This is a genomic window from Lacrimispora struthionigena, from assembly GCF_048627165.1.
In the GTDB taxonomy this organism is placed as follows: Bacteria; Bacillota; Clostridia; order Lachnospirales; family Lachnospiraceae; genus Lacrimispora.
Window position 1 is genome coordinate 1655001 of the sequence record NZ_JBMBWP010000002.1, and the last position, 115343, is coordinate 1770343.

At 40.5% G+C, this 115343-nt stretch carries 95 protein-coding genes and 1 pseudogene (2 of these 96 cut by a window edge); 16 read left to right on the forward strand and 80 right to left on the reverse strand.

All coding sequences use genetic code 11. The features are described 5' to 3' along the window. Window positions 1-240: the 3' portion of a response regulator gene (locus ACOAOT_RS16880; RefSeq protein WP_420218048.1), read on the forward strand. It extends 144 nt beyond the left edge of the window; 240 of the gene's 384 nt are visible here — the last part of the coding sequence; its start codon lies beyond the left edge, outside the window; its stop codon occupies window positions 238-240. 106 nt (window positions 241-346) lie between these two features. Here ACOAOT_RS16880 and ACOAOT_RS16885 read toward each other — a convergent pair whose 3' ends face one another. From ACOAOT_RS16885 to ACOAOT_RS16910, 6 genes are all read right to left on the reverse strand, one after another. Continuing rightward, window positions 347-1129, reverse strand: a complete 783-nt coding sequence (locus ACOAOT_RS16885) for a lytic transglycosylase domain-containing protein (RefSeq protein WP_420218049.1) — start codon at window positions 1127-1129, stop codon at window positions 347-349. A gap of 25 nt (window positions 1130-1154) precedes the next feature. Beyond that, window positions 1155-2225: an N-acetylmuramoyl-L-alanine amidase family protein gene (locus ACOAOT_RS16890; protein WP_420218050.1), complete on the reverse strand. Its 1071-nt coding sequence runs from the start codon at window positions 2223-2225 to the stop codon at window positions 1155-1157. Then, window positions 2213-3580, reverse strand: coding sequence for an N-acetylmuramoyl-L-alanine amidase family protein (locus ACOAOT_RS16895; protein WP_420218051.1), 1368 nt, complete (start codon window positions 3578-3580; stop codon window positions 2213-2215). The genes ACOAOT_RS16890 and ACOAOT_RS16895 overlap by 13 nt, the downstream gene beginning before the upstream one ends. 84 nt (window positions 3581-3664) lie before the next feature. Further along, on the reverse strand, window positions 3665-4312 hold the full coding sequence (locus ACOAOT_RS16900) for a PilZ domain-containing protein (RefSeq protein ID WP_420218052.1): 648 nt from the start codon (window positions 4310-4312) through the stop codon (window positions 3665-3667). A gap of 3 nt (window positions 4313-4315) precedes the next feature. After that, the gene (locus tag ACOAOT_RS16905) at window positions 4316-4663 is read right to left on the reverse strand and encodes an EscU/YscU/HrcU family type III secretion system export apparatus switch protein (protein WP_349669646.1); all 348 of its coding nucleotides are present in this window, start codon (window positions 4661-4663) and stop codon (window positions 4316-4318) included. Beyond that, window positions 4650-6071, reverse strand: coding sequence for a hypothetical protein (locus tag ACOAOT_RS16910; RefSeq protein ID WP_420218053.1), 1422 nt, complete (start codon window positions 6069-6071; stop codon window positions 4650-4652). Before ACOAOT_RS16910 ends, ACOAOT_RS16905 begins: the two co-directional genes overlap by 14 nt. Before the next feature lie 126 nt (window positions 6072-6197). On the opposite strand from ACOAOT_RS16910, the gene ACOAOT_RS16915 reads away from it, so the two are divergent. The 11 genes from ACOAOT_RS16915 (at window position 6198) to ACOAOT_RS16965 (ending at window position 16114) form a co-directional block, all read left to right on the forward strand. Then, window positions 6198-8315 carry a chemotaxis protein CheW gene (locus ACOAOT_RS16915; protein WP_420218054.1) on the forward strand — a complete coding sequence of 706 codons (2118 nt, stop codon included), beginning with the start codon at window positions 6198-6200 and terminating at the stop codon, window positions 8313-8315. A gap of 26 nt (window positions 8316-8341) precedes the next feature. After that, entirely contained in the window at window positions 8342-8833 is a 492-nt protein-coding gene (locus ACOAOT_RS16920; RefSeq protein ID WP_170822292.1) for a chemotaxis protein CheW, read from the forward strand. Between the two features lie 13 nt (window positions 8834-8846). Then, window positions 8847-9659: a CheR family methyltransferase gene (locus tag ACOAOT_RS16925; RefSeq protein ID WP_104438763.1), complete on the forward strand. Its 813-nt coding sequence runs from the start codon at window positions 8847-8849 to the stop codon at window positions 9657-9659. A gap of 139 nt (window positions 9660-9798) precedes the next feature. Then, window positions 9799-10848, forward strand: a complete 1050-nt coding sequence (locus ACOAOT_RS16930) for a protein-glutamate methylesterase/protein-glutamine glutaminase (RefSeq protein WP_420218055.1) — start codon at window positions 9799-9801, stop codon at window positions 10846-10848. A gap of 103 nt (window positions 10849-10951) precedes the next feature. Next, window positions 10952-11275: a flagellar biosynthesis anti-sigma factor FlgM gene (locus ACOAOT_RS16935; RefSeq protein ID WP_104438765.1), complete on the forward strand. Its 324-nt coding sequence runs from the start codon at window positions 10952-10954 to the stop codon at window positions 11273-11275. Beyond that, entirely contained in the window at window positions 11268-11693 is a 426-nt protein-coding gene (flgN, locus tag ACOAOT_RS16940; RefSeq protein WP_420218057.1) for a flagellar export chaperone FlgN, read from the forward strand. The genes ACOAOT_RS16935 and flgN overlap by 8 nt, the downstream gene beginning before the upstream one ends. Next, complete coding sequence (locus ACOAOT_RS16945; protein ID WP_420218058.1) at window positions 11690-13738, forward strand: flagellar hook-associated protein FlgK; 2049 nt, start codon at window positions 11690-11692, stop codon at window positions 13736-13738. The genes flgN and ACOAOT_RS16945 overlap by 4 nt, the downstream gene beginning before the upstream one ends. Before the next feature lie 12 nt (window positions 13739-13750). After that, a complete protein-coding gene (locus tag ACOAOT_RS16950; protein WP_420218059.1) occupies window positions 13751-14761 on the forward strand; it encodes a flagellin N-terminal helical domain-containing protein in 1011 nt (336 codons plus the stop codon). 21 nt (window positions 14762-14782) lie between these two features. Further along, a complete protein-coding gene (locus ACOAOT_RS16955; protein ID WP_420218060.1) occupies window positions 14783-15391 on the forward strand; it encodes a DUF6470 family protein in 609 nt (202 codons plus the stop codon). 20 nt (window positions 15392-15411) lie between these two features. Further along, a complete protein-coding gene (gene fliW / locus ACOAOT_RS16960) occupies window positions 15412-15858 on the forward strand; it encodes a flagellar assembly protein FliW (RefSeq protein WP_420218061.1) in 447 nt (148 codons plus the stop codon). A gap of 1 nt (window position 15859) precedes the next feature. Then, a complete protein-coding gene (locus ACOAOT_RS16965; protein WP_420218062.1) occupies window positions 15860-16114 on the forward strand; it encodes a carbon storage regulator in 255 nt (84 codons plus the stop codon). A gap of 2 nt (window positions 16115-16116) precedes the next feature. On the opposite strand, the gene ACOAOT_RS16970 is transcribed toward ACOAOT_RS16965, so the two are convergent. Next, a complete protein-coding gene (locus ACOAOT_RS16970) occupies window positions 16117-17334 on the reverse strand; it encodes a nucleotidyltransferase domain-containing protein (RefSeq protein ID WP_420218063.1) in 1218 nt (405 codons plus the stop codon). Window positions 17335-17489: 155 nt separating this feature from the next. Between ACOAOT_RS16970 and ACOAOT_RS16975 the strand changes: the two genes are divergently transcribed. Then, the gene (locus ACOAOT_RS16975; protein WP_420218064.1) at window positions 17490-18215 is read left to right on the forward strand and encodes a C39 family peptidase; all 726 of its coding nucleotides are present in this window, start codon (window positions 17490-17492) and stop codon (window positions 18213-18215) included. On the opposite strand, the gene ACOAOT_RS16980 is transcribed toward ACOAOT_RS16975, so the two are convergent. The 3 genes from ACOAOT_RS16980 to fliD form a co-directional block, all read right to left on the reverse strand. Beyond that, window positions 18212-18607, reverse strand: a complete 396-nt coding sequence (locus tag ACOAOT_RS16980) for a hypothetical protein (RefSeq protein ID WP_420218065.1) — start codon at window positions 18605-18607, stop codon at window positions 18212-18214. The two genes, ACOAOT_RS16975 and ACOAOT_RS16980, sit on opposite strands and share 4 nt — an antisense overlap. A 68-nt stretch (window positions 18608-18675) precedes the next feature. Continuing rightward, window positions 18676-19044 (reverse strand): flagellar export chaperone FliS, encoded by a 369-nt coding sequence (gene fliS / locus ACOAOT_RS16985; RefSeq protein ID WP_420218066.1) that lies wholly within the window; start codon window positions 19042-19044, stop codon window positions 18676-18678. A gap of 14 nt (window positions 19045-19058) precedes the next feature. Further along, window positions 19059-21614 carry a flagellar filament capping protein FliD gene (fliD, locus tag ACOAOT_RS16990; RefSeq protein ID WP_420218067.1) on the reverse strand — a complete coding sequence of 852 codons (2556 nt, stop codon included), beginning with the start codon at window positions 21612-21614 and terminating at the stop codon, window positions 19059-19061. Between the two features lie 145 nt (window positions 21615-21759). Here fliD and ACOAOT_RS16995 point away from each other — a divergent pair, with 145 nt between their 5' ends. Both ACOAOT_RS16995 and ACOAOT_RS17000 read left to right on the forward strand, forming a co-directional pair. Then, window positions 21760-22530 carry a ParA family protein gene (locus ACOAOT_RS16995; protein WP_420218068.1) on the forward strand — a complete coding sequence of 257 codons (771 nt, stop codon included), beginning with the start codon at window positions 21760-21762 and terminating at the stop codon, window positions 22528-22530. A gap of 26 nt (window positions 22531-22556) precedes the next feature. After that, the gene (locus ACOAOT_RS17000) at window positions 22557-23693 is read left to right on the forward strand and encodes a late competence development ComFB family protein (protein WP_420218069.1); all 1137 of its coding nucleotides are present in this window, start codon (window positions 22557-22559) and stop codon (window positions 23691-23693) included. Here ACOAOT_RS17000 and ACOAOT_RS17005 read toward each other — a convergent pair. From ACOAOT_RS17005 to ACOAOT_RS17170, 34 genes and pseudogenes are all read right to left on the reverse strand, one after another. Further along, window positions 23690-24973 carry an EAL and HDOD domain-containing protein gene (locus tag ACOAOT_RS17005; RefSeq protein WP_420218070.1) on the reverse strand — a complete coding sequence of 428 codons (1284 nt, stop codon included), beginning with the start codon at window positions 24971-24973 and terminating at the stop codon, window positions 23690-23692. The genes ACOAOT_RS17000 and ACOAOT_RS17005 overlap by 4 nt on opposite strands. Further along, a complete protein-coding gene (locus ACOAOT_RS17010; protein WP_346064762.1) occupies window positions 24966-25886 on the reverse strand; it encodes a chemotaxis protein in 921 nt (306 codons plus the stop codon). Before ACOAOT_RS17010 ends, ACOAOT_RS17005 begins: the two co-directional genes overlap by 8 nt. An 83-nt stretch (window positions 25887-25969) precedes the next feature. Further along, window positions 25970-26452, reverse strand: coding sequence for a chemotaxis protein CheD (locus ACOAOT_RS17015; protein WP_288825990.1), 483 nt, complete (start codon window positions 26450-26452; stop codon window positions 25970-25972). Next, window positions 26445-27071, reverse strand: a complete 627-nt coding sequence (locus ACOAOT_RS17020; RefSeq protein WP_104438782.1) for a chemotaxis protein CheC — start codon at window positions 27069-27071, stop codon at window positions 26445-26447. Before ACOAOT_RS17020 ends, ACOAOT_RS17015 begins: the two co-directional genes overlap by 8 nt. Before the next feature lie 33 nt (window positions 27072-27104). Beyond that, window positions 27105-27878, reverse strand: coding sequence for a flagellar hook-basal body protein (locus ACOAOT_RS17025; RefSeq protein ID WP_420218072.1), 774 nt, complete (start codon window positions 27876-27878; stop codon window positions 27105-27107). A gap of 14 nt (window positions 27879-27892) precedes the next feature. Continuing rightward, window positions 27893-28696, reverse strand: a complete 804-nt coding sequence (locus tag ACOAOT_RS17030; protein ID WP_420218073.1) for a flagellar hook-basal body protein — start codon at window positions 28694-28696, stop codon at window positions 27893-27895. Between the two features lie 17 nt (window positions 28697-28713). Then, on the reverse strand, window positions 28714-29529 hold the full coding sequence (locus ACOAOT_RS17035; RefSeq protein WP_420218074.1) for a sigma-70 family RNA polymerase sigma factor: 816 nt from the start codon (window positions 29527-29529) through the stop codon (window positions 28714-28716). Further along, a complete protein-coding gene (gene flhA, locus ACOAOT_RS17040) occupies window positions 29526-31598 on the reverse strand; it encodes a flagellar biosynthesis protein FlhA (RefSeq protein ID WP_420218075.1) in 2073 nt (690 codons plus the stop codon). Before flhA ends, ACOAOT_RS17035 begins: the two co-directional genes overlap by 4 nt. Before the next feature lie 41 nt (window positions 31599-31639). Next, window positions 31640-32701, reverse strand: coding sequence for a flagellar biosynthesis protein FlhB (gene flhB / locus ACOAOT_RS17045; RefSeq protein WP_420218076.1), 1062 nt, complete (start codon window positions 32699-32701; stop codon window positions 31640-31642). Window positions 32702-32724: 23 nt separating this feature from the next. Then, window positions 32725-33486, reverse strand: a complete 762-nt coding sequence (gene fliR / locus ACOAOT_RS17050; RefSeq protein ID WP_420218077.1) for a flagellar biosynthetic protein FliR — start codon at window positions 33484-33486, stop codon at window positions 32725-32727. A 26-nt stretch (window positions 33487-33512) separates the two neighbouring features. Further along, window positions 33513-33773 carry a flagellar biosynthetic protein FliQ gene (locus ACOAOT_RS17055; RefSeq protein ID WP_104438788.1) on the reverse strand — a complete coding sequence of 87 codons (261 nt, stop codon included), beginning with the start codon at window positions 33771-33773 and terminating at the stop codon, window positions 33513-33515. Between the two features lie 17 nt (window positions 33774-33790). Next, complete coding sequence (gene fliP, locus ACOAOT_RS17060; protein ID WP_104438789.1) at window positions 33791-34450, reverse strand: flagellar type III secretion system pore protein FliP; 660 nt, start codon at window positions 34448-34450, stop codon at window positions 33791-33793. Between the two features lie 10 nt (window positions 34451-34460). Further along, window positions 34461-34817 carry a flagellar biosynthetic protein FliO gene (locus ACOAOT_RS17065; protein WP_420218078.1) on the reverse strand — a complete coding sequence of 119 codons (357 nt, stop codon included), beginning with the start codon at window positions 34815-34817 and terminating at the stop codon, window positions 34461-34463. 17 nt (window positions 34818-34834) lie between these two features. Then, window positions 34835-36214, reverse strand: a complete 1380-nt coding sequence (fliN, locus tag ACOAOT_RS17070; RefSeq protein WP_420218079.1) for a flagellar motor switch protein FliN — start codon at window positions 36212-36214, stop codon at window positions 34835-34837. Between the two features lie 50 nt (window positions 36215-36264). Beyond that, entirely contained in the window at window positions 36265-36711 is a 447-nt protein-coding gene (flgC, locus tag ACOAOT_RS17075; protein ID WP_420218080.1) for a flagellar basal body rod protein FlgC, read from the reverse strand. A gap of 24 nt (window positions 36712-36735) precedes the next feature. Continuing rightward, window positions 36736-37095 (reverse strand): response regulator, encoded by a 360-nt coding sequence (locus ACOAOT_RS17080; protein ID WP_104438793.1) that lies wholly within the window; start codon window positions 37093-37095, stop codon window positions 36736-36738. A gap of 48 nt (window positions 37096-37143) precedes the next feature. Then, window positions 37144-38184: a flagellar motor switch protein FliM gene (fliM, locus tag ACOAOT_RS17085; protein WP_420218082.1), complete on the reverse strand. Its 1041-nt coding sequence runs from the start codon at window positions 38182-38184 to the stop codon at window positions 37144-37146. A gap of 22 nt (window positions 38185-38206) precedes the next feature. Then, window positions 38207-38995, reverse strand: a complete 789-nt coding sequence (locus tag ACOAOT_RS17090) for an OmpA/MotB family protein (protein WP_349674478.1) — start codon at window positions 38993-38995, stop codon at window positions 38207-38209. A 50-nt stretch (window positions 38996-39045) separates the two neighbouring features. Next, window positions 39046-39876 carry a motility protein A gene (locus tag ACOAOT_RS17095; protein ID WP_420218083.1) on the reverse strand — a complete coding sequence of 277 codons (831 nt, stop codon included), beginning with the start codon at window positions 39874-39876 and terminating at the stop codon, window positions 39046-39048. A gap of 33 nt (window positions 39877-39909) precedes the next feature. After that, window positions 39910-40113, reverse strand: coding sequence for a flagellar FlbD family protein (locus ACOAOT_RS17100; protein WP_420218084.1), 204 nt, complete (start codon window positions 40111-40113; stop codon window positions 39910-39912). Between the two features lie 64 nt (window positions 40114-40177). After that, window positions 40178-41761, reverse strand: a complete 1584-nt coding sequence (locus ACOAOT_RS17105; protein WP_420218085.1) for a flagellar hook-basal body complex protein — start codon at window positions 41759-41761, stop codon at window positions 40178-40180. An 80-nt stretch (window positions 41762-41841) separates the two neighbouring features. After that, the gene (locus tag ACOAOT_RS17110; RefSeq protein WP_420218086.1) at window positions 41842-42213 is read right to left on the reverse strand and encodes a TIGR02530 family flagellar biosynthesis protein; all 372 of its coding nucleotides are present in this window, start codon (window positions 42211-42213) and stop codon (window positions 41842-41844) included. A 66-nt stretch (window positions 42214-42279) separates the two neighbouring features. Continuing rightward, window positions 42280-42894 (reverse strand): flagellar hook assembly protein FlgD, encoded by a 615-nt coding sequence (locus ACOAOT_RS17115; protein WP_420218087.1) that lies wholly within the window; start codon window positions 42892-42894, stop codon window positions 42280-42282. A 25-nt stretch (window positions 42895-42919) separates the two neighbouring features. Beyond that, window positions 42920-44170, reverse strand: coding sequence for a flagellar hook-length control protein FliK (locus tag ACOAOT_RS17120; protein ID WP_420218088.1), 1251 nt, complete (start codon window positions 44168-44170; stop codon window positions 42920-42922). A 74-nt stretch (window positions 44171-44244) separates the two neighbouring features. Beyond that, a complete protein-coding gene (gene fliJ, locus ACOAOT_RS17125) occupies window positions 44245-44694 on the reverse strand; it encodes a flagellar export protein FliJ (RefSeq protein WP_420218089.1) in 450 nt (149 codons plus the stop codon). 22 nt (window positions 44695-44716) lie between these two features. Then, the gene (gene fliI / locus ACOAOT_RS17130) at window positions 44717-46018 is read right to left on the reverse strand and encodes a flagellar protein export ATPase FliI (protein ID WP_420218090.1); all 1302 of its coding nucleotides are present in this window, start codon (window positions 46016-46018) and stop codon (window positions 44717-44719) included. Window positions 46019-46032: 14 nt separating this feature from the next. Further along, complete coding sequence (locus ACOAOT_RS17135; protein ID WP_420218091.1) at window positions 46033-46797, reverse strand: FliH/SctL family protein; 765 nt, start codon at window positions 46795-46797, stop codon at window positions 46033-46035. After that, window positions 46790-47794: a flagellar motor switch protein FliG gene (gene fliG / locus ACOAOT_RS17140; RefSeq protein WP_420218092.1), complete on the reverse strand. Its 1005-nt coding sequence runs from the start codon at window positions 47792-47794 to the stop codon at window positions 46790-46792. Before fliG ends, ACOAOT_RS17135 begins: the two co-directional genes overlap by 8 nt. After that, window positions 47784-49376, reverse strand: coding sequence for a flagellar basal-body MS-ring/collar protein FliF (gene fliF, locus ACOAOT_RS17145; protein ID WP_420218093.1), 1593 nt, complete (start codon window positions 49374-49376; stop codon window positions 47784-47786). Before fliF ends, fliG begins: the two co-directional genes overlap by 11 nt. A gap of 26 nt (window positions 49377-49402) precedes the next feature. Continuing rightward, the gene (fliE, locus tag ACOAOT_RS17150) at window positions 49403-49714 is read right to left on the reverse strand and encodes a flagellar hook-basal body complex protein FliE (protein ID WP_277409059.1); all 312 of its coding nucleotides are present in this window, start codon (window positions 49712-49714) and stop codon (window positions 49403-49405) included. Between the two features lie 17 nt (window positions 49715-49731). Continuing rightward, window positions 49732-50112 carry a flagellar basal body rod protein FlgB gene (flgB, locus tag ACOAOT_RS17155; RefSeq protein WP_420218094.1) on the reverse strand — a complete coding sequence of 127 codons (381 nt, stop codon included), beginning with the start codon at window positions 50110-50112 and terminating at the stop codon, window positions 49732-49734. A 728-nt stretch (window positions 50113-50840) separates the two neighbouring features. Continuing rightward, window positions 50841-51413 (reverse strand): annotated as a pseudogene (locus tag ACOAOT_RS17160) (transposase); the annotation flags it as partial. A gap of 173 nt (window positions 51414-51586) precedes the next feature. Next, window positions 51587-52144, reverse strand: a complete 558-nt coding sequence (locus ACOAOT_RS17165) for a hypothetical protein (protein WP_420218095.1) — start codon at window positions 52142-52144, stop codon at window positions 51587-51589. Between the two features lie 1630 nt (window positions 52145-53774). Then, window positions 53775-55307 carry a flagellin N-terminal helical domain-containing protein gene (locus ACOAOT_RS17170; RefSeq protein ID WP_420218096.1) on the reverse strand — a complete coding sequence of 511 codons (1533 nt, stop codon included), beginning with the start codon at window positions 55305-55307 and terminating at the stop codon, window positions 53775-53777. A gap of 419 nt (window positions 55308-55726) precedes the next feature. Here ACOAOT_RS17170 and ACOAOT_RS17175 point away from each other — a divergent pair, with 419 nt between their 5' ends. Continuing rightward, complete coding sequence (locus ACOAOT_RS17175) at window positions 55727-57538, forward strand: glycosyltransferase family 2 protein (RefSeq protein WP_420218098.1); 1812 nt, start codon at window positions 55727-55729, stop codon at window positions 57536-57538. Window positions 57539-57622: 84 nt separating this feature from the next. Here the strand turns inward: ACOAOT_RS17175 and ACOAOT_RS17180 are convergent, their stop codons facing one another. The 36 genes from ACOAOT_RS17180 to ACOAOT_RS17355 form a co-directional block, all read right to left on the reverse strand. Beyond that, window positions 57623-57814 (reverse strand): YjfB family protein, encoded by a 192-nt coding sequence (locus ACOAOT_RS17180; protein WP_420218099.1) that lies wholly within the window; start codon window positions 57812-57814, stop codon window positions 57623-57625. Window positions 57815-57895: 81 nt separating this feature from the next. Next, window positions 57896-59437 (reverse strand): sensor histidine kinase, encoded by a 1542-nt coding sequence (locus ACOAOT_RS17185; RefSeq protein WP_420218100.1) that lies wholly within the window; start codon window positions 59435-59437, stop codon window positions 57896-57898. Window positions 59438-59454: 17 nt separating this feature from the next. Further along, complete coding sequence (locus ACOAOT_RS17190; RefSeq protein WP_104438812.1) at window positions 59455-60129, reverse strand: response regulator transcription factor; 675 nt, start codon at window positions 60127-60129, stop codon at window positions 59455-59457. Between the two features lie 179 nt (window positions 60130-60308). Further along, on the reverse strand, window positions 60309-61151 hold the full coding sequence (gene kduI, locus ACOAOT_RS17195) for a 5-dehydro-4-deoxy-D-glucuronate isomerase (protein ID WP_420218101.1): 843 nt from the start codon (window positions 61149-61151) through the stop codon (window positions 60309-60311). A gap of 79 nt (window positions 61152-61230) precedes the next feature. Next, window positions 61231-62973, reverse strand: coding sequence for a methyl-accepting chemotaxis protein (locus ACOAOT_RS17200; protein WP_420218102.1), 1743 nt, complete (start codon window positions 62971-62973; stop codon window positions 61231-61233). Window positions 62974-63172: 199 nt separating this feature from the next. Then, window positions 63173-64285, reverse strand: a complete 1113-nt coding sequence (locus tag ACOAOT_RS17205) for a glycosyltransferase (protein ID WP_420218103.1) — start codon at window positions 64283-64285, stop codon at window positions 63173-63175. Further along, a complete protein-coding gene (locus ACOAOT_RS17210) occupies window positions 64285-65394 on the reverse strand; it encodes a tetratricopeptide repeat-containing glycosyltransferase (protein ID WP_420218104.1) in 1110 nt (369 codons plus the stop codon). The genes ACOAOT_RS17205 and ACOAOT_RS17210 overlap by 1 nt, the downstream gene beginning before the upstream one ends. Before the next feature lie 93 nt (window positions 65395-65487). After that, window positions 65488-66015 (reverse strand): GNAT family N-acetyltransferase, encoded by a 528-nt coding sequence (locus tag ACOAOT_RS17215; protein ID WP_420218105.1) that lies wholly within the window; start codon window positions 66013-66015, stop codon window positions 65488-65490. A 158-nt stretch (window positions 66016-66173) separates the two neighbouring features. Continuing rightward, a complete protein-coding gene (locus ACOAOT_RS17220; protein ID WP_420218106.1) occupies window positions 66174-68003 on the reverse strand; it encodes a 5'-nucleotidase C-terminal domain-containing protein in 1830 nt (609 codons plus the stop codon). A gap of 163 nt (window positions 68004-68166) precedes the next feature. Further along, a complete protein-coding gene (gene aspS / locus ACOAOT_RS17225; protein ID WP_420218107.1) occupies window positions 68167-69963 on the reverse strand; it encodes an aspartate--tRNA ligase in 1797 nt (598 codons plus the stop codon). 9 nt (window positions 69964-69972) lie between these two features. After that, window positions 69973-71241: a histidine--tRNA ligase gene (gene hisS, locus ACOAOT_RS17230; protein WP_420218108.1), complete on the reverse strand. Its 1269-nt coding sequence runs from the start codon at window positions 71239-71241 to the stop codon at window positions 69973-69975. Between the two features lie 68 nt (window positions 71242-71309). Continuing rightward, window positions 71310-72764, reverse strand: a complete 1455-nt coding sequence (hemZ, locus tag ACOAOT_RS17235) for a coproporphyrinogen dehydrogenase HemZ (RefSeq protein WP_420218109.1) — start codon at window positions 72762-72764, stop codon at window positions 71310-71312. Between the two features lie 9 nt (window positions 72765-72773). Further along, the gene (locus tag ACOAOT_RS17240) at window positions 72774-73418 is read right to left on the reverse strand and encodes an MBL fold metallo-hydrolase (RefSeq protein WP_420218110.1); all 645 of its coding nucleotides are present in this window, start codon (window positions 73416-73418) and stop codon (window positions 72774-72776) included. Between the two features lie 41 nt (window positions 73419-73459). Then, window positions 73460-74533, reverse strand: coding sequence for a CatB-related O-acetyltransferase (locus tag ACOAOT_RS17245; RefSeq protein ID WP_420218111.1), 1074 nt, complete (start codon window positions 74531-74533; stop codon window positions 73460-73462). Next, window positions 74508-76814: a RelA/SpoT family protein gene (locus ACOAOT_RS17250; RefSeq protein WP_420219442.1), complete on the reverse strand. Its 2307-nt coding sequence runs from the start codon at window positions 76812-76814 to the stop codon at window positions 74508-74510. Before ACOAOT_RS17250 ends, ACOAOT_RS17245 begins: the two co-directional genes overlap by 26 nt. 72 nt (window positions 76815-76886) lie before the next feature. Continuing rightward, window positions 76887-77879, reverse strand: a complete 993-nt coding sequence (gene add, locus ACOAOT_RS17255; protein ID WP_420218112.1) for an adenosine deaminase — start codon at window positions 77877-77879, stop codon at window positions 76887-76889. 61 nt (window positions 77880-77940) lie between these two features. Further along, window positions 77941-78507, reverse strand: coding sequence for an indolepyruvate oxidoreductase subunit beta (locus ACOAOT_RS17260; RefSeq protein ID WP_420218113.1), 567 nt, complete (start codon window positions 78505-78507; stop codon window positions 77941-77943). Further along, window positions 78504-80258 (reverse strand): indolepyruvate ferredoxin oxidoreductase subunit alpha, encoded by a 1755-nt coding sequence (iorA, locus tag ACOAOT_RS17265; protein ID WP_420218114.1) that lies wholly within the window; start codon window positions 80256-80258, stop codon window positions 78504-78506. Before iorA ends, ACOAOT_RS17260 begins: the two co-directional genes overlap by 4 nt. Next, window positions 80233-81594, reverse strand: coding sequence for a phenylacetate--CoA ligase family protein (locus tag ACOAOT_RS17270; protein WP_420218115.1), 1362 nt, complete (start codon window positions 81592-81594; stop codon window positions 80233-80235). Before ACOAOT_RS17270 ends, iorA begins: the two co-directional genes overlap by 26 nt. Window positions 81595-81630: 36 nt before the next feature. Further along, the gene (locus ACOAOT_RS17275; protein WP_420219443.1) at window positions 81631-82542 is read right to left on the reverse strand and encodes an ACP S-malonyltransferase; all 912 of its coding nucleotides are present in this window, start codon (window positions 82540-82542) and stop codon (window positions 81631-81633) included. Window positions 82543-82649: 107 nt separating this feature from the next. After that, window positions 82650-84566 (reverse strand): aminotransferase class III-fold pyridoxal phosphate-dependent enzyme, encoded by a 1917-nt coding sequence (locus ACOAOT_RS17280; protein ID WP_420218116.1) that lies wholly within the window; start codon window positions 84564-84566, stop codon window positions 82650-82652. Further along, entirely contained in the window at window positions 84559-87450 is a 2892-nt protein-coding gene (locus tag ACOAOT_RS17285) for a type I polyketide synthase (protein WP_420218117.1), read from the reverse strand. Before ACOAOT_RS17285 ends, ACOAOT_RS17280 begins: the two co-directional genes overlap by 8 nt. A gap of 20 nt (window positions 87451-87470) precedes the next feature. After that, window positions 87471-93191: an SDR family NAD(P)-dependent oxidoreductase gene (locus ACOAOT_RS17290; protein ID WP_420218118.1), complete on the reverse strand. Its 5721-nt coding sequence runs from the start codon at window positions 93189-93191 to the stop codon at window positions 87471-87473. Further along, window positions 93188-94231: an electron transfer flavoprotein subunit alpha/FixB family protein gene (locus ACOAOT_RS17295; RefSeq protein ID WP_420218119.1), complete on the reverse strand. Its 1044-nt coding sequence runs from the start codon at window positions 94229-94231 to the stop codon at window positions 93188-93190. The genes ACOAOT_RS17290 and ACOAOT_RS17295 overlap by 4 nt, the downstream gene beginning before the upstream one ends. 20 nt (window positions 94232-94251) lie before the next feature. After that, the gene (locus tag ACOAOT_RS17300) at window positions 94252-95013 is read right to left on the reverse strand and encodes an electron transfer flavoprotein subunit beta/FixA family protein (RefSeq protein WP_420218120.1); all 762 of its coding nucleotides are present in this window, start codon (window positions 95011-95013) and stop codon (window positions 94252-94254) included. 19 nt (window positions 95014-95032) lie between these two features. Beyond that, entirely contained in the window at window positions 95033-96169 is a 1137-nt protein-coding gene (locus tag ACOAOT_RS17305; RefSeq protein WP_420218121.1) for an acyl-CoA dehydrogenase family protein, read from the reverse strand. Then, the gene (locus ACOAOT_RS17310) at window positions 96169-97209 is read right to left on the reverse strand and encodes an HAD-IIIC family phosphatase (protein WP_420218122.1); all 1041 of its coding nucleotides are present in this window, start codon (window positions 97207-97209) and stop codon (window positions 96169-96171) included. The genes ACOAOT_RS17305 and ACOAOT_RS17310 overlap by 1 nt, the downstream gene beginning before the upstream one ends. Window positions 97210-97239: 30 nt before the next feature. After that, entirely contained in the window at window positions 97240-97470 is a 231-nt protein-coding gene (locus ACOAOT_RS17315) for an acyl carrier protein (protein ID WP_420218123.1), read from the reverse strand. 18 nt (window positions 97471-97488) lie between these two features. Further along, the gene (locus ACOAOT_RS17320) at window positions 97489-98322 is read right to left on the reverse strand and encodes a 3-hydroxyacyl-CoA dehydrogenase family protein (RefSeq protein ID WP_420218124.1); all 834 of its coding nucleotides are present in this window, start codon (window positions 98320-98322) and stop codon (window positions 97489-97491) included. Window positions 98323-98348: 26 nt separating this feature from the next. Then, window positions 98349-99110 (reverse strand): ABC transporter ATP-binding protein, encoded by a 762-nt coding sequence (locus ACOAOT_RS17325; protein WP_420218125.1) that lies wholly within the window; start codon window positions 99108-99110, stop codon window positions 98349-98351. A gap of 3 nt (window positions 99111-99113) precedes the next feature. Then, a complete protein-coding gene (locus tag ACOAOT_RS17330; protein WP_420218126.1) occupies window positions 99114-101438 on the reverse strand; it encodes an FtsX-like permease family protein in 2325 nt (774 codons plus the stop codon). 7 nt (window positions 101439-101445) lie between these two features. Beyond that, window positions 101446-102774: an MFS transporter gene (locus ACOAOT_RS17335; protein WP_420218127.1), complete on the reverse strand. Its 1329-nt coding sequence runs from the start codon at window positions 102772-102774 to the stop codon at window positions 101446-101448. A gap of 37 nt (window positions 102775-102811) precedes the next feature. After that, the gene (locus ACOAOT_RS17340; RefSeq protein ID WP_420218128.1) at window positions 102812-103534 is read right to left on the reverse strand and encodes a thioesterase II family protein; all 723 of its coding nucleotides are present in this window, start codon (window positions 103532-103534) and stop codon (window positions 102812-102814) included. Continuing rightward, window positions 103503-104387 (reverse strand): hypothetical protein, encoded by an 885-nt coding sequence (locus ACOAOT_RS17345; RefSeq protein ID WP_420218129.1) that lies wholly within the window; start codon window positions 104385-104387, stop codon window positions 103503-103505. Before ACOAOT_RS17345 ends, ACOAOT_RS17340 begins: the two co-directional genes overlap by 32 nt. Further along, window positions 104377-110133: an amino acid adenylation domain-containing protein gene (locus tag ACOAOT_RS17350; protein ID WP_420218130.1), complete on the reverse strand. Its 5757-nt coding sequence runs from the start codon at window positions 110131-110133 to the stop codon at window positions 104377-104379. The genes ACOAOT_RS17345 and ACOAOT_RS17350 overlap by 11 nt, the downstream gene beginning before the upstream one ends. Window positions 110134-110137: 4 nt before the next feature. Then, window positions 110138-115343, reverse strand: the 3' end of a protein-coding gene (locus tag ACOAOT_RS17355; protein WP_420218131.1) for an amino acid adenylation domain-containing protein. The gene runs 5537 nt beyond the window's last position; the window shows 5206 of its 10743 coding nt (coding positions 5538-10743); its start codon lies off the right edge, out of view; the stop codon is at window positions 110138-110140.

Here is a 115343-nt window from a genome sequence, read left to right on the forward strand (position 1 = left end):
GATATTGTAACCATGGATATTATATTACCAGGAATCGATGGACTGGAAACTTCCAAACAGCTTTTAAGCAAGCACCCGAAGGCAGGCATTGTTATTATCAGCTCCCTTGTATATGATAGAACCATGCAGATTGTTCAGGAACTGGGTCCTGCAATACCTTTTGTTTTTAAGCCCATTAATCAATCATTCTTTATTGAATCACTTAATAAGGTGAGCAAAGATCTAGATACAACTTTATAAATACATAATATAGAATAAAGACGGTTTAAATCATTTTTGTTTCATACAGTGCAAAAAAACGCCATCAATTGAGAATATACAATTGATGGCGTTTTTATATTTTATATTATAATAAGCTTCCGCTACTGGAATCATTTACATCAAACTGGCCTGATACGCCGTTTGAAGCCATCTGCATTCTAAGCTTCATAAGCTCAATCAGATATAATGAATTTGTCTTTTGGGTTGTCAGATCCACATCAGTGCCATCTGCTTTCCCCGCAATTGATTTTAAAATATCCAGCCACTGAGAACCGTTAAGAGAGTCCTGATCTGAGAAATAATCGGACAGATCAGAAACCGAATTCCCGGTATAACCAGAAGCATATACGGCGCTATCATCTCCGCCTGACACTTCCATATCTCCCATGATCTTCTTCACATATTCCTGTGTTTCTTTAAACGGAGGAATTCCTCCATATTTTTTCACATTATTGCTTCCTGCATTATAAGCAGCAAGGGCAAGAGATACATCCCCATTATAATGATCCAGTTTTTCTTTCAGATACTTGGCTCCACCCAATATATTGCTGCGCGCATCATATGGATCAGAAACGCCCAGTGATCTGGCTGTAGCAGGCATTAACTGCATCACACCCGCTGCACCTTTGGGAGAGGTGGCTGCCGGGTTATAATTGGACTCAGCCTTAGCAACTGCTTTCAGAAGTTTTTTTGATACTCCATATGTCCTGGAAGCTTCTGTAAAAAAGGACTCCAAATCTTTCGGTACTTCCATCACTGATTTAAGGACTTTTTTAAAGTTTCCGGCCGTAGCTTTTGTGGTTTGTCCTTTCTCCAATGACTGATTATTGCCTAACGTCATCATCCGCAACTGATCTATCGTCGCCACTTATTCATCCTCCTGTTGGTATTATCTACTGTATCCACTTTCCGTCAGCACCAATCTGATATCCGCCTATATTTGTGCTGCTGGCCATACTTCCATCTGAATTCATGTAGTACCAGATTCCCGGTTGCGGCTGAATCCAGCCAGTTAACATCTCTCCGCCTGTTGGATTTAAGTAATACCATTTTCCATTAATAAACTGCCACCCGGTAAGGAGCTTGCCATCTGCCGGATTCATATAATACCATCTGATCCCTGTTTGAACCCAACCGGTGCGGCGTACTCCGTTGGCATCAAAATAATACCAGTCATTTAAAATCTGCTTCCAGCTGTTTCTCGGGGTACCCCCATCTTCCTCTACATAGGTGTTGCCCTTCCATGCTCCGGAGGTACTTCCTTCATACTCCATCGTAATATCCTGAGAGGTTATATTGTCTCCCTCTTTTAAATACTTTCGGTCATCTGCGGTAAAGCCAATGGCACGGACTTCATAATAATAAACAGCATTCTTGTCCATCAGATCTGATAAATCAACTGTATTGGTTTGTACTGTAAGTGCCTTTTTTAATTTATCATCTGCATAAAGAGACACTTTATATCCTGTAGCAAACTCTACCTTGTCCCAGACTGCTTTCGTTTTTTTGCTGTCAGTCCAGCCAGCCCTGGCTGTGTTCCCCAGCTTAACTACGGGGATATAATCAACTTTTACCTCCAGTGTATTATTATCCAGCGCTTTTGCAGAAACAAATCTTGCACCAGTAATTTTACATTCAGAGCGATTATAAGTTTCTGCAAAGATTGTATTGGAAGAAGTTAAAATAACACTGACTCTTTCTGCCTTTGCCGCCTTCCACTTGCTGATGTCACGTTTCCATACAAGATCCTGTACGGATATACCTGTAGTGGTTGTTGATACCTGAGGCATTAAAATTTCCTGATCGCCAAACTGACTGTCGAATTTCAGATTCAGACTTCTTATTACAACAGATTCGCCTGCATAGATCTTTAATGGTGCCACTCCTGAGAGTACTGCAGTTGTTACTAAAACCATTACGATACTAAATATAATACTTCTTTTCATTTGAATCATTGTTTCCATACTCCATCCTCATCTAACTGATACCCGTCAATTACCGTGCTGACAGCCATAACTCCATCCTGCTGGTTGAAATACCGCCATACCCCGTCCACCTTTTGCCAGCCGGTGAGCATAACGCCATCTTCTCCAGTATAATAAGTCTTGCCATCGCGGGTAAACAGCCCCTTTAACATAGCCCCCTCTAAGTTACCCTGTACTGTATTCAGATAATACCATCTTCCTGCCTGATTGATCCAGCCCTTTTGCATGGCACCCTGGTTATTAAAATAACGGTAGTAACCGTCAATTACCTGCCAGCCAGTGGCAGCAGCGCCCATGGGAGCCTCATAACCATTATCCGGATAGAAATAATACCAGTTGTTATCTATTTTATTCCAGCCCGTTACCATGGCTCCATTGGAAGCCATATAATAAATATCGGATTGCGTAAGAAACCAGCCGGTAACCATCTTTCCATTTTCATCAAAGCGATAGTAAACATTATCCAGCATAAGCCAGGAGTTTGCCTGAACGCTTCCGTCCCCATAGCGGTAATACCAGACACCGGATTGTTCTTCCCAGCCCGTCTTCTTTTCCGGATTGGCTGCAGTTCCTTTTGTTGTATCCGATTCTTTTCCCGTACCATCAGAAACATCTCTGTCCCTGATAACCAGTTCATCAGATTCAACCCATCCGCTTTTCTTTCCATTCTTCAGCTCATCTGCTTTAAACGGAACAGAGCGGATCTTAAAGGAATATGTACCTTCTTCCGTCATATATGGATAGAAATTGTAGGTAGTTGCTTTTACCTGCTCTTTCTTAAAAATCACCTTTTTACCTAAATAAAGCCAGACTTCATATGCCCCTGAGGTATTATCTCCCTTAGACCATACAGCCTGTCCCAGTCTCGTATCTTTCCAGCCGATATCTTCCGGCTCCGCATACAGTCCTTTAATCGCCTTAGCCCTTAAAGTAACAATCAGATCACTGCCGTTTCGCTTGGCACTTACGTAGGTACCTCCGCTGATCTTAATTTTAGATGCCTCATAGTTTGATTTAAAGTAAGCGTCATATTCATCGGAAGGTGTCAGTGTAACATTCATCTTAGGTTCTTCTCCGATTGTCATATCCTTTGAAGTTGAAGTGACCCATTCGGCTTCCCTGATTGTGTATTTTTTGTCACCGGAAGTTACATAACATTCACCATCTGTCTGATTAATCTTTATGTCGGGCAGTCTGTCTCCCGCTTCGATATTTAATGAGACCTTGACACTGACTGAGTTTATGGATTCTGTTGCTGTTACCTTCTGGGCAGTAAGACACAGACAAAGTGCGCTTATAATGCCCACTGCCAAAGCTTTCCTCTGTTGTTTCATTCTTTCGCTCCTTTCCTTATAACTTTAAAATACAATAAAGCCCGTAAGTTATATATCGGCATAATGAGCACCATTCATAAGCAATTACTGGATTTTTCTCCTTTTCAGCTGTTCCTGAAACGTAAATTTACGAACCATGGACTCCTGATAAGTGGACAAACCAAAATAACGGCTTCCATAACGGTAAAAAGGTTCTTCCCCCTTTTCCGCCACTTCTCTGACCCATAAAACAGATGCCTTTAACCGGGTGTTTCCTGCATCTGTTTCAAACTCAAAAGAGAAAATCTGATTCTCCTTTAGCTTTGTTTGGGATTCAAATCCAATTCCACCGGCACTGATGTCTTTTAGCTTTGCCGGTATATGGGTCACTTTTCCCAGTTCATCAGCAGTTTCCAGCACGACGGGAATTGACACCCGAACCTTTAAGTCTATTCTTCTTTGTTCCACGCCGATCAATTCATCTATTCTGCAGGGCACCTTATATATGGCTCTCCCTAAGTCTCCCATCTCATCTCCTACCACCTTGACTCTTGCGGACAAACTGCATTTACACGTAACAAGTCCCTGTATGCCGTCGTAGAATACGATCACTGATTCTGTATTTACCTTATCCATGTCTTCTTCTTCGAAAATCAGAGCCATGCTCTCCTTCTCGGAATCAACCACTTTTACCTCTGCTAGAAAAACTCCATCAAACGAATAGATACAAGCCTTTTCACATTCCTTTAACATAAATTATTCCACCGTTTCTTCTTTTATTGTTTCCTCTTCCTCTGTCTCTTCCAAACTTTCTTTCATTATGCTGTTTTGTTTTCCAGGTACATAATCCAGAAAATAAAGGTAGATGTCTACAATAGCCTGATACAATTCTTCCGGGATCTGGCTCCCCAGTTCAAGTTGCGTGAGTATGGTAGCTAGGGAATTGTCCTCATAAACAGGAATCCCGCTCTCATTGGCCAGCTCTACAATCTTTTCTGCCGTGTACCCCATTCCTGATGCAACGATAACAGGAGAAGTATTTTTTGATTCATCGTATTTTAAAGCAACTGCTTTTTTGTTAAGTGTACTTTTAAATTCTGACATCGACTGTATTCTTCCTTTCCTGTATTTTAGGAAAAACAGATACAAGAGAAGAAGGTCCCTCTCCTGCCTGCAGGATGATCCGATCTGACCGCAGGTGGTTTTTTTCCAGAATACTCTTAATTCCCTTCTGGATACTGGTTTCTGATTTCTTAAGCTTCTCCGGATAATAAAGCTGGAGAGATGATGTATTATCTCCATAAAGCATTAAAAGCTTAAATGGTCCAAGCTCTGCAATTTCAAATTTAATAAAAATCCTTGCAATCCGCTGGGCACCTGCCTGCGTACTGCTGCCCTCTTCATCCGGATCAATCCACATCTCTGAAAACAATTTCTTTCCATTAATTTCCATGGGGAATGCCAGATGAAGAATGGGCATATAAACGCTTTCATTGACCACAAGTGACTGGATTATATTCAGAAACGTCTGTCTGTTTTCAAGTCCGGCGCCGCCGCTTACTCCGGTTCTTAAAAATTCAATAAATTTATCTGACCACTGGTTTTTTCCTGCTGCCTGCTCCATGTCAACCTGACCAAGCAGTTCTCCAAACTCTTCAGCAGTGGTTGAACCAAAATGCCTGCGGAATCCCTGATATCCCGTAAGTTTTGCAAATGCCTGCAGGACGTCATCTCTGTTTCCATTTTCATATCTTGCCATAAGAACGCTTAAAAGGGAAATCTTATCACGTACAGTACCCATATCATGGTTTGCAGCAATATAACGGCCCATAAAAGGAAGAATTTTCTCTTTTAAAAGAGCACTGTTTGACTGGGTGTCTCCCTCTTTTGCAGATAAATCCAGTTCTTTTAACATCTCTTCCAGCTGGGAAGCTGTCTGCTTGAAGACATAACCTTCCATATCTTTTACTGTATTAAATATATCATGAAGAATATGCTTTCCGGAAGACATATCATTAAACTTTTTTATAAAATTTAATATATCAGCTTTTAAATCAACAGAACCTGTGTCAGCCATGACCTGTCTTAACTGGTCAAAGATCCCTCCGTTGAAACGGACGGAAGACTCTGCCTGTTCTTTTAAAAACCCAAGGACATCTTCCTCTTTCATCTGGCTGGCCTTAAAAAAAGAAGCAATTTGTCTGGCTGCTTCTTCTCCCATCACACCTCCAGTTAACATCTCTTCTCCCTGAAAAAAGACATCAGAAAAAATCCGGGTAATATCCGGGGAATTCTTAATCATATTGAGAAATGTACCGAAGTTGGAACGATACTGGAATGCCAGCTGCTGTTCCTGATTTCCTCCTGAATCAGTCCGGTTATCCCCACGCATCACTTTCGACGGATCCACAGGGTTTTGTATCTGGGGTCCCTGGCCTGCCTGGGGGTTATTTTTAATTGTAGAATTATCATAGCCGGACATTGGAGTTGTTACTTTCAGAATATCTGCCATATTATGCCTCCATACAAGTGGTGTTTCATATATTTTTTCAAAAGGTTGTTTGATTTACTATTATTTTTTTTTCAGCCATACCGATAAATAATTATATACTATACTAGACAAGGCGGTGTAAATATTATGGATAACGGCATGGATAATATGCTTGATATGTATCTTTTTGAAACCAATTCTCTACTGGAGCAATTGGACGAACTCCTGATCGAAGCCGAAAAAGCAGGAGATTTTACGGTGGATGATGTGAATGAAATTTTTCGTATCATGCATACCGTTAAGGGCTCTTCTGCAATGATGGAGTTTAACTCTTTGATGCAGATCGCTCATCACATTGAAGATTTATTCTTTTTTATCCGTGAAAACGGTTTGGATTCACTTGAAAGTTCTCACAAAAGCACCCTGTTTGATTTAATGTTCCGCTCTACTGATTTGCTTCGTGCCGAAGTTTCAAAGGTTCAAAACAATGAGCCACTTAGTGATAATGTCGACAGTCTGACCGAGGAAATTAATAGTTTCCTGAAAAAAATCAGTAAGGATAATAAAGATACTGCCCCAGAAAACAAGAAGGCAGCTAAGCCAGCTGCAAAAGAAAGTGTAAAGCCAGCTGCGGCTCCCGTTGCAGTGGTGGATCTTGATGAGGTTCGTATGGATCTTGCAGAATGTCCGGATGATAATGCGGCTTATTTCCTCCGTATCTTTTTTGATGAGGGCTGCGGAATGGAGAATCTCCGCGCATTTATGCTCATCAGCTCTTTAAAGGAATCCGGTCTGGAATTTAATTTTTACCCCAGCGATGTGGAGACCAACAGCCAGAGCAGTGTTTCTATTATTGAAAAAGGATTTTATCTTGCTCTTGACTCCCGGGAGACTGCAGATGCAGCAATTTCACTGATCAATAATATGAACAATCTCCGCTCTTATGAACTGATACAGAATGCACGGGCAAAAAGTGCTGTTGAAGAAAAGGCAGTAGAGGCAGCTTCTGCTCCCGTTAACCAGGAAAACGCCGCTCCTGTGAATACCCCAGCCGCCAGCACAGGACATCAGATGCCCAGTAAGCAGAATCTGATCAGTGTTAATTTAGCAAAGCTTGATAACCTGGTTGCAATTGTAGGTGAGATTGTAATAACGGAATCCATGGTTACTTCTTCTCCAGAAATCCAGAATATGAAGAATCTGGATAGTTTCTTAAAGGCAACCAGACAGCTTCGTAAGCTGACTGATGATCTGCAGGATATCGTTATGTCTCTGCGCATGGTTCCTGTTTCCGGTGTGTTCCAGAAAATGAACCGAATTGTCAGAGATATGAAGCAGAAATTAAAAAAAGATGTCCGGCTGACAATCGTTGGTGAGAATACAGAAGTTGATAAATCCATTGTAGACAGCATCGGCGATCCAATCATGCATATTGTACGTAACTCTATGGATCATGGAATCGAAGAGACTGCTGAGGATCGTATCAGAGCAGGCAAGAATCCACAGGGTGAAATTATTCTTTCTGCCAGCCATACCACCAATGAAGTCATTATCTCCATTCGTGATGACGGACGTGGCGTAAATCCTGCCGGCGTCCTTGCAAAGGCAAAGAGAAACGGAATCCTTACCAAACCGGAAAGCGAGTATACCCAGAAAGAGATTCTTTCTCTTTTGTTAGCTCCTGGCTTTTCCACCAACGAGACAGTTACTGAATTTTCAGGCCGTGGTGTTGGAATGGATGTTGTTAAGAAGAATGTGGAAGCTATCGGCGGAACCATTACTATAACAAGTGAGCTTGGAAAGGGAATGTGCACCACATTAAAGATCCCGCTTACCATGGCAATTGTTGACGGTATGGAGATCTCCGTAGGTAAATCCGTATTTACCATTCCGATTGCCAATATCCGTCAGTCCTTTAAGGTGAAAAACGACGAAGTAATTTATGATACAGAAGGAAACGAAATTATCAGATGTATGAATCAGTTCTATCCAATTATCCGGATTCACAGACTTTACAATATTGAAACAGAAGTGACCAATATTGAAGACGGTATTCTGGTATGGGTTGAATCCGGGGATAAGTCCTACTGTCTCTTTGTAGATGATCTTCTGGGTGAACAGCAGGTGGTAGTAAAGCCTCTTCCGGTATACTTAAACAGCTTCAATATTAAAGATTCCGGTATCAGCGGATGTACCATTCTTGGTGACGGCAATATCAGCATCATATTAGACGTTTTAAATCTGTATGCTGCAGCTCATAATTAATTTTAATTGGAAACGGAGGAATACAAATGTCAGCAGAAAGTACTAGAACAGCTATGGATGGTGCAGATAATTTAACAGATTTTAACTCTGACTCAACAGAAGCCATGGAGCGTTATCTCACCTTTCGCACCGACAATTTAATTTTTGGTGTAAGTACAAACTATATTATTGAAATCATTACCAACCATGTTATCACTGCTATGCCCATGATGCCAAACTATGTAAAGGGTATTATCAATTTAAGAGGACAGATCGTTCCGATTATAGATATAAGGCTCAGACTGGGAAAGCCTGCAATTGAATACACCAGCACTACCTGTGTCATTGTATTAAATGTTGATTCTGTTTTTATCGGCATCATTGTAGATGCAGTGGAACAGGTTCTGGATATTGATTATTCCAGAATATCTTCAGTTCCGGCAAGCAACCGGGAAGAACTTGTCAGCGGCATGATTTCCATGCCGGACAACAAAGTGGTTCTGCTTCTGGACTGCGAAACATTAGTTAATAACTCATAAAGGACGGCTATCTATGTTAACACTCTCACAGCAAGACTTCACACGGCTGGTTCAGTTCGTGAAAAAAAATTACGGGATCGATCTTTCTAAAAAGATGCAATTGATTATGGGGCGATTGTCCAATACCATTATATCAATGGGGTATACTTCATTTACAGATTATATAGATCAGATTACCTCGTCAAGAAACCCAGCCGACCTTGAAGTAATGCTGAATAAGCTTACAACAAATTATACTTATTTTATGAGGGAAGAGGCCCATTTTAATTTCTTTCGTGATACCATTCTCCCATATTTGTTAGCTACCAAGAAAAACAAGGTTTTAAGTATATGGAGTGCAGGCTGTTCTTCTGGTGAGGAGCCTTATACAATATCAATGATTATAAAGGAAACCCTGGGGGCGCAAGCCGCCCTCTGGGATACCCGGGTTCTTGCTACCGACATATCACAGAACGCTTTGCGGGCAGCGAAAGAGGCAGTATACGACGAGGACTCCCTTAAAAATTTATCACCGGCATGGGTATCAAAATATTTCGTTAAAACAGCAGAAAAGGGGATTTACACGGTAGCCCCCTCCATTAAATCCAATGTTATTTTCCAGACATTTAACTTAATGGATCCCATACGATTCCGATTAAAATTTGACGTTATTTTCTGCAGAAACGTAATGATTTATTTTGACCAGAGCACCAAGGACGCTTTAATACAGCGCTTCTATGACGCGACTGCTCCAGGAGGCTATCTGCTGATCGGCCATTCGGAGACAATTAACAAAGAAAAAACACCTTATAAATATCTCATGCCAGCTACATACCGAAAAGAATAATCTGCCTAATATAAAATCTATTTACCAGCATAAAAGCCGGTAAATGGATTTTATATTACACAGATTTATCCATATAATATAGATGACTTTAAATCATTTTCTGACTGTATAAACTCAGCAACAGAGAACGGAGTATATTATGATTGAAAAAATAAAAGTTTTTATAGTAGATGATTCCATGCTTTTCCGCAAGGTTTTAATTGATAATCTATCACAGAATCCAAATATAGAAGTAGTTGGATATGCAATTGATGCATTTGATGCAGAAAGAAAAATACCGTTAGTGAAGCCTGACGTAGTGACGGTAGACGTAGAAATGCCGCGGCTAAACGGAATTGATTTTGTAAAAAAGCTTCTTCCAATTTATCCGGTTCCGGTCATTTTGGTTTCTTCCCTCAATTTAAATGTATTTGAGGCGCTTTCCGCGGGTGCGGTTGACTTTGTAAAAAAACCAGATATGTCCATGAGCATTACTACCAATACATTTTTAAATACATTAATGAGTAAGATATTTATAGCATCACGGGCTAAAATTAAAGTACCTGCAAAGGCTGCTCCTGCTGCTGTTCCTATAGCTGCATTAGGGGGGAATATGCCTTTTGGTCTCAATGCCTATAATACAGTTATCGCAATTGGTGCGTCAACCGGAGGGACAGAGGCCACGCTCCAGGTTCTAAAAGACCTTCCCGCAGATACGCCTGGCATCGTGGTTACCCAGCACATGCCAGAAGGATTTACCAAGATGTACGCTGACCGCTTAAACCGTCTTTGCCATATGAAAGTGAAGGAAGCCCAAAGTGGTGACCCAATTGAGCGTGGGCAGGTACTGATTGCCCCTGGTGATTTTCAAATGAAAGTGGTCCGGGTTGGAAACCGTTACAGCGTAAACTGCTATTCCGGTGAAAAGGTAAGCGGACACCGCCCTTCCGTAGATGTACTGTTTCAGTCTGTTGCAGACGCCGCCGGGGCTTCCTCCGTTGGTATCATTATGACTGGTATGGGACGTGACGGAGCGGACGGACTTTTAAGCATGAAGAAGAAAGGCGCCTTTACCATCGGACAGGATGCAGAAAGTTGCGTGGTTTACGGAATGCCTATGGTTGCCTATAATATCGGTGCTGTTGTTACTCAGGTTTCCTGCTCTAACATCTCCAATGTGCTTTTAAAGCATTTATACTCACTTAAATAAAGAAAATCCATGATAAAAAGTTAATATTTCTTATTAAATGACGATAATATAACTGTGATATAAAAAGTTAAGTTATTTGAAGCTCTCAGAAAGGAGTAATTTCATGCGTATCTCATCGAATTATCTTAATACGCTGTATAATACATCCATGATACGACAAAATCAGGACTCAACCAGCAGCCCGGCTTATGAATCAGCAAAAACCAATTACGATGAAATCACCATACGTTCCGCTTCCCAGGAAGATATGGATTCAAAATTTGCTGCCACGCTAAAGAACATGCTCATGAATGAAATCAAGAATCCAGCGTCTGACGAAAAGCTGAGTCAGTTAAAGGAAAGAATGGAAAATGGTACCTATCAGGTAGATGCCAATAAGATCGCAGAGAAGATTCTCTGGTACAAAGGAGCAGAAAGTAATGAATGAGTTTACAACCATCGTTGAAGATCTGGTTGAGCTCTTCAAAGAGCTGACTGAGATCGAACAGATAAAAATAGAAGCAGTGAAGAAGAACATGGTCACTTATGTGGAAGACTGCATGAATAAGGAACAGGCGGCCGTTTTAAAGCTGAGAGGCCTGGATAAAAAGCGGGAAGCCTGCCAGAAGAACATGGGCTTTGAGGGATATACCTTTCAACAGATACTGGAGAATACCACAGGGGAAGAGCAAAGCCGGCTTAGGCAGCTGTTTAGCACTCTCTCCTACCATGTCAGTCTTTTTCAGGACACCAACGAAAGTGCCCGGGCTATGCTTGAAATAAGCTTACATAATATTAACAAAGCCATTCAGCGCACCCGCATGGATAGCACAAAAGATAAAAAGAATTGGGAGGGTCTCGTATGACACGATCTACATTTTCCGGTTTTACGATTGCTCAGCTTGCCATGACCGCCAGTCAGCGAGCCCTTGATGTTACCGGACAGAATATCGCCAATATTAATACAAAAGGTTATACAAGACAGCAGGTTGATCTTGTAAGCATTAACTTAAGAGGCGCTGAACCTACAAGCAGCAACCCCGGATCTAAAATTGGTTATGGTGTTGAAGTATCAGGCATCTCCCAGATCAGGGATCCGTTTCTTGATGTACAGTACCGTAACCAGATAGCAAAAGTAGGTACTGCGGATGCCCGTCAGGCTGTTTTAGATCAGTTGGGAAATATATTTGATGAGACAGACAAAGATGCTTTAAAAAAGGCTTTAAGCGATTTGAGCAGCAGTTTAGACCAGCTGTCCTCCAATGCAAATAACAGCGAATTTGACAGTATTGTACGTTCCAGATGTCAGGTTCTGTTAAACTATATACATCAGAAATCTGCAGATTTAAAGACAACACGTGAAGAAAGTATATACGGTCTTGAGAACACCGACATTAAGACTGTCAACAGTCTTCTTTCTGATATTGGAGAATTAAACGATACCATCTGGAAAAGTCAGATGTTAGGTAACCCATCACTGGAACTGATGGATCAAAGAAATAGTAAGTTGGATGATTTAGCCAGCTACCTCCCAATCAGCGTCAGTTACAAAGAAGTTACCATCGGGACCAATGCTAAATATAATTACCCGGTTGTAACTTTAAACGGATCCAATGGTATGAGTTATGAACTTACTGCAGGTGAACACGGAGAGAACTTTGCTGCATTTTCCATGGATCAGCATTTGGATTTAGATGGGAACCCCGATGGAACCGTCCGAATTTCTGTTATCCCTGCTGCTGATTATCCTGCAGGTACGGATTTATCAGCCTTAAAGACAGATATTACCGACTATTTAAAAGAAGGTTCTATTAAAGGTACCGTAGATATGCTGAATAAATCAGGTGAGCTTGATGATCCTGCTTCTGATTTCAGAGGACTCGGTTATTACGAAAAGGTTTTTGATTCCTTTGTAAATAGTTTTGCCAAAACATTTAATGATTTAAATGGAAATATGCAGCCTTATACAGGTGCCAACGTTTTACCGTCATCTGGATCAGCTACTCCAATGAATACTGACGGAAATCAGAAAGCGGAATTTTCTTTCGGCTTTTCCAATACGATAGGTAATTTCTTAAACAATGAGACGTTTACATTTAATGGTAAAACATATACATTTGGTGGTGATGGATCAGGAGATACGATTGTAATAGGCAGCACACTGGATGAGAGCCTTAAAAATCTGGCAGACAAGTTAAATACTAATCCTGTTGACTTATCAGTAAATGGCGCCACTCCAGTACCTGGAACGTGGAATTATGATAATGTTAATAAAAAACTGACATGGACAAGTACTAATAATATGCCTTCAGGCACCGCTATTACAAAAGACAGTATAAAGTTACAGGGTGGTGGGCCGATTGTCTTTTCATATAAAGCCAACCCTCTAAACGTTAAGAATTTTGATTTGTTTAAAACATCGGATGGAACGAAGAAGTTTACTTCATCAAATATTAAAATCAATGATGACTGGATGAATAACTCCATACATATAATTTCCACTCATGATGAAAAAGCCGGTTCAACAGCAAATGATAATATTCTTAAAATGCTGAAATCATTAACAGACAACAGAGATTTTAAATATGAATACACTAAAATGGATGCTTCCGGCAACAAATCAACAAACTATATATCATTTTATACCGGCAACTTTTCACAGTGCTATTCAACATTAGAAAATAATCAGGGTATTGACAGTTCAAAGAACAAATCAATTTTAGATAATCATGTAACAGTAGTTAAAAAGACGGCTAATGACAAAGACGGCGTGTCTGGTGTATCTCTGGATGAGGAAGGTATAAATCTGATGCATTATCAGAAATCGTTTAGTGCAGCTGCCCGTTTTATGACAACCCTGGATCAGGCCCTCGATGTATTAATCAACAATACCGGAGTAGTCGGTCGATAAGGAGGTAAGTAAATGAGAATCACTACAAACGCTCTAATTAGAGATTATAAAAGTAATCTTTCTTCTTCTATTAATAACTTAAATGTATCCCGGACTCACGTTATGACTCAGCGTTCATTTAATAGCGTTGCGGAGGATCCAGCGTCAGCTGCCAGAGCTTCCCAGCTGCATCGTAAATATTACAAAAACCAGGATAATTTAAAAATGGTTGACACTGCCCAGGCCAGGCAGGATGGGCAGGAAGATTCACTGAGACAGGTTTCGGATATGGTCAAAAATATTAGTAAAAATTATAATATTCAGGCTATGAACGGTACGAACCAAACTCCTGAAGTGCGTCAGAGCTTTGCTTCCGCAATCCGGCAGCTTCAGCAATCAATGGTACTTAGTATGAATTCTTCTTATGAGGACACTTTTCTATTTGCAGGTTCCGATGGGAAGAACCCACCCTTTGAGCTATCTTCCAGTGGTACTCTTACCTATCGGGGGGTTGATGTGAATGCCAGTAAAGGCTCTGCAGATTATGAGAGTCTTCAGCGCATGTCACGAGAAAATTTGTATGTAGATCTTGGAATGGGGCTGTCAATGGATAGTTTTGATAATGTTGTATCTTCCACTGCTTTTAATATGTCACTTCCAGGCATTAATGCAGTTGGTTACGGAACAGATGAGAACGGACTAAGTAATAATGTAATCACTCTTGCAGGAAAACTTGCTGATGCCCTTGAATCTGATACATTCAACGCTGATGAATATGGAAAGCTTATGAATAAGTTTGATTCGTTAGGCACCAACTTAATGAATCAAATCACTGAATTAGGTGTTAAATCAGAGTTTCTTAATACCACAAAAGATCGTCTTGGAGATGCTGAAATATCAATACAGGAACAGATGTCAGGCGTTGAAGGCGTTGATATGGCAGAGGCCATTACTAATTATATGTGGGATCAATATGCATATAACGCATCATTGAAGGTTGGTACCAGTATCCTGTCTTCATCTTTTATTGATTTCATGCGCTAACGTTTACAGGAGGGACTTTATATGGAACAATTGCTTCAGATTAAAACGATACCATTAAAGTATGAATTGAAAATTCAAAAGGCTGAGCTAAGATATAAAGGCTCTAAATCCGATGTTATAGTAAACAGGGATAAGGGAGGCCTCGATATAAACAGCAAACCCATAAAGGTGAATATCGACACTTATGATGCAAGAAACTCAATTTGCCCTACTACCATGGAAAGCGTACGCCAGTATGCAGCAGCTGGATTACAGGCTGCTGCAGATTCTGCCGCTACATACACTGAGGAGGCCGCTCTATTGTTAGATGCAAAAGTACAAAATCCCCTTGATCAAATTATTAGCCAACGTGCTCAGATGCCTACTGGAGAGTTTGGGTTAGCATTTCTTCCAACTACAGGTCCTGATCTTGAGTGGTCCGCTCCCGATCTGAATATTAAATATGAAATGGATAAACTTAGTTTTGATATCAAAGTTGCAAAAGGAGATTTTGAATTCATTCCTGGCAGCGTGGAATTTGAGATCACCCAGATGCCCGATGTAGAAATCGAGTATATTGGTAAACCGCTTTATGTTCCTCCCAGCGCCAGTGAGATGTTTGAACATACCCCCATTGACGTGCTGGCATAAATCTATACCCGGAGGTATATATGGAAATAAAAACGCAATATTTTGGTTCCATTCCCTGTTCAGAAGATGAAATAATTCATTTCCCTGAAGGATTGTTTGGATTTACGGAATTTAAGGACTACGTACCTCTATCATTTCAGGATAATAGTGATGCCTTGATCTCTCTTCAATCCATTGATGATTATCGTGTATCATTTATACTGATGAACCCGTTTCAATTATATTCGGAATATGCTCCTGCTTTATCAAAGGAAGACAGTAATTTCTTAAAAGCTTCCTACGACGAAGAAAATATTTCATACTATGTTATCTGTATCATTCATGATCAAATGGAAGAAAGCACAGTTAACTTAAAAGCTCCGATTGCCGTCAATACGGATACGAGAGAAGCAAAACAAATAATTTTGGATAATCCTCTTTATAAATTCCGTCATCCAATCAAAGATTTTATCAGGAGGGGAAAATAATATGCTGATTCTACAGAGAAAAAAGGAACAGGCCCTAAACATTGGCGACAACATTTCTATCACCGTGTTAGAAATTGGTAATGATTGGGTCAAGTTGGCAATTGATGCTCCCAGAGATGTATCTATTCTAAGATCAGAATTGGTGGAAGCTGTTTCAGCTAATCAGGAAGCCGTTTCTCTTCCTCTGGATGCTGGATCGTTATCTAAAATGAAAGATTTTTTCTCACAAAAACAGAAAGACAGCGGAAATACCTGATATTACTTTGGTATTTCCGCTGTTTCTTTCGTTTCCTCATCTGTGCTTTTGCTGATTGTCTTTCTCTTTATAAAAGGAAGTTTTTCTAACTTTGGCAAGACTCTATTGCGTAAATAATTCACGAATATCCGGCTTAGATATCTCCATAATCGTAATGTCCAGAAAAACGGCAATAAAATTCTTATTTTTCCCAATAACGGATAAATGGTTTCCATATATCTTCGATCAGGAAAAAGCCATTTCACTATCTTTCTTAACTCTTCTAACCTGCGATTCCTGGCATAACAATCTGCAACCGTTTTAATTAATGGCAGAAGATTTGAGCTGATCTCTCTTCCTTCGGTACCCTTGGATAATATATAGGATTCCATAGCTTCATAGATCTCAACATTTTCAATTACTGCTCCCGTTCCAAACCATCTTAAAATCAAATGTTCCAGGCGTTCAGCAAATTCTGATATTTTTAACTTTTTAAGTCTGGCATATATATACGGCCAATTAAAATTTTCACTATACGTCTTGTAAAAAATCCAAAAATCCATGATCTGGCTTAAGCTTATATTTCCTCTGGCATAACTATCAATTAATCTGCAAAGTAGAAACAAATATCTGTCATCCAGTGGTAGTTCACGAACGTAACTTCTCCCATTTTGAAGAGGAAATGCTTTTAGTAAACTCTTAAAGAATTTTCGCATGGAACTGCTAAAAAAAATAGTATAGTCGAAATTCAGCACTCTGATTCCTGGAATACGATAATACAATTTTCCAATCTCATCTGTTTTACGTTCCTCAAAATCTACTCTTTCTAAAACTCCCCATATCATCCGGGCACTTTTTCTACTGGAACCAATCTCAATAGATTCACGGCAGCACATCTCTTCTATAGGGTAATTTTTCACAATATCTGAATAACTGAGATAGAAGCAGTTGATTTTTTCACGTTCCATCAATGCTACCAGTTGTATCTCACTTTTCTGTAAACGTCCTACCCGATATACAGATTCCAGATACTTATCAAAAAATTGTTGTCTTACGGATTGAGGAATCTCTTGGTCAAGCCCTAAAATACCATAGTGTACAGCATGTGCCACTCCATGGTAATCTGCTAAACGAAACATCTTTTCCCAATCAAGTGAACGTATAGGCTCTGGTGAGGCTTTCTGATTCATTACTGCTGATAATAATATTAGTAAATACCGCTCTTCATAACCTTTAATCATTCATTTTTCCATCCTTAATTAATCCCATGTCAACACTTTACACGTCCTACCATGTATGTCATATTATATATATCGGACTTTTTTATTATAATCTTAACTTTATTGGGCATCTGTCCGATAAGTATCATATAACATTAAAAATAAAGGTGAGCCGTATGAACAGATTATTTAAAACATTTTTCAAAACCCTGTTCGTAATTGTCATCCCGTTTGCGATTTTTTCTTCTAATTATCAAATTGACGGTTCAGCCGCTGATGTTCCTCAAACTTCAACCGTATCACCGCCAGAGGCAGTTGAAGCAGACATCCCACAGGAAGGCAAATACGATGTGATGCTGGACAGCGTCTGCGGTCCCCTCACTTATTATAATCAGGCAGATGCCAGATGGGGAAATTATCTATGGGGAGGACGAGATCCTATCGTTACCCATGGCTGTGGTCCTACTGTTATGGCTATGGTCATAACCAGTCTGACTGGTAATCAGGTACTGCCAACTGATGTCGCAAATTGGGCTTCGGCCAACAATAGCTGGTGCCCCGGACAGGGCTCTTACCATCGTCTTATACCAGACAGTGCAACTGCATATGGTCTTACAGTCTCATCAGTCAGGAATCAATCTGTGGAAGGAATAAAAAATGCATTGGATTCCGGGCAACTGGTTGTTGCATTAATGAGAAGAGGACATTTTACACAGCAAGGGCATTTCATCATCATAACAAGTTACACTGCAGATGGATCTTTTAGAATTGCAGATTCTAATAATTATGATAATACAAAACTTAATTGGGATCCCTCAATTATACTCCGGGAACTGAATTATCGTGCCTCTAATGGCGGACCATTATGGGCGATTGCTCCAGCTAATTTAAATCGCAACTAATTATAAAAGGAATGAGTACCAGCGATACGCGTACTGATGTGTTTATCGATATCTATCGTACGTTTTAATATCTGCTGAATATTCTTTCCTTTTTCTATTATTTTTTTTGAAAACTCTCCATCTGGATTCCAGTTCTCTTGCCCTCTTATCCAACTTTCAACCTTAATAGCTTCTTCCGGAGTCAGAACTGATATCAGGCATCTTATATTCTTATCGATAGCATCAGATTTATCCATTTCATCCTGACGCATTCCCAAAAGCATTTGTACTGAAGTTTGATCATTTCGGGAAAGGAATTCTCCCACTTCCCTGGTTATTCTTTCTATCTCATTCATACACTGGTATTTTTTCTGCATCTCTTTTAGAATTTCCAAAATCATGGATTCTTCCATTTGTATGTCCTCCTGTTTGCAGATTATTATTAAACGGCTGGAGAGATATTACCTCTCCAGCCAGAAAATCAACCGTTGTTTCGTTGTGCCTCTCTAAAAGAATCCCGCAACTCCATTATCAAAGGCCTTACTTCTGCTATTACTGCAGAATTCCGTCCTGCTTTAATACGGTTTAGCTCATACAGGAAGAAGTCATAAAGTCTTTTTAATTCACTGCTTATTTCGTACTGATAATTAAGCGTGTCTTTTAAATATATAACAATATCGATAGACCGTTGTGCTGACTGCTCAAAAAGCTCATAATCTTTATTTTCCAATGCCAATTCTGACCTGGTTAACCGCTTTAATAATTCATCATATAAAAGATTAAGCATTTCACCCTGAGTCATTGTATTAACGGTCTGTTCTTTATAATGTTGATATCCGTTTACTGCCATTTTATACTCCGTTTCTATGAACCAAATGATGAACTCAGCCAGCTGCTTTGTGAGTTCATTTGGGAAACCACTGTCTCCAAATTGGTAAATTGCTTAACATAGCGATCTGTTTCTGTCTTAAGCTGTTTATTAAGGCGGTCTATTAGAGTATCCAGACTGTCCATGGACTTCTGTATGGAATTCTGTAAAATACTTGTTGGGGCATATACTGAACCAGCTTTTTCTATCAGGATACCTTTTTTTGCACCAGTCGTTCCGGCATACTTATCTGTAATTTTAGTAAGCCTGGCCATAACACCACCCTTGTCTCCAGTTAAAGTATCCTCCTTTTTGGTAAACAATTTCTGTAAGTCGGCTGAGTTTGTTTCCAAAGCAGCTCTAAACTTTGTTTCATCAAGTACAAGCTTTCCATTATCACCATAATTAGAACTTGTAGTAATTCCAAAAGATGCCAGAGCGTTCTTATCATCAGAACCACTGTCAAAAATGAATCTCATGCTGTCAGTAAGACTTCTTAATTCAGTATCATTAAAAAGCAAACCTTCCTTAGCTTTATCTTCCCATTTTTTAATCTGATCTTCTTTCATCTCAGCTTTTTGTTCGTCGGTAAGCGGTTCATACTTTCGATTTGGTTTGGTAGAAACTTCTTTATTTACCGCTTCAAGCATATCATTATAGTCTTTGATCATATCCGTTACAGCTTTTACTATGGTATCGGAATCTGTTTTGGCATTAAACGTAACTGGTTTAGTGCCATAATCATATAGGCCACCTGACGTCGAAATATATTCATTATCTGTGGTAAGTACATATGTACCAGCACTATCCTCCTTATATACCCCATCTTCATATTTGTATTTAATACCTGGATTTTCTATCTTCTTATACTGGTTATCTGATGTTTTCACATAATTCGCTGATGTATTATTCGTAGATTCATATCCAAAAGTCCCATTCACAGTAATATTTAACCCATCCAAATTAAAGGAATTATTTCCTCGAATTAAATCAATAGAGTCAGTAGATCCAGCATATTTAACACTTACAATCGCATCTTGGCCATTTTTTGTTGTATAATTTTTAAACAATACGCTGGAATCATCAGATGGATTAAACTCAATCTTTCCTGCAGAACCGTCAGCCTTCGATACAATAGAAAATTTATCAGCATTCTTTAAATAAGAGACTGTTACACCTGCATCTGATGCATTAATTTTATTAATAATATCACTCATTGAGCTTCCATAAGTAAGTCCAACAATTGGTTTCCCGTTTATAGTGAGTTTAAGCTCTGTATCTGCAGTTTTAGAACTAATACCTTTCAATCCTGAATTTATTAAAGATGAGGATAAATTTAATCGATTGGATTCTCCATACTCTACTTTTAATGCGCCATTTTTTCCTATAACTCCCATATCTGCTGAAGATATAGATAATACGGAGGACTTGTCTTCACTATTCGTATTAGGAATCATTGTCTTAAATTCCAATATACCATTGGCTCCAGAAACCGCAATTCTTTCTTTTCCAAATTTATTATCAAGTTGATTTTGCATATAGCTGGCTAACTTAGTTATATCATTATACTGTTCAGCTTCACTCATATTAAAATTAACCGATTCTGTAGTTCCGTTATATGTAAAGCTAACGCTTTTACCCGCTACCCGTTGCAAAAAAGTCTTATCTTCATAAAAATTCTGTACTCTATTTTTTAGTTCTGTAGTAAACCCGGCTTCATTAATCGTCTTGTTTGCATCACTGATATTATCAATATCACTAATACCTAAAGCACTTAAAGCTCCTTTGCTTCCGCCGACTATCTGAAGTATGTTACCAGCTTTGTCTTTGGATATAAAATCCAGTTTTGCTAACTTAGATTTGGGGTCTCCTGCATCTTGTGGAGTCGTCTTGACCTCAATAACATCTTCCAGTGTTTTTCCGTCACCAATGGAAACATTATGTAATGCTCTTGTTATTGATTTTTGAGCACTTTCAGCTGAACTGTAATCATATGTGAAACCATCTGATGCAGTGCCACTACTTAATGACACAGAGTAAGTTTTACTACCATATTTAAAATAAAGGGACTGTCCTTCCAGAGTACTGACAGATTCTGTAGTATCAAATTTAATCTCACCAGTCATAAGCTTACCATCAGAGACTGTATCATTTGACAGAATTGACGCATTATTGGCAAGTTGCTTAACCCCAACTATAGACATGGAATCAGTACCTGCAGAACTTCCCGATACACTAATATAACTGCTATTAGCCCCTACTGGTGTAACATTACTTTTAGCCCAAAAGCTGGAGCTGGATAAGTTGGTAGATTGATTCGTATAAGAGGTATATTTTCTTGAGAACTCCACCAGCTTTGAGCTGATGGAACGATACGCCTCCTGCTGCCACGCGTAGGTCTGCTTTTTTTTCTGTTGTTTTGCAATCTTTGCCCTTGTAGATGATGTCATTCCTTCAATCAGAGTATCTGTGTCCAGACCGCTTGCCAGACCACCATAACCTTTAATGGAAGAACTGGTACTACTTTTGATACTAGTCAATGCTGATGCCATACTAATAACTCCTTTCTTAACTATCTAAATAATCCAATTTTCGTCAAAAATCGGTTTTTTTTATGTTTTTGGTATACTTATTTATCGTCATATTGTATACTAAAGATAATAGTATTATCTTAATTTACGATTGGAGGAATACAATTTGTCAACTGTAATTACTATTACAAATCAAAAGGGCGGCGTAGGCAAAACCACCACTTCCTGTTCCCTTGCCTGCGGACTTGCCATGAATAATAAAAGAGTGCTGGCCGTTGATTTAGACCCTCAGGGTAATCTTGGATTTAGTCTGGGACTGGAGATTGAAAACTGTGCAACAATTTACGAGGTTTTCCAGGGAACTGCAACGCTTCAGGAGGCAATACGTCCATCAAAATATTGTGACGTGATTTCATCTAATATACTTTTAAGCGGCGCTGAGCTGGAATTTACCGGTAAGCAGAGAGAAAGTATGTTAAAGAACTTACTGTCAACAGTTGCTGGTTATTATGATTACATTATTATTGATACGCCTCCTGCTCTTAATATTTTAACAGTTAACGCATATGCAGCTGCAGATTATCTGATTATTCCTATGGTTCCGGAGATTTTAAGCCTTCTTGGAGTTTCTCAGATTAAAGATACCATTAACACAGTACGTGCCTCTGTTAATCCAAATCTGGTTGTACTGGGAATACTGCTGAATAAGTATAATTCCAGAACACTACTTTCCAGAGAAGTGAAGGAGATGGCTCAGAGTATAGCCTCCCAAATCGGAACACGGGTGTTTGAGACACATATCAGATCCAGTGTCAGTGTTGCCGAAGCACCGGCTCAGGGAGAGAGCCTGCTGGATTATGCACCCAGATCCAATCCTGCCCAGGATTACAAAGCATTGGTAACTGAAGTCCTTGAATTGATTAAAAAATCAAAATAATACAGACTTGAGAGGAGCACATAAACATGGCTAGGAAAAGCAGCAAAACAGCTCATGTAATGAATCTTCTGGCCGGAGGTGAGGCGGAATCTTCGAAATCAGAGGCTGCTAAGGAAAACCTTGCTGCCAGCCAGGCAGCTGAGTCAAAAGGGACAATTAAAGAATTGACGGTTCTGGCTCAGCAGGCATCCATACAAATGCAGGATAGTCCCTTGTCTCCCAGCCCAATTTCTATTATTGATCTTTCCTCTTCGGTTCAGGATCCGGTTGCTGAATTAATTAAACAACAACTGGAAGAAGATGAAAAAAAAGAACTTGGAACTGAGTTATCTAAGAAAAATGAAGATAATTCTCTACCAGCTTCTCTTCCTGACCCTATTTCAGACACTGAAATAAATCATATGGAAGAATCAACTTCAGCAGACAGTGAAGAAGTGCCAGTTACAGAGCAATTTAGTGAACTATTTGATAATTCACCAGATGTGATCGATGAGACAGATGTGCAGGATTACGATAATCGGAGTGAACCCAGTATATCTGATGTTAATGAGCAAGATCAAATGGACATATTTAGTATGGGTGAAACCGATCAAGCAGATATACAGGACATAGATGAATCGGAACAATCAGATATCACAGCTTCTGATGAATCGCCACAATCGGATAATCTGGTCTTAGATGAAACGGCAGAACCTAATAATTCGGTTTCCGATGAATTGACGGAGACAGAGCAAATTTCCGATGAACTGGCACAGCATGATATTTCGGATTTCAATGAACCGATACAGCCTGAAATTCAGGATTCCTTTGAGTCACTAGATCCACCTGCGCAAATTGAGGACATACCTGTAAAAACTCAGCCCCCTGTTACTGATACTCCTGCCACTCCAAAAGCCTCTACTTTCAAGTATTTGAATGTTATGGAGCATGTTGTGGAGAATGTTGCCAGGGACTATATCGGACGTCTTGGTGGCTGTACATGCGAACACTGCATTGCTGATGTTACTGCTTTGACGCTTAACAAACTCACTCCCAAATATGTGGTGGTGGAGCCTCCTGCAGCATCTCCTTTGCTGAATTTTTATTCCAGCCGTTTTGCTCCACAGGTTATTGTTGAATTAACCAAATCATGTTTTATAGTAAAAGAAAACCCACACCATTAAGTGTGGGTTTTCTTGCTTACGGGAACATCTGATTCCTGATCTGCACTGACTGTTAAACCGTTCCATATCTCATTAACAGCTTCTACACAGTCCATATAAGTCTGTGCCAGCTGTCCGGAAGGTATCTCCAGTTTATCGGATAACTGTTTCACTTTCTTCCATTCTGCACCTTCATAACTAAGAATGAGTTCATATAATTCACCACAAACTCCTTCCTTGCGAATAAGAGCATCTTTTATTTCCTGGGCAACCGGAACTTCTTCCAGAATTTCTTCCAAAGGTGCATTGATCATGTACTGAAGTGTAGAGAACATGCCCATCATATAAACTTCTGACCGAATGATTGGAAGATCTTTGATATGATCTGAAATCGTCATTGCAAAATTGGCTCTCAGGAAAGACAGCTTCATCATTGCTTCTAAGGATTCTTCATTATCAATATCATTGTTGAAACTTAATAAATATACCCATTGCTTCAACTGGCTGATTCCCATGGTAACCAATGCCTGACGTATGGAGGAAACTCTCCGGCGCAGAGCAAAGTATGCAGAATTGACGATTTTAAGAAGTGCATAGCTTAATGCAGCATCTCTGTTTATAATCTCTTCTATCTTATCTATATCCGGTTCATCTTTAGAGACCTCTACCACCAGCTGGAAAAAGTTCCCCTCTAAAAATTCCATACGGTTAACTTTTCCGGCCATAGCCTCCGCAACATAGCTTCCTTCTGCATAATCCGCGCCTACCTCGATTGCAAGCTCGTAATCAGCCATGGAGCTGACACCTGTTACAATGCACTTCTTATCAAAGCCCTTCATCGTATTAATAAGGTTTTTTAAAGAACTGCGTTCTTTTCCTTCCTGCTTGTTTCTGATGTCAATTTTTATGTAAGTAACATAATCCAGCATGGAGAAATATTTGGGAGAAAACTGGAAGTCATTGATGGCAAATACATACCCTTCTGCCCTGTACTTTCTTATGATAGTCGGAGATAAAGGGTGAATCATAACATGATCTTCGATCTGAATCACCAGCTTTTCCTTATCAAAAATCTTCGGTGTATTCCGAAATAACAATGAAGGAGTAAATGTAACAAAAGTAAGCTTATCATGAAAAATGCTTTCTGTATTCTGCATCAGAAATCCGGCAATTGTATCAGCCGCTGCCACATCGGAGCTGCTGTAAAGCGAATCATAATCCTTCTGAAACAATACTTCGTAGCCGATAATCCTGTCCTCCTTCAAAGCCTTAATAGGCTGCCGGGTGACATACTTATCCATTCGTCTTCCTCCTCTGAAGCAAGTGATCAATAACTTCTACCAGATGGGCGATTTCCGGCTTGCTCAGCTGTTCATCTGCTCCCAACTGCTTTCCTTTTATCATCAGTTCCTGATTAATCATGGAAGAGAAAATAACCAAAGGAATATGCTTTAATTTTTTATCTTCTTTTACCAGCTTTGTAAGACGGTGTCCATCCATCTCAGGCATCTCAATATCTGTGATAATCAGACTTACCTTTTCATCTAAATCCGAATCATCTCTTATCTGGCTTAAATAATTCCAGGCTTCCTGACCATTATTTTTAAAAGTAAGGTTTTCATATCCTGCTTTTTTAAGAGCAGCTTCAATCATCTTGGTCAGAAGAATGGAGTCCTCAGCGATAAGTATCGGATTAGCGACAGATGCCCTCTTTCCCAGCTTATTAATATCATCGATCTGAATTCCGGTCTCAGGAGCGATGTCAGCAACAATTTTTTCAAAGTCAAGGATCGTAACAAGATCAGTTCCGCACTGCGCGATTCCAGTGGCTACGCCTTCATCACCGCGGCTTATGGTATCATCTGGTTTCTGAATATTCTTCCAGGAAATACGGCTGATACCAACTACGCTGTGAACACGGAAAGCAATGTGCAGCTTGTTGAAATTGGTGATAATAAACAGATCTTTGCCTTGTTTTTCACCTTTATTGCCAGTAAGGTAATAAGGGAGATCAATGACTGTAAGAAGAAGATCCCTTGGTTTAAAAATACCCTCTACAGCTGGGTGGGCATGAGGGATGGGTTTCACCTTATCTGACATCATAATCTCGCGTACTTTCGCAACGTTAATTCCATATAATTCACCATAGATAGTGAATTCCATTATTTCAATTTCATTCGTCCCTGATTCTAATAAAATCTCTGTTTCTGCCATACTTTTTCTCCTTTATCCCAATATAATCCAGCAAAAACAACTGCCTGTTAATTTATCGGCAACTTTCTGCCAGTTCATAATGTTTACAAAACAATTTCTGCTCTGCCGTAAGTTCTGATTTTAACCTGCCCCGTACTTACATCCATGGACATGGTTCGTGCATAGTTTTCTCCAACGTCCAAAGCAGCAAGCCGGATCCCCTCTTTTTGGAGAATCTGTTTTACGCTTACAATATTGCGGGCTCCGATATTGCCAAGAGTGCTGTTACCCTGCAATTCGAACATTTTTGCCCCCCCTGCAATCTTTGCAATCAATCTTGGTTTTCTTGCGCCCAGGATTTCTATCTTTCTAAATGTCTCAGCCAGTCCTGTATCTGCATACTTAAATATATTTCCGTCTCCTGATCCGTATACTTCCGGAAGCATGATATGCACAAGCGCCCCCAGCTTTATCATGGGATCATATAAACAGATTCCAATGCAGGACCCCAGCGCATAGGTGATCAGTGTCCCCTCCTGCCTGGCAAATTTCATGTCCGCAATTCCTACTGTTATCTGTTTATCCATTTACAATCCCCAGCTTTTCCATTAAAAAGTTAAGTGACATAATATCCGGCATCATAAGCAAGTCACTGTGAAGGACTTTTCCTCCTATTATAAACTGTCCGCTTATCATCATCATCTTATCTGTCTGATATCCAAATTCCACCATTGGAACACTTAAGATGCCTCCCAGCATGTTAACTGCAATGTCAGGTACTGAAAGATTAATTGTAACCTCACTCAGTGTTGACATGGCATTGACATATGATGAGATAATAATATTACCGATTTCTTCCAGTGCGGAGGTCTCTAAAACATTGAGCTGGTAATAGTCTTCAATCTCCTGCTGCATAACGCTGGATAAAACCTCATTAATAAAATCCATTTTTAAAATAAAGAGCATTAAACCGTTGATTTCTCCTGTCATCTTAACCAGGATCGCCGCCACAATTTCCTCCGGATCACCCAAAAATTTAATGGCCTCATTATATCCCAGTATCTGAACATCGGGTAATGTCATCCGTACTGTCTTGTTCAGCATGGAAGAAAGTGCGGTAGCCGCATTGCCTGTACCAATACTGCCAATCTCCCGAATCAGATCCAGCCCAAGCCCATTCATTTCGTCATAACGTGTTATTTTCATATGATCGCCCTCTTTCATGAAACTCTGCCATATTTACCGCAGAGAATTTATTGTCGATTCAACTTCATCGGAAGTCTGTACCATCTTAAGAGCATAGGAATACGCTCTCTGGGCCTCCATCATTTTTGTCATCTCCAATGCAAAATCAGTACCAGACTGCTCCAGAGATCCACTTATTACTTTTGCATTCTCCAGGAGAATGGGAGTCCCATTGGCTTCCGTTGCAGAAAAGACATTGTCCCCTATGGGCTTAAGGCTACTGGTATTAGCAAAGGTATAGATTCCTATGGCATGGGGATCATGTTCTCCCTCCTGCAGTTCTTCCGTATCTTCTTCCTCTTTCTCAGCTTCTTCAGAAGGGTAGGATGCCGGCTTTACATCATAGGAAATTTCCTCCTGATCCATATTAAGAACCCGTTTTCCATCCACATTGACAAGATAGAATTTGTCCGTTGTCTTTGCAAGGGAAAAACGTCCGTCACGGGTGTATGTGATTGCTCCGGATACGGGATCCTTGAGCATGAAAAAGCCATCACCTTCCACAGCATAATCATGTTCCTGTCCCGTAGACTGATACGGCATGGCTGTCATGTTTGTCTTTACCTGGTCAATTTTTGATCCGCTTCCGGTCTTAATATTGGTATCTTCAAGCTGATTTCGTGTCTGTGCATAGATCAGATCGGAAAACACACTATATTCCGGTTTAAAACCAACTGTATTAACATTTGCAATATTATTCGATACAACATTCAGTTTTGTCTGCTGATTCATGGCACCTTGTGCGCCTATATAAAAGGATTGATTCATCCGTTAGTCCTCCCCTATACTCTGCCAATGTCAGATACTATTTTTCCCATAAGCTGGTCGTACATCTTAAGCACCTGGGCTGCACTCTGAGTAGCTCTCTGACTGGTCATCATGGAGGTCATCTGTTCGATGGGATCAATATTGGACCGTTCCACTGATTTCCACATAATTCCACCATCAACAGCTTTTCCCTCTGCCTGGGTAGTGAAGGTTCCGTTATCCCCTTTTACAAGCTGAGCTGTATCATCGAAACTTACCACACCAAGCTTTCCAATGAGCGTTGGTTCTTTTGCCTCTGTATCACCGCCATCTTCATCGGTTTTAAGTCCTTTTAAGGCCTCTTCATATATGTTCCCGGACTGATCCACTGAAATGTGATTAGAGGTCATCTCAATAGGATTTCCATCTTCTCCAAGTACCCTTCCTAAATTTGATAAACAAAGATAGCCATCCTTATCAACATCAAAAGAGCCATTTCTTGTATAAAGACGAGTCCCGTCAGTACCCTCGATTGTAAAAAATCCAGGCTTTGTTAAAGCAAAGTCCAGATTACCGCCTGTTTCCTCCACGTTGCCCTGATCAAAGCTGGTTTTCACACCTGCTACTGTTTTCAGCATGGATGCAGTACCAATTGGAGTGTAACTGCTTTTATCCACATTACCGCTCCTGTAAAGCATCTCTTCCTTAAATGTGGTGCTGGTCATACGGTCTGATTTAAACCCAGGAGTACTTACGTTTACCATATTGTTACTGATGGTATTTAAATTCCGGTTCTGATAAAGCATCCCGGAAGCCAGATTATAAAATCCTTGAAACATCCCGCTATTCCCCTTTCCTATTTCCCATTTATAAAATTAGTCAGATTCAGTCTCAGTTTCTGTATGGCATTGGAGTGAATCTGTGAAATTCTTGGTTCACTGACATTCATGACCTTGGCAATCTCTTTCATATTTAATTCGTCCATATAATACAAAGAAATAACCTTTTGTTCATTTTCCTTTAAATTATTTATGGCGGATACCAGTATCTGTTTAAATTCTTCCTGAAGATAGTGGGATTCCGGCTGGTCATTTTCGCTGATGGAGGGCAGCTGGACTGTCTTCTTGTTGTCATTGCTTCCCTCTAACACCATATCAAGGGAAATGACACTGTAAACATTGGTCTTTCCTAACGCTTCCTGATATTTATCCAGCGATACATTTAAATACTCGGCCGTTTCTTTCGAGGATGGAAAACGTCCCAGGCGGTTACATAATTCCATCACCGTATTGTCCAGTTCTTTGGCATTTTTTCTGACACTTCTTGGGATCCAGTCCTGTTTTCTTGCCATATCTATAATCATACCACGAATACGCTTGGAAATATAGGTTTCAAACTTCACATTCATATCAGGATCAAACTTTTCAATCCCATTCATGATCGTCAATACACCTTCATTAACGATATCCTCTATTTGAGCAAAGCTTAAATAGACATCACGCATTTGAATTGAAATGCTCTTCACCATATACATATAACGCATTACCAGCTCGTGCTTGATTTTAATATCCTTAGTACGCTTATATTTAATTAGTAAATCTTCATTGGTATATTGGCTTAACTCCTGCTCCATTCCGATTAACACTGCCTTTCTGACATTAACCCTTGTCAAACGGTAATATTTCCGACTGCCTGGATCTGAATATTATTTGCAATTTCATTAAATGAAAGAACATAGACATTGGGATAAAACTGTTCAATCAGACGGTAAAAATACAGCCTTACTACCTGACTTGTTAGAATCACAGGTTTTTGTTCCAGATCGTTAAACTTCTTAATCTGTTCACCCAGCTGTCCGATTACTGACTGCATTACCTCAGGACTGAGAGCCAGATAAACGCCCTGCTCCCCTTTCGCCATGCTGCTGATAATATTTTTCTCCAGATCTGCATCCAGAGTCAGAACTTTCATCTGACCTCCATCACAGAACATTCTGGTAATGGTTCTCTTTAAAGCGATTCTTATATTCTCAGTAATAAGATCGATATCTCTGGTTGTTGAAAGAGCATCCACAATGGTCTCCAAAATGGTTTCCATATCTTTGATCGGCACACCTTCTTTTAAAAGACTGTTGAGTATCTTCTGGAAGTTGCCGTAGGATAACTGACCTGGGAATAACTCCTCCACAAGTTCAGGTGAATGTTTCTTAACATTGTCTAACAGCTGCATAATTTCCTGTCTGCCAAGCATCTCATATGCATGCTGCTTGATGGTCTCTGATAAGTGAGTGAGCATAACTGACAACGGATCAATAACTGTATATCCATAGATTTCGGCCATTTCTTTATTCTCAGGCCGGATCCATTTACTTGGGATTCCGTAAGCCGGCTCAATCGTTTCAATTCCATCCACTTCACCGGAAAGAACCGGCGGTTCCAGGGCCAGATAATAGTCTACCAGGATTTCACCCTTTGCTACTTCTTCACCTCTGATTTTAACTACATACTGGTTGGTATTCAGACTGGAACTGTCTCTTAGTCTGACCGATGGGATAACAAATCCCATGTCCTGAGCATACTGTCTTCTGAAAATGACAATACGGTTAATTAGCTTTCCTCCGCTGCCTTCGTCAATCAGGGGAATCAGACTGTAGCCAAATTCCAATTCGATGGGGTCTACACTGATCAGGGAATATACATTATTTACATCTCTGTAATAGGATTCTTCGTCTGCTGGTGTCTGCTGGCTTGTATCTTCCATGAACGTATTCTGATACTGCTCCACCTCTTTAAAGGCTGACTGTTTCACTTTACGCTCCAGCTGATAACCGGTTCCTATAAGTAAAACTGCCATAAGAGCAAGCTGGAATTTAGGCATTCCCGGAACAAGCATCAGTACAACCAAAACAAATCCCGTAAGCATAATCGCTCTTGGCTGAGCCAAAAATTGTGCGGACACATCCTCATTTAAGCTGCCATCTGATACAGCTCTGGTAACAACCATACCGGTAGCTACTGCGATCATAAGGGAGGGAAGCTGGGATACCAGTCCATCACCTACCGTAGCAATGCTATAAATGGTTAAAACCTGGGAGAATGGCATATTGGACTGAACAATACCAATGATCGCACCACCAATAAAATTGATTGCGGTAATGATCAAAGAAACGATTGCATCGCCCTTTACAAATTTGGTGGCACCATCCATGGCACCATAAAAATCTGCTTCCTTCTGGATTTTATAACGTCTCAGCTTCGCTTCCTGCTCATTGATCAGACCAGAACTTAAATCCGCATCAATGGCCATCTGCTTTCCTGGCATGGCATCCAGGGTAAATCTGGCTGCAACCTCAGATACTCGTTCCGTACCTTTTGTAATAACCAGAAAGTTTACTAAAACAATAATCAGGAATATGATAAAACCTACTACAACATTTCCCTGCAATACGAAATCACCAAAAGCCTTAATAACGAGACCGGAAGATCCCATTTTGGTTAAAATGTTACGGGTGGAAGAAACGTTAAGTCCAAGTCGCAACAGTGTGGTGATCAAAAGCAGCGATGGAAATATGGAAAATTCCAACGGCTCCCGAATGTTCATGGTTATCAGAAGGATAATCATGGATAGGGAAATATTTATTATAATCATTACATCCATAAAAAATGGAGGCAATGGGATGATCAAAAGAAGCACAATTGTAATGACAAATACTACAACGGAATTTTTAAGTAAAGTCTTCATTCTTTTTACACCATTTCTTTCAAGTATCTATGCCGCATTTTCTACTCTATGATCTTGTTATTCATACGGTATACGTATACCAGAATCTCAGCGACCATACCATAATATTCCGGAGGGATTGGCTCCCCCACTTTGGTACTGGCAAAAATCCCCCTTGCAAGAGGCTTGTTCTCCAGCACATAGATTCCATGTTCCTCGCCTATGGCCACAATCCTTAAAGCAAGTTCATCCTGACCCTTGGCAAGCAGAACTGGTGCATTATCTTTTTCTATATCATAACGCAGTGCTACCGCAAAGTGGGTCGGATTTCGAATAATTACATCTGCAGTAGGTACTGACTGCATCATCCTGCTGCGGGCTCTTTCTCTTTGCAGGTTCCGGATACGCCCTTTAATCTCCGGATTTCCTTCTGTCTGCTTGTATTCCTCTTTCATCTCCTGCTTTGACATCTTAATCTGGCGTTCATAATCCCACCACTGGTAGAAATAATCGAAGCCGGCGATCGCCAGGAATACAATTGATACTTTCATTACCATATCCATAATAGAATTTAAAACATAAACTGATGAATCCATTACATTCATATCAATGGTTCTGGACACTGCTCTTAAATCACCTTTTATGATCTGATACAAAATCACTGAAAGTATAATAATTTTAATTAAATTCTTAATAAGCTCTACCAGACTTTTTAAAGAGAGAAGATTTTTAATCCCTTTAATGGGGTTCAGTCTTTCAAACTTAGGTGCCATATTACTTTTTGTAAATAGAAATCCTGTCTGTACGCCTGTTCCAATCACTGCCAATGTAGTGGAAACAAGAATAATCGGTATTGCTGCTTTGGCAATGGCAATTACCATATCCCAGAAAATACTGGTTGTATAATCTGACATGGTATCTGCTAACGGAGCCAGACTGACATATTTGATCATGTAATCCCGCATGGTACGATACATGAGCGGAAATAATGCTTTCAACATCACGAAAGTTCCAAGAAGAGTGGCGATCATTACCACATCCTTACTAACAGCAACATGACCTTTTTTTCGTTCATCCTTCCGTTTTTTCGGCGAGGCCTTTTCGGTTTTTGAATCATCTGCCATTTCCGTTCATCACATCCTTTGCGCTATAAAATTCTGATCATATTTTCCACTGTCAGTAACATCTGACTGATTATAAATCCAACATAATCAGACATGGGGGAAAATAAGAATATAAGCATTAATAAACCAACCAAAACCTTCGCCTGAATGTTAACCACAAACACATTAATCTGAGGTATCACCTTCATCAGAATTCCCACCGCAATTTCTGTTATGAACTCAATTGCCATAATTGGAAAAGCAAATTTAATAGCCATTACGATACACTGGGTAAATATTTCAAGCACCGCCCACGCAACTTTTGTTCCTATGACAACTTGTCCATAAGGAACGATCTCCGACGACTGGATTAATAGTTTAAACAGAGCCAGATGACCGTCTACTGCAAAGAACAATAATATAAAATACGCATGAAAGATACTTCCCGTCACCGCAACCTGTGCGTTGCTCTGGGGATCAAATACGGTGGCCATGGAAAGTCCCATCTGAAAATCTATAATCGTTCCCGCATATGTAATAATCATGACAAACAGCTCCATAACAAAACCAATCACATACCCCATGGCAAACTCTTTGATCAGAAGAACTGCGTATTCAACGGAAGTAACTGGTTCCGGTACCTGCGCGGAAGAAAACGAATACAGCATAAGGGTAAATACCATAACCGTACCGCCCTTTACATAACCGGGTATATTCCGTCTTCCCAATATGGGATTCAGGAGAATAAAACCTGCCATCCGCATGAGAATCAGGGAGAAAAGCATCATCTGTCCTATATCCGGCATTTAACTCTTCCTTTCATCTGCTTTGCCTATCCCAGCATGGTATTAAACACATGTATGGTAAAATCACTAAGCGTCTTCATCATATTGCTGCCCATCATCAAAAGAATCAGTCCCACAACAAGTAACTTGGGCACAAAGGTAATGGTCTGTTCATGGATCTGGGTGGCTGCCTGCAGTATTGATATCAGAATACCGATGATCATACTTACCACAAGAACCGGGCCCGCCAGCTTAACGGCTGCTCCAAACATTTCGTACATCAGGCTGCTGATTGCTACGTCTGTCATAAAAATCCCTCCCGTCATTAATGAAAGCTTTTAACAAGGTTTGTAAATAATAACTCCCAGCCATTTACTGTAACAAACAATAACAGCTTAAATGGAAGTGAAATCATGGCAGGCGGAAGCATTACCATACCCATTGACATCAGTGTGCTGGAAACAACAATATCTACCAGCATAAATGGGAGGAAAATCATAAATCCAGCTGTGAACGCCCGTTTTAATTCTGATGTCATAAATGATGGAATGACAACAGTCATTGGTAAATCTTCAATGTTTTCCGCTTTTTCTGTATGGGATAAGTCTACAAACAAATTCAGAGTACTGGTTTCAGTCTGTTTCAGCATAAAACGCTTCATGGGAATCTGAGCCCGTTTTAATGCCTCCGACTGGTTGATCTCTTCTTTTATGTAAGGCTGGTAAGCCTGGGTATTAATATCTTTTATAACCGGATCCATGATAAACAAAGTTAAGAATAGCGCAATGCCTACCAAAACAATATTAGGGGGCGTTTGCTGTACACCAAGTGCATTCCTTGTAAAAGACAGGATAATAATGATTCTGGTAAAAGAAGTCATCATAACCAGTATGGACGGCAGCAGTGATATAATGGTCAGAATGAGGAAAAGTTCCAGGGTTGGCACCCTGCCTCCATTAATGTTAACTAAGGCATCTGTATTCATTCTGCTCCTCCTACAAGTCTTTCCGGTTTTTATCCGTATATTTTTTCAGAATGCTGATAAAATCAGGGTACCCGCTTCCTGTTTGAGGATTCTGGATATCCAGGCTTTGTTGAATATCCTCCTCCGTCAGTTCTGCCAGAATGTTAATCTGTGAAGAAGCGATACCAATGAGAAAATAATGACTGCCTGCGCGAACAACCGCAATCGCCTTATCCTGCCCAAGGGAAAGCCTGTCTAACATCTGCATATAATTTCCCCCGCGTTTTAATCCCATCCCTTTTCCAATACTTTTCGTAAAAATATAGCTTAAGTACAGAATGAGAATGGTGATAATAAGAACCGACAACAGACTGATCACACTGTTCATCTACAGGCACTTCCTCTCTATTCAACGTTCTTTTTGATAATCTCCGTAATACGGATACCAAAATTGTCATCAACGACTACTACGTCGCCCTTCGCAATACATCTTCCATTTACATACAGATCTACCTGCTCCCCGGCAAGTTTGTCTAAAATAACAAGAGATCCTTTTGTAAACTCAAGTATATCTTTTACCAGTTTTCTTGTTCTGCCGATTTCTACTGAAACTTCTAACGGTACTCCCATGATCAGTTCACGGTTTTCCTCCTGCTCCTCATAGCTTACCGGACCTTCAGTAAGGTTATTTTGGGGCACTGGCTTCACATTGATGGTTTTTGGCTCCGGAGCTTCTTTCTTCGGCGCATTCATCTGTGAATTCTGCATCTGCAAAATCATCTGCTGCATCTGATTAATCATCTGCTGCTGCATCTGCATCTGATTCATCATCTGCTGCACGGCGGAATTGTCAATGCCTGCTGGCTGGCTTACCATTGCCGGCGTGGAAACTGCAGGTTGAGGAGTTTGTGCTGGTGTCGGAACTGGAACTGGAGCTGGTGTCGGAGTTGGCGTTGCCGGCACTGGTTCTGAAGCCTTGCCGCCATTTAACAGCATCTCTATTTCCTCCTGAGACAGGATACCACCTGAAGATTCCTGTTTCACAGGCTCCTGTGGCTGCGGTTCTGGAGCTGAACTTCCTGAAAGAAGTTTTTCAATTTCTTCCTGAGATAAAATGCCGCCAGAGGAAGCCGGAGCGGAAGCAGGTTGTGAAACAGGTTCTGGTACCGGCGCTTCTTCCGGCTCACTGTCTCCCTGGGGAAAGAATCCCGCTACCAGTTCTTTTGCAAGTGCAGGTGGCATAACATTGATAAATTCACTGGCCATCTGATCCGCTATCTTCAGATTAAAACCAACCACAACCATTAAATCTTCATCGTGATAATATTTCTCTTTAAAATCTCCCACATCTTCAATTTCAAAAGATGTTGGTGTTGAAATATTAACTGCTTTACTTAAAAATTCGCTGAGAGCAGTCGCTGACGCCCCCATCATCTGATTCATTACTTCACAGATTGCACTGATATTTAATTCATTTAATTCAAAATCCTCTTCCGGGGTTTCCGTTCCCATCAGCATATCTACGATAACCTTAACATCATGCTTTTTCAGAAGCATAATATTACTTCCGCTAAGACCTGCAATATAAGTAATTTCCACACCCACTGCCGGTTCCAGGTTTGATATTTCAAACTCACTCTTCGTTAATACACGTACTACAGGTGTGGTGATATCAACTCTGGCATTGAGCATGGTAGATACTGCAGTGGCTGAGGCACCCAGGCTTATGTTTAGTATTTCACCTATGGCATCAATCTCAAATGCGCTAAAATTCTTCGAATCCATACAACTTTTCTCCCTTTATACTCATTTAGCCCTCTATGCCATATTTTACCTTATTTACCGATCTCCAACGCCTTGGAAGCCATCATTTTTATGGCATTAAATGCGGTTATATTGGCTTCATAGGACCGGGTTGCAGACATGCTGTCCACTGTTTCCTTTATCAGATCCACATTTGGCATCTGTACATAGCCGTTCTCATCTGCATCCGGATGTTCCGGGTCGTAAACGGATTTTAAAGGGCTGGTATCTTCCACTACCTGTGATACCTTTACTCCCCCCGCACTCTGCTGGCGGCTCTTACCTGCTGCATTCATTAAGGTTTTACGGAAATTGCTTTCAGTCTGTGCTTCAAGAACCACCATTTTTCTGCGGTACGGGCCACCGGTAGCCGTTCTGGTGGTATCGATATTCGCGATATTTTGTGATGAAATATCAAGTCTGAGACGCTGTGCTGTCATAGCAGACGCGCTGATATTCATCGAACTTAAAAACGACATTTGTACCCTCCTCAGTGAATCAGCTTAGCCGATAATTCCAGTAACTGTCTTTAAAATTCTGTCTGGTTTAAATGGCTTAACAATAAAGTCCTTTGCTCCTGATTTAATCGCTTCGATTACCATGCTTTCCTGTCCCATCGCTGAGCACATAACTACTACTGCATTGGGATCTTTTGCTTTAATTGCCTTTAACGCTTCCAGTCCATCCATATTGGGCATGGTAATGTCCATGATGATAAGATCAGGGCTGATCTCTGTAAACATCTGCACAGCCTGAGCTCCGTCAGCTGCTTCGTACAGATCGGTATATCCGTTCTTTGTCAGAGTGTCCTTAATCATCATTCTCATAAATGCTGCATCATCTACTAATAATATTTTTGCCATTTTCTACATCTCCTTTATTATCCTATAATTCTTTATGTAATCCCTGACTCAGCTTTTACTGGTCTGGTAATTTCCATTCTCAGCCTGATCATCAATTTGAGCAACCACATCGTCGATTTTAACAGCAACATTACGCTTATGAACACCCAGCTGACCTTTGAACCAGGGCTGTCCCTCTATATAAAGTTTGACGTCAGAATCTTTTGGTGTATTCAGATTGATTACATCTCCAACATGTAGATTATATACATCGTCAAGCGAAATTGAGGTGTCACCCAACTGTGCTCTAACCAGCATATCTGAAGATTTAATACTCTGCATAATCTCTCTCTTATTATCCTGGCTATTCGCCTCTTCACCCATGGCACTGTGTTTGCGCTTGTCCATGATATCAAATATATTCATGAGAAGAGATCCTGGGATACAAATATTCAATCTTCCTGAACACTCTTTCATATCTACATCTATTACAACAATAACAATGGTTTCATCCACACCAATTTCCTGAAACATACTTGGGTTTTCTTCAAGCCTGCCCAGTTGAAATTTCAGGTTGATATAGCTGGACCAGGAATCCTTTAAAGCACCGATTATATATTGAATTACTCTGTAATACAAAGCCATTTCAATTTCCGTATATGTATAAGATGCATCAACGTTAACATCAGTTCCCACGCCTCCCAGCATACGGTCAATTAAATTAAGCATCAGCGTCATACTTGCGTTAATAAGCAGGGGAGGATTTTTACTATTGTTGGGCAGTGTTACGTTAACTACAGTAAGAATATCATTATCACTAAGTGCGTTGCCAAACTCATAATACCGTTGTTCCTCAACTGTAACTACGGACAATTCGCTGGAAGTCCGAAATATGCTGCTAATCTGGGAGCCTGCTATTCTGGAATAATTGTCGAATATACTTTTTAAAATTTTCAGTCTGTCTTTCGTAAATTTCTTCGGACTGTAAAAATCATATTTCCGGTATTTTACTTCATTTTCCTTTTTCTCGATCTCGTCAATAGGCTCATCATTTCCACTTAAGGAATTGAGAAGCGCATCAATCTGACTTTGGGATAATACTTCAGCCATTTGTTTCACTCCCGCTTTTTATTTAATTGCCCGCTTTGTTCTGAATATTGTGATATACCTGGTTGTAGTATTCCTCCAGGGACTTTTCAACCGTATCATTTTTAGTGATCAAAATCTCAACACGGCGGTTTTTTGCACGTCCATCTTCGGTATCAAAGGGTGCGATAGGGCGAAACTGCCCAAAACTCATCCCAACCAGTTTTTCCGGCGAAACAGCGTTCTGGCTCTGCAGAAAGATAATAACCTCTGCGGAACGCTGTGCAGACAACATACGGTCATTACGAATGTTATTGGCTCTCTCTGGATTTCCCTGTGAGGTATGTCCCAATACCTGAACTTCCTTAATATTGTCATTGGCCTGTGCCATTGCAGCTGCAAACTCACTAAGGACGTCTTTACCTTCCTGTCTGAGAACAGAGCTGTCTCCATCAAAAAATACTTTATCACGAAATGAGATAAATGTGAAGCCGTCTCCACGCGTAATTTCGACAGAATCCTGCATATTTCGATCGTCCACTACTTTTTTCAGCATCAGATATAATTCGTCAAAATCTGTACTTTCTCCGCCTTCAGCAGGAGGGTTCCCTTTTAATTCCCCCTCACCATCTTTCGCATTGGCATCCAATACAATCTGATCTGATGACTCAACAGCACTCGGATTAAAGCTCTGAACCAGAATCTTCCATTTGTTCTGGTCAACGGAGGACATTGAATACAGAAGAACAAAAAAGCACAGCAATAATGTAACCATGTCTCCATATGTATCCATCCAGCTTCCAAGTTCTTCCGGCTTTTTATCTTTCTTTATCATTTAATCACCTGTTCCCCTGTTTAAAACAGCTTCAATAATTTTCTGGTCTATCAGGAAGATGCTTCCGTTGCAGCTCCGCCAGACCTTTTCTTTGCTATCTTATTCTGCTGAGCCTGAGAAAGATAAGATAAAAGTTTTTCTTCAAGGTATTTCGGGTTATCGCCTGCCTGAATGGACAGAACACCTTCTATTATTATCTGTTTATAAAGAAATTCCTCATCATTTCGTATACGGAGTTTTTTCGCCATAGGGCCAAAAAGTAAATGAGCCATAACACAGCCATAAAATGTAGTGATAAGAGCAACCGACATATCCTGCCCTAATGAACTTGCTCCTCCTCCGTCCATATTCATACTCTTCAGCATATTTACTAATCCTACCAGGGTACCGATCATACCAAACGCTGGTGCTACGGAAGTTCCTTTCTCATATAAGCTGACATCCTGTTCATGCCTGTCAGACATGGCGGACACTTCACTCTCCAGCATTTCCCTTATTTTCTCCGCATCCATAGCATCTACAATGAGCATAATACTCTGCTTAAGAAATGGATCTTTAATGCCATTAGCCTGCTCTTCCAGAACCAGGAGACCTTTTTTTCTCGCTGTTTTAGCCATGTCAACCATAATATCAATTACTTTTTCCGCATCATATCTTTTGGGATTCAACATAATACCAACATGCTTCGGTATTTGTGCCAATGTTTTAAGCGGATAACTTGCAATCAATGATGCTATCGTACCGCCTACAACAATAATAACACTTGACATATCTATAAAATTTCCAATTTTTTCGAACGAAATTCCACTTTTATCGAACGTAATTCCATAAACAATGAGGATAATTCCCATTATCCAGCCTACAATCAACGAAATGTCCATGAATAACCTCCAACCATCCAGGCCGCTCCCGGATTACTCTTTCCTCTTTTGTGCGCGTGCATAAATTTGAGCATTAAACTCAATTACTCGGTCTATAATTTCATCAATACTTTCCTTAACTACATAATGTTTCCCGCTTACCAGGATCACATTTGATTCCGGAATAGATTCCACCCGCTCAATCTGTAAGCAGTTTATTATGAATTCTTCATCATTCAGCCGTGTAAGTCGAATCATATATTACCTCTCCTTATGCCCGGAGAGACGGATTTAATGCCTCTCCGGATTGTTGTGGAACAAATTACCGTTTCATATTAACTAACTCTTCCAACATCTGATCAGTTACAGTGATGATTTTGGAGTTCGCCTGGAAACCTCTTTGTGTGGTAATCATGTCGGTCATTTCAGTTGCAAGGTCTACTTTGGCCATTTCCAGGTAGTTGCCCATGATACGGCCTTCGGAACCGCCGGCTTCAAATACGCTTACATTACCGGCACTGGCACCAGGAGTGTAGTAGTAGCCGGAATCTTTTTCAAGACCGCCTGTATTTTGTACACTGCCAAGAGCAATTTTGCCAATGACCATTGTAACTGCTCCAGAGGTTGTACCTACAATCGTTCCGTCCTGCTGAATTTTGTAACTGGAAAATTCACCAAGGGAATCATCTGCTTTGGAATTGTCCTGTTCTGTTTTAGAGGATGTTTTCTGTGCTGCAGCCAGAGCAGCTTGTGCCTTATCTACTGTAACTGAAGCAGCAGAGAGTTTTGCGTTTTCTGTATCAACCAGAAGTTTTGCTGCATCGCGCTCACCTAATGGTGAAAGATCCTCCAGTACTGAGAGTTTATTCTGAGCCGTTTCCCATTTAGCCTTTTCGGTATTTAATGTATCACTAGCGGTTTTATATCCTGTTGGATTTACATTTTTATCTATAGCCCGTAATGCCTTTAATGCATCATTATAGTTCTTATAAAGTGTGTCAAGGTCAGACGCGTTGGTGGCTTTTAGAGCATTTGGAGCCTGTAAATTTGCATTCAGTATAACAAGGTCATAATTTGCTTTCTCATAAGCATCTGATGCATCGTAATAATCCTGACTTTTAGTGGGATCAGCCTGCCATGCAGCATAAGCATCTTCCATTTTTTTCTTATTATTTTTAACAAGTGTTACTTGATCATCAATCTTTTTATCTTTATATATTGTATCGTAACTATTCTGAGCCGCTATATAGGCATCTTTAGCCGCCGCATATTTGGCATTCTGTGTATTATATGCAGTTTTAGCAGCATTCAAATCAGCTAACGCTTTTGTAACCTGTTCTCCATTTTGTTTGGTAGCCTGACTAGCCAAAGCCGCCTTAGTAGGCAATTGTAAAGGAATCAATGTTGCAGTATCATATTTTTGAGTATTCTGATCATAACCAAAACCGTACACATAATTACCGCTATCATCAGTCAAATAACCATTTGGATCTACCTTAAACTTACCTACTCTGGATAAATAAAGACCGCTTGACTTCACTGCATCTTCACCACTTAAAGAGAGTGGTGTTCCCAGCATAGGACCTACAATAAAGAATCCGGTTCCATCTATCATACAATCTAAACCACTTGCGGAAGGTGCCATACTTCCTGTTGAAAAATCATAAGTAATTGCACCTGTAGTTACACCATATCCAACCTGATTGGCATTTACTGCTCCGATTCCGCCGGCTTCTTTATTACCGCCTGATCCGGAGCTGCTGTTTTGATACATGGCATCTTTAAATGACATACTTCCAGCTTTAAATCCCCATGTATTTACGTTTGCAATATTATTACCGATAACATCCATCTTTGACTGATGTGCTCTTAGTCCTGCTACACCAGCGAACATTGATCTGACCATATTTTTTTCCTTTCTTTTTCAAAACTGCCGTCTCCCGATGTCAGTCAGACATACAGGCTGCGCCCCCATAAATGGTCCGGCTATAATAAAACGGCACTGTCAATATTGGTAAAAATGTTGTCTTTCATTTCATTTCCCGACATGGTTGTTACCACTGTGTTATTAGGTACATTTACAATAAACGCCCCCCGCTCACTAATAATAACAACGTCTTTTGCACCTTTTAAACGAGCTTTTTCTACAGCAGACTGTAAATCATCTAAAAAAGAAGGTGTCACTTCGATTCCACGCTGATTCACCCGTTCAGCCGCATGTTTGGAAAAGTGAATCTTTTCTTCTCCGATCCGGCTGTTAAGAACATCACTAAAGCTGCTGCCGCATTCCGAAACCGCTGCCGCACTCCGCAGCTTTAACTGCCGGACATCTTCGTATTGATTTATTTTTCCTATCATTTCAATCACCAACCGTATCATACTGGCCGATACTCATCAGCCAAATCGTTTTATGCTGACTGTCTACTATTTACCTGTAACTGTTTCGGCAGTTTTATCCTGTGTACTTTTTGTTGTATCAGTCTCAGCCGTCTTATCGGTATCCTTTGACGTATTTGTTCCAGTTGTCTTATCCGCATCCTTGGTTGTGTCTGTCTTAGTCGTATCATCAACCGGCGCATGACCCTTTTCATAAACAGACATAACACCAGAAACGGGATAGCCTGTTTTTGTGTCATCATCAAGATATAGGGTAGGGATTCCATTATAGATATCCACACGGGTAACAATTCCATTATGTTTTGTCATCTGATCATTCTTATCCAGAGCTCCAATCAAAACCGACTTTCCCATCATGGATGTTCCATAATTGATTGTGTTAACCTGGGCAAAATCGTCCATTGAGGTAGAGAAATTATCCATTGCCTGCATCATGGCAATCTGGGTCATCTGAGTCATCATCTCAGAGTTATCCATGGGACTTGACATATCCTGGTTCTGAAGCTGAGCTGCTAAAAGCTTAAAAAACCCTTCGGTGGATAATTCACTATTCTGTTTCTCTTTTACTTTAGAATCAGTATCTGTTGCAGCTGAGTTATATAGCAGGTTGCCTGTGCCGCCTACTGCATTTGTACTAGCCATCGTTTATCTCCTTATCGTAACTTACTTACTCACTCAACTCATCAGAATCCAGGTCTGAAATACCAAGTCTCAGTCTCTGGATAAAATCATCTCCAAAATCATCGGATTGATTTTGCCGGTGTTCCTGATGCTCTCTTCCATTTCCCTGATGCTCCTGATTGTTATTTAAGTAATCTGCTTGTTGTTTGTCTACGATTACATGAATCGGACGTTCTAAGTTGCTTTCCAGAATATTTCCTAATTCTCCGGCTGACTGGGACAGCATCTTTAAAGTCTTGCTTTCCGTACAGACTACAGATACACTCACCTGATCTTTGTCGTATGCAACTTTAATCAGAATCTTTCCCAGGTTATGAGGTTCCAGCTGCACTTCCAGACTTTTCCTGCCTGTTTCAATCTGAGATATGATTTTTTCTGAAAGCTTGGCATTCAGTTCTTCTAAATTTTGAACCGGTAAAGTTATATCAGCGGTTTCGGCTTTATGAACATTTAATTGAGACATATGGCCTTGTCCAATTAATTTATCCTGTAACATACCAGGGAATTTATCCTGTGTAGTATCTTCGTCAGAGAGAGCATCTTTCTCATCTGTTTTCAGCCGGTATCCTGGGCCATAAGCCTTGACTACTTTCTTCTCTGAAACGCCTGGACCATGCTCAATAAGATCCTTATCAAATCCAGGTCCCACCTGCTCACTCATTTTATAAAGTGCTTCTCCAGGTCCCTTCGTCTCTTCATTTTCTCCAGTTTTTAACGGAGCAGCAATTTCGTCCTGCACTGCCAAACCGATTTGAGAATCCGGCACTGTCTTCTTGGGCATCAGACTATTTAATGCATTGAAGTCTTCCTTTTCCTGAATCAGTTTACTATCATCCTTGGGATTCCAGTTCTTAAGCCGAAACTCCTTAAGCAGTTGAAACGAATCCACGGATTTTGTATCTCCTGAATCTTCTTTTGAATTGAGTGGATCAGGAAGTTGACCCTTTAAAGATTCCATGCCCGCAATCAGCATCTCTTTTTTCTGCTGATCCGAAAGGTCTGCTGTTTCACTGGTTTTTCCAGCCTGCTGTGCCTGTGGTACTGCCGCATTGGAGGCTGCTGTCTCCAGTTCCTTATTTATATCCTTTTTATCTTTGCTTCCAGTGTCCTTCTTCAGATCTTTTTCTCTCATCATTTTCTTAAAACCAGAAGAATTATCTACTGATTTCTCATCTGTTTTCTGAGATTTCGGCATTTGCCTGATCAAAACTTCCACACTATTTGTTTTCATCTCCATTGTTCTTCCTCCTTTCTCTTCTCTGCCATCTGGCATTATTTTTTATGGTAACTGCCGGATTTTAACCGACAGGACTACCTGCTGCTACGAACTGACATCGTATTGGAAACAAATTCTTCGATAAACAGCTCTTCACTTTTCAGTACTTCTTTGTTGTACTGATCCAGTTTTTTTTCTTTTAACTTATCTATAGAAGCCTTTTCTTTTTTTGCCTCGATTACTTCAGCCCGCTTCTGTTCTTCTTTTTTCGTAAGTTTTAAGAGTACTCCCTGTTCTGCCACAATTCTTTGCTGGATAAATGTTATATAACGTTCATATTCCCGCATGATATTGACAGTAACGCCACACTGTGTGTCTTCTCTGTAACGTATGGCAGCGCTTTGGCTCTTTTCCATCAATTCCTCAATCCGTCTCTCCTGCTGTGCAATATCTGCAAGAATCTGCGCATGTTCTGTTTTGAGATTCTCAAGCACCTGGTCTTTATAATTTAAAACAGTATTAAGAGGAAAATTGAATTTTTTCATCTTTGGCCTTCTTTCACAGAGTTTACTTTAAAATCTCTTTCATCTTTTTCAAGATTTCTTCGTAGCTGTCATTTTCATTAATACCCTGACATAAAAACTTGTTAATCTTTTCTATCTTTGCAATGGCAACATCCAGTTTCGGGTTTGTTCCCGACTTGTAAGCACCAATTGAAATTAAGTCTTCGTTTTTTTCATATAAGCTCAGAATGTCCCTGATTTCAGAGGCCATCTTTCTGTGCTCTTCCGATACAATGTTCGTCATAAGACGGGATATACTGGCACTTACATCGATTGCCGGAAAATGATTGGCATTGGCCAGTTTTCTGCTTAGTACAATGTGGCCGTCGACAATACCTCTCACCGTATCTGCTATGGGCTCATTGGTATCATCACCTTCTACAAGAACTGTATAAATTCCAGTGATGGAACCTTCTTTAAAATTGCCGCTTCGTTCCAGAAGCTTTGGAAATTCAGCATAGATGGAGGGAGTGTACCCTCTGGCTACCGGAGGTTCGCCGATTGCAAGACCAATCTCTCTTTGCGCCATGGCAAAACGGGTCAGGGAGTCCATCATAAGGAGTACATCTTTTCCCTGATTTTTAAAATACTCTGCAATGGTGGTGGCAACCAGCGGACATTTCATACGAAGCATAGCCGGCTGATCCGAAGTTGCGACGATGAGAACCGATCGTTTCATTCCTTCCGGACCTAAGTCCTTTTCAATAAACTCTCTTACCTCTCGTCCACGCTCTCCTACCAGTGCAACAACATTGATATCTGCCTTTACATTTCTGGCAATCATACCAAGCAATGTACTTTTTCCAACACCACTACCTGCAAAGATCCCGATACGCTGGCCTTTTCCAATGGTATTCATGCCATCAATTGCTTTAACTCCGAATTCCAGCGGATCTGTGATGGGAGGGCGTGTCATGGGATTGATATAAGGGTTTTCCACATAATAATACTTGGGATTCTCAAAAGGCCCTTTTCCATCCATGGGTTCTCCCTTGGCATCAATAATCCGGCCTCTTAAAAAATCTCCCACAGGTATCTTCAAACGTCTTCTTGTATTTCTTACAAAGCTTCCAGCTGCAATTCCGCTCATGTTTTCATAAGCCATAAGCTGAATCTTATCATCTTTAAAGCCAACTACTTCTACAGGAATCTGTTCTTTCCTGTCTTCATTGTAAATATAAGCAATATCTCCAATGCTGGCCTTTCCTCCGGAGGCTTCCATAGACATACCGACAATATTTTCAATCTTGCCAATATGGTCTATGGTCTCTGTTTTCATGATTAAGTCCGTTAAATCTTTGAACATACGGATTCCTCCTGCTACAGTCTTGCGTTATTAAGAATTCCCTTAATGTTTTCAATCTGGGTATTTACGCTGACATCAATAATTTCTTCCGGAAGTTCAATAATGCATGTTCCTTCTTCTGAATGATCCATAGAAATTATTTTAATATTTCCGGATATATGAGAAAGCTCATTTAACAACCCCACATCTCCCTGAATCATCATTCCGGCATCCTTTTGTGATACGTAGATCTTCACCCATTGAGTCTTTTTTAGTTTTCCTGCAGCAGCGACTATCATTCTTTTAATAATCTCACCGCTTGATTTTAAGCTGGTCTGAATCACCTTTTCGGCTATGGTCAGGGTGACTCGTTTCAAATCATCAATATAGGTTTCCAGAATCCTGTTTTTCTCTTCTGTAACACTTTCTACGGTAGATTTAATGGTTTCACGGAATTCTTTCATATGTAAATCAAGTTCTGCCTTATGCTCTTCGTACGCAGCTGCATGTCCTTCCTGCAGACCGGCTTCATAGCCCTCCTGATAACCAGTCTCTCTGGCCTCTGCAAGAATTTTTTCAGCTTCTTCTCTTGCCTGATTTACAATTTCCTGTGCCCGACTCGAAGCCTTATCAAGAATCTCCGCAACCGGAGAATATTCATCTTCTTCATCCGGCTGAAACTGTTCTTCCTCCACGGATCTGGTTGAGTCCTTTTTTACAACAATATCTTCAAATTTCTTTTTAAAACCATATTCCAGAACCCGATTTGCAGCCTCAGGACTTTTGATAATATTAGGCAATGATATCATCCTTTCCGCCCTTGCTGATGATCAGTTCGCCTTCTTCTTCCAGACGCCTGATAATAGCAACGATTCTCTGCTGTGCTTCTTCTACATCTTTCAGACGAACATTAACTGTAACTTCCATATCAGACTGAATGCTTTCTTTCATACGGGTTGACATATTGTTGAAAATAACATCTGTAATCTGCTTATTGGCATTCTTAAGCGCATAAACCATGTCCTTCATATCGCATTCGCGGATAAAACGCTGAATGGATCTGTCGTCCATCGTAATGATATCTTCGAAAACAAACATCTTTTTGCGGATGGTATCGGCCAGTTCTGCATCTTTTCTTCCCAACTCGTCGAAGATAAGTTTTTCGTTTCCTCTGTCCATATGGTTCATTACATTTGCTATGTAATCGATACCGCCAACGGTTGTATAATCCGTTGTAAGGATACCGGAGAACTTCTTCTTTATCTCATTCTCCACGATCTTAATGGCCTCCGGAGATGCACTTTCCATTCTGGCAATTGATTCTACAACCTGAAGGCGCTTCTCTGGAGAAAGCTCAGAGATCAGCTGGGCTGTCATCTCTTCATTAGTATAGGATAATACAAGCGCAATGGTCTGTGCTCTCTCATGCTGAAGAATTGAGAAAAGATTCTTGGAATCACTCTTCCGGATAAAGCCAAAGGATCTGGATTTAAGGGACTGGGTGACTTTCTGAAGCAGACTGTTGGCAGTACTCTCTCCAAATGCCTTTTCCAAAACAGTTCTTGCATATTCCAGACCACCGTCTGTTACCACCTTCTGAGTTAAACAGGTTTTATAAAACTCATCCAGTATGGCCTGTGTGGTCTCAGAAGGAACATGTCCCAGTTTTGCAACTTCGACTGTTAATTTCTCAATTTCCTCTTCACTCAGATACTTATATATTTTGGAAGCCTTATCCACGCCGAGTGAAACAATAACTGTTGCCGCTTTTTGCTCCGGCGTTATATTAGTCGTCATTATTGTTTCCTCCATTTAACCAGGTCTTTAATAGCTGTGCTGATATCTCCGGATTCTGCTCTGCAAATTCCCGTACACTTTCACGCAGTTCGGCTCCTCTGTCTTCTTCCGGAGCAAGTATTTCAATCTCCCGATCTTCCTTAGACGGCATATTGGGAAGAACCGGTACGTCTTCCTGACTGTCTTCCAGTTCATCTGCAAGAGCCCTCTTCTTTCTTCTGCGACGTACGATCAGTACAATCATAAGTATAAGAAGAAGTACTCCGGCCAACGCTCCAATAAGTATCCACTGGTTAATCAGAATACCATTGGTACTTGCCTCAGCTGGCTTATCCGGCTCTTTTGGAACTTCAATGGTATAGAATGGGGCTGCCACTGCTGTAATTTTTTCAGCCCGGTCTGCCTGAGCAATTCCTGCGGCATTTCCAGCAAGATTACGGATATCATCAATGGAAAGCGATCCAAAGTCACTGCCATTAACTACAACTGAAACAGTAAGGTTCTCTATACTTCCCGGATTAACCTGTCCCTGTTCCTTTATCTGATTTAATAAGTACTTTCTATTTAAGCTGTTAGATGCATATGCACTATCTGTATTTTGTCCGCCAGCATTATACTGTGGTATATCAGCATTGGCTTCTGATCCGGCGACCCCTGATGCTGTCTGGGCATTACCGGAATATTCTTTGGAAATGGATTCCTCAGAAGTAAGACCGGTTTTATCCTTCTCATCGATCTTTTCCGGTGTATTGTAAACAATACTTTCCCTGATCAGCTTTTCCATATTCACAGTGCCTTTTACAGATACACGTACGTTGCCGTTTCCATAAATAGGTCCCAGTACATTAATTACCTTAGCCGTGATCTGGTCTTCAATGAGCTTTGCTATCTCATCTGCAGCTTTTCCTGAATTTGTATCAGTATCGCCAGCGTTAGTTGATACCTGACGACCATTGCCGTCAAAGACAGATACATTATCTATTACCATTCCTGGAATACTTCTTGATATTAAAAGCTGAATGGAATTCGCCTGCTCTTCGGTCGGCGATCCCCCATCCTTCATAACGACAACAGCCTGGGCACTCGCTTCCTTCGCGCTATCTTCGGACAGTGCATATTTAGAAGTTTCTCCCAGGGCTATGGTTACGTATGCCTCTTTTACTCCATCAAAAATCTGAATCGTAGATCCAATTCTTGTTTCCAGATCATACAGCTTAAATGTCTGTCGATCTGTATCTGTAGTCATAAGATTAACATTGTTTTTGAAAACGTCATATGTAAAACCGCTTTTGGGATATCCTTCTGATACCAGCTTGGCTCTTGTGGTGTCCATCTGCTCTGTAGGCACCTTAATGTCACCATTATCATACTGATAATCTATATTGTCTTCCTGCAGTTTTCCAATAATCTGTTTTGCTTCTTCACTACTCACCCCGGTAAACATAACTTCATACGGTTTCTGCCGCATGGACATTGCTGCAAAGACAGCTCCGCCTATAACCAGTACGCCAATCACTGACGCAATAATTATCTTTTTCGTCTTATCACTTAGTTTACCTAATAAATCTTTAATTTTTTCCATCGCGTACGTCCGCCCTGTTATCTGTTTTAAATACTAATACGAATAATTTCCGTATAAGCTTCCAATGCCTTATTTCTAAGCGCTGATAAAAGTTCTACGGATAACTGGGCCTTTGCCGCTGCAGCTGGCACGGTATGTGCATCATCAATCTGCCCTGTCGCCAAAAGGTACTGCTGATTGCTTAAGTCTGCTTCCGTTGTTTTCACATTCTGAACTGCCTCTTTGAAAATATCTGAAAATGCAGATCCTCCGTTTTGTCCTGATACAACCTTCTTAGCTGCTCCTATATCCCCAATGGAGTCCAATGAGCGAATGGGCGTTATGAACATCTGTTCCATCTTATATGCCTCCCGTTTTAACCTTTAATAATTGTACGTAGTCTGCTGATATCACTGTTTAACGAATTCAGTTCGTACTGATACTGCAGTGTAGTCCTTGCAAGTTCCACGTTCTCTACATCCACATTGACATTGTTGCCGTCTAATCTTGCAGATTCCTCTTTTGTATTTCGCACAAAATATCTTGAGTTACTGATAGCTTTTCCGATATCTGCCGAAGTACCTTTCCTCGCTGACGCGAGCCGGTTGCGAAATTCATCTTCGAATTTCACATATTTGGCCTTATAGCCCGGAGTTTCCCCATTCGCGATATTATTAAGCGTGGTCGTCTGCTTCGCCCACAAATAATCCAGAGATTTTTCCGCCATGGAAATGCTGTTTCCAAAAATAGAATTCATCGGATCTGTTCCTCACTTTCATTTCTTCCGGCAATATGCCATTATGACGTATTCGGACTGTTACAAAATGGAAAAAATAGTTAAATTTTAACAGTCAAATGCAAATTCTTACATTTTTTGTAATTTTCTTACTCCATTTTACATTTTATTACAAATATTGTCAAGAAAGTTCTTTTGAATCGACACTGGATTTAATGGCAAAAAAATGGAAAAACGTTAAAAACGCCGTATTTACAAGGTTTCCAGGTCATTAGAGAGCAAAATTTTACCATATTTTTTATTTGGGTTGGGTAATTCTGGGTTAAATTTTTGGCAATTTCTGTGTATTTTTTACGTTTTTCAGTTACTTATTATTTATAAATAACATTGCTTATTTCTTATATGTAACGTTTTTGTTTAGATATAACCTTTATTTTACCTGTATTATAAATCTTACAAATTAAATAAGTAAAAATGGAAATTATAAAAATAAAGTAAAATTAATCTATAAAAGCAACCTATCTCTGTTTAAAAGAAATAGATTGCTTATTGTTACTGATCAGTTGAGTTGTCGTAGTCGTGCTCATTTTACTGTCATCAAACTGTTTTAGATTTCTTTTTGTGGGCTCTGCCCACACCCGACCTCTGGAATTATTAGGGAAAAATCGGGTATACTATAAGTACCGACGGAATAAGGTAATAATTATTGTGGTCAGACAGTTGTGGAAAACTGTCTGACCGGTTTTTCTTTATAGATATTCATTCAATCGTTCTGGATACAACAGCTTCAACTGGCTTAGTACCAAATCCCAGTTTCGATACCTTTGTGTCCATTTCTTTTTAACATTCTGACTTGCCAAAACAACATTTTTTCCAGAGAGTTGTCGCTGGGAAAACTACTTTTGGCTTTTGTCACTTTACGAAATTGGCGGTTAACGCCTTTGATGATATTTGTGGTATACATGATCCTTCGGATATCATCGTTAAATCCGAAAAACGGGCGTACTACTTCCAAGTTTTGTTCCCAGTTGGAGATTGCAAAAGGATATTTCCTGCCCCAAATTTCTTTCAAATTCTCTGGTTCAGAAAGAGCAAGGTCCTCTGTTGGTGTATTTCAGGTAAAATTTGTCTGTAATTTTACTGACCATATCTGCAGACAGTTCGATCCCATACAAATCATAAAGCTGGTCATAAATATCCCTGGTAGACAGTCCTCTTGTATAAAGAGAAATGACCTGTTCTTCAATACCAGAAATGTCACGTTGATATTTGGGGACGATCTGGGGTTCAAATTCTCCATTTCTATCTCTTGGAATATCCAGAGTTAAATAAGGAGTAGATATCCCCGACACTTTTAATGTCGTTGTCTGTGATGATTTGTTGTAACTGTTCTTAGCAATTGCCATAGAAAAAGCTCCCTTCTGAAAATGAATTATTTATCTAATTCATTCCCAGAAAGAAGCCATTTATTTCCAGAGACACAAAATTTATTACACTACTTTCCGTTATAATTGCATGATACACTTACGCTGTATGTCTTCCAACCACCAAGATTTCTATTTACTCTACAACTATATTTAGCTGTCGCCTTTGAAGTTCCTTCACCAGAAGTGGTTGTTCCGTAGTCTTCTACATCACTTACCCCACCACCTTGATTAAATGATCCTGATGATTCAGATACATACACTGTCTTTTCTGCGCTATCACAATCAAATACTGCTGTTACTTTTACTGACCCTGTAGCCCCATAGCTTTTAGTATTAGTACGTGTTACTGATCTAGACGCTCTTAATAAGCCAAAATTATGCTGTATATAAGTTCTTTCCACATAAGGTGTACCATCTTCTTCAGTACCCCAAACTTCAGAAACAAGACTTCCATTGGAGAAATCTGGTCCTTTATCTTCCATTCGGAGCTGTGCCATGGCTGCATTACTTGTCATCGGAACATTATTTATGGCGTGTAAATTATCAGCCATTGCCTGTGGAGCAGTTACCGTACTGACAGTTAATGTCATTAATAATAATGTAGTCCATTTTTTAATTCTTCTCATACTTAATCCCCTTTATCTATAGTGTAAATTAATAGGTTACAATTATATTATAAATTATTAATCTAAATATTCAACTAAATCTCGTCGACATAATCCGACATGTATAATTTAAAACTATGTATACTTAAATCTTATCAGAACTAGAGCTGGTTACATATTAACTCTGCATTATAACTACTTGGTTAAATGTAGAAGCTAATGACCTTTTGATGCATGATATCGCAGAAATGTCCGAATCAGTTCTTCGTAAAAATCTTTTAATTTTGATGATCTATAGTAATCATCCTCATGAAAAGCCAGAAGAGTATCATAATCAAGCTGTCCTATACTGGTTAATCCCTTCTCCGGAAGGTAGAGCATAATTACCAGAAATATTTATAGTACGGCATTGCATTGTGGGTGGCATCAAGAAGTACCTTGGTTACATTGAAATCAGGAAGGATGTTCCTCATGCGGAAAGATGGTAACCAAGATAAAAGCAATCCCTTGAGGAATCCCAACCCATGTCACAATCAGGCTGAGAAAAAACGGTCATAGCTGCAGTTATTAATCCCTTTCTAAGACAGTGACAGACACGGTATTTCCGCTCCCTTGCCGAGGTAACAACAGGAGTACCATTACCTGCAAGAGTTTGCTTATGAGGATTGATGAGTTTTTTATGGATTGAGATATCCAGAAATTCATATTAAGAAGCTGTAAAAGATGACCATAAGGTTGTTGGTCAAGGGAAAAGGTTGTTTCCTCCAACTCTTTAAAAAGTTGTTAAATAGTCAGCTTTTCAATGGGATCATCTTTCTCACCTTTCTTTTTACGCTTCTTTTTAGAAGTCTCCAAAGGGCGCAGGTGAGAATAAGGGGTGTCGTCATTAGTATTCCAGATTCAGTTAAAGAAGTCATAAAAAGTATCAACGCCTGGGGTGTCACCAACTTGAAAAACACTGAGTAGTGCATAAATGAGATTGATTTTAAGCTGTGCAGCCCAGTCAGTAATGGAAGTAACTTTAAAATCAATAAATACGAATCAACATGAGAAAGGTCAAGGCTCAAGAAATGATATCCTAAGTAGAACGAGCAATGGAATCAGGTCTAAGATAATATTTACAGAACATTTCAACAACAAAGTTCTGACAGGCAGAATGACCGCCAGAATTTACAAGTAACATAAAAATGATCTGCAATCGATAAATATCTTATAAAGAAGGCGCGAAGCGCCATATACTTTTAATGAAACTGTCAAGCGTTTTGCTCAAAAAGTGGGGCACTTTAATAATAAAGTAATCTAAAAGCCTATTTATATATTAGTAGGAGTTAATTAATTACCATTTTTAAAGCTCAGATGAAATGACTCCTTGTTTTGGAGCACTTACGAAAAAATGTTGTATTTGACAGGCCTGTGATCTGATGCTCCACTATAGTGACGACCTACGGTTGGCGCATATGATGAAAATATCGTTGTCTGCGATGATTTGCTGTAACTGTTCTTTAGCGATTGCCATAGAAAAAGCTCCCTTCTGAAAATGAATTATTTATCTAATTCATTCCCAGAAAGAAGCCATTTATTTCCAGAGACACAAAATTTAATACACTACTTTGGGAGACCTGATAGTATATATTTGTTGATTATATATTGATTACTTTAATAACTGAAGAACACCCTGTGGAGTCTGATTTGCCTGAGCAAGCATAGACTGAGATGCCTGTACCAGGATATTATTCTTGGTATAGTTCATCATTTCCTTAGCCATATCTACGTCACGAATACGGCTTTCAGCTGCTGTCATGTTCTCACTAGTAACACCAAGGTTGTTAATTGTATGCTCGAGTCTATTCTGAAGCGCACCAAGATCACCACGCGTGGAGGAAACTGTGTTGATAGCATCCTTAATCAGGCTAACTGCATCTTTAGCGCCCTGCTGAGTACTAATATCAATTCCTGCAATTCCAAGATTCTTAGTATTCATACTGGAAATACTTACTTTCATCTGATTAAAACTATCTGCTGTATCACCGATCTGGAGAGTAAGTCCTCCCTTTGCTACTGACTTAGCATCGGCTTTTGCAATAATAATGTTAGTACCATTTGAAGAAGCATTTACTCCATATTCCTTTAACTGAGCTGCAATCTGAGCTGCTGAATCTTTATTTAATGCATTATTAGCAGGAACAGGGTCAGTTCCAGACTGATCAATATAAAGCGCCTTTGCTCCAGACTCTGCAGTTTTACCTCTTGTAAGAATCTGATATTTTGTTCCATCGATATTTAAGAAGTTATTCTTGGTAACATCTGCCGCTACGGTAGCACCAGCAACTGTAAATGTATCATCTTTTCCTTCTTGAAGGGTACTGATAGTCATATCAGCAGGAGCAGCTACACCATCTGTCTGTCTCGCGGTAATGATCTGTGTTTGATCTGCACCATTCTCTTTTGATTCAATAGTAAGTACACCGCCCGCTGTTGTTGTAACGTTATAATTATCACCAAATAATTTTGTTATTTCAGTGGCAGCCTTAGTAGCATTATCACCGGCATCTGCAGCTGCAGCAGTTGTGAATTTAAACTCCGCTTCCTTTACCTTACCTTCTTTATCAAGATATTTAAGATTTATAGTCTGCTCTGTACTATTAGCACCAGCACTAAAAGTTATAGATTGTTTAAACGTCTGACCATTATTAGCTACTAAATCTGTTGGAACTCCATTATCTGTAATTGTACTAACTTTGGTCGCACCTTCTTTTGTTGCTAAAGAACCATCCAACAGGTTAATTCCGTTGAAATTTGTTCCTTCAGAAATACGATCAATTTCGCTCTTTAAAGAGTTAACTTCTTTCTGGATATTTTCACGGTCAACAGCATCCTGCTGAGTTCCGTTAGCAGACTGATCAGCCAGCTCAACCATACGGTTTAACATGGAGTGAACTTCTGTTAAAGCACCTTCAGCTGTCTGAACTAAAGAGATACCATCGTTTGCGTTCTTGGAAGCTGTCTCAAGACCTGTGATCTGTGCTCTCATCTTCTCAGAAATAGCAAGACCAGCTGCATCATCACCTGCGCGGTTGATTCTGTAACCGGAAGATAATTTCTCAAGGTTCTTAGATACGGTGTTATTGTTGCTTCCTAACTGTCTGTAAGAGTTTAAAGCTGCGATATTGTGCTGAATTCTCATGTGTTTTTCCTCCTTGAATATGTATCAGGGAAATCCTTTTCCCTGTATGATAGGACGCTTTCTGGTTTCCAGATAAGCGTTAAGATGTTTGAAACCTCAGCGGGGTACCAGCCGCTTAGCGGGTTTCGTGAAAACTTGACACTTGTGTCTTTAAGAAGCCTGTCCAATGAATTACCACCGCAAAATCAGGTTAAAACCGCTTTGCACAAGTAATTTATTATCATCTTCCTTTCACATACTTTATCGAGTCGGCGGCTTAAAAAGTTAAGTCATTTTTTGTAAATTTTTAAATATTTTTTGCAAGAATCAAAAAACCCGAACAGCAGCCATATAATAAAGTGATACCTGCATACCTTGCAGCGTCTTTTAATCATTTTTTCCATACCTGACGCTGCTTTCATTCTAATAAGGAATCTATTATGACGCACAAATTTCTAACATTAGATACAGTTTCTGCCGACGACCCTCTAAATTACTGGAAACGGGTGATTCAAAGCCAGTATTTCCTGCTGCATATAGCCACAATGCTCCTTCCCACTCTGCCCCATCAGGAAAACCGCCTCCTGATCAGCCAGCTAAAGATACTAAAATCCCTGACCTCTGACTTGGAATCTGCATTAAGTAATCCTGCAGTACAAAATATCACAATTTCCTTCCAGGCAATGTATCACAACATAGACTGTACAATCGATAAGCTTACATCGCTGATCTTAAACGACAACCGAGAAAAAGCAGCCGCACTGACCGAATATCAGTTAATTCCATTTCTACAGGAATGGCTGGAAGACACCTACTTCTGGACTCTCATCTATCCGGATAAAGAAAAAATGAAGGTATACTATGAAACTGAATTTGCCGAAAACCACCAAAACACCTACAACAACAGAGGTGAAAAATATCTTATTTCCATTATGATTCCTGTTTACAATAAACTGGAATATACAAAAAGATGTCTGGATAGTCTCTTCCGCAACACCGATCTCGCCAAATACCCCTGTGAGCTGATACTTCTCAATGACGGGTCCACCGACGAAACAGAAGAATACTTCGAAAGTCTGGGTATAACAAAGGTCATAAATTTAAAGGAAAATGTAAAAACAATGATCTTTTCCCTGCTATACCGGGTTTGCGAAGGAAAATATGCAGCATTTGTCAATAACGACACTATCCTCACGGAAAACTGGCTGGATAACCTTCTCACCTGCTTACAGTTTTACCCTAACGCAATCATGTCTGTCCCCAGCACGCCAAACACCAGCAACCTGCAGGGTATGGTGGCAGAATTCACCCCCGAAAATGCAGAAGCAACGGCGAAAGCCCACAACCGCCCCTGCCCCTACCTCTGGGAAGAACGGTGCAGGCTCATGCCTGTAATTGCATTGTACGATGTGGATAAGGTGAATACCATTGGATTTGCAGACCGCTATTTTCATACCATGGAATTCTGGGATGATGATTTCAGCCTGCGTGCAAGAAGAGCGGGATTTCAGCAGATTCTCTGCCGGGATACCTGGTGCTACCATTATGGAAGCATTACCGGTAAAGACGACCAGGTTAAAAACAGAACCCTCTTTCATGGAAGATTACTGTTTCAAGCAAAATATGGGATTGATCCCTGGGAAAATAACTATTGTTATGATGCCTATCAGCTATCTCACATTGAACTAACCATTCCACAGCAGTCTACGGAAGTTTCCACACTTGTTATTGATCCCGGCTTTGGAGCTGATGTGCTGCAATTTAAAACACAGCTTAGAAGACTGGAGAAAAAAATTTCATTTTCATTCCTTATCAATGACTCTAACCTGAAAGACGATTTGAAACCATTTAATAGCCCGGTCATTGTGTCTCCCTCTATATTAGAAACGCACAAGCACATTCCGGGGGGGCTCTACAACTATATCAGCCTGGGCAGGGATTTATCCAATTATCCGGACTACAAAGAACTGATTACAGAATGTTCCACCCACTTAAAATCAGGTGGATTCCTATATTTTTATGTAGCAAACCCCTATGCCTATCATCTAAAGCAGGAACTTTCTGAAGAACGAATGCTAAACGGGAAGACTTCCCTGATGTTAATTAATATCCAGGAACTTCTTCTGTTATTAATCAGCAAACTGAATTTAAAACCACAGCTTAAAGCCATTCTGGATACCACAACACCAAAAGAACAAAAAGGCGGTTATACCGAACACCTGGACCGATATTTCTTAATGTGCGAAAAATAAGGTTAACTACTCATTTTATCATGGCCAACAAAAAAGTTAAGGAGTAAAACCAATGAACCGGTTTTGCTCCTTAACTTTTTACTCTTAGACTCTTACATCAACATACTGTCCTAAACCAGTAGTTTTAATCTGGTTTGGGACTGCCACATCCATCATCTTTAAAAGATCGGCTGCCTGCGTTTCCTGGTTATCCATTGCCTTTTTTGCAACGCTTAATCCGGCACTCTGTTGAATTTTAGAAGAGCTTAACTGCATACTCATTGCTGCAATATCCATATCTTTCTCCTTTCACATCACATGTTCTAAGAAATTATGGTTCAACACTTATTATATCGGCATTTTTATGGAACTGATAAGTCATACTCCCTGTTCCTGATAACAATCCAGAGTAAACCAGAACTCCACTCCTCCCTCAACGTTTCTTACACCACAGGACTTCTTGTGAGAGTCGATAATCGCCTTTACAATGGACAAACCAATTCCGCTGCCGCCATACTCCCGGGTGTGGGCCTTATCCACTTTGAAAAATTTCGTCCACAGCTTCGGTAGATCTTCTTCCGGAATACTCTGTCCCGTATTAAATACGGTTACAAGCGCCTCTTTCCCATTCTCTTCGGCAGTGATAATAATCTCCCTGTCTCCGCCAAGATGATTAAGTGCATTATTTAAATAATTGGTAATCACTTCTTCTATTTTAAATTCATCCGCATAAACACGAATGGTATCAAAAGTCTCCAATTTCACCTTAGCATCCTTTTGCTGGATTAAAATCCCGGCAGATCCAATCACTCCGCGGATTAGCTCCGTTAAATTAAAACATTCCAACTGTAAATCATCATTGCCAAATTCCAGAGCAGTCAGATTCAGCAGCTGACGAACCATTTTGTTCATCTTATTGGCCTCATCCATTATCACCTCACAGTAATAATCCCTGCTCTCCGGATCTTCTGCCATCCCCTCCGTTAAGCCTTCCGCATATCCCTGAATAAGAGCAATGGGTGTTTTCAGCTCATGGGACACATTAGCAATAAACTCCTTTCGCATCTCATCAATCTTTACCTTTTCCGCAATATCGTTCTGCAGTTCTTCATTGGCACTGCGTAGCTGTCCGATTGTATCCTTAAGCCGGTCGGACAACTGATTCATGCTGTTACCCAGGACACCGATTTCATCTTTTTCATCACCAGTGTATTTTGCCTCAAAGTCAAGACCGGACATCTTCTCTGACAAATTTGCCAGTTGAAGAATGGGTGTTGTAATACGTTTGGTGGTGAAATAAATAAACAAACTACCTATAATCAAAGCCATAGATCCCACATATGCCAGGAACCTGTTTGACAAAGTCACACTGTCCCTGATACTCGACAGCGGTATGGAGATTAGAAAAATAGTTTTATTATCCGAAAAATACCCCCAGCTCTCCAGGTAATAAGAATCCGAACGTTTGTCATAAGTTTTTTGTATAATATAGTTATTATGTTTTCTTAATACTTTGGCCTTGGGCATATCTTTGCCGAAAATATAATCCTCAATCCTGTTTTTTAAGAACTGTGGATCACCACTTGTAGACATCATATATTCGTCTGATGTACTGTCGATTAAAATCATCATTAAATTATATTTTTCACCCATGGTCCGAAACATCTTTTGCACGGGTCCCTCATTTTTGAAATCAGGATCATAGGAATCATGGTAATAATTAATAATTCCTTTTCCGCTTTCATTGGCCTGGGCTACTACCTGATCAATCTCTGTATAGGCCATTTCCAGGATACGAACCTTAGCTCTGGTGTAAAATCCCTCTAAAAACCAGTTGTTCACACACCAGGTAGTCAAAAGAACAAATGCCATCAGACAGACAAATATGATGGCAAAACGCGCCTTTATGGAATGTTTCATTCACTCACCTCTAACGATTATGTCACTTCAAATTTATAGCCCATTCCCCAGATGGTCCGGATGTAATCTCCCTTTTCTCCCATCTTGCTTCTTAATTTCTTTACATGAGTGTCAATGGTTCTTGCATCACCGAAATAATCATAGTTCCATACATTATTAAGAATTTTTTCTCTGGAGAGAGCTATTCCCTGATTTTCCAGGAAATATGCCAGAAGCTCAAATTCTTTATAGCTTAATTCAATGTCTTTTCCATCAATGGTTACCTGATGTGCCACCTTATCGATGCAGATACCGCCGATCTCAACCGAATCCGTATTCACGGCATTGCTGCGCCTTAATATAGCCTCTACACGGGCAACCAGGATCTTGGGGCTGAATGGCTTTGCTATATATTCATCCACTCCCAAATCAAATCCCTGAAGTTCATCCCTCTCTTCTGTTCTGGCTGTCAACATAATAATCGGAACCTGGGAATACTTACGGATGGTCTTGCAGGTCTCCCACCCATCCATCTTCGGCATCATCACATCCAGAATAATCAGTACGATATCTTTCTGCTCAAAAAATATGTCTACCGCTTCCTCACCGTTTGATGCTTCCACAACGGTAAATCCTTTTACACTGAGGAAATCCTTTACCAGCTTTCTCATTCTGGCTTCGTCATCTACCACTAATATTTTTAACTGTTCCATAAAAACCTCCCGAAATCAGATCTCAACTGTTTTCCTGTATTTATGAAACATATTGTACCAAATTGATAGCGGAATATCTACATTTTCACAGAGATTTCACACCATTTCCCGATTAACTTTCGTAAAAGTAAAAAAAGGCAGATGCTCCTGTAAAAAGCATCTGCCTGTCCAATCGAATCTTATCTTAATTCAGTTGTAGGAATGGTATCCATATCATCAAACGCCTGATTCTCGCCGCCCATTGCCCAAACGAAGGTATAGTTGCTTGTACCTGCTCCGGAATGGATGCTCCAGGATGGGCTGATGACTGCCTGCTCATTCTGCATAACGATGTGTCTGGTCTGATTGCCTTCGCCCATCATGTGGAATACTACATTGTTCTCCGGAATCTCGAAGTACATATAGATTTCCATACGTCTCTCATGAGTATGAGATGGCATGGTGTTCCATACACTGCCTGGATCTAAAACAGTCATACCCATGGATAACTGGCAGGTCTCAAGTACATCCGGATGGATGAACTGGTTGATCACACGCTTGTTGGAAGTTTCCATTGCACCCAGTGGCTTCTTAGCTGCCTTTTCAATCGGGATAAAGGTTGTCTTGCATGCCTTGTGAGCAGGAGCACTTACCATATAAAATTTAGCTGGGTTTGCTGCATCATCACTGGTGAATAATACTTCTTTGGTTCCCTTTGTGATGTATAAGCAGTCTTTATAGCCCATGCTGAATTCTTCTCCATCTGCTTTGATCTTTCCTGATCCGCCGATGTTGAAGATACCGATTTCACGTCTTTCAAGGAAAAAGCTTGTACCAAAGTTTTTCCAGATATCAATTCCCTTGTCAATGGAAACGGTTTCTGTTGTTGGCATACAGCCCAGTGTTACCATACGGTCAACATGGGAATAAACAGCTACCACTTCATTGGCAACGTATAAGTTCTCAATTAAAAATTCGTCTCTTGTTTCTTCTGTTGTGTAACGCTTAAAATCTTTCTGATTAGCAGAGTAACGAATATCCATTTATTAAAAGCCTCCTTATTTGTATTTGAAATAACTGACCATCTCCATGGTATCATAAGGCAGTTTTTAATTCAACATCTTATTGGATTATTTTAAATTTATCCAATTCTTTCTGGAGAAGTGCGGCCTGGGCTGACAATTCTTCACTGGAAGCGGAGCTTTCTTCTGCTGTAGCCGCATTGCTCTGGACTACGTATGAGATTTCATTGATTCCGTTGCTGACACTAACCATAGCAACGGCCTGTTCTCTTGCGGACTGCTCCACTGATTCCATAAGCCCTTTGGCATGATTTGCCTGTTCCATAACCTCTGCCAGAATCTGGGCATTTTCTTTTGCAGTCCCCATACCATCCGTCACAGCCCGGGCTGCATTTTCCACAAGCAGCGAAGTGCGTTTGGCAGCTTCTGCGGATTTTGCTGCAAGGCTGCGGACTTCGTCTGCAACTACCGCAAATCCCTGACCTGCTTCTCCTGCACGGGCCGCTTCTACCGCAGCATTTAACGCCAGAAGATTGGTCTGTGAGGCAATTGCATCTACATCCTTTGTAATCTTTGCAATTTCATCGGAAGTGTTCTTTATCTCGTCCATTGCCCGAAGCATCTGCTTCATCTTCTTATTGCTTTCTTCTACCCGAACCAATGTCTGCTCTGCATAACCGGCAGCCTGCCCGATATGAGCCGAACTTTGTTCTGCCTGTTCCGTAATCTCTGTTATGGCAGAAGAAAGCTGGTCAATGGTTCCTGCCTGTTCCGTCGCTCCGGCTGCCAGAGCTGATGCTGCGTCTGCCACCTGGGATGAACCTGAATTCACCTGCTCGGCCGACTCACGAATCAAGCCCAATGTCCGGTTTAACTGCTTGTAGATCAGAATCAGAGAATCATGGATGGTGGAAAAATCTCCGGCATACTCCCTGGTTACAGGAAGTGTCATATCTCCAGCCGCCATATTTTTCAAGTGAAGCGTAATATCACCCACTACTTCTTTCATCTGCCCAATCAGTTCATCGGTTGCCTGAGAGAGTACCTCCATCTCATCACCGGTTTTCACAACTGCAACGGGAGGGGTATGAACATCTCCGTCGGAAAGCAGTTTAAGCCGCTCAGATATGGGACTTAATGGAGCTGTAATCCTGTGAAGGAACTTGACAAGTATGATTAAACCTGTGAAGCAGATCAATAAGGCTACAACCGCCAGCAGTATAATATTGAGTATTTTTTCCCTGTGATATCCTGCAACAGCACTGTCTATGTCGTCTATGTAGTTTCCTGTACTGATGTACCAGTCATATGGCTCAAATTTTATGGTATAAGCCCGTTTAGCAAATGTGCCTTCCTGGCCTGGTTTTGTAAAGTAGAAATTGGTGAATCCACCTCCGGGCTGGGATCCGTTTTTAATAAATTCACGGATATAGTATTCTCCCTTCAGATCCTTCTCATCGTAGCGCTCTTTTCCTTCATATTCCGGATTCATATGAACTGCACAGAGACCTGTGGAAGTATCGGCCCAGAAATATCCGTTTCCATTGTCATAACGGGTATTGCGGACAATGGCTTTTGCATTGTCCAGTGCCTCTTTTTCTGTAATTTCACCGGATTTATAGCGGTCATAATTAACCTGTAACACACTGACCAGACTTTCAGTCGCTGTTTTAATATTTAAATCATAACTTTCGTAACTGGAATCAATCCAGTTCTGGTAAACCCGGTCCAGGCTGATATAAAAAATGGTCATCACGGCGGATATAATTAACATTACCATGACACTGACGAATACAACCAGCTTTCCAGTTACCTGCAATCTCTTACTCTTTTGTGCCTTCATGTAATACCCCTTTCTGATTGCAATCTCATTCAATATGGATTAGCATACACGGTATTTATAAAATCTGCAACTGACGTTTACTGAAAGTTTATTAAATTTCTGTAAAATATTTGTCAAATTTTAAACAATTAAAAAAATTCCCAAAAAAAGACACAAATATGGCATTTTGAAACCTGTGTCTTTCTTCGGGAATTTATTTTTATTCTTTTATGGCTGCCTGAATTAATTTTAAATTACTTTTCAGACGTTCATTGTCGGGGGCCAAAAAAAGAGCTGCTTTTGCATGATCCAGGGATTCAGAATACAATCCCAGCCGGTAAGAGGCAATGGCGCAAAGGTCATCCGGAGTATAGTCCCAGGAATACCCCATATTTACAAAGGTCCTTGATTTTTCTTTTATCTTCAGTGCTTCCAGGGTCAGATAATAAGCCATGGGCCAGTCGCTTTGCTCATAGCAGATTTTGGCAAACTCCACATAAGGATCCCGCATGCCAGGAACCTCTGCAATGGCTTTAAAATACCACTGGTATGCTTCTTTTATCTTGCCCAGCCGATAATACGATCTGGCAATCCAGCGCATGGCTGCACACCGTTCATCACACCAGGTTGCAGTGGGAAGCAGCAAATACTCCTTTAAGGTTTTAATGCTCTCCAGCCATTTGCTCTTATACATATACTCTCTGCCAAGATAGTACCGCATCCGCTCATCCCCCGGCGTCTCTGCAACTGCCAGCTCTAAAAGAGGCAGATAGGAGCCCCTGGATTTGGTGGGATCGGGGTAATGGCTTAACACCATTCCATCAATATAGATTGTCTCCAGAGGTGATTTTCCACAGTACTGGACAAACTCATGTACCGGGCATTTCCACCGGAAGTCCTTACGCTGATGCACTTTAAAATAATAAAACTGTATATCCGGTGTTCCGTCTGGCTTTAAACTCCAGTTGTAAAGATAGCGGCCAGTCTTTGCAACAGCTCCCTTGTTAACGGGCTTATGGTTTACCCACGCTTCTTCCAGCCGTTTTCTCCACCCTGGTTCAAACCGTTCATCAAGATCGGTGCAGACACAGATATCCACATCTTCTGGTACGTGATCCAGAGAGATATTTCTTGCCACATCAAATCTCCATGGCTTTACAATATCTACATAGACTATGGCTCCCCTCTCTTTTAGCTTTTCTACCGTATCATCTTCCGATCCGGTGTCTGTGACAACAATAAGATCCGCCTCATTCATGGAATCCATCCAACTATCTACAAATGATGCTTCATTTTTACAGATTGCATAAACACAGATTTTCAAACCGCTCATCAGGATTCCTCCTTATCTGCCGGTTTTCTGCTCTTTTGCTGAATCAGCAGGAGATTGCTTTGAAGCCTTTTATTTTCCGGATCTGTTTTTAAAGCCTGGTCTGCATACTCTTCGGCTGTCTCATACATACCCAGCCGGTAAGCACTGATTGCAGCATAATCGTATAATGCATATCCCCAGCTTGCCGGGTCTACCAGATAGCTACCCGTGCTTTCTTTAATTGCCAGCCCCTTTAGAGCCATGGCAAAGCTTAAGGCCCAGTTGGATTCCATATATCCGAATTTGGCTAAAGCAAGATAAGGTTCTCTCACCTCCGGACATTCTGCAAGAGCCCGGTAGAGCCAGACCAGTTCTTCTCTTTTATTGCCCTTTGCTGCATAGGAACTGGCAATAAAGCGCATAGAGGCACTACGTTCCTCCATCCATCTTGCGGTGGGCATAGAGAGATGTTTATTGAGCGTTTGTATTGCCTTGTCATAATCTCCATGGTATACATATTCTCTGCCAAGCCAGAACATGGCCCTGTCATCAAAGGGATTTTCTTTTACAGATAACTCCAGAAGGGGCAGATACTGGGTTCTTGGTTTTGAATTATCCGGGTAATGATTTAATACAAGTCCCGTCACCCAGCCTGATTTTTCCGGCTCTGATCCACTATACTCCAATATTTCATGAACCGGATGAATCCAGCGGTATTCATGGCGTTTATGGATCTTTTCCATGGGATACTGCTTCTTTGGTGTTCCGTCTGGATTCAACGAAAATGTAAATAAATATCTGGCACGGGTCTGATCCTTTTTCCATGCAGACTCTAAGATTTTTCTCCAGCCCGGTATAAATACTTCGTCTAAATCATTGGATACGCAGATATCTGCATCTTCAGGCACATGATCAAGAGCAACGTTTCGCGCTGTGTCAAATCTCCATGGGGAAATGGTTTCCTCATATACAGTGGCCCCCCTGGCTCTGAGCTTTTCAACAGTGCCGTCCGTAGAGCCTGTATCGGTCACAATCACTTCATCGGCTTCCGAAACCGCATCCATCCACCGATCAACAAACTGCTCTTCATTCTTGCTGATTGCATAAACGCATATCTTATATCGGTTCAATCAAACCATCTCCTTTTAGAATATTCTGATTGCTAGATACAATATATGCAAAAACAGTTTGTCCTGTGATAAAAATAAGACAATCCGGTTTCTTTAGGAAAGATTGACTCCGTATACGATTTCATAAATCTCTTTCTTATAAGGCATAAATTCCTCCTCAGTAAATGGCTTTCCATAACTAGTCACCCATAACTGCATTGGACTGTCCTGTGGTTTTAACGGCATTTGTTCATAGTAAAAATGATTCACATAAAATCCCAGCCGTTCATAAAAGACTGCCCTTTTTCCTGTTGCGGGATTTTCCTCTGTCACAGGCTCAATTTCCAGAAATACAGGTTTTTTTATTTCTTTTACTGCTTCTTTGATCAGAAGTTTGCCATAGCCCTTTCCTCTTGAAATCTTTGCAGTTGCCAAATGCTCAAAAAAAGCACATCCAGGCAGATCCCAGTATCCCAGAAACGCCATAATTCTCCCATCTTCTTCCACTGCCAGTGTATGATAGACGGGGTTGTCAAATACAAGTTTCTGGCTTTCCTTTGTACGTCTTTCCTGTTCTATAAATGACTCCTCATAAATGGCATATATTTCTTCAAAGCGGTTCTGTGGTTCTCTGATTAACATTTTCTATCTCCTGTGGTTCTTATTATATTATTTGTATCTATTGTATCATAAATTTCTTATATTTGCAGACAAATACACCCTGTCCGGATCTCTCCTGTTGATCTGGCAGGAGAAAACCCGGGCAGGGCGCATGGTTATATTACTTTAAGTTTATCTGTTTACTGAATCGTGATTCTTCCCTGTCCTGCCGGATTTGCATAATCAGCGCCTACATTTCCGCCTAAGTTATTGCGGATGAAGGCTGAGAGAATATCTACATCTGTCATTACATCGTCACGGATTACTTTGCTGTTTTTAAACATTGTCATACCATCACCAGCCATCTTTAACATGTAATTGTGGGAAGCTACGGTATAAACTTTGGACGTATCAAGAGGAGAATCGCCAATCATGATATCTGCGACCCGGTATGCTCCTGCCACTTTTACAAAGTTGCCTTTTTCATCTACCTGTACACTGGATGGAACTGAGGTTTTAATGGTATATTTTAAACCAGATACCTGTAAAAAGCCACCGCTTTCCTTGGGATAATTACGGGAAGCCATCTCCAGGGCATCCTTAATCTGCTGTCCGGTAACTTCAACTACACAGCCCATGTTGCCAAAAGGATGTACAGTAAGTGTATCGTTATATGTGATATTTCCTGGTTTAATACCTGCACGGACACCCCCGCCGTTTACAATACCGATGTCTGCTCCAAGTACCTGGCGGTATGCATCTGCACAGAGATCACCTAAGTTGGTTTCTCCGCTTCTGACCGCCCGTTCCCCTGTAGCAGGATTATTGATGGTCAGTTCCACATCAGTATGTCCCAATACGACCTTTAATGATTCATTATACTGGGCCTGAATGTGCTTGATAAACTGGTCTGTATCATAATCCAGGGCTTTTCCATCCTTGGATACTGCTGTTTTACCAGGAACAACCAGCTGGCTTCCCAGAGTAAGGACGTTTGGATCTTTAATCTTGTCCCTGTTTGCATTATAAATTTCTCTCCATCGGTCAAAAGAACCTAATTCTCTTTTTGCAATACGGCTTAAGGAATCCCCTTTTTGTACGGTATAGGTATTGGATACTGCACCTGCTGGAACTTCCGCTACTAACTCACTGGCAATAGAACCGTCAGGGCGTATGGTCAGCTTTCCAATATTCTTTAATTTAGTTCCTGTCTGGGTAAGGAGCACGTCCTTTCCATCTTTGTTCTTTATATTTTTTGAGTATTCTTCATGAGAGTGACCGTCAATTAATGCATCAATTCCATTTGTATTCTTTATTACACTGTCAGAAGTCCACCGGTCAGTGGTGCCGTTTTCCCCCAGATGGCCTACTAAAATAACGTACTGCGCACCTTCTGTTCTGGCACTGTTAACGGACTGCTGAATCTGATCGTAAAGCTTCTTACCCGTTTCATCTTCACAGAAACCATAAATATAATTGCCGCTTCCATCCTGGAAGTAGGCGGGTGTTGACTTGGTAAAGCTCTCCGGTGTGGTTGCACCAACCAGAGCAACTTTTGTATTTCCGTATGTAAACATCTTATAAGGAGCAAACACTGGAGTATTGGTCTTTAAATCCATAAAGTTGCTGGAATAGTATCCGCAGCTTAATTTGCCTGCCAGTTCCAAAAACCGTGGCATACCGTAATCATATTCATGATTGCCCGGTACGGCAAAATCATATCCGACCTGATTCATAATGTCAATGATGTATCCGCCGTCAGAAAGTGTTCCGATGGGAGCTCCCTGAATCGCATCACCAGCATCAATCAGAGTCACATAGGGCGTCTGGGCTTTCATCTCTTTTTTATAAAGAGAAAGACCTGCATAACCGATTTTTTCATCAATGCCGCAGTGAACATCATTGGTATACAGAATCACAATATCCTGATCTGCAGCCCTGGCAGGAAACGATAGACCTGTGGTTAGGGACAAAACCATGAGTACGGATAGGCAAAGAGACAGAAACCTTCTTTTTGTACTTCCTTTCATTGCTTGAATCCTCCTTTAACATATGCTTTTTCCTATATTATATCAGAACAATGTAAAATTTCCATATTATTTTGTTAATATTTTCCTTTTATCTGATACTTTATTTCACAAAAAAACCTCTCTGTCTTAGCCTGTTGGCTTCGCAGAGAGGTTTGTAATTTATTTATTCAGTTTCTGTTTCTTCACTCACTTTAATTCCAAGATCTACCAGCTGTTTGGGATCTACCGGAGCCGGTGCCTCAGACATTAAACAGGAGGCATCTTTTACTTTCGGGAATGCAATTACGTCACGGATGCTGTCTGCCCCAACCATCAGCATGATTACACGGTCAAGACCATAAGCCAGACCTGCGTGAGGCGGTACACCGTATTTAAATGCATCTAACAGGAAGCCGAACTGCTCATTTGCCTGCTCTTTGGTAAAGCCCAGTACTTCGAACATCTTAGACTGTATATCAGCCTGGTGGATACGGACAGATCCCCCGCCTAACTCTGTACCGTTTAACACGATATCATAAGCTTTGGCGCGTACAGCACCCGGATCGGTATCGATCAGAGCCCAGTCTTCTTCCATAGGCATGGTAAATGGGTGGTGCATGGCTGTAAAGCGTCCCTGTTCCTCGGAATACTCCAGTAACGGGAATTCAGTTACCCATAAGAATTTAAATACATCCTTCTTTAAGAGTTCTAACTGTCTTGCCAGTTCCAGACGAAGGTTACCCAGTACGTCAAAGACAACCTTGTCTCTGTCTGCAGCAAATAAAACAAGATCTCCTGGCTGTCCATCCATGGCATCTGCCAGTGTCTTAAGCTCTTCTTCTGACATAAATTTGGAGAAAGAACATTTGTAAGTTCCGTCTTCGTTTATTGCCAGATAAGCAAGGCCTTTTGCACCGAAGCCCTTTGCATAATCTACAAGAGCATCGATCTTTTTCCTTGGCATGGCTCCCTGTCCTTTTGCATTAATGCCGCGGACAGATCCACCGTTTTCTAAAGCTCCCTTAAATACAGCGAACTCGGTATCCTTAACTACATCAGATACGTTTTTCAGTTCCATTCCAAAACGCATATCCGGCTTATCAGAACCGAAACGGTCCATGGCTTCTCTCCAGGTCATACGTGTAATCGGAAGCTCCAGATCGAAATTGCAGATTTCCTTAAACAGCTTTTTTAACAGTCTCTCATTGACTGCAAGTACATCTTCCACATCTACAAAGGACAACTCCATATCGATCTGTGTAAATTCCGGCTGTCTGTCTGCACGTAAGTCTTCATCACGGTAGCATCTTGCCAACTGGAAATAACGGTCATATCCAGAACACATCAGCAGCTGCTTAAAAAGCTGGGGAGACTGGGGAAGAGCATAAAAGGAACCAGGATGAACACGGCTTGGCACCAGATAATCTCTTGCACCTTCCGGTGTGCTCTTAATGAGAGTCGGTGTCTCGATCTCTAAAAAGCCTTCTTCTGCCAGAAATGCTCTTGTTAAGGTAGCAACCTGGCTTCTGATCATGATATTTTTCTGGATGTCCGGTCTTCTTAAATCCAGATAACGGTATTTCAGTCTCAGTTCTTCTTTTGTTTTGCTGTTTTCCTCAACCGGGAAAGGAGGAGTCTCAGATTCTGAGAGAATTCTAAGGCTCTTGGCACGCACTTCAATGGCGCCTGTCGCCAGATTCTCATTCACACCGCCTGATCGGTTCTCTACCACGCCGGTAACAGCGATAACAAACTCACTTCTCAGTTTTTCTGCTTTTGCAAAATTTTCTGCTCCACAATCGCTCTCTTCGAAGATGATCTGCAGAATTCCAGAACGGTCTCTTAAATCAACGAATATAATTCCGCCCTTATTTCTGCTTTTCTGAACCCAGCCCATTACTGTAACTTCGTTTCCTGCACAGGCTGCTGTAACTTCCGTACATCTATGGGATCTTTTTAAACCCAACATTGACTCTGCCATAATTTCCTCCTAATTTGTTTCCTTCAGTGCTTCTTTATAAAATTCCTTAAACTGGGTATATCCTTCTTTTATAAGGCTTTCCTTCTGGAACTTTTTATTTTTATTCATCTGGGATACCAGAACTGTCTTACCTTTGGCGCGTTCATTCATGGCCTCTTTCACAGCTTCATTCATGACCGCATCGCTCACACCCTTCTCAATCAGGAATGCAAACCGTTCTTCGCTGCCAGGTACTGCAAAGCCTTCTTCCATAAGAATGGTGATGATCCGTTCAAAACCAATGGAGAATCCGCACGCAGGAGTATCCATACCGGTGAATTTGCCGATCATCTTGTCATAACGGCCGCCTCCGCCTACGGAACCTGGGAAACCGTCTACCAGAATCTCAAAAATAGTTCCTGTATAGTAGGACATTCCACGTACCAGAGTGGGATCAAATTCGATCTTAAACTGGCTGGTGGTGATTGCACTCACACTGTCAATAATAGCCGCCAGATTCTCTGCCTGTTCCGGATCCATGGCATCTTTTAATGCTTCCTTTAGGCTTCTGACACCGGATGCGTCTCTGGTCACTGTCTCAAACAGGGCTAAATAGTTATTAACATTCTCTTCCGGATAACCCGCTTCCTTTAATTCCCGGGCCACGCCATCCATACCGATCTTGTCCATCTTATCAAGAATAATAAAAACCTGGTCGTAAGACTCTTCTGAAAATCCGCAGTGAGCCGCCATGCCCTTTAAGATATTACGGTCATTAATTCTTACTGTATATCCTTTAAATCCAATCTTTCCAAGGAGTGTGGTCGTCGCAAGAATCAGTTCGATCTCCGCCAGTCTGGTGGGATCTCCAAGGATATCGATGTCACACTGGACGAACTGTCTGAAACGTCCTCTCTGGGGACGGTCTGCTCTCCAGACGCTTCCCATCTGAAGGGATTTAAAAGGGGCTGGTAAAACTGCTGCATTGTTGGAATAATATCTGGAAAGGGGAACTGTCAGATCATAACGCAGTCCGCTGTCAACCAGATCATTCTCCATCTGCGCTGTTTCCAGATTCAGTTTTTCTCCCCGCTTCATAATCTTGAAAATCAGTTTTTCATTGTCGCCGCCCTGTTTGCTGCTTAAGTTCTCAATGTGTTCTACACAGGGAGTTTCAATGGAATTAAATCCAAATCCGCCGTATGTCTCCCGAATCTGGTTCATTACATATTCCCGCACCTGCATTTCCGCAGGGAGTATGTCCTTCATTCCGGTAACCGGTTTCTTTTTTAATGACATTTTTTTCACTCCGTTTATTATATTTTCTATCTTTCCTGGAAATCGCAAATCATGCTTTCTATTTTAAATTACATTTCTGATTTTGCAAGCATTTTTTCTTTTCTTTCTATCATTTCATCGATTCGGGCGATGTACTGCTCTACGTCCTTAACATTTTCCACCCTCTCCAACCGATTCTCCGATGGAAAAACAACTTTCGTGGTAGTTCCCGCACCGCAGGCTGCTATGGTCTGCTTTTCCTCCATAATGAGGATGTTGTAGATACAGGCTTTTCCAGGAGCTGAATATCCCACATTCTCAAAGTTACCGGCCATATTTTTCTGTCGGTAGAGGTAGTAAGGCTCCTGTCCCATGCTACGGGCGTAGGTTGCCGTTAAATCCACCATCTCCTGAGTTCCTGTAATTTTCAAATCTCCGTATTGTTCTTTATACATATTAAGGCGGGCTGCCCGCTTAATCGCCAAAGTATGAACAGTGATGCCGTCCGGCCCCAGAGACTTAATCTCTTCCATGGTCCGTCTTACATCTTCCATATCCTCCCCAGGCAGTCCGATAATTAAATCCATGTTAATATTGTCAAAGCCCAATGACCTGGCTAATAAAAAGCGGTCCTTTACCATCTCCACAGTATGGCGGCGGCCGATGATCTTCAGGGTCTCCTCTTTCATCGTCTGAGGATTTATGGAAATACGGGATACACCATATTTCTTTAATACCCCAAGCTTCTCCTGTGTTATGCTGTCCGGTCTTCCGGCTTCTACTGTAAATTCTTTTACATTAGTAAAATCAAACGTATTCTTAAGCCTTAAGATCAGCTTTTCCAAATGCTCTGCACTGAGCGAAGTAGGCGTACCGCCTCCTATATACACAGTGTCAAGAGTCTTTCCTGCCATTCGACTGGCTGTAAACTCCATTTCTTTAAAAAGAGCTTCCAGGTAATCATCCATTCGCTTCTCCCACTGGCTGATGGGAAATGACGTGAAGGAACAGTAAAGACAGGTGGTGGGACAGAAGGGAATTCCGATATAAAGGCTGTATCCGTTTTCATAGTCAATGCCTGACAGCAGATCCAACTCTTTTTTCGCAATTTCCAGACTTAAATCCACCTTCTGATCACTGGTTAAATACGTATGTTTCATATAATCAGAAACTTCCTCTTCTTTACTGCCGGAAAGAAGTTTTGTCATGGCTATTTTAACCGGACGTATCCCGGTAAGTGTTCCCCAGGGCAGTTCCCTGCCAGTCAGTTCTCCCGCCATACCATAAAGCATCCGCTTTATCCGGTTTTTGGTTTCAAAGCGGTCGGAAAAGTCCACCTTGGTTTCGGAAGCTTTTGTTATTCCCTGCTCCCTGTCTTCCAGACTTAACCGGAAGAAATCATCTCCAGTCACGCCATGGACAAGGAGCCGGAAATCTTCATCGGATTTCTCCTCATGAAGGAAACGTTCTCCCGGATAAAATGCCATAAGCAGTTCCCTGATATCCTGTTCAAAGGATTGATCATCTAATATTAAACCTATCATTTTTAGTCCCTATCCTCTGTATAATGCCACCGGATTATATGATTTTTCATGACCGATGGTAGTAACGTCTCCATGTCCCGGATATACCATGGTATCACCGGGAAGAGGGAACAGCTTTCCTCTGATGGAGCTTATAATTTTTAACTGGTCTCCAGTGGGAAAATCGGTACGTCCAAGAGATTCTAAAAAGAGAGTATCTCCGCTGATTAATACGTCTTCCTCTTTCATATAGTAGCAGACGCTGCCTTCTGTATGACCGGGAGTTGCTATTACATGAGATAAAATCCCTGCAGGATTAATGGTTTCCCCATCTGTCACGTAGCGATCTGCCTCTATGGAACACAGCCTTCCAATGTTTGAGGAAAGATTTACAGACGGATCGTTTAACAGTATTTTTTCATTTTCTCCGGCATAAATTACGATCTCTGGAAACGCCTGTTTTATCTCATTGACTGCCATAATGTGATCAAAGTGGCCATGAGTGAGTAAAATGGCTTCCGGTGTTACAGACAGCTTCCTGCACTGCTCCAGAATAAATTCCCCTTCATCGCCGGGATCCACAATAATTGCCTTTTTTAACTGCTCCCGGAAAATAATATAACAATTGGTACCAATCTGCCCCACCGGGTATGTTTTAATTCTGAAATCACTCATATTCTTATCTCCTGTTTCAATCCTTCCCATTAATCCGTCCGTTAAATAGTAAATACCGGAATATCCGTTCCATACAAAAGCTTTGCCTGATAATAATCTGCATACTCCATGTAGAGAATATTATCCTCACTTCTAGTGGTTATAAAGTAATCAGCCGCGGCAAACAGACACCTGATATCATCTTCTGTTTTGCCCATTCTTACTATAATTTCTTTGCCGTCTGTCTCCAGTTCCTCTGATACCGCTAAAACCTGCCGATATCCCTCTTCACCGGCAGAAGGACAGATATATAACAAAAGTCTGGTATCTGCAGGACTTGACGCTGCATATTCCGTTAAAATCCTTTTCCAGAGGGAAAATGGACTTATATAATCTGCAATCAGAAGAATCGTCTTCCTGTCTGTTTTTGGAATTATCGGATTGATCTGATTCCATTCTTCTCCCGGATCAAACTTCTTTATGAAATCTTCAGCCGGCAGCAGAAACTCGTTCTGATTTTCTATCAGCTTCTCCTCTGTCCAGTTCCACCAGGCGATCCGGCTTAAAGCTCTTCTCTGCGCCTCATCAAACCGGTATCCAATGATTTTAGCCGGATTTCCACCCACCATTGCATAGGCAGGCACTGATTTTGTGACCACACTTCCGGCTCCGATTACCGCTCCGTTGTGTATGGAAACACCACTCATAATCGTGGCCCCATTGCCGATCCAGACATCGTTTCCAATGAGTACAGAGCCTTTTCTTTTGGTTCTGTCAGGAACCGCTGTGGTCACAAAAGAAGGGCACCCCTGAAATACGGATTTGTAATTATGATTTAAATTAACAAGAAATGTAATTTTATCAGCAAAGGCACAGTACTTTCCGATCTGTACACAGTGAACCCCTTGTGCAACGTTAAAGTTTAATCCTGACTGTATTTCCGCACCCACGATATAGCTGTCTTTATCGATCTGCATAAAAGGAAACCGTTCCTCAAAGCCTGTAACAGGCATGGTAAGTCTGGTTAAGCTTTTCACTGTCTGTGGAAGATATTTCACGGGATATACCACGGTCCACAACACCTTTCTGAATAAAAAGAGAAAAACTGCGTTATCCCGCAGTCCTCTCAATGTCAATTACACCTTCGATTTGTCTCAGTTTATCAACCAGTTTTCCAAGCTCTTCCACGCCATGAGTCTCAAAGGTCATGGTAATGGTGGCTTTTCCCTGTTTGTTGGTTCTGGAATTCATGGAAGTGATATCAATCTGCCTCTCAGTAAATACCTTTGAAATGTCAACAAACATACCGATTCTGTTATTGGCAAAAATTTTGATTTCCGTAGAATAACGTTCTTTTGTATTGTCCCCTTCCGGCTCCTGCCACTCTGCATCGATTAAGCGGTTTCTCTCATCTTCCGGAAGATTTAAAACATTGACGCAGTCTGTTCTGTGAATGGAAATGCCTCTTCCTCTGGTTACAAAGCCTACAATCTCATCGCCTGGTACTGGAGAACAGCATTTGGAGAAACGGACTGCAAGGTCGTGAATTCCCTTTACAACAATTCCGCTTCCCGAACGTCTCTTAATTGGAAGTCTGCTGCCCATATCCTCAATGTCATTTAATATGGTAGTGTCAGTTACGTCTTTCTTTAATTTCTTATCCTTTTCATCCACCATCTTATTGATGACCTGGCCTTCTTTCAGACCGCCGTGGCCAATGGATGCAAGCACAGAATCCCAGTCGCGGAAGGCATAGCGCTTCATTACCTTGCTCTGATATTCCGGTTTGTTAATCTCTGAATAATTAATTCCTTTGGCTTTACAGTAGCGGTCCACCATCTCTTTGCCCCGGAGAATATTGTCTTCTTTCAGCTCTGTCTTAAACCATTGGTTGATTTTATTTTTTGCCTGAGTGCTTTTCACCACATTCAGCCAGTCCCTGCTTGGGCCTTTGCTGTTCTGAGAGGTGATGATCTCCACCTGGTCACCGTTTTCAATGACATATTCAATGTTCACCAGCTTGCCGTTGACTCTGGCACCCACCATCTTGTTTCCGACTGCACTATGGATGGAGTATGCAAAATCAATGGGCGTTGAACCGCTGGGAAGATTCTTCACATCACCTGACGGAGTAAAGCAGTAAACACTGTCGGAGAACAGATCTAAGTCACCCTTAACCATATTTAAGAATTCCTTGTTGTCGGACATGTCCTTCTGCCATTCTAAAATCTGGCGGAGCCAGCTTAACTTCTCCTGTTCTTTGCCTGCCGCAACCTGACCGCTTCCGCTCTCTTTATACTTCCAGTGAGCCGCAATTCCGTATTCGGCAGTCCGGTGCATCTCATACGTACGGATCTGAATCTCAAAAGGCTGGCCGTTGTTGCCGATCAGTGTTGTATGAAGGGACTGGTACATGTTGGGTTTGGGCATGGCGATATAATCCTTGAAACGCCCCGGGATAGGTTTATACAGTTCGTGAATTACGCCAAGTGCAGCATAACAGTCTTTTACGTTGTCAACAATAATCCGCACTGCGAACAGATCATAGATCTGATCCAGTGTTTTATTCTGGTTGACCATTTTTTTATAGATGCTGAAGAAATGTTTAACACGTCCGTCCACTCTGGCTTCTATTCCAGCTTCCTTTAAATGTTCTTCCACCTCATCAACAATACTCTTTACAAAGTATTCTCTGGCATCTTTTTTTAGAGATATTTTTTCTGCCAGCTCATAATAGGTGTCCGGCTCTAAGTATTTTAAAGACAGATCATCCAGTTCAATTTTTATTTTGGAAATACCAAGACGATGGGCAATGGGAGCATAGATCTCCATGGTCTCCTTTGCCTTTTCCTTTTGCTTTTCAGGCCTCATGTACTGAAGCGTCCGCATATTATGAAGACGGTCGGACAGCTTAATAATAATGACACGAATGTCCTTTGCCATGGCTAAGAACATCTTTCTTAAATTCTCCGCCTGAATCTCCATCTTATCCATAGACCAGGAAATCTGGGTCAGTTTGGTGACTCCGTCTACTAAAAGAGCCACCTCTTCCCCAAATTCTGCCTTCAGTTCATCTAAGGACATAATGGTATCCTCTACCACATCATGGAGGATGCCTGCAGCAATGGTCTCTTTATCCATCTCTAAATCGGCCAGAATGATGGCAACACAAAGAGGATGAATAATGTAGGGTTCACCGGATTTGCGCACCTGGTCCTTATGGGCATCGGCTGCGATGTGATAGGCTTTTTCTATCATGGAAATATCATCAGATGGGTGATATCTCTTTATGCTCGCAACCAGTTCTTCATAAAGGGCTTGCGGACTTGTAAAATCAGCGGGCGCCTCCAGATCAATGTCTACTTTCTTCATTTCCTTATGTTCTTTATCGAATTCAGTTACCTTGTTTTTCTCCATCATTGGATTATCTGCCATATGCCGTCACCTTTTTGTAACATTATTGTTTTCACCGATTTTTAAACGTAGTTATCATACATTATACGTATTGTTGTCGAAAAAAGCAATTATTTTTTCTTTCTCTTCCTGTCCGATAAATGCGGCTTCCAGTGCATAACGATTCATCTGTCTTAAATCCGCTTCTGTAAAACCCATATGTTTTTGAATCAGTTCTGCTTCTTTTTCCAGTGTGGTATCCGATACGGTCATATTGTCCGTATTATAGGTTACCGGAATCCCCCAGTCATAAAAAGCTTTCAATGGGTGCTGATCAATGGAAGGAACCGCTTTTGTCTGAAGATTGCTGATCACGCACATCTCTAAGGTAATTTTTTCCTTTTTTAAGAGGTCCATACAGGATTCTGACTGAATTGCAGCACAACCATGTCCGATTCTCCTGGCCCCATAGGAAACTGCTTTTATAATATTCTCACAGTCTCCGCATTCTCCTGCATGTATGGTAAATGGAATATTTTTCTGTCCGGCTCTTTTAAAAAGAGGTTCAAAATGAGCCATGGGAACAAGACCTTCCGGTCCTGCAATATCAACACCCACAACGCCCTTGCCAAGATAGGAAGAAGCCAGCTCAAAGGTCTCCTCATTCTCTTTATCGGAACCGTTCACCATTGAACAAAGTAAAAGTCCTGCTTTTAAATCAGTTCCTTCCATGCCCCTGTTCATACCTTTAATAACGGCTTCTAAAATTCGTTCCTTTGAAAGTCCCTTTCTCATATGAAGCTGAGGTGCAAAACGGATTTCACTGTAAATAAGTCCCTGAGCTGCAAGGTTTCTGGTTAAATCCTCACTTGCCAGTGTCAGAGCTTCTTCTGTCTGCAGAAGCTGCCCTGGTAAATCAAAACATTTCAAATAATCCACAAGGCTTTCACAGTTTTCCCCCACTGATACACTATCCTTTATATCCTGTCCTTCAAAATCATATCCAATCTGCGCTGCTAAAAGTCTTACCACGTCAATCGATAAAGACCCATCCAGATGCAGATGGAGGTCAGTTTCCGGTCGCTTCATAATGATCCCTCCTTCATTCAATGGAAATATTCTATCATATAATAAGGAAAGCAACAATTATTTATTTTGACATTAACCCCATTTCAAAAGCTTTTAAGTTGATTTCAATCGAAGGAGAGGGGACATTTTCCCTTATAGCTTCAAACCAGATCTCCTTTTCTGTATCTGTAATTGCAGCCAATGCTCCTAATAAGACAGCATTAACCGTTTTAATACTGCCTGCTTTCTGTGCATATGCCAAAGCATTTACTGTATAAAGGTGGATTGGTAATTTCTTCAGTCTTTCTTCCAGATGTTCAGGATATGGCACAGAATTAGTCACAACTGGCATTGGGTCAATTCTCTGAGTACTGACAATTAGTGAGCCGTCCGATTTTAACCAGTCAATATAGCGTACACCTTCTAACCATTCAAAAGCCAAAATCACATCCGCACTGCCCTTTTCTATAACAGGTGAATAGATATTTTTACCAATTCTTACGTGAGTAATTACACTTCCTCCTCTTTGAGACATTCCATGTACTTCAGATATTTTAACTTCCAGATCTTTTTTTTGTCCCAGTGTACCAAGTATTTTGCTGGCTAGTAACGCACCTTGTCCTCCCACTGCTGATATCAGAATATTCATGGCTGATTACCTCCTTCTGAGACGTTTTTTCTAATTGCCTGAAAGCTGCATACCTGGGCACAGAGTCCACATCCGATACATAAAGCTGAATTTATTTCAGCCTTGTTGTTTTTAAAGGATATGGAAGGACAGCCAATGGTCAGGCAAACTTTACAGCCTTTGCAATCACTTACTTTAAGAGGCTGTATGTGTTCAGAATTCCGATTCAATAATACACAAGGTCTTTTGGTTATAATCAGGGATGGTTCTTCCACCTGGGTTTCCGTTTTTATTATTTTTTCCAGATTAATAAGATCATAAGCATCTACAGTCTGAATTCGTTTGATTCCAATAGCGTCTGCCAGAGAACGATAATCAATTGCTTTGCTCTCTACTCCTCGAATTGTATAACCTGTACCAGCATGATCCTGGTTTCCAGTCATCGCAGTGGTCTGATTATCAAGTAATATAACCGTTACATTGCCCTGATTGTAAACTACATCAATTAATGGTGTTATTCCTGAATGAATAAAAGTTGAATCACCAATAACCGCCACAGTTTTTTTAGAAAAATCTGTTCCTCGAGCTTTTTCTGCCCCCAGAGCCATACCGATACTGGCTCCCATGCAAATGGATGTATCCATGGCATTTAATGGTGGGAATGCAGCCAGCGTATAGCAGCCAATATCCCCCATGACATGCAGCTTTAACTTTTTGAGCACATAAAAAACGCCCCTGTGATGGCAGCCAGGACATAAAACCGGGGGTCTGGCAGGAATGTCCTTTGTCAGATCTGTTTCAATTGATTGGATCCTTTCACCTGATATGGCATTTCTGATTATCTCCGTATTTAATTCTCCAATTGTGGGAAAAACTTTTTTGCCGATTACGTTCAAACCCCATGTCTTGATTTTTTCCTCAAAGACAGGCTCTAACTCTTCGATAACATATACTTTTTTACATTTCTTAATAAAATCAGTTATTTTATTTTCAGGCAAAGGATAAGACATTCCAAGCTTAAAAAAAGACGCATCTGGAAATGCTTCTTTTGAATATTGGTAGGCAATTCCGCTGGTAATAATGCCAAACTCCATATTATTGAACTCCACCTGATTTAATGCAGTTATTTCCGCATATTTTTCAAGTGATCTTAATCGCTCTTCTGCTACCACTCTGCGTTTTTTTGCCACTGCGGGAGCAACAATGTATTTATTGGGATTCTGCTGATAATTTTTTAAAGACGTGCTCTGATTATTCTCTAATTTGACAATACTTCTGGAATGTGAAACTCGTGTGCTTAATCTTAGGATTACGGGAGTATCAAACGCTTCACTGATGTTCAGTGCATGACCAACAAATTCTTTACATTCTGCACTGTCAGATGGTTCTATTACCGGAATCTTAGCAGCGATACCAAAATATCTGGTATCCTGCTCATTTTGTGAACTATGCTGACCTGGGTCGTCAGCAACAGCAATCACTAAACCTGCATTGACACCTGGATAAGAAATGGACATAAAAGGATCTGCGGCCACATTAAGCCCCACATGCTTCATTGAAACAAGTGTCCTTGCCCCTGCAATCGAAGCACCTATACCAACCTCCATTGCAACCTTTTCATTTGGTGACCATTCTGCATTAATCTCTTTATATTTAATTATGTTTTCGGTAATTTCAGTACTGGGTGTTCCCGGATATCCAGTTGCCACGGTTATACCATATTCAAAGGCACCCCGGGCAACTGCTTCATTGCCTGATAATATTTTTTTCATATAGTATGCTGTTTCCTCCTATTGGTTTTGATAGCAGTATCCTTCTATTATCAATAACTCTGACTGCCTTACCTTCACTGCGTTTAATGCTTTGAGGCTCAACTATATTAATTTTAGCTGAAATCCCAATAACACTCTCCAATTTTTTTGTAACCAGAGAGCTTAATTGATCCAGATAGTTTGGATATCCGGGCAAAATATGGTCATTAAGTTCGATATTAATGTTTAAATGATCCAGATTATTAATACGATCAACTACAATCTGATAATGGGGACTGACTTCTGTAAAATTCAACAGTACTGATTCAATCTGGGTGGGAAATACATTAACGCCCCGGATAATTAACATGTCATCAGTTCTTCCAATTGGTTTTGTCATCCTGGTATGAGTTCTGCCGCAATCACATGGTTCTTTCGTCAGACTGCAGATATCTCCGGTTTTATATCTGATCAGGGGAATTCCTTCTTTATTAATGGTTGTAATCACCAGACAGCCAGGCTCACCTTCCGTAAGTACCTCTCCGGTGTCTGGATTAATCACTTCTGCAATATAACTATCCTCCCAAATATGTAAGCCATTTTGACAAGCACATTCCTGAGAGACAGAAGGCCCCATAATCTCACTCAGACCGTAGATGTCAAACGCTTTTAATCCCAGCTGGGATTCAATCTTCTGCCTCATTTCCTCTGTCCATGGCTCAGCTCCGAAAATACCGGAAGTAAGACTTAGTTCATGCTTTTTTATTCCCATCTGTTTCATAGTATCGGCAAGATATAAAGCATAAGACGGTGTACAGCATATGCAGGTACTTTTGAAATCTCTCAGCATATTTATTTGCCTTTCGGTATTTCCAGTTGATGCCGGAATCGCAATTGCACCAACCCGCTCAACACCATAGTGCACTCCCAGCCCACCTGTAAACAGCCCATAGCCATAACAATTTTGTATTCTTGAATCTTTTTTTACTCCTGCCATAATCAGACAGCGAGCCATATTTTCAGACCAGTTTTCAATATCAGTTCTGGTATACCCTACTACTGTCTGTTTACCAGTTGTTCCACTTGATGCATGTACCCGGATAATATCCTCTAAGGGGGAAGCAAACATTCCAAACGGATAGGTTTTTCGTAAATCCTCCTTATCTGTAAATGGAAGATTTTTTAAATCATCCAGGGTGTTGATATCAGCTGCAGAAATTCCTTTTTCCGTCATTTTTCTAGCATAATACGGTACATGTTCGGCTACATTTTTAACAGTTTGTTTTAATCGCTGAAGTTGCAGTTCATGCAGCTGCTTTCGTTCCATACATTCTATTTCCGCATTCCAAAATTTCATCCTTGGTCTCCTGTCTTTTATTTTTATTTGGTAATTCTATACCCTTTGAAATCTTTCTTCACGGTTGATTTTTTTGATTGTCGTAAACTGCAAATCCAGATCAATTAATCTTGAAATTTTTGTTAATCCGCCATCCAGACCAACTTCTGCAAATTCCTCTATTCCCATATCTCTGATGGATAAAATTGTTGTTCTCCACATCATTGCCGACGACATATTCCGGATTAATTCCATCTTGAGCTTAGCGCTGCTATCAATCATCTGTTGATCGTATACGGATAATATCGGGATGGATAAATCTTTTACTTCCAGACAATTAATATAATGGGCAAAAGACTCTATACCTGCCGCTCCTAAAGGACAGTGAAATGCATACCTGGTTTTCAGCTTTTCAGCCCTGATTACTCCATCTGCAACACACATTGAGAGAATGGTATCAATACCTGCCTCAATACCAGATATAGTAACGCAATCATTATTGTTATCAATGGCTACATATACCATATCATTCAACTTTTTTCGATCTATCATAGATGTTATCTGTTGAAAGCTTTTTCCTATAATTACTGCCATAGTCTGATTTTCAACAGTGTGAAGGCTTCTGTATTTTTCAATTTCTATTAGCATCCTGGCCCCGTCAGTAAAGCTGACAGCGCCTGTGCAGGCGGACGCAACAATTAACCCGAGGCTATAACCTACGAAAAAAACAGGGCGATAACCTTTACTTATGTATGTTTCGTAGATTACATACCCAATGGTATACACCGCCAGCCATTCAGTAATCATTTTATTATTTTCTGAAAACGTAAAGAGGTATTCTTTTATTTGGTATTTTAAAAGAACTGGATCCTTCAGGCACAATGTCTTGATTTTTTCTGTCTGTGCCTCGTTTAAAGTGCTAAGAAGCGGCCGCACATCCACTCCCATACCCTGAAAAAGAAAAGCCATGTTTTTCAATTATTACTCCTCCATTCCTTATTTTTATAAAAAAACATACCTTAATAGTTAATACAGTGTATCTCTGCATTTTACTATCAGGGTATGTTTTTAAAACTTTATTGGAAAAAGCCAGCATCTTTCATCTCATTAATAGTCTTTTTTACCGCATTAATAAAATACTGAATATCTTCATTGCTATGCTCTGTTGATAAAAAGCAGTTTCGTCCCTCCCACACATAAATGCCCTTTTCCAGAAGGCCATAATAAAAAATTTCCTTTTCCAGATTAATGTTAAAGCGGAATAATGAGCTAAAATGATTAATATGAACCGGAACCTTCTCCAAATCAAAGAATTCATTTAATTCTGTAACCATCTCAGCGGTTTTCTGATTCAGATTATCGTATATCTGCTCTTTATTCTCTTTGATAAATTGTAAGACTGCATGTGCTGCCGTCATTGCTAATGGGTGATGACAAAAAGTGCCGGCAACAAACGTTCTCTTATCGTCGCAGGGAGGAACAGAATTATCACCAAACTTCCACATACCGCCGTCTATACTGTCTAAATATTCTCTTTTTCCAGCCAATATTCCGATTGGCATACCTCCGCCAATCACCTTGCCATATGTAACTATGTCTGCCTTAACACCAAAATATTCCTGGGCTCCACCTGTGCAAATTCTAAAACCGGTGATGATCTCATCGAAAATCAGCGCAATATTGCACTGCTCAGTTACCACTCTCAGCTTTTTAAGAAACGGGCCTGGCTGAAGGTCAGGTCGTCGGCTTTGCACTGGTTCAGTTAATACCGCAGCAATAATATCTGCATGAGATTCAATATAGCTTAGGGAATCCTCAGAATCATAATCCAGCAAAATAAGATCCCGTACCGAATTATCTGTAATTCCAGGAGTCAGTGAAATGGTATTTAAATCAGGATCATCGGTAGGCATAGGTATTCCCAATACTCCATCATAGGTTCCATGAAAAGCTCCCTTAAAGCAGACAACCTTATTTTTACCTGTAACTGCTCTTGCCACTCTGACCGCAAACATATCAGCCTCGGTTCCGGAATTGCAGAAAAATACTCTTTCTACACCAGTTAACTGAGCAATATCGCTGGCTACTTCTCCAGTCAGCCTGCCCATGGGCCCCAATGGCATTCCTTTTTCTAATTCAGCAAGCAAAGCCTTTTTAACAAAATCAGGATTGTGCCCAAACAGCAGAGCTCCGAATCCCATAGTTAAGTCAATCATTTCATTGCCATCTAAATCAACCAGTTTGTCTCCCCTGCCCTGATCAGCAATTATCTGATACAGCATCTCTTTATAAAGCAGCCGGAAGCCTGCAGAATTCCGGTTACTTGCGTATACATGCCGATATTTTTGAGTCTGTTCTTTTGACGTTTTTGTCAGATTATTTACACGTTGTTCAATGTTTTTTATATAGGCCAGCTGAAGGGGAGGGACTTCATCCTCCTGATGCAATTCCATTTTCCGATAAGGTACGAAGTAATCCACCCGTTGCGCTGCAGTCTGTCTGCCTGGCTGCGGCTTTTGTTTTTGCGCAGGCTTAACAGCTTCTGGTTCTTTCTTATTGGGCTCCGTTATTAATTTTAAAATTTCATTTTGTTTCATAATGATATGATACTGACTGTCAAAAATCTTGACCAGATTACCAAAATCAAGAGAATTACTATTAAGTGACGAATCTATGGCAGGCAACATTTCCGATTCCACTGAATCAATTTCCTGAGTTTCCTCTTGTACCATTGGACTATTAATTACAATGTGTTCTGCAACCAGACGTAATGTATTTAATGTAGTAAAAAAAATGTCTAATGGAATTACCAGTTGATATCTGGAATCAATCTGTTTGGACAAGGTTAACAATAAAATGGAATCCAGACCATATGAAATCAATCTTCGGTCAATATCCATAGCTTCTTTTTCCATTCCTGAAATCATATGTATAATATCTTTTAATTCATCTGCCACTTTTAAAACTTCTGTCTGATTCAGTTCCTTAATCATAAGTTATTTCCTCCACCCCAATATTCTTTATTACTTTCTCAGATTCAAGCATCTGTTTTAGATAACTTCTTTGTTCCAACAGCTGTGTCCGCTGTTTATTTAACAGCAGATCAGCAGTACCCGCACACAGGTCAGAGGCCGGTAATTGATGTGACCTGTCTTTCCAGGATGTCCTCCGGTCAAATGCATAGCCTGGTAATGCCACCTTTTTTACCTGATATTCTTTATATAAACCATCCCATTGCAGGTTCAGCCCATTTAAATAAAGATTTTTTAAAGACTCACTCAGTTGCTTATAGCTGCCGATTCCATTTCTAAGCGTTGGTACACAGATTGCCTCCTGATTTTCCATACATTGCCCTGCCAGGCCGCACAAAGTGGCTGTACCGCCAATTTCAATAAAGGCTGTTACTCCCAGTTTTTCCGCCTGTTCCATGGCGGCTTTAAAATTGACTGTATTTTCTAAATGCTGCATCCAATAATATTTATCCTCAAATAAATGATAATCCTCCAGCTTTCCTGTTACACTGGAAATTACTTTAACCGGACTTTCCTGGCCCCGGCCAGTCAGATAATCCAGACTATCACCATAGGAACCAGTGTAGTTGTTCATTTCCACCGAATGGTATGGATATCGGATACCAAGATCATTAACAAATACCCGCTCCTGCTGCTGAAGCAAATCAATAACCTGATCCACTTCTGTTGCCAATCCGGAGACAGTCACATTTTTAGGTGCGTTTACCGCTGCAATTGATACATTATGACAGTCGCTTTTATTGATAATCTCCCGCATTCGGCCTTCTTCCACCAATACTCCTACCATTTTTCCATTTGGTTTTACGCCTGACATCAGCCTGCTTCTGAGAGCAACCATATTTGTTATATCCTCAAAACTGAGTATTTTGCTATAACAAAGCGCAGCATATTCACCAATACTGTGACCAATTACATAATCCGGAACAATATTTAAATTGTCCCATATTTTGGTCAAAGAATATTCCAGGGAAAAGATTACTGGTTGTGAGTATAAGGCATTGTTTAAATGATCACCCGTCCGCTTGTATAGTGCATCAATTACAGAGATTCCCAGCAGCTGTTTAAAACGTTCATCGCATCTATTAAATGCATTTCGAAAGGCAGATGAAAATTGATAAAATTCCTGAGCAGCATTTTCATAAATTGATCCTTGTCCCGTAAATAAAAAAGCGGTTTTTTTTCGTTTTTCTGTGGATCTCCCCATGTAAAACCTGCCGATCTCCTGATTCCCTATCATTGAGTCAAGGGTTTTAATTATATGTTCACGGGAATTTCCAACCACTGCAAGTCGGTATTCATTTTTAGCTCTGGTCACATTGGTGGAATATGCAATATCGGATAAATTTTCAGTTGAACGGCTGATAAAATCACGGATATCAGAGGCGGCTTTTACTAATGCTCCTTTATTTTTTGTGGATATGGTAATTATACATTCCGGAAACTGTGGTTTTTCCTCCCAGCTATGGTCTTCTTCTGGTTGGGACTCTTCCAGAATAACATGAACCAGATTTCCGCTTATACCAAAAGAACTGATCCCCGCACGCCTTTTTTTATCGCCGCGCTGCCATTTGACGGGTTCAGTCACAACTTTCATTTTTTCCCAGTCAATATTGGGATTGGGCTGGTTAAAATGAATGCTTGGAGGAATACATTGATGTTTTAATGAAAGAAGTACTTTAATAACGCCTGCAATTCCGGCGGCTGCTTCCAGATGTCCAATGTTTGACTTTACAGAACCAATCAGGATTGGTTTCTGGCGATCCTTAAACGCATCACAGATTGCCTGAGTTTCAATAAAATCCCCCAGTGACGTACCGGTTCCATGGGCCTCAATGTAATCAATATCCTGCTGACTTAATCCGCCTTGCTTTAGGGCTGCTTCGATTACTCTTTGCTCTCCCAGCCCGTTAGGCGCATAAAAACCGTTAGACCTTCCATCCTGTCCAATGTATATAGCCCGAATGAAAGCTTCAATGGTATTACTATCCCTTTTGGCATCTACGGCTCTTTTCAACAAAATGACACCGCCGCCTTCCCCTCTCCCAAAACCATCGGCAGACGCATCAAAGGTTTTACATCGTCCGTCCGGCGATAAAGCATGGAACTGTGAGAGTCCAATAAATGACTCAGGATTTAATAATAAATTAGCTCCGGCTACAATAGCCAGGTCACACTGACCTCCTCTTAAGCTGTCTACCGCCATATTCATTGCCGAAAGGGAAGAAGAACAGGCGGAATTTATACAGATTGCCGGACCTTTGAAATCATAAAAATAAGCGATCCGGCCAGCGGTTGCATGAGAAGATATTCCAATTGCCGAATAAGGTCCAAGGTCGTTTACGTTTCCGGAAAACACCTCCCGGCTGATATAATCCACCTCGTCCAGTCCGATAAAGACTCCTGTTTTGCTTCCCCGTAATTGAGCAATGTCAATACCTGCATTTTCTAATGCTTCCCAGCTTAGTTCCAACAGTAACTTTTGCTGTGGATCAAGAGAGGCAGCCTCAACAGCTGAAATCTCAAAATGGCTGTAATCAAAGGTTTTAATATCGTGGTCCAGAAAAGCTGCAGATTTGGTGTACATTTTTCCCGGTACTGAGGAATCTTTACTATAAAAAGGCTGTGGGTCAAACCGATCAGGCTTAATTTCAGTAACAGCATCATATCCCTGCATTAGCTTTTCCCAGAATAACTGGGGATCATTGGCACCTCCCGGAAACCGGCAGTGGTAACCAATTATTGCAATCTCATCTTTTTGCTGCAAACTTTTTAATTCAGCGTCTAATTCATTTATTTTTTCTGCAGCCTTAACTAAGGCTGCTTTGTATTTGCCTATTTCATCCATAATTCTCCCTTCCCCAGACATTATTTTGTCAACTCAGCAATTTCCAGCAGAATGTCATCGATGCTCTCCTCAGATTCAAGTACCGGCTTTTGATCAAATACAAACACATCAGTCAGCAGATACTCGACCAGTCTGGTTATGGTGGGATAATTAAAGAACACTGAAATATTTAAATCAATACCAAATAATTTGTTAATTGCAGTTCTCATGGAAAATGTCATCAGCGAATCAGCTCCCTGTTCTCTTAACGCTTCATTCAGCGACAGTGATTGGTCACTTTCAAAGCCCATGATTTTTGCACACACAGGCCGGACCTTAGAGATCAGGAATTCCTCTCTCTCCTCAGAGGGCAATTTCTTTAGCGTATTTAATAATACACTGCTTTCCTCTTCACCTTCTTCCTCTTTTGAAACTGCATCCAGAGTCACCAGCCGTTCCAGGAAAATACTTTTACCTGCAGCATCATGAAATGATTTGCTCATCTGATTCCAATCTGCATCTACAACCACCAGATTCTCGTAAGGACGTTCCATAAAATCTTCAATTATCTTTTCAGCCTGTTCTTTGGAAAAAGGCTTCATCCCAATCCGTTCCATATTACTGGATATGGATTTATTATTGGCAGCCATACCGCTTTCACCAAATGCACCCCAGCAAAGGGTATATCCTGGAATTTGATTGTAACTGAGATAAGACGCAAAGATATTCATAAAATAATTAGCCGCTGCATAATTAGCCTGTCCCATATTTCCAATAACACTGGTAACAGAAGAGGTCATCATAAAGAAATCAAGGGGATCTTTACAAAGCAGCTGATATAAGTTGATACTGCCATTCACTTTTGCCTTAATGACCGCTTCAAAATCAGACCACTGAGCATTTTGGATTGTCTTATCATTAATAATACCAGCGGCATGCACCACGCCCCCGATAGGCGGCAGGCTTAGTTTAACCTGGTTTAAGACTTTTTTCAGGTTTTCATAATCACTGATATCCGCAAAAATTATATCTGTTTTAACGTTAAGATCGTTAAAACGTCTGATCGCCTCTATTGCTTTTTGCCCTGGTTCTTTTCTGCATAATAAGATCAGATGTCTGGCTCCGGATTTTACGAACTGCTCTGCATAAGTAAGACCTACAGTTCCGGTTCCTCCTGTAATCAGGTAGCAGCAGTCAGGCCGGATCTTTAATTCAGAATTTGGAGAAGCTGCATTTTTTAAATAATCCCCATGTGAAATTAATCTTGCACTATAAGAATGCTTATCTCTAAAACAGATATCCTGGAAATTGTGATTTAATAATTCATCTAAAAAATTGCTGTCCTGATCAAAGACAGATTGGTCGCAGTCAATGATTCCGTTATATAATTCCGGGTATTCAATACTGAATACTCTGGATAAGCCCCATAACAAAGATCCTGACAAGTTAACGCAGCCTCTGTTTTTAAAAGGCTGAACATTCCTTGTTACAATTTTTATGCTGCTGCCCTGTGAGTATCCTTCTTCACTTATTGATTTAATAAGGGATAACAATGCTTTTACCGGCTGGCAGTCCACTTGTTCCATGTCATTACGGCATGAATCTGCTTCTTCTCCGCCGCAGAAGATGATATGTAAATTTCCCTTTTTACTATTCTGGCAAATACTCTTTAATAATTCCGGCCAATCTGAATCCATACCCGCTTTTATTGGCTCAATACCCAGTGTTTTCATTTTTTCACCAATACAGCCGGTTAAAGAATCTTCCTTTTCCTCTGAAATAATCAGATATTTATCATCAGATCTGATTAATTTAAGCGGTTTAGTTTCTAAGAGAGGAATCCAGTCTGTGTGATAATACATTTTATCCAGACTCCTGGTTTCCCGCAGTAAACTGTTGCTGTCAGTGATTTTTGCCATTAAATTAATAATTTTAATCACTACCTGCCCCTGATCATTATATACGGTGAGATCCACGTAAATAATTCCATTTTCATAACGTGACCTTGTATCACACCACAAGCGGTCTGAAGGATAATAATTATAAGTGAACTCTTCCAGATAGTATGGAATAACGGTTACATTTTTGTCTTTAAAGATACCATCATCACGCATTTTTTCTTCAATAAAGGCAAAGCCGGTCTGTAAAATCGAATCAATTGTACCAGGATAAAGTACATATTCATTTAAATAAGGGACTGATTTTAAAGGCTCAATCTGACAAATACACCCCTTATGTGCAAAACTAATTGCTTTAATTCCCCTAAACCCATCTCCAAGCTTGAAACCAGACTGTCTCATGGCATAGTAAACACCTCTTGTTTCCATATCAGCCTTGTAGCTGAGCTGCCTGTATTCATTAACATCCGCCTGCTGCCAGGTGAATTGAAATTCGTGCAGAATTTTAACATTACCTTTGACATGCAGCTTCCATTTATCATTCTCAGAATTATAATCTTTGCTGTGAATGCTAAACTTCGGCAGATCACCGCTCTTTTCTATACAAAGCTGAACTTTTCTTGCAGCATCACCGTCAACAGATAGAGGAGACCGGAATTCCAGGTTACTAAGAGTACAGCTTTTGGCATCATCAATCTCCTTAACTCCAGCAAGCATCATTCCAATATGGGCTGCTGCCGGTGAAATGGCAACATCAAAAATAATATGCTCTTTCATAAAAAATGGTTCTGCAGCAGTAAATTTACTTTGAAACAGCACCGTATCATTGATATGAGACAGATCAATTTTCTGACCAAGGATTTTGTGACAATCAGCGGAATCAATGGTCTGGGATTCCCTGTCATAAAATAACTCCATAGGATATTTACTCTTTTCATATGGATAATTGGGAAGCTTTGCTTTCATCCAGCTTTCGTTCCCGGCAAAATCAATGTGATTCCAATTTAAATTAACACCTGCTGCATAAAGAAGTGCGATGTCTTCAGCAATCTGAATATCATCTGCTTTTTTCAAATTTAATGATGATACCAAAATCCGGTCCTGTTCAAATATCAGTTTCGCCAGAGCGGACAGCACCCGGTTACTCCCAACCTCCATTAAAATATGATTTTCCTTCTTTTCAATGCTGCTGACAGCGCCATAAAAATCAACCTCTTCCCGGATATGTCTTGTCCAATACATACTGTCTAAGATTTCTTCTGGTCCGATTTCCCTTGCATATAAAGCTGATACGAATCTGACATGCGGGGGGTGGTACTCTATTTCATCAGCAATTGACTGGTATTCATTAAGAATGGAGTCCATTAGCATTGAATGAAAGCCATGGGAAACTTTCAACTCTTTTACTGTAATTCCTTCTGCTGCGGCCCGACTGGCCACCAATCGAACATCAGTTGAAGAACCTGAAATAACACAGGAATTGAGTGCATTCCGGGCAGCAATACAAACCGAATTTTCATAGCCCTGCAAAAGTTCCGTCACTTTTTCCCTGTTTGCAAAAATGGTAGCCATACTGCCGCTGCCAGGAGCCTGATCCATCAGTCTGCTGCGGACCGATACCAATTTAACCGCATCCTCAAGGCTTAGTATTCCAGCTTCTACTGCCGCCGCATACTCGCCAATACTATGTCCCATTACCAGATCAGGTTTAATCCCATAATCTTCCCACATTTTTGATAAAGCATATTCAATTGCAAAAATTAACGGCTGGGCATATGCAGTCCTTTCAATTATCTGATCAGATGTGTTTTCGCCATATATTAATTCCACAATGGATTTGAATAAATGTGGTTTGAACAATCCTTCACACTGATTAAAAGCCTGCCGGAAAATCTCATTGGTATCATACAGCAGCTTACCCATATTTAAATACTGGGAACCCTGTCCGGTAAACATAAATGCCACTTTGCGGTCTTTTTGTAACATCAGCGGATCTTTCGTGTTAACAAAAATCCCTTCTGTATCGTAACCATCAAGATACTGTTCCAACCGCTTAAGAAGCATAGTTTGGCTGCCGGCGCATACGGCAAAACGGTAATCAAGATCCGTTCGGCAGCGGTTAGCCGTATAAATGATATTTTGAAATTCCTCTTTTGTGCTGTTTGTCAACAGGACGTGATACTGACGGACTAATTCTGTTAATGAGGTTTTACTCTTGGCAGAAAGCTTTAATACCCAGTCTATTCCATCCTTTTCAGAATCCTCCACTCCATTTTCCTGTGGCTGCCTATATTCTTCAATAATGACATGAGCATTGGAACCACCAAAGCCAAAACCATTTACTGCAGCTGCCCTTAAACCATTATCTTTTTTCCACTGGGTATGTTGACTGACTACTTCCAGGTTGGTGTCTTTCCAGTTGATTAAAGGATTGGGAGTATGAAAATGAAGGTTTCCCGGAATTAAGCCATGCTTCATTGAGAGCAGTACTTTTATAATTGAAGAAATTCCGGCGGCAGCTTCCAAATGGCCGATATTGGATTTAACTGAGCCAATCTTTAAGCGATTATTATTATCCCGGTTTTTTCCATAAACAGCTGCAACTGCATTTACCTCAATAGGATCCCCCAGCTTGGTTCCGGTTCCATGCATTTCCACATAATCGATATCCAGGTTATTTAAACCGGCATTGGATAAGGTTCTGCGTATTAATTTTTCCTGGGCTTCTCCGTTTGGAGCAGTCAGACCATTACTTTTTCCATCCTGATTAATGCCCGTTGACCGGATAACTCCCAGAATTTCATTCCCATCCTGAATTGCCTGAGACAAGCATTTAAGCAGAATCACTCCACCGCCCTCACCCCGTCCATAGCCATCGGCTGAAGCATCAAATGCCTTGCTATGTCCGTCTGTGGAGGTTGCCTGTAATTTTGAAAATCCCACATTACTGCAGGGACTTTCAATGATGTTAATTCCTGCCACAACCTGTAAATCCGCTTCTTTCGCCTGCAATGCTGTACAGGCCAGATGAAGAGCGGATAAAGTGGAAGAACAGGCGGTATCCACGCTGACACAGGGTCCTTCAAAACCAAACGTATAAGCAATTCTTCCGCATGCGGTACTAAAGCAGCTTCCAGTTAATGAATACGGTCCTATTTTAGATAAGTCCCCAGAATGTAAATGTGCCATATTATACTCATTTGTAGAAATTCCAAGATATACTCCGGTATCACTGCCATTATATCTGGCAATATCTAAATTGGCATTTTCAAAAGCCTCCCAGGTCAGCTCCAGCAGCAGACGCTGCTGTGGATCAAGAGCCTGTGCCTCCTTTGGGGAAATATTAAACAAGCGGGCATCAAATGCGTCTATATCAGACTTTAAAAAGCCTCCTTTTTTGCAGTACATTTTTCCCGGCGCATTCTTATCTTCATCATAATATTTTAAAAGATCCCAACGTGACTTTGGGATCTCACAGATACCGTCTTCTCCACTTAGCAGGAACTCCCAATATTTATCAACATTGTCAGCTCCGCCCGGCAAGCGGCAGCTCATTCCCACGATGGCAATTTGATCCCTGATCTGCCCTCCCCCATTTTCACACCATGCCTCATTTTCTTTTTTTGTGTTAAGTAAGGAATCAAGATAATTCGTCAGAAGAGAAACATTAAAACATTTAAAAATATCAGATACATTAATTTCAACAGAAAACTCTTTTGAGAGTATTTTGACAAACAGCGGAATATCAAGTGATACCATTCCATATTCCGTAAAAGGAGTATTATTATCTGTAATGGTAATGTCGAAATTATCTTCAATGATTAACAGTACCCGTTTTAAAATAGTATTTTTCGTATCTATCATATAGTTCTGTTCCTTTCTGAAAAAGTAACCTTAGTATTGCTTTCCCCCGTTATCTGTTCATTTTCCTGTCCCAGTTTTTCTAAGTGGTCCAGGATGGATTCAAGATTTTCCACAACAGAATAATCGGCATAATCAAATATAGCTGCCTGTCGATCCGTATTCACTGCAATAATAGCAGCAGCATTTTTTATCCCCACCATATGCTGACTTGCGCCTGATACTCCAAAGCTGATATAGATCTGAGGTGATATACTTTTTCCCGACTGTCCAACCTGTCTTTCTTTTTCAATTAATTTTTCTTCTACAACAGCCCTGGTGCCAACAATACCCATATCATACTTCTCTGCAATCTTATAAATCCGCTCAAGTACTGTACGATCCTTTACTCCCCTGCCAATACAGAATACTTTTTTAAACAGATGAATATCGATTTCCTTTTTCCTTTCCCGTTTCGTTCGTTCTTCAACCACCCACGCTGCATTGCATTTTGGTTCTTTACCTGAAAATGTGAACTCCACAATACTCTCTTCCCGGGGGGGTCCTGCTTCCGCTTTGATAAACACATCCTTTTTTACAGTTCCCATCATGATATTGCAGTTGATACATTTTATGGTTGCCGTCACTGAATCATTGATTGCTGCTCTTGAAAAACCAAGCTCGCCCGCCTCATCAAACTCGATTTCAATGCAGTCGGCAGTCAATCCCGCCTCAAATCTGGTGGAAAGTACTGCTGCTAATATTTTACCGTCAACAGTTGCCGGAACCAGAATCACCTCCGGATAAATTTGAGTTACCATTGCAGCAATCACTTCGGTAAAATATGGCAGGTCAAAGCGTCCTTCCTCCCGGCAAAATACCACCCGGTCAGCCCCATACAAAAACAAGGCAGATATTCGTTCCTCATCCATATGCCCCACACAAAAAACGGATACCTTTCTTTTTGAAGCATCACCAAGTGATCTGGCTTTTGTAACAAGCTGTAAGATATCTTCACGGTCGTATTCCTGTGAATCACAAATAACAGTTATTTCCTTACTCATACAAACTAGACCTCACTTTTTCAGCTGTGTTTCCCCTTTATAATATTAAAAATAAACGCTGCTTTTTCTTCGGTTTTCCCGTCTATATATGCTTTTTTCTTTTTACAAATCTCCTTTTCAATCTGCATCACTCTTGTTTTAGAGCCTTCCAGTCCGCACTTTGCTTCCTCCACCTCAAGATCGGCAGCATTCCAGACTGTTATTTCACTTTTCCTGGCTTTTTTTAATGCTAACAGGCTGATTTGTGGCTGTGACAGAATAAAGTCATGAAAAGCGACAATTGCCGGCAGATTTAATTGACCCACCAGATTTTCCGATTCTGTTACCTGCATCACTTTAAGTGCATCCCCACTGGCCTCTAAGATTTCGGCCACTTCAGGTAAACAGTAATATCTAAGGCGTTCGCCTATCCCATAGACTACCTGTCCGGTTTCACCATCAATTGTTCTTCTGCCACAAGTCACCAGACTTACATTACCAATCTTTTTAATTGCCTTTGCCAATATGTAAGAAGTAGCAACGGTATCTGATCCCCGAAATAAATTATCATTTAAAATAATTGCCTGATCGGCTCCCATTGCCAGAGCTTTCTGCATCATCCCAACCGCCCCCATTGGTCCCATGCACAGGCATATAATTTTACAATCCATAAATTGTTTTATTTTGACACTCTCCTGCAAAGCATATAAATCATAGGGATTTATTAAATATTCTTCCACCCGCGACTCAGAGGGATAAACCAGTTCTGATTTTACCGGTTTTATGCATACAACAATTTTCATAATAACTCCTTATGATTTCTCACAGACATCTGGCATTGACCATGGAATAAATCGTGTTTTTCTGCATTTCATTGGTTCCGGAATGAATACTGCTGGCAAGTGCGTCCCGCATTTCCCGCTCCAAATTGTATTCTTTACTATAACCATATGCGCCAAAAATCTGCAGTGCATCCCGGCATGTTTTAATATAATTTTCACTGACAAAAAGTTTAAAAACAGATGTTTGTAAATAAGCTGATTTCTTTTGATCTTTCAGCCAGGCAATTTGGTAAAGCATCATCCGTGCCATTTCTATCGCCACTTCCATTTCCGCAATTTTATGAGATACCGCCTGATTTTCACCAATCGGCTTTCCAAACTGCTTCCTGCCATTGACCTGCCTTATACACTCCTCCATGACCCGCTGCATAACACCAATGTGGGGAGCAAACTCAAAACATCGTTCCCACTCCAATGCCCCCATCATGATATTGCCTCCACCATTAAAATTACCAAGCAGGTTCTCTTTGGGAATCCGGACATTGTTTAAAATCAATTCACTTGTAGGACAGGCACCAAGTCCCATTTTTTCAATGTTTTTGCCGGTTGTTACTCCATCATACTGGCGTTCCACAACAAATGCTGAAAATTTAACCGGTTCTTTCTGAGTCACCGCGAAAACAATAAAAATGTCTGAGATGGGCCCATTGGAAATAAACATTTTAGTCCCGTTTAGCAGGTAACAGTCTTCCTGTTCTACCACAGTAGTTGTCATTGAGAATGCATCAGATCCAGATTCAGCTTCTGTTATGGCTATTGATCCGATCCGTGTTCCTGCTACCATCTGGTGTAAATATTTATCTTTTAATATTTTTGTACCATAAAGAAAAATCAAATTCTGTGCTACCCATATATGATTATTAATAACAAAAATAAAACCATTATTCATACAGCCATAGCCAAGTGCCTCAAAAACAATTGCCGCTGTCTCATAGCTTTCGCTCAGGCCTCCGTATTCTTCATCAACTGTAATGCCGAGTAAACCGAAATCACTGACTTTTTTCCACATTTCCATGGAAAATTCTTCATAATACCGGCTGTCGTTCAAATTCTCACGTGCAAAATCTATTACTTCCTGCCGGAACTCTTTTTGTTCTCTGGTAATCGTAAAATCCATTATATGTCCCCTTCTTCATAAATAAGATTTACATAATGTGGTATCACCCTGGGATAAGATGTATCAGCTTCGAGAATCACAACATCTCCCTTCTGGCCAATTTCTTTGAAGCCATTAAATTTATAGGTAACATACATGATCCGGTTTTTATCTGTGGGAATAAACTGGGCTCTGATTGTTTTTCCATACTTTCTGGCCTCGTTAATTAAGTGATTTAAAAACACATTTCCAACTCCTTTTGACATTACGCGGCAGGACATTAAAAGTAGTTTGATTTCCCAGATTTCCTGCTGTTTTTCAATCAGAGCCAATCCAATTTTTCCATACGTTCCGAATTTATCATCAAGCTGTGCAACAAACACATCGTGCTGCCCGCTGTTTATAAAGCCCTTTAATTCCTCATAAGAATATATGTATCCGGTTGAATTTAACTGATGGGTTCTGACTGTCAGCTCCTCTGCCCTCTTAAGATCTTCTTCCTGTGCTCTTTCAATTTTAAAACACATCTCCAACGTCTCTAAAAAGGCTTCTTTGGTGCCGGTATATACTTCCTCCTGCTGGTTTCTTTTCATGTCATTTTGATACATCTGTCTTCTTTTTTTTGAATCCTCTGTAATATATTTGGGGTTTAGGCAGTCCATATCAAGCAGATCCCCAATGTTACCGGCATCTATGCATAAAACTTTTGGATGGGTGAATGATACTTCTTCCCGTTCAAATTCCTGATCATCAATAAAACAGAATGTATCAATTCCAATATTGATCTTCTGGGCAATCTGGCTGATCGCTTCGGATTTGCTGTTCCAGTTGATCTGCGGGTATATAAAATAGTCCCATAAGCCTGCTTCCATAAGCCTCTGTCTGGCCATCTGGTATTCATTTTTACTGCTGACAGACTGTAATATTCCCCGTCTGTCCAGTTCTTTGATTACCTCCACAACATGATCCTTTATAATAACCTGCCTGTCCTCAATTAGTATTCCTTCCCATAATGTCTGATCTAAATCCCACACCACACATTTTACTTTTTGTCTTTCCATCTATCTTTTTTCTCTCCCGGAATCATATGATTATGACCGCTTTCTCTCAATCAGTGAAGTAATGGAACGGATATCCTTAAAATTATCCAGATCCAGTTCTGAATTTTCAATTGATATATCAAATTCACTTTCAATAAAACTAACCAGATTTACCGCAAACAAAGAATTTACCAGACCCGTATCAAAAATATTATCCTCATCCTTAAGCTCGCTAACGTCTACAAATTTAGACAAAAATGCTATTATTTTATCTCTTACCATGTTATTATCCTTACCTTTCTAATAGTTATAAAAACCTTTTCCTGATTTTCTTCCGGTTTTACCTGCATATACCATATTCTTAAGCAACGGGCAGGCTCTGTATTTTGGGTCTTCATAATGTTCATATATTATTTTTAATGAATCCAGAACTACATCAAGCCCGATTAAATCGGCTGTTTCCAAAGGTCCCATTTTATGACCAAAGCCATTTTTAAAAATAGAATCAATTTGTTTTGGTGTTGCAACTCCCTCATAAACCAGCATAGCCGCTTCATTCATAAATAAATGGGACAAGCGGTTTGAAACAAATCCGGCACTGTCATTGACTACTTCAATCTCAATGCCAATCACTTTTAACAATTGTTCCACTTTGTCAATTGTTTCCTGTGATGTATGAATCCCCTTAATCACTTCCGCAAAATTCTTCATGGGTACCGGATTCATAAAATGTACTCCAATTACCTTGTCAGTCCGCCTGGTACCGGATGCAATAAGGGTAATCGGTACACAAGATGTATTAACCATATAAATACACTCTGGTTTACACACTTGTTCCAGCTGATTGTATACTGACTTTTTAATATCAATGTTTTCGGTTACATTTTCCACTATATAATCAGCCTGCTTCAATTCCTCATACTGAGATGCAACCTTAATATTTGAAATGCATTCTTTCACATTAATTGTTTTTTGAAACATGGATGCAATTTTTAAACTCTTTTCAATTTCCTGCAACACAGAAATCCTTACTTCAGGATCATGATCAAATATAATTACCTGGTGATGATATTGAGCAAAACGCTGTGCCACTCCTTTTCCCATAACGCCTGCCCCAATGATGCCAATCTGCATAATACTCCCCTCCTCTCCCTATAGTTTTAAATGCCGATCTGCTGTGCATGAGCTAATATCTTGTCTGCCCGAATTCCTATACTATGGCTTTTAAACTTATCTAACTGTATTTCTGAGATGATTTTTCCATCCTTCATGAATAAGACTCTGCTAGCCCTTGCTGCCACCTTCACATCATGAGTCACCAGTAAAATAGCTGTTCCCTCATTATTAATGCCGGACAGAAGATCCATTATTTCTTCCGATGCCTTTGAATTTAAAGCTCCAGTAGGCTCATCGGCAAATAATATTTCCGGGGAAGTCATCAGTGCTCTGCAAATCCCCGCCCGCTGCAGCTGGCCTCCTGAAACCTCTGTAATATCACGATTTCCCAGTTGATTAATTCCTGTTTTTTCCATTAACATTCTGGCCTTTTGTTTTACCTGGGCAGGACTCATTCCAGCACGATTTTGTGCCACCGGCAGAATAATATTATCAAGGAGATTCAGATTTTTTAACATGGTTGGCTGTTGAAAAACAAAACCCATTTTAGTTCTGCGGATATCTGCCAACTGCTTATCATTTAACCCGGATAGCTCTACCTCATCAAATTTTACCGAACCGCTGGTAATGTCATCCATTCCGCTTAAAGCGAACAACAAGGTAGACTTTCCTCCGCCTGAAGCCCCCATAACCGCTACAAACTCGCCTTTTGATATAGATACACTCACTTTGTCAAGTGCTTTGATCTCTTCACCTTTTTCACCAAAAATTTTCATAATATCTTTTCCGGTCAATATATTTTCCATTATTTACTCCTTTATATGATCAGACACTAATAACATATCAATGTCTGAGATTCCAAATATTGTAGCAGCATAAACACATACCGTAATTACTATTGGAGAAAACAGGTAAGCAAATAACGGATTTACCTCAAAGTGAAATGAGGAAGCGCCAAATGAGGAAATCAACGCAACTCCTACCAGTTCGCCCAGAGTATTGGCTAACGCTGTGCCAATCACAACTCCGAATATCAATACAAAAATCGAACGTGCCACATACTGCCTGCGAATCTCAGAACAGGTAAAGCCTAGGGATTTTAAGACTGCAATGGGATAACGGTCCTTAGTGACCAGCATTTTCATAAACAGCAGTGTAACGAGTATTGTAAGTAATACGGAAGCTGCAATTGAAGTATAGGAAACTTTCTGGATTGCCAGAATCGTAGATCCGAATGACTGGTCAATATACTGATCAATATTTGACACTTTTGCAAACGGATATAATGTCCGGTATTTTTTTATTTCAGTATCAGTTAATGAATTATCATGAAATTCTACAGGAATAACCGACCACAATACATCACTTCTCAGACTCTTAAACATAGCCTTTGCGGTTCTGCCGCCATTTGTGATGTCTGAATAAATTCCGCAGATAGTTAATTGCTTTTCCTGTCCATCAATAAGAAGCGTTATCTCATCACCAATATCTTTCTTTAAATCATCCATATTTAACTTTGATAAAGCTATCTCTGTCTCTGACTCAGGAGCTCTGCCTTTTGAATATTTAATTGGAAATAGTAAATGATCCCCAAGTTCAACTTTCAGCCGTTTAACAGTCCCATCATCCAGATTCATATCAAATAGAAAACTTGTGAGAACTGTGTATTTGGAGATATTTTCATCCTGAGCCATTTCAGAAGCAATTGCTTCCGTTTTTTCTGGTATATCATCGGTTTGCTGAATATCGATCCTCATGTAACAGCTTCCAATACCCATATAAGTCATAAAATTCCTGGATAAAATGGTATTATAAATATTTTGTGGTACCACCATAATAAATGAGGAAACCACTAACACCATGAACATTGTGATATAAAGCTTTTTTCTTGACAGAACATCCTTTATGCCCAGAAATGTATTACAGGAAAAGATACGATTTTTGCTTAACACAAAAGCATTTGATGATTTGGACTTTTCCCTGGGTGCTCCGAATCGGATAGCCTGAGCCGCAGATATCTTGCGGAATCGTGATAATACCCCATTTACATATAGAATAATTACAATAAATATAATTGCAGAGCCAATAAATCCGCCGATCAAAGCAGGAAACGTACTGTCACTCTCCCCCATGTATAGCCTGATGTTGTATGAAAGAGGAGTAAGCAGAACCCGTGAAGTTAAAAATCCCAGCAGACAGGCAGCAGCAGCAATTGCTCCATATTTTGCAAGGTAGAGTTTTTTTATATTGGATACCCTTATTCCAATGGCTTTCATTACTCCTATTTCTCTATAATCTTCTTCAATCTTTGCAAGCAGAGTAAAACGAATGCATAAAAAGGTAACAATAATGACCAGCACACTGACTAATACCAACACTGCAATCATTATTCCATCGGTGCTGGCATTGGCTATCTTAAAAAGAGCATAGGTAATACTGGAAGGACCATTTGCTTCAATTCCGGCATCCATATAGGCGGTTTCAAAATTCGTAACGGGAATACTGTTATCAATAAAACGAAACTCGATAATATTTTCTAATCTTCCAAATCCTCGTACCTTTTCAAAATCATTCCGGCTAACCAGAAAACGTTTTGAAGAAATCATTGCCGGATTCATTTGAGAGTCCCGGATAAATCCTGCTACTTTAAAGGGAACGCCGCAAATAGTTGCTTTATCCCCCTCACGTGCCTTACCCTCTCTCATGTAATAAATTGGCACGTAGATTTCCCCATCTGACGGCTGAGCAACCTCTCCATTTAGACTAATTAAAAAATCAAATTTTGAGTTTTGTACTGTGAGACCATTGTCTTGAACACTTCCAGCCAGCGTATTCTCTCCTATCACGATCTCGGCACCCTCAATATTTAAAAATTCCGATACCTGATAGTCTTTTACATTCTTTTGGTTAACTGCAAATGTGGCTAACCGATCCATATCTACATCGCCGGAGTGCATCTGCATATAATGCGGTGTTTTGGCTTGCAGCATAAAATTATCAATCGCTCCAAGTAAATCAATGCTCAGTGCCGACGCAAGCGATGTCAGTAATGACGCCAATACAATAAAGATTGCAATGGTTGCAGTAATCAGCTTGCTTCTGCGCATATCATTTCTGATGATTTTGCCGTACATGATGACCTCATTTCTCCTGTTGACTGACAGGTTTTATTAAATAACCAATATGGCTATCCACCTCTTCCAGATCTCTAATATCCTTTGATTGAAACACCAGAAATGCTATCATGATCAGACCAAATCCTGAAATCATAATTAACAGACTGACTCCCCGTGTTTCTCCCGTTCCCATAATTTTCCCAACGCTTCCCGCCAATACACCATCCGGCCGTAAAGCCGGGATAAAAACATAATCCGATAAGATTCCGGAAATACCATATGCCAGAACGTATCCAAGTTGTGAAATCAATGCAATTAATCCCCACACACGTCCTTGCTGCTCATTTTTAATGGTGATTCTAATCAGGTAATTGGTACTGGTATCAGCAAAAGGTAAGGTTGCAAAAAAGACAAAGCCCATTGCCGCAATTACCGGGACGATCATCGTTGCTCCAAATCCAACCATAGCTGCCCCGCCAACTACGAAACTGATCCCCATAACATTTACATAATTACGGCTTAGCTTTCCAGATCCAATTACAATCCCAGCCAGCAATGTACCGCAACCGCATATTGTCTGCATAATTCCAAGCCCCTTTTCGTCCATTAACGGAAGGCACATGGGTTTTGACAAAACCTGGACAAATCCCAGATAAAAACACACCAGCGTAACAAGAATAACCAATTTCCTTACTCCCTTATTTTCATTTAATTGCAGCCAGCCTTCCTTTAAATCTTTTAATATATGTAGCTTTCCCTGTTTCACTAATTCAACTGTCAGGGATTTTCTGACAGCAAAGATTACCGAGACAGTAATTACTAAGGTTAAAATATCAATGATTAAAATTAATTCAATATTGAAATAACTAAGTGCCAGACCTGCCAGTGCCGGTGAAATCAAAAATTTGGCTGAAGATGCCAATGACATCATACCCGTTGCTTTTGAATACTCTTCCTTTGTCAGTAAATCCGTAATTGTTGCTTTATAAGCAGGGTCTAAAAGGGAACTAAAGGTGGAAGAAAAGCCCACACATAGGCAGATCTGCCACACTTCAATGGTGCCAGCTTTCATTATGACCAGCATGGCGACGAGTCCCAGCGCAGATACTGTATCACCAATAATCATCAACAATCGCCGGTCAAACCGATCCGCCAGTACACCTGCTATTGGAGAGAGTAATACCAGTGGTAAAAGTGCCGCTAATTCCACCATGGATACGTCAACTGTGGAATTTGTCAGCTGCCAGACATAAACCCCAAGCCCGAAGCTGGTCATTCCGGTTCCAATTCCAGCCAATAATTCGCCGATCCAGATAATGAGGAAATTACGGTAATTTCTTTTATTATTAATCATGCTGTTCCTTTCTTTGATGCAGATTTTATCAAATTGTTTAGAGCCCCATGAATTTTTCCACATGATCTGCAACTTCAGCGGCTCTGTCATGAATGAATAAATGAGAAGCCTTCTTTAAAGTAACAACATTTAATCCACGGCGAAGCAGATTTTTCCATAAATAAGCATTTTCTATTGTCTCGACCCTGTCATTTTCTCCCCATAGAATCAGTGTCTCAACATCAATCTTTTGTAATTTTGCAGCAGCAGATTCCAAAATCTTATAATCAGCGCGAAAAATCGGTCTCATAATATCCATTAATTCACCATTTGCTAACAAAGGAGCCGGCAGACCACCATAGCTTTTAAGGACCTCAACCAGATCATCGTCACTAAAACTGCTATATTGTTTCTCAGCAAATGTATCTGGCATGGAAGTGGCTGATAGGATCAGTTTTTCAGGCAGGGGTGATTTTCCATTGGCAGCAATTTTATTAATTAGTGAAAAAGCCACTACTCCCCCCATGCTATGTCCAAGGAAACAGCTTTTTTCTGAAATCAGGGAACCAATTTCCTCATAATATAAATTAGTAAGGGTATCAATATCCGACACCAGATTCAAATTCGAGCCCAGATGTCCAGGCGGATTGGCCACCCAGACCTCCAGATTGTGGTGAAAGGATTGAATCAGATCACCAAAAGAATTGACATAGCCTCCCAAATAAGGAAAGCAAAATAAGCGCCCCTGATTACCGGACTTCATTTTTGTAAATAGTTCCAATATTTTCCCCCCTTAATTCATCTGTTTTTGAGCCTTCAAGAAAATATTGAGGAAGTTTCACCAGCTCCATTTTAATTTTATTCCGGGTAAGTATATGAAATCCAAACGCAGCCAGTGCAAATGCCCCAATCTGAAGAATTTGGGACGGAGGTGCAAAGTAATACAGCTGCATGCGGCTGCCTGAGGAATTCACCCATAATAGAATGACATATAGCATCAGATTGCCATCCGTCAAATTAAAAATATAGCTATATAAAACCATGAATGTTACCATTTGCAATACATAAAGGGGATACAATGCAACCAGACCAAACGCTGAGATAGCGTAACCGGGAATTACAAACAGACCAATCCCCAATCCTGCCATAATACCGGCTTTGATATTATTGTTAAATTTGGTTTGAAAGTAAGGAATTAAAAATCCAACCCACCCCATAGCTCCACCGATAACCCCAATCTCTTCAAAAAAATTAATTATCATTTCTTTTAACTGCTGCTTTAATGTCAATGTAATCTCAGGAACTTCAATACCCAATAATATCAAACCGAATCGAACTATTAAAAAAAAGAGCAGGTTAAGACTAATAATAACTGGAATCCAAAATAACTGTTCCCGTTTAATTAAAAATTTTTTCAAAATGTTTTTGATGGCAGGCTTCCCACCAGTTATGCCATAAATAATCAAAGCTGCCAGCGTTGGAGCACACATAGCAACCAATACGGCGGGATCACTGAATGAAGCACTAAAACCATTGCTGAATATTGTATATAATATTCCAAGTCCCCAACAAATTACCAACGTTATAACCATGTACATGACAGGGTATTTCTTTTGATTAATATCATTTTTCATTTAAGTTCCCCCAGTTATCTGTCTGCGATTTTATAATATTCATTATTTTATCCCCATCCAGTCCCAATACATCTGTTATTTCCAAATGCAGTTTCTCTTCATCATAATGTGCTGTCACCACGGTTCTGCCCAGTTTTGTATCGTCTGTTATCTGAGACAGAGTAGATTTATCCGTTTTGGAAACAAATCCCTGAAAATTAAATAGTATAAAATTAAAAAAAGATTGATTCGGATAAAAATCCTTTTTAATTATACTTCTTACCTCCTCATAGCAATCTGTAGTTTTTCCAGGTTCCAATAAGGACAGGAAATTAAGTGAGTAATCCTTACAATATTGGAACAACCGTCCAACTGACCCGTCCTCTACCATATCACTCATTACGGGTATTAAATCCAGAAACTCACCAATGGTATTATAATATGACTCACCTCCATAAGATCTGCCGGAGTCTACCAATACCAGTGGTATGACCGGCATACAAAAGTATTCTTTTAATATTTCAATTGTCAAATGAATTGCCTGCTGCCAGATATCTGAATCGCCCATCTGCTTTACCGAAACATCAAAAGCAAATTCGTTGATCAATTCATCAGCATGTAAAAGTGGCTGCTTTAAGGCAATTTCTTTATTTATTTTACTCCAGTTTAATAAATCAAAGCTATTAATAATACTCTGTGAGGTTATTTCCCTTGGTCCTCTTTCCAATAGCTTTACGTAATCGCTATATGGATGGATTGGATGAAGCAGGGCTTTGGCTGCAGGATTTAAATTGGCCTCTACCTGAGTCTTTAAAATTTCAGCGCTCATGCCATCAAAAATAACATGATCTATCCCCCATACAATGACATGGTTACCGGCCTGTTTTCTGACAATACAAAGATTCCATCGCAGAGTTCCCGGCTCATATTTAACCGCAAATATATCATGAGCTAATTGCTTTAAAAGCTGTGTTTTTATCTCATCAGAATATACGGATACATCAAGATACCCATAACTGTCCCGGCTGATTATTTCAAATCCGGCACCAGAATGTTCAGACCATTCCAGCCGGTCGTCCGCTGACACTATTACCGAACGCAGCAATTGGTTATCCATGATCACTTTAGTGACCGCATCTTTAATCTGATATTTTGAATATTCCCCAATTAATTCAATTAACGCCCCGCTAAAAGCCGAACCGCTTAGATAATGCCCACACTGAATTGGAGTTAATGAAAAATTTTCAATGACGTCTGTGCCGGATATAAAATCAGATGCACTGCTTCGCCTTGCAAGAGCTATTGATACCAGGCTGTTCATCTGGGCCTCATCTAAGGAGCAGACACTGCTTGTCTGAATGCTTTCTTTCGTTGTTTCATCAGCTTGATTAAAATGGGATTTTTTAAGGAAGGAAGCAATCTGCTGTGCAGTTTGATACTGAAATATATCATTCACTTTGATTTTAACTCCCTGCTCTAACAATTTTTTTGCCAATGCGATTGCCTTAATCGATTGTCCCCCATTTCTAAAAAAGTTATCTTCAGAACCAAGCACCTGATTGTTAAGCACTTGCTTCATGGATTTTAAGATTACCTCCTCCAGATCATTTCCAGAATGATTTATATCGGTAAATACAGCCGATTCATGCTCCATATCATGCAATGCCTTTTTATCGATTTTGCCGCTGTGATTAAGAGGAAACTCCGGTAAAATTACATATTTTTCCGGAACCATATATTCCGGTACTTTTTTTCTTAAGGAGGTTCTGATATAGTTCTGATCAAAGAAATCACGCTTATTGTAATCCCTAAGAGTGCAGTAAGCTTTTAAATAAACGACTCCGTTATCATCGGTCGGTGCAGTAACAACGGCTTTCTTTACACCGTCTACTGTTTCCAGATAACGCTCAACTTCTTCCAATTCAATTCGATAGCCGTTAATCTTATGCTGAAAATCTTTTCTTCCCAGATATATCAGTTCACCTTTGCTGTTCCACATTACAATATCACCTGTAGCATAAGCTCTCTGCCCATTTACGGCTGACAGCGGCGCAAATTTTTCCCGGGTTAGTTCTGGTCTGTTCAGATAATCGGCAGCCAGACCTTCTCCACCAATATACAACTCTCCGGGTACACCAATGGGAGCCAGCTGCTTTTGGTCATCCATTACATATATGGTTGTATTGGATACGGGATGACCAATTGGGATCACGTTGGTTCTGTTTAAATCATTGATCAGATAGTAGGTTGCAATTACGGTAGATTCCGTAGGTCCATACCCGTCAACAAGTTTTCCAGGGCCCATTATTTCCAGTGCTTTTTTCGTGTGCTCCAGTGACATCTTTTCTCCTCCGACAATGATCCGCCGGACATGTCTCAGGGCTTTTGCATCCCAGTCTGCTATGAGATGGAACAACGCCGTAGGAATTGCAAACACAGTGATATTACGTTCCCTGATAAATTGTGCCAGACTGGCAATCTCAATGGATAAAGACCTGGGTATCACCACCAGACATGCCTGATTCAGCAAAGCCAGAAAGATATTCATAACCGATGCGTCAAACACATAATTACTGATTTGTATGATCCGGTCACCAGCCTCCATCTGGACATAATTTGTATCTCTTACCGTTCGTATGACATTCCTGTGCCTGATTCTGGTTCCCTTTGGCTGACCAGTTGAACCTGATGTATAAATTACATAGCAGATATCTTCAGAATTTAATTCTGTGGGAGTGTAAGCTGAATGAAGTCCAAAATCCACTGAAGGATCCAGTATATTTTCATCTGCATCCACAACAAACTTCTGAATTGGACAGCCAATTTTATCCTGAGCTGATTGCTCAGTAATGATAATTTTACTGGCTGAATCCTGAAGAATAAAATCAATTCGTTCTTGAGGGTAAGTCGGATCAATGGGCAGATATGCGGCACCTAATTTCATAATACTAAAGATGCTTATGATCTGCATTGGTCCCCAATCCAGCAGTATGGGAACGATGTCCTTGTATGTAACCTGCTGTTTTGCCAATTTCCCGGCCATCTGATTGACCATATTGTTAAATTGCCGATAGGTTATTTTCTGGTCCTGCCATTCAATGGCTGGCGCTTCGGGCTGCTCTCTGACTCCCTCTTCAAACAGGCTGATAATTGTTTTATCAAGGGGTGCATCTGTCTGAGTCTGATTGACCACGTTCATAAGCCAGTGACGTTCTTCCTTGGAAATAATGCTGATTTCGTTTAAAGTGCAGCAGCCGCCTTTAGAAAGCTTTGATAAAATCAGCAGAAAACGCTTACCCATAAGTTCTATTGTTTCCCTGCAATAAAGCGACTTGGCATATTCAACATCCAAAGAAAAACCAACGGGGTTCTCTTCAATAATAAAACCAAGATCCTGTTTTATCCCGATTTCATCTTTTTCATAAGCTGACCAGACATTCCCGCCAATTTCCAGCTGACTTAAGCTTACACTCACATAGTTTAAAAAGACATCAAATAAGGGATTCCGGGAGAGATTTTTCGGGAGATCCAAGGCTTCAACCAGCATTTCAAATTGAAAATCCTGATTATCAAAAGCGCTTAACATTTTACTCCTGACTAATTGGATATATTCCTCAATGGTGGACTGTCCATTTATTTTTGTATTGATTACCAGTGTATTGACAAACATACCCACAACGGCGTCCAGCTTTGAGTGTTTCCTGCCTGAAATAGCAGTCCCCACCGGAATTTCTGTCTGCCCGGTATATTTCCACAGCAGAATATTCAGTGCTGCCAGCATCATCATATATGGCGTAATTCCCATTGCCTTTGATGCTGTCCTGATTGCTTCACTTAATTGGGGATCAAATTGATATGTTACCTTATCCCCCTGATATTCCATTACCTCAGGACGATTAAAATCAGTCTGCAGATTCAGACACGGAATACCATCTGTAAACTCATTTTTCCAATAGTTTAACTGAGAATCCAGTTTTCCACTTTTAAAGTAATTATTCTGCCAGTGGGCGAAGTCCTTATATTGGATTTCCAGCGGCGGCAGTGGACGATTCTCATAAATATCCAATAACTCTTTTCTCAATATGCCAAGTGAAGTCTGATCAGATATAATGTGATGCATATCAATTACTACCACATGATCCTGTTCCCCAAGACTAATTACGGATACTCTTAATAAAGGTGCCTGGGACAAATCAAACGGCCGTATGTTTCGTTCAATTTCAGTTTTCAGATCAGTTGGATTTGAGGTAAGATAGGTGACCTGAAAATCGACTCTGTCTTCTATTTTTTGCACTACCTCACCGTTCATCAGGTCAAACCGGGTTCGAAAAGCATCATGACGGTTGACCAGCTGCACAAAGGCATCATTGAGTGCGTTTTTATTTATGATGCCGCTGACCCGGTAAACATCAGCAAAGTTATAAGGCACGCCTGTTTCAATGAGTTCATTCATAACAAACATTCGTTTTTGTGCAGAAGAGGCCTCATAATAATCACTCTTTGGAAGAACAGGAATCTCATTATTATCAGTTTCCTGAAATGATTTGCTTACAAGGGCTGACATTTTTTTAAAGGTTGAATGAGCAAAAATGTCCGACAATGTCAAATCAATTTTTAATTGTTCTCTGATTCTGGAGGTCAGCATAATTCCAGTGAGGGAATCTCCACCCAGCTGAAAAAAATCATCATTGTCATTAAACTCCCGGCAACCAATGATTTCACTCCAGAACTCCTTTAAAGCTTCAACTGGATCAACCCATAGATTACCACTGCATGCTGCCTTGTTCTCAGAAGAATTACTATCCCCCCCAGCCTCCGTTTTAATGTCACTGACAAAAGCAATTTTATCAAATGAATAGGTTGGCAGGATTATTCTCTTGTGAGTCTGGCAACCAGCGAGTTTCTGCCAGTTAATATCAAATCCCTGACACCATAGCCGAGCAATCAGATTACTGAACGAATCCTCTATATTGGGGGCATCTTCTGTAAATAAATGAAAACTTTTACAAGGTTGTACCTGGCATCCATCAAGAACCGGATTCGTCAGTGTGGAAGTGCCTAGTTTAACCAGTACTCCCTCTTGAAGGTGCTGACTGGCTTTCTGGGATGGAGTCCGCATGATTGGTATGAGCCGTGGTCTCAGCTGGTCCTTTTGATATACGGATTGATATGTGCTTAGCTCCCCATACCGCTTAATGATCTCAAGTGCATGGTCAACAGGCAGTGCTCCGGAACAGGACATGGCTGTTAATTCTGTGATCCCAGTACCAATATAAGCAGTTGGAGTAATTCCTGATTCAGTCAGGACATGATTACCTGCATATCCATTGGCAAAAGCCTGATAACAGGAAATAATCGGGTCAGACGCTTTGCCCGTCTTTATTTTATCTGCAATAGCTGCCGGCAGGCGGTCTAAAACAACCGCTCTGCCAGCCTGAAACAACTGATGTATTCCATCATTATGTACTTTTTCTGAAAATGTCTCCCATCTCCATAAATCGCTTGTATCTGGAAAAGCGAAGATTATATTATTCGCTGCTCCTGTTTCTGTAATTTCCAGCGGCCGCAGATTGTTAAGCTCAGCTTTGCTAATTACAGCAGTACTCCTGTAATGATAAGCCCTTCTTCCCGATTGAAGCAGAAATGAAGCATCCGAAAGACTGATCTGTGGATTGCCAATCAGATGGTCGATTATCTGACTGGCTGTATTTACCAGGGCTTCCTTGCTTTTGGCTGAGAAAGGCAAAATATATTTATTGTTGTCCATATACTTAAAACTCCTTATTTACTTCCTCCAGGATTATGTGGGCATTGGTTCCGCCTATACCAAATGAACTAACTCCAGCTTTTCGCTTCTTTTTATTTGGTACCAGTTCTCGAGCATCTGTGTTAATGTAAAACGGGCTATTGTCCAAATCTAATTTATCATTTGCCGCAGTATAATTTATCTGTGGCGGTATTGTTTTATGATGTAGGACCATTACCGCCTTGATGAAACCAGCTATTCCTGCAGCGGCATCCAAATGCCCGATGTTGGCTTTGACACTTCCCAGGGCACAGTAGCCCTTTTGGGGAGTATTATAGGCCTGTCGCAAAGCTTCCACTTCGATGGGGTCTCCCAGGAGTGTGCCTGTCCCGTGTGCTTCCACATAACAGATATCTTCAGCACTTACGTTAGCATTGGCCAAAGCTTTATGAATAACATCGCGCTGCCCTTTGATGCCAGGTGCCGTATAGCCTACCTTGTCCATACCGTCATTATTTACAGCTGATCCTTTTATTACAGCATAAATATAATCACGGTCTTTTAATGCTTGTGCTAACGGTTTTAATAATACCGCACCGCAGCCGTTCCCGGTTACCGTACCAGTTGTATCGTTTGAAAACGGTCGGCAATGCCCATCCTTTGATAAAATCATATCCTGGTGCCACAGATACCCCTCTTTTCTTGGATGAGTGATTGAGACTCCTGCAGCAATTGCCATTTCGGCATCCCCGTCAATAATTGATTTGGCCGCCTGATGAATTGCCACTAAGGAGGTTGAACAAGCGGTCTGAACCGTCATACTGGGACCCTTTAAATTCAGCTTGTAAGCAATTCTGGTAGCAAGAAAATCTTTTTCATTAAATGTAATTGCTTCAAGTGCTTCCATAAAATTATTCTGATTCTTTAAAAACTGAGACATCCACAACAGGTTCGGACTGCTTCCTGCAAACAATGATATCCGCTCTTTAAAATCAAACGAATTATATCCTGATTTTTCCAGCAGCTCATAAATACAAAGATGGAGCAGACGAATCTGGGGATCCATCAGAGAAGCTTCTTTATCAGAATAATCAAACAGTTTAGGATCAAAATATTCTGCATCTTCCAGATATCCTTTTGCCCTGACATAATTCTCCCGATTAAATATCTCCTCGGAAATACCGCTTTTTCGTAGTTCATCATCTGTAAAAACACGAATACTCTCTTTACCGGCAATTAAATTATCCCAGTACTGTTCTACTGATTTCGCACCTGGAAACCGGCAGGTCATACCAATAACTGCAATATCATTTACATCCGCTTCACCATAGTCAGTGTCCTTGAATGGTTGATACAGTATCCTGTCCGGTTCAAAGTCCTCGTTTTCATCGGCAAAATCATCTAATAAATCATCTGCCTGATTGCTTGCAACGGCAATCTGCTGTTCCTTAGACATCTCTTCAGCCAAGCTTTCAATTGTCGGACATTCAAACAGTCTCATAACCGGTATGGTTATGTTTAACTCCTCAATGATTCTGTTATTTACCAGCATGATTCCAAGGGAAGTACCACCAATATCAAAGAAATTATCGGTAATATTAATCTGTTCCTTCCCCAGAACGTTCTTCCAGATATTCACCAGACTGCTTACAATCTGAGTCTTAGTCCTGTTTACGAAAAGCGGCACTTTCTCTTGATCACTGATGTTTAAGGTGTTATTTGATTCAGGAATGCTCAAAGCATTTTTATCAATTTTTCCATTTGGTGTGTGAGGCATTTTCTCTAACCGAATGTACTTTGCAGGTATCATATAAGCAGGAAGCTGTGACTCCAGCCATTTCTTTAAGTTATTTTCATAGCCGGAATCAGTATTCAGAGCATTTGTACAGTAATATAACTGAATTCCATTGCTGCCGGCCTGGTCAACAAAAACTTTTGCCACGGCTTCAGAGATATCGGGGTATTTCGCTGCAGTTTTATCGATCTCTCCCAATTCCACACGATAGCCTCTGATTTTGACCTGGTTATCAAACCTTCCCAGAATATCAAACTCTCCATCTGGAAGCATTCTGCCTCTGTCTCCGGTCTTATAGACTTTCGTATTCAGAGGGCTTTCAAGGGTAATAAACCGTTTATTTGTTTCCTCAGGGTTATGATAATATCCACGGCTCAGACCTTTTCCAGCGATACAGATCTCTCCGTATACACCATATGGCTGCAGCTTATTAAAACTATTTAAGATAAATACCTGTACATTGGATATAGGCTTGCCAATGGTTATAACCGTTTCATGAGTCAGGTCCTTTATCGTCATCCAGATTGTGGTTTCTGTGGGACCATACACAGTCAGAATGGAAGTATCAGGTCCAACTTTTTTCTGCAGCTGCTGCATTAACTGCTCCGGATATACTTCGCCTCCGCAAATTATGTATTTCAGCTGTTTTAATGCTGGAGCAAAAGCAGGATTCTCCGCAAAGGCTTTTACTCTCGATGGTGTACTGGCAAGATGAGAAACATTATATTTAAGTATTTTGGTAGTCACTGCTGCTGCATCAATCTGTTCAATTTCATCGGCAAGATAAACAGAATAGCCGGCACATAAGGGGAAAATTGATTCAAATAAAAATATGTCAAATGAAAATGTTGTAACAGATAGAATCCGGTCCCGCCCGGGCGTGCACATCTGTCTTGCAATATGATCGTCAACAAAATTGATCAGCGACTGGTGGGTCAGCATAACTCCTTTGGGATTTCCGGTGGAACCGGAAGTAAAAATCACCATTGCCAGCGCACTGCTCTCCATCGTTACCAACGGATTCAATGTATTAGCTGCAGTCTCAGCCAGTTCTGAGCAAACAATAAACTGACCGTTATAATCATATTCAGCCGGAATATGGTCATCAACGAGAATGACTTTCGGTTTGCTTTGTTTAATCATGTAATTAATCCGCTGTTTTGGATAGCTGGCATCTAACGGTACATAAGCCGCTCCGGATTTTAAAACGCCCATGATACTGGTGTATAGATGGACATTCCGTCTTGTCATAATACCCACCAGATCCCCCTGCCCAACACCTGATTCTATCAGCTGATGGGCAATTACATTGGAACGCCGGTTAATCTCCCGGTAAGAAAATGCTGTTCCATCAGCAACTATAAGTGCAGTTTTGTCAGGTTCCTTCACCACCTGTTCTTCAAATGACTGGTGTATGGTAACCGTATCACGGATATCTGATTTCGTTTCTTCAAACTGACTGGTAATTTTAGAAATCTCCTCTTTTGATACAATATCTATTGCTCCGATCTGTTCCAGAGGATGGGTAATAACGCTTTTCAATGCCACTTTGAAATTTTCAACCATACGCTCAATTGAATCCCGTTTAAACAAACTGGCTGCAAAATCCAAAGTACCGGTGATCATATCCCTGTCTTTATATTCATGGCAGGTCAGCACCAGATCATACACTGAGCTAAAGGTATCGAATGAAAACGGACGGATGGACATCCCCTCAATATCAATATCATGGGTATCCATATTCTGATAATCAAAATATACATCGAAAATGGGATTTCTGTTTGGTACTCGTTTCACTTTCAGCTGGTCAAGCAGATCATCAAAAGGATATTCCTGATTGCTAAGTGCATTTAAGGTGTTTTCTTTCACCTCATACAGAAAATCCAGGTACTGTTTTTCAAATACAGGGTGATTTCTCATTGCTAACGTATTAAGGAAGAATCCGATGACATCAGCTACTTCCGCGTTACTGCGACCGGCTACCGGAGTACCAATGACAATGTCTTCCTGACCGGAATAACGAGCCAGGATGAGATACCAGACACTCAGTAACAGCATATATTTGGTTACACCATGCTGACGAGCAAACGCTTCGGTCTGAACGGATAGTTCTTCATCTATGGAAAAATAGAGACGGTGTCCGTCAAATGAGCGCAGCTTTGGTCTGGGCTTATCAAGCGGCAGATCCAGAACAGGGATACCATTGTTAAACTGTGCCAGCCAGTAATCTTTCTGGCCGGATATTTCATTTCCCTGCATCCGCTTTATCTGCCATGCTGTAAAATCTTTATATTGAATTTTTAATGGTTCCAACGGGATTGATGAATATAAATGATTGAAATCTCTGGTCAATATTTCAGCTGATGTACCATCTGCCACACTATGATGAATGTCAAATAAAAATACAGTTTTCTGTTCTCCGATTTTGACCAGCCTTAACCTGCACAAAGGAGCTTCTGATAAATCAAATGGTCTTACAAACTCAGTGATTAAATCAGTTATTTGCTTTTCGTCAGTCAGCTCTCTTTCCTGGAAATCCACTTCCATGGAGGCGATCTCTGAAATGACTTGAACAACCTGATTATCCACAATTTTAAATGAGGTTCGTAAAGCTTCATGGCGCTTTACCAGCTGGTCTACCGCTTTTCTTACTTTGACCGGATCTAACAGTCCATCAATAATTGTGGCTGAAGGCATATTATAGGCAGTACTTTCAGCCTCCATTTTTGATAAACTAAACATTCGCTGCTGGGAGTAGGAAGAACTGTAATAAGGCTGACCGGGAAGGGGCGTAATTTTTGCATAAGTATCTGATGGACGGTCCGACTGCTGGAATGTTTTTAAATAACCAGCCAGCTTGCGGGGCGTCGGATATTTGAAAATCTCTGACACTGCAACTCTGATACCCTTTCGCTTTTCAATATAATTGGCCAGGCTTACTGCTTTCAGAGAATCTCCCCCCAGTGAGAAGAAATCTTCATCTTCCTGAATATCACCAAATCCCAAAACAGCGGTAAAGGCTTCTGTTATGGGATTTTCATTGTAACATGCGGGATCTGGCATCTGGAGCTGAGGCATAGCGGTAGCAGCTGCATAAGTATCACTTTCGCAGCCAGAACGGTTATCAATGGGTGTACTATTGGTCAGTCTGATGGGATAATGAGTCTTGTCAAACTGATAGGTTGGCATTGATACTTTTTTTCTGATTTTTCCGCTCCAAAACTGATTCCAATGAATGGACAGCCCACAACTCCACAGCTGACCTATCTTTTTATACAAATAATGAATGTCATGTTCCAGCTCTCTTGGGTGACGGAGCAGATTAATAAAGATCTGACTCTCCTTTTTATCCTGATGCTGGACAGCAAATGTACATAATGACCGGCCTGCACCAACTTCGATAAAGGCGGTATCCTCTTTTGACAGCACTTCAGCC

What these genes read in the sequence shown, in the direction of transcription:
- ACOAOT_RS17335 (WP_420218127.1), bottom strand. Translation starts at nt 102,774, where the DNA reads ATGATTAATAATAAAAGAAATTACCGTAATTTCCTCATTATCTGGATC.
- ACOAOT_RS16945 (WP_420218058.1), top strand. Translation starts at nt 11,690, where the DNA reads ATGACACGATCTACATTTTCCGGTTTTACGATTGCTCAGCTTGCCATG.
- ACOAOT_RS17320 (WP_420218124.1), bottom strand. Translation starts at nt 98,322, where the DNA reads ATGCAGATTGGCATCATTGGGGCAGGCGTTATGGGAAAAGGAGTGGCA.
- ACOAOT_RS17025 (WP_420218072.1), bottom strand. Translation starts at nt 27,878, where the DNA reads ATGAATCAATCCTTTTATATAGGCGCACAAGGTGCCATGAATCAGCAG.
- ACOAOT_RS17350 (WP_420218130.1), bottom strand. Translation starts at nt 110,133, where the DNA reads ATGGACAACAATAAATATATTTTGCCTTTCTCAGCCAAAAGCAAGGAA.
- fliD (WP_420218067.1), bottom strand. Translation starts at nt 21,614, where the DNA reads ATGGCATCAGCATTGACTAGTATCAAAAGTAGTACCAGTTCTTCCATT.
- ACOAOT_RS17300 (WP_420218120.1), bottom strand. Translation starts at nt 95,013, where the DNA reads ATGAAAATTGTTGTATGCATAAAACCGGTAAAATCAGAACTGGTTTAT.
- ACOAOT_RS17260 (WP_420218113.1), bottom strand. Translation starts at nt 78,507, where the DNA reads ATGAATATTCTGATATCAGCAGTGGGAGGACAAGGTGCGTTACTAGCC.
- ACOAOT_RS17205 (WP_420218103.1), bottom strand. Translation starts at nt 64,285, where the DNA reads ATGAGCGGTTTGAAAATCTGTGTTTATGCAATCTGTAAAAATGAAGCA.
- ACOAOT_RS17275 (WP_420219443.1), bottom strand. Translation starts at nt 82,542, where the DNA reads ATGGCTTTTCTTTTTCAGGGTATGGGAGTGGATGTGCGGCCGCTTCTT.
- ACOAOT_RS17180 (WP_420218099.1), bottom strand. Translation starts at nt 57,814, where the DNA reads ATGGATATTGCAGCAATGAGTATGCAGTTAAGCTCTTCTAAAATTCAA.
- fliI (WP_420218090.1), bottom strand. Translation starts at nt 46,018, where the DNA reads ATGTTCAAAGATTTAACGGACTTAATCATGAAAACAGAGACCATAGAC.
- ACOAOT_RS17000 (WP_420218069.1), top strand. Translation starts at nt 22,557, where the DNA reads ATGGCTAGGAAAAGCAGCAAAACAGCTCATGTAATGAATCTTCTGGCC.
- ACOAOT_RS17020 (WP_104438782.1), bottom strand. Translation starts at nt 27,071, where the DNA reads ATGAAAATAACACGTTATGACGAAATGAATGGGCTTGGGCTGGATCTG.
- ACOAOT_RS17105 (WP_420218085.1), bottom strand. Translation starts at nt 41,761, where the DNA reads ATGGTCAGATCAATGTTCGCTGGTGTAGCAGGACTAAGAGCACATCAG.
- fliR (WP_420218077.1), bottom strand. Translation starts at nt 33,486, where the DNA reads ATGCCGGATATAGGACAGATGATGCTTTTCTCCCTGATTCTCATGCGG.
- fliF (WP_420218093.1), bottom strand. Translation starts at nt 49,376, where the DNA reads ATGGAAAAAATTAAAGATTTATTAGGTAAACTAAGTGATAAGACGAAA.
- ACOAOT_RS17345 (WP_420218129.1), bottom strand. Translation starts at nt 104,387, where the DNA reads ATGAAAAATGATATTAATCAAAAGAAATACCCTGTCATGTACATGGTT.
- fliW (WP_420218061.1), top strand. Translation starts at nt 15,412, where the DNA reads ATGGAAATAAAAACGCAATATTTTGGTTCCATTCCCTGTTCAGAAGAT.
- ACOAOT_RS17220 (WP_420218106.1), bottom strand. Translation starts at nt 68,003, where the DNA reads ATGAAAGGAAGTACAAAAAGAAGGTTTCTGTCTCTTTGCCTATCCGTA.
- ACOAOT_RS16900 (WP_420218052.1), bottom strand. Translation starts at nt 4,312, where the DNA reads ATGTTAAAGGAATGTGAAAAGGCTTGTATCTATTCGTTTGATGGAGTT.
- hemZ (WP_420218109.1), bottom strand. Translation starts at nt 72,764, where the DNA reads ATGATAGGTTTAATATTAGATGATCAATCCTTTGAACAGGATATCAGG.
- ACOAOT_RS16980 (WP_420218065.1), bottom strand. Translation starts at nt 18,607, where the DNA reads ATGGAAGAATCCATGATTTTGGAAATTCTAAAAGAGATGCAGAAAAAA.
- fliE (WP_277409059.1), bottom strand. Translation starts at nt 49,714, where the DNA reads ATGGAACAGATGTTCATAACGCCCATTCGCTCATTGGACTCCATTGGG.
- ACOAOT_RS17250 (WP_420219442.1), bottom strand. Translation starts at nt 76,814, where the DNA reads ATGGAGAAAAACAAGGTAACTGAATTCGATAAAGAACATAAGGAAATG.
- ACOAOT_RS17280 (WP_420218116.1), bottom strand. Translation starts at nt 84,566, where the DNA reads ATGATTAAGGAACTGAATCAGACAGAAGTTTTAAAAGTGGCAGATGAA.
- ACOAOT_RS17200 (WP_420218102.1), bottom strand. Translation starts at nt 62,973, where the DNA reads ATGAAGGCACAAAAGAGTAAGAGATTGCAGGTAACTGGAAAGCTGGTT.
- ACOAOT_RS17015 (WP_288825990.1), bottom strand. Translation starts at nt 26,452, where the DNA reads ATGGATAAACAGATAACAGTAGGAATTGCGGACATGAAATTTGCCAGG.
- ACOAOT_RS17100 (WP_420218084.1), bottom strand. Translation starts at nt 40,113, where the DNA reads ATGATTCGACTTACACGGCTGAATGATGAAGAATTCATAATAAACTGC.
- ACOAOT_RS17095 (WP_420218083.1), bottom strand. Translation starts at nt 39,876, where the DNA reads ATGGACATTTCGTTGATTGTAGGCTGGATAATGGGAATTATCCTCATT.
- flgB (WP_420218094.1), bottom strand. Translation starts at nt 50,112, where the DNA reads ATGAATTCTATTTTTGGAAACAGCATTTCCATGGCGGAAAAATCTCTG.
- ACOAOT_RS17005 (WP_420218070.1), bottom strand. Translation starts at nt 24,973, where the DNA reads ATGGATAAGTATGTCACCCGGCAGCCTATTAAGGCTTTGAAGGAGGAC.
- add (WP_420218112.1), bottom strand. Translation starts at nt 77,879, where the DNA reads ATGAAGCGACCGGAAACTGACCTCCATCTGCATCTGGATGGGTCTTTA.
- ACOAOT_RS17270 (WP_420218115.1), bottom strand. Translation starts at nt 81,594, where the DNA reads ATGAAATTTTGGAATGCGGAAATAGAATGTATGGAACGAAAGCAGCTG.
- fliP (WP_104438789.1), bottom strand. Translation starts at nt 34,450, where the DNA reads ATGAATACAGATGCCTTAGTTAACATTAATGGAGGCAGGGTGCCAACC.
- ACOAOT_RS17080 (WP_104438793.1), bottom strand. Translation starts at nt 37,095, where the DNA reads ATGGCAAAAATATTATTAGTAGATGATGCAGCATTTATGAGAATGATG.
- ACOAOT_RS17165 (WP_420218095.1), bottom strand. Translation starts at nt 52,144, where the DNA reads ATGAGAAGAATTAAAAAATGGACTACATTATTATTAATGACATTAACT.
- flhB (WP_420218076.1), bottom strand. Translation starts at nt 32,701, where the DNA reads ATGGCAGATGATTCAAAAACCGAAAAGGCCTCGCCGAAAAAACGGAAG.
- ACOAOT_RS17310 (WP_420218122.1), bottom strand. Translation starts at nt 97,209, where the DNA reads ATGGAAAGACAAAAAGTAAAATGTGTGGTGTGGGATTTAGATCAGACA.
- fliN (WP_420218079.1), bottom strand. Translation starts at nt 36,214, where the DNA reads ATGGATTCGAAGAATTTTAGCGCATTTGAGATTGATGCCATAGGTGAA.
- ACOAOT_RS16970 (WP_420218063.1), bottom strand. Translation starts at nt 17,334, where the DNA reads ATGATTAAAGGTTATGAAGAGCGGTATTTACTAATATTATTATCAGCA.
- ACOAOT_RS17090 (WP_349674478.1), bottom strand. Translation starts at nt 38,995, where the DNA reads ATGATAAAGAAAGATAAAAAGCCGGAAGAACTTGGAAGCTGGATGGAT.
- ACOAOT_RS17115 (WP_420218087.1), bottom strand. Translation starts at nt 42,894, where the DNA reads ATGGCTAGTACAAATGCAGTAGGCGGCACAGGCAACCTGCTATATAAC.
- ACOAOT_RS16915 (WP_420218054.1), top strand. Translation starts at nt 6,198, where the DNA reads ATGGATAACGGCATGGATAATATGCTTGATATGTATCTTTTTGAAACC.
- ACOAOT_RS16920 (WP_170822292.1), top strand. Translation starts at nt 8,342, where the DNA reads ATGTCAGCAGAAAGTACTAGAACAGCTATGGATGGTGCAGATAATTTA.
- ACOAOT_RS17295 (WP_420218119.1), bottom strand. Translation starts at nt 94,231, where the DNA reads ATGAGTAAGGAAATAACTGTTATTTGTGATTCACAGGAATACGACCGT.
- ACOAOT_RS17190 (WP_104438812.1), bottom strand. Translation starts at nt 60,129, where the DNA reads ATGGAACAGTTAAAAATATTAGTGGTAGATGACGAAGCCAGAATGAGA.
- ACOAOT_RS17305 (WP_420218121.1), bottom strand. Translation starts at nt 96,169, where the DNA reads ATGGATTTTACGATTACCAGAGAACAAAAAGAGTTCCGGCAGGAAGTA.
- flgN (WP_420218057.1), top strand. Translation starts at nt 11,268, where the DNA reads ATGAATGAGTTTACAACCATCGTTGAAGATCTGGTTGAGCTCTTCAAA.
- ACOAOT_RS16950 (WP_420218059.1), top strand. Translation starts at nt 13,751, where the DNA reads ATGAGAATCACTACAAACGCTCTAATTAGAGATTATAAAAGTAATCTT.
- ACOAOT_RS17175 (WP_420218098.1), top strand. Translation starts at nt 55,727, where the DNA reads ATGACGCACAAATTTCTAACATTAGATACAGTTTCTGCCGACGACCCT.
- ACOAOT_RS16935 (WP_104438765.1), top strand. Translation starts at nt 10,952, where the DNA reads ATGCGTATCTCATCGAATTATCTTAATACGCTGTATAATACATCCATG.
- fliS (WP_420218066.1), bottom strand. Translation starts at nt 19,044, where the DNA reads ATGGCAGTAAACGGATATCAACATTATAAAGAACAGACCGTTAATACA.
- ACOAOT_RS16930 (WP_420218055.1), top strand. Translation starts at nt 9,799, where the DNA reads ATGATTGAAAAAATAAAAGTTTTTATAGTAGATGATTCCATGCTTTTC.
- ACOAOT_RS17030 (WP_420218073.1), bottom strand. Translation starts at nt 28,696, where the DNA reads ATGTTTCAAGGATTTTATAATCTGGCTTCCGGGATGCTTTATCAGAAC.
- ACOAOT_RS17285 (WP_420218117.1), bottom strand. Translation starts at nt 87,450, where the DNA reads ATGGATGAAATAGGCAAATACAAAGCAGCCTTAGTTAAGGCTGCAGAA.
- ACOAOT_RS16890 (WP_420218050.1), bottom strand. Translation starts at nt 2,225, where the DNA reads ATGGAAACAATGATTCAAATGAAAAGAAGTATTATATTTAGTATCGTA.
- hisS (WP_420218108.1), bottom strand. Translation starts at nt 71,241, where the DNA reads ATGTCATTAAAAAAGAAACCGGTTACCGGAATGAAGGACATACTCCCT.
- ACOAOT_RS17110 (WP_420218086.1), bottom strand. Translation starts at nt 42,213, where the DNA reads ATGATAGGAAAAATAAATCAATACGAAGATGTCCGGCAGTTAAAGCTG.
- iorA (WP_420218114.1), bottom strand. Translation starts at nt 80,258, where the DNA reads ATGAAAAAAATATTATCAGGCAATGAAGCAGTTGCCCGGGGTGCCTTT.
- ACOAOT_RS17330 (WP_420218126.1), bottom strand. Translation starts at nt 101,438, where the DNA reads ATGTACGGCAAAATCATCAGAAATGATATGCGCAGAAGCAAGCTGATT.
- ACOAOT_RS16895 (WP_420218051.1), bottom strand. Translation starts at nt 3,580, where the DNA reads ATGAAACAACAGAGGAAAGCTTTGGCAGTGGGCATTATAAGCGCACTT.
- ACOAOT_RS16905 (WP_349669646.1), bottom strand. Translation starts at nt 4,663, where the DNA reads ATGTCAGAATTTAAAAGTACACTTAACAAAAAAGCAGTTGCTTTAAAA.
- ACOAOT_RS16975 (WP_420218064.1), top strand. Translation starts at nt 17,490, where the DNA reads ATGAACAGATTATTTAAAACATTTTTCAAAACCCTGTTCGTAATTGTC.
- fliJ (WP_420218089.1), bottom strand. Translation starts at nt 44,694, where the DNA reads ATGAAAAAATTCAATTTTCCTCTTAATACTGTTTTAAATTATAAAGAC.
- ACOAOT_RS17240 (WP_420218110.1), bottom strand. Translation starts at nt 73,418, where the DNA reads ATGAGTGATTTCAGAATTAAAACATACCCGGTGGGGCAGATTGGTACC.
- ACOAOT_RS16925 (WP_104438763.1), top strand. Translation starts at nt 8,847, where the DNA reads ATGTTAACACTCTCACAGCAAGACTTCACACGGCTGGTTCAGTTCGTG.
- ACOAOT_RS16910 (WP_420218053.1), bottom strand. Translation starts at nt 6,071, where the DNA reads ATGGCAGATATTCTGAAAGTAACAACTCCAATGTCCGGCTATGATAAT.
- ACOAOT_RS17315 (WP_420218123.1), bottom strand. Translation starts at nt 97,470, where the DNA reads ATGGTAAGAGATAAAATAATAGCATTTTTGTCTAAATTTGTAGACGTT.
- flgC (WP_420218080.1), bottom strand. Translation starts at nt 36,711, where the DNA reads ATGTCGTTTTTAAGTTCGATGAATATCAGCGCGTCTGCTATGACAGCA.
- aspS (WP_420218107.1), bottom strand. Translation starts at nt 69,963, where the DNA reads ATGGCAGAGTCAATGTTGGGTTTAAAAAGATCCCATAGATGTACGGAA.
- ACOAOT_RS17215 (WP_420218105.1), bottom strand. Translation starts at nt 66,015, where the DNA reads ATGTTAATCAGAGAACCACAGAACCGCTTTGAAGAAATATATGCCATT.
- ACOAOT_RS17290 (WP_420218118.1), bottom strand. Translation starts at nt 93,191, where the DNA reads ATGATAGATACGAAAAATACTATTTTAAAACGGGTACTGTTAATCATT.
- ACOAOT_RS17325 (WP_420218125.1), bottom strand. Translation starts at nt 99,110, where the DNA reads ATGGAAAATATATTGACCGGAAAAGATATTATGAAAATTTTTGGTGAA.
- ACOAOT_RS17010 (WP_346064762.1), bottom strand. Translation starts at nt 25,886, where the DNA reads ATGGCAGAAACAGAGATTTTATTAGAATCAGGGACGAATGAAATTGAA.
- ACOAOT_RS17120 (WP_420218088.1), bottom strand. Translation starts at nt 44,170, where the DNA reads ATGGAGATGAAAACAAATAGTGTGGAAGTTTTGATCAGGCAAATGCCG.
- ACOAOT_RS16965 (WP_420218062.1), top strand. Translation starts at nt 15,860, where the DNA reads ATGCTGATTCTACAGAGAAAAAAGGAACAGGCCCTAAACATTGGCGAC.
- flhA (WP_420218075.1), bottom strand. Translation starts at nt 31,598, where the DNA reads ATGAAGACTTTACTTAAAAATTCCGTTGTAGTATTTGTCATTACAATT.
- ACOAOT_RS16955 (WP_420218060.1), top strand. Translation starts at nt 14,783, where the DNA reads ATGGAACAATTGCTTCAGATTAAAACGATACCATTAAAGTATGAATTG.
- ACOAOT_RS17055 (WP_104438788.1), bottom strand. Translation starts at nt 33,773, where the DNA reads ATGACAGACGTAGCAATCAGCAGCCTGATGTACGAAATGTTTGGAGCA.
- fliM (WP_420218082.1), bottom strand. Translation starts at nt 38,184, where the DNA reads ATGGCTGAAGTATTATCCCAAAGTCAGATTGATGCGCTTCTCAATTCC.
- kduI (WP_420218101.1), bottom strand. Translation starts at nt 61,151, where the DNA reads ATGGATATTCGTTACTCTGCTAATCAGAAAGATTTTAAGCGTTACACA.
- ACOAOT_RS17065 (WP_420218078.1), bottom strand. Translation starts at nt 34,817, where the DNA reads ATGAACAGTGTGATCAGTCTGTTGTCGGTTCTTATTATCACCATTCTC.
- fliG (WP_420218092.1), bottom strand. Translation starts at nt 47,794, where the DNA reads ATGACGACTAATATAACGCCGGAGCAAAAAGCGGCAACAGTTATTGTT.
- ACOAOT_RS17185 (WP_420218100.1), bottom strand. Translation starts at nt 59,437, where the DNA reads ATGAAACATTCCATAAAGGCGCGTTTTGCCATCATATTTGTCTGTCTG.
- ACOAOT_RS17170 (WP_420218096.1), bottom strand. Translation starts at nt 55,307, where the DNA reads ATGAGAATTCAGCACAATATCGCAGCTTTAAACTCTTACAGACAGTTA.